At 63.7% G+C, this 110,437-nt stretch carries 114 protein-coding genes, 1 tRNA gene and 2 pseudogenes (2 of these 117 only partly in view); 31 read left to right on the top strand and 86 right to left on the bottom strand.

Annotated elements, in window-relative coordinates; all coding sequences use genetic code 11:
* The 9 genes from AB7531_RS17850 to AB7531_RS17810 form a co-directional block, all read right to left on the bottom strand.
* Positions 1-1,014: the start of a PAS domain S-box protein gene (locus AB7531_RS17850; protein WP_063982637.1), read on the bottom strand. The gene continues 1,674 nt to the left of window position 1, outside the view; only the first 1,014 of its 2,688 coding nucleotides appear in the window; its start codon is at positions 1,012-1,014; its stop codon lies beyond the left edge, outside the window.
* 124 nt (positions 1,015-1,138) lie between these two features.
* The gene (locus AB7531_RS17845) at positions 1,139-2,053 is read right to left on the bottom strand and encodes a DMT family transporter (protein ID WP_063982636.1); all 915 of its coding nucleotides are present in this window, start codon (positions 2,051-2,053) and stop codon (positions 1,139-1,141) included.
* 81 nt (positions 2,054-2,134) lie between these two features.
* Positions 2,135-2,929 (bottom strand): NUDIX hydrolase, encoded by a 795-nt coding sequence (locus tag AB7531_RS17840; RefSeq protein ID WP_063982635.1) that lies wholly within the window; start codon positions 2,927-2,929, stop codon positions 2,135-2,137.
* 4 nt (positions 2,930-2,933) lie between these two features.
* Positions 2,934-3,887, bottom strand: a complete 954-nt coding sequence (locus AB7531_RS17835) for a dihydrodipicolinate synthase family protein (RefSeq protein WP_063982634.1) — start codon at positions 3,885-3,887, stop codon at positions 2,934-2,936.
* A 74-nt stretch (positions 3,888-3,961) separates the two neighbouring features.
* Positions 3,962-4,840 (bottom strand): SDR family oxidoreductase, encoded by an 879-nt coding sequence (locus AB7531_RS17830; protein WP_063982633.1) that lies wholly within the window; start codon positions 4,838-4,840, stop codon positions 3,962-3,964.
* 168 nt (positions 4,841-5,008) lie between these two features.
* Positions 5,009-5,869 carry a MaoC family dehydratase gene (locus tag AB7531_RS17825; protein ID WP_063982632.1) on the bottom strand — a complete coding sequence of 287 codons (861 nt, stop codon included), beginning with the start codon at positions 5,867-5,869 and terminating at the stop codon, positions 5,009-5,011.
* A 254-nt stretch (positions 5,870-6,123) separates the two neighbouring features.
* Entirely contained in the window at positions 6,124-6,513 is a 390-nt protein-coding gene (locus AB7531_RS17820) for a Zn-ribbon domain-containing OB-fold protein (protein ID WP_028154920.1), read from the bottom strand.
* Positions 6,513-7,670, bottom strand: a complete 1,158-nt coding sequence (locus AB7531_RS17815) for a thiolase domain-containing protein (RefSeq protein ID WP_039147548.1) — start codon at positions 7,668-7,670, stop codon at positions 6,513-6,515. Before AB7531_RS17815 ends, AB7531_RS17820 begins: the two co-directional genes overlap by 1 nt.
* Positions 7,671-8,164: 494 nt before the next feature.
* Entirely contained in the window at positions 8,165-11,656 is a 3,492-nt protein-coding gene (locus tag AB7531_RS17810) for an indolepyruvate ferredoxin oxidoreductase family protein (protein WP_063982631.1), read from the bottom strand.
* Between the two features lie 272 nt (positions 11,657-11,928).
* Here AB7531_RS17810 and AB7531_RS17805 point away from each other — a divergent pair, with 272 nt between their 5' ends.
* A complete protein-coding gene (locus AB7531_RS17805; RefSeq protein WP_063982630.1) occupies positions 11,929-13,137 on the top strand; it encodes a c-type cytochrome in 1,209 nt (402 codons plus the stop codon).
* Between the two features lie 161 nt (positions 13,138-13,298).
* Here the strand turns inward: AB7531_RS17805 and AB7531_RS17800 are convergent, their stop codons facing one another.
* Positions 13,299-13,943 carry a trimeric intracellular cation channel family protein gene (locus tag AB7531_RS17800; RefSeq protein WP_063986296.1) on the bottom strand — a complete coding sequence of 215 codons (645 nt, stop codon included), beginning with the start codon at positions 13,941-13,943 and terminating at the stop codon, positions 13,299-13,301.
* A gap of 166 nt (positions 13,944-14,109) precedes the next feature.
* Here AB7531_RS17800 and AB7531_RS17795 point away from each other — a divergent pair, with 166 nt between their 5' ends.
* A complete protein-coding gene (locus tag AB7531_RS17795; protein ID WP_063982629.1) occupies positions 14,110-14,505 on the top strand; it encodes a hypothetical protein in 396 nt (131 codons plus the stop codon).
* A 162-nt stretch (positions 14,506-14,667) separates the two neighbouring features.
* Here the strand turns inward: AB7531_RS17795 and AB7531_RS17790 are convergent, their stop codons facing one another.
* From AB7531_RS17790 to AB7531_RS17780, 3 genes are all read right to left on the bottom strand, one after another.
* Positions 14,668-15,477, bottom strand: coding sequence for an isocitrate lyase/PEP mutase family protein (locus AB7531_RS17790; RefSeq protein ID WP_063982628.1), 810 nt, complete (start codon positions 15,475-15,477; stop codon positions 14,668-14,670).
* A 71-nt stretch (positions 15,478-15,548) separates the two neighbouring features.
* On the bottom strand, positions 15,549-15,899 hold the full coding sequence (locus tag AB7531_RS17785) for an antibiotic biosynthesis monooxygenase family protein (RefSeq protein ID WP_028151163.1): 351 nt from the start codon (positions 15,897-15,899) through the stop codon (positions 15,549-15,551).
* 24 nt (positions 15,900-15,923) lie between these two features.
* Positions 15,924-16,232: an NIPSNAP family protein gene (locus tag AB7531_RS17780; protein WP_028151164.1), complete on the bottom strand. Its 309-nt coding sequence runs from the start codon at positions 16,230-16,232 to the stop codon at positions 15,924-15,926.
* 149 nt (positions 16,233-16,381) lie between these two features.
* Here AB7531_RS17780 and AB7531_RS17775 point away from each other — a divergent pair, with 149 nt between their 5' ends.
* The 3 genes from AB7531_RS17775 (at position 16,382) to AB7531_RS17765 (ending at position 18,818) form a co-directional block, all read left to right on the top strand.
* Positions 16,382-17,080 (top strand): winged helix-turn-helix domain-containing protein, encoded by a 699-nt coding sequence (locus tag AB7531_RS17775; RefSeq protein WP_028154913.1) that lies wholly within the window; start codon positions 16,382-16,384, stop codon positions 17,078-17,080.
* 196 nt (positions 17,081-17,276) lie between these two features.
* Positions 17,277-18,287, top strand: coding sequence for an alpha/beta fold hydrolase (locus tag AB7531_RS17770; RefSeq protein WP_063982627.1), 1,011 nt, complete (start codon positions 17,277-17,279; stop codon positions 18,285-18,287).
* 282 nt (positions 18,288-18,569) lie between these two features.
* Positions 18,570-18,818, top strand: coding sequence for a GCG_CRPN prefix-to-repeats domain-containing protein (locus AB7531_RS17765; RefSeq protein WP_063982626.1), 249 nt, complete (start codon positions 18,570-18,572; stop codon positions 18,816-18,818).
* Positions 18,819-18,966: 148 nt separating this feature from the next.
* Here AB7531_RS17765 and AB7531_RS17760 read toward each other — a convergent pair whose 3' ends face one another.
* On the bottom strand, positions 18,967-19,248 hold the full coding sequence (locus AB7531_RS17760) for a twin-arginine translocation signal domain-containing protein (RefSeq protein WP_063982625.1): 282 nt from the start codon (positions 19,246-19,248) through the stop codon (positions 18,967-18,969).
* Between the two features lie 121 nt (positions 19,249-19,369).
* Positions 19,370-19,684, bottom strand: coding sequence for a hypothetical protein (locus AB7531_RS17755; RefSeq protein ID WP_063986295.1), 315 nt, complete (start codon positions 19,682-19,684; stop codon positions 19,370-19,372).
* Positions 19,685-19,790: 106 nt separating this feature from the next.
* On the opposite strand from AB7531_RS17755, the gene AB7531_RS17750 reads away from it, so the two are divergent.
* Together AB7531_RS17750 and AB7531_RS17745 are read left to right on the top strand one after the other, a co-directional pair.
* Positions 19,791-21,749, top strand: coding sequence for an alpha/beta hydrolase domain-containing protein (locus AB7531_RS17750; RefSeq protein WP_063982624.1), 1,959 nt, complete (start codon positions 19,791-19,793; stop codon positions 21,747-21,749).
* A 196-nt stretch (positions 21,750-21,945) separates the two neighbouring features.
* Positions 21,946-22,601 (top strand): annotated as a pseudogene (locus tag AB7531_RS17745) (glutathione S-transferase family protein).
* A gap of 105 nt (positions 22,602-22,706) precedes the next feature.
* Here the strand turns inward: AB7531_RS17745 and AB7531_RS17740 are convergent.
* Positions 22,707-23,054 carry a hypothetical protein gene (locus AB7531_RS17740; protein ID WP_063986294.1) on the bottom strand — a complete coding sequence of 116 codons (348 nt, stop codon included), beginning with the start codon at positions 23,052-23,054 and terminating at the stop codon, positions 22,707-22,709.
* Positions 23,055-23,119: 65 nt separating this feature from the next.
* Positions 23,120-24,652, bottom strand: coding sequence for an acyl-CoA carboxylase subunit beta (locus tag AB7531_RS17735; RefSeq protein ID WP_063982622.1), 1,533 nt, complete (start codon positions 24,650-24,652; stop codon positions 23,120-23,122).
* Positions 24,653-24,801: 149 nt separating this feature from the next.
* Between AB7531_RS17735 and AB7531_RS17730 the strand changes: the two genes are divergently transcribed.
* From AB7531_RS17730 to AB7531_RS17720, 3 genes are all read left to right on the top strand, one after another.
* Entirely contained in the window at positions 24,802-25,206 is a 405-nt protein-coding gene (locus tag AB7531_RS17730) for a DUF4260 domain-containing protein (RefSeq protein ID WP_063986293.1), read from the top strand.
* Positions 25,207-25,349: 143 nt separating this feature from the next.
* Positions 25,350-25,943, top strand: a complete 594-nt coding sequence (locus AB7531_RS17725; RefSeq protein ID WP_063982621.1) for a hypothetical protein — start codon at positions 25,350-25,352, stop codon at positions 25,941-25,943.
* Between the two features lie 73 nt (positions 25,944-26,016).
* Positions 26,017-27,009 carry a dienelactone hydrolase family protein gene (locus AB7531_RS17720; RefSeq protein ID WP_063982620.1) on the top strand — a complete coding sequence of 331 codons (993 nt, stop codon included), beginning with the start codon at positions 26,017-26,019 and terminating at the stop codon, positions 27,007-27,009.
* Positions 27,010-27,159: 150 nt separating this feature from the next.
* Here the strand turns inward: AB7531_RS17720 and AB7531_RS17715 are convergent, their stop codons facing one another.
* The 7 genes from AB7531_RS17715 to AB7531_RS17685 all read right to left on the bottom strand — a co-directional run bounded on the left by AB7531_RS17715 (position 27,160) and on the right by AB7531_RS17685 (position 33,449).
* Positions 27,160-27,816, bottom strand: coding sequence for a carboxymuconolactone decarboxylase family protein (locus AB7531_RS17715; RefSeq protein ID WP_063982619.1), 657 nt, complete (start codon positions 27,814-27,816; stop codon positions 27,160-27,162).
* 63 nt (positions 27,817-27,879) lie between these two features.
* Positions 27,880-28,737, bottom strand: coding sequence for a class D beta-lactamase (blaOXA, locus tag AB7531_RS17710; protein WP_063982618.1), 858 nt, complete (start codon positions 28,735-28,737; stop codon positions 27,880-27,882).
* An 88-nt stretch (positions 28,738-28,825) separates the two neighbouring features.
* Positions 28,826-29,089: an EscU/YscU/HrcU family type III secretion system export apparatus switch protein gene (locus AB7531_RS17705; RefSeq protein ID WP_063982617.1), complete on the bottom strand. Its 264-nt coding sequence runs from the start codon at positions 29,087-29,089 to the stop codon at positions 28,826-28,828.
* A complete protein-coding gene (locus AB7531_RS17700) occupies positions 29,086-30,678 on the bottom strand; it encodes a flagellar hook-length control protein FliK (protein ID WP_063982616.1) in 1,593 nt (530 codons plus the stop codon). The genes AB7531_RS17705 and AB7531_RS17700 overlap by 4 nt, the downstream gene beginning before the upstream one ends.
* Positions 30,679-30,835: 157 nt before the next feature.
* On the bottom strand, positions 30,836-32,128 hold the full coding sequence (locus AB7531_RS17695) for a tyrosine-type recombinase/integrase (protein ID WP_231142159.1): 1,293 nt from the start codon (positions 32,126-32,128) through the stop codon (positions 30,836-30,838).
* On the bottom strand, positions 32,097-32,384 hold the full coding sequence (locus AB7531_RS17690) for a helix-turn-helix transcriptional regulator (protein WP_187388023.1): 288 nt from the start codon (positions 32,382-32,384) through the stop codon (positions 32,097-32,099). The genes AB7531_RS17695 and AB7531_RS17690 overlap by 32 nt, the downstream gene beginning before the upstream one ends.
* A 468-nt stretch (positions 32,385-32,852) precedes the next feature.
* Positions 32,853-33,449, bottom strand: coding sequence for a hypothetical protein (locus tag AB7531_RS17685; protein WP_063982613.1), 597 nt, complete (start codon positions 33,447-33,449; stop codon positions 32,853-32,855).
* 174 nt (positions 33,450-33,623) lie between these two features.
* On the opposite strand from AB7531_RS17685, the gene AB7531_RS17680 reads away from it, so the two are divergent.
* From AB7531_RS17680 to AB7531_RS17645, 8 genes are all read left to right on the top strand, one after another.
* Complete coding sequence (locus tag AB7531_RS17680; RefSeq protein ID WP_231142160.1) at positions 33,624-34,790, top strand: AAA family ATPase; 1,167 nt, start codon at positions 33,624-33,626, stop codon at positions 34,788-34,790.
* Between the two features lie 300 nt (positions 34,791-35,090).
* Entirely contained in the window at positions 35,091-35,549 is a 459-nt protein-coding gene (locus AB7531_RS17675) for a hypothetical protein (RefSeq protein WP_231142161.1), read from the top strand.
* Entirely contained in the window at positions 35,546-35,959 is a 414-nt protein-coding gene (locus AB7531_RS17670; protein WP_063982610.1) for a hypothetical protein, read from the top strand. Before AB7531_RS17675 ends, AB7531_RS17670 begins: the two co-directional genes overlap by 4 nt.
* Positions 35,956-36,114, top strand: coding sequence for a hypothetical protein (locus AB7531_RS17665; protein WP_441280023.1), 159 nt, complete (start codon positions 35,956-35,958; stop codon positions 36,112-36,114). Before AB7531_RS17670 ends, AB7531_RS17665 begins: the two co-directional genes overlap by 4 nt.
* Before the next feature lie 149 nt (positions 36,115-36,263).
* Positions 36,264-36,614, top strand: a complete 351-nt coding sequence (locus AB7531_RS17660; protein ID WP_354078138.1) for a hypothetical protein — start codon at positions 36,264-36,266, stop codon at positions 36,612-36,614.
* Positions 36,615-36,712: 98 nt separating this feature from the next.
* Positions 36,713-37,768, top strand: coding sequence for a hypothetical protein (locus AB7531_RS17655; protein WP_231142163.1), 1,056 nt, complete (start codon positions 36,713-36,715; stop codon positions 37,766-37,768).
* A gap of 899 nt (positions 37,769-38,667) precedes the next feature.
* A complete protein-coding gene (locus tag AB7531_RS17650; RefSeq protein ID WP_231142164.1) occupies positions 38,668-39,177 on the top strand; it encodes a hypothetical protein in 510 nt (169 codons plus the stop codon).
* Positions 39,178-39,480: 303 nt separating this feature from the next.
* The gene (locus AB7531_RS17645; protein ID WP_063982605.1) at positions 39,481-40,059 is read left to right on the top strand and encodes a hypothetical protein; all 579 of its coding nucleotides are present in this window, start codon (positions 39,481-39,483) and stop codon (positions 40,057-40,059) included.
* Between the two features lie 147 nt (positions 40,060-40,206).
* Here AB7531_RS17645 and AB7531_RS17640 read toward each other — a convergent pair whose 3' ends face one another.
* The 5 genes and pseudogenes from AB7531_RS17640 to AB7531_RS17620 form a co-directional block, all read right to left on the bottom strand.
* On the bottom strand, positions 40,207-40,899 hold the full coding sequence (locus AB7531_RS17640; RefSeq protein WP_425364247.1) for an SOS response-associated peptidase family protein: 693 nt from the start codon (positions 40,897-40,899) through the stop codon (positions 40,207-40,209).
* Between the two features lie 7 nt (positions 40,900-40,906).
* Positions 40,907-41,188 carry a hypothetical protein gene (locus AB7531_RS17635; RefSeq protein WP_187388018.1) on the bottom strand — a complete coding sequence of 94 codons (282 nt, stop codon included), beginning with the start codon at positions 41,186-41,188 and terminating at the stop codon, positions 40,907-40,909.
* A 116-nt stretch (positions 41,189-41,304) separates the two neighbouring features.
* Entirely contained in the window at positions 41,305-41,718 is a 414-nt protein-coding gene (locus tag AB7531_RS17630; protein ID WP_063982602.1) for a hypothetical protein, read from the bottom strand.
* Between the two features lie 93 nt (positions 41,719-41,811).
* The gene (locus AB7531_RS17625; RefSeq protein WP_341850524.1) at positions 41,812-43,341 is read right to left on the bottom strand and encodes a citrate transporter; all 1,530 of its coding nucleotides are present in this window, start codon (positions 43,339-43,341) and stop codon (positions 41,812-41,814) included.
* A 255-nt stretch (positions 43,342-43,596) separates the two neighbouring features.
* Positions 43,597-44,014 (bottom strand): annotated as a pseudogene (locus AB7531_RS17620) (response regulator).
* A 232-nt stretch (positions 44,015-44,246) separates the two neighbouring features.
* On the opposite strand from AB7531_RS17620, the gene AB7531_RS17615 reads away from it, so the two are divergent.
* Together AB7531_RS17615 and AB7531_RS17610 are read left to right on the top strand one after the other, a co-directional pair.
* The gene (locus AB7531_RS17615) at positions 44,247-44,540 is read left to right on the top strand and encodes a hypothetical protein (protein WP_063982600.1); all 294 of its coding nucleotides are present in this window, start codon (positions 44,247-44,249) and stop codon (positions 44,538-44,540) included.
* Between the two features lie 263 nt (positions 44,541-44,803).
* Positions 44,804-45,079, top strand: coding sequence for a hypothetical protein (locus AB7531_RS17610; RefSeq protein WP_187388017.1), 276 nt, complete (start codon positions 44,804-44,806; stop codon positions 45,077-45,079).
* Between the two features lie 771 nt (positions 45,080-45,850).
* Here AB7531_RS17610 and AB7531_RS17605 read toward each other — a convergent pair.
* A complete protein-coding gene (locus tag AB7531_RS17605) occupies positions 45,851-46,645 on the bottom strand; it encodes an ATP12 family chaperone protein (protein ID WP_063982597.1) in 795 nt (264 codons plus the stop codon).
* 74 nt (positions 46,646-46,719) lie between these two features.
* Here AB7531_RS17605 and AB7531_RS17600 point away from each other — a divergent pair, with 74 nt between their 5' ends.
* The gene (locus tag AB7531_RS17600) at positions 46,720-47,166 is read left to right on the top strand and encodes a hypothetical protein (protein WP_063982596.1); all 447 of its coding nucleotides are present in this window, start codon (positions 46,720-46,722) and stop codon (positions 47,164-47,166) included.
* 137 nt (positions 47,167-47,303) lie between these two features.
* Here the strand turns inward: AB7531_RS17600 and AB7531_RS17595 are convergent, their stop codons facing one another.
* The 3 genes from AB7531_RS17595 to AB7531_RS17585 are packed head-to-tail and all read right to left on the bottom strand — an operon-like array spanning position 47,304 to position 51,311.
* The gene (locus tag AB7531_RS17595) at positions 47,304-48,518 is read right to left on the bottom strand and encodes an RluA family pseudouridine synthase (protein ID WP_063982595.1); all 1,215 of its coding nucleotides are present in this window, start codon (positions 48,516-48,518) and stop codon (positions 47,304-47,306) included.
* A 52-nt stretch (positions 48,519-48,570) separates the two neighbouring features.
* Positions 48,571-49,908 (bottom strand): replication-associated recombination protein A, encoded by a 1,338-nt coding sequence (locus AB7531_RS17590; protein ID WP_028151184.1) that lies wholly within the window; start codon positions 49,906-49,908, stop codon positions 48,571-48,573.
* Positions 49,905-51,311: a DegQ family serine endoprotease gene (locus AB7531_RS17585; RefSeq protein WP_063982594.1), complete on the bottom strand. Its 1,407-nt coding sequence runs from the start codon at positions 51,309-51,311 to the stop codon at positions 49,905-49,907. Before AB7531_RS17585 ends, AB7531_RS17590 begins: the two co-directional genes overlap by 4 nt.
* Positions 51,312-51,625: 314 nt before the next feature.
* Here AB7531_RS17585 and AB7531_RS17580 point away from each other — a divergent pair, with 314 nt between their 5' ends.
* Entirely contained in the window at positions 51,626-53,257 is a 1,632-nt protein-coding gene (locus tag AB7531_RS17580; protein ID WP_063982593.1) for an OprO/OprP family phosphate-selective porin, read from the top strand.
* Between the two features lie 41 nt (positions 53,258-53,298).
* On the opposite strand, the gene AB7531_RS17575 is transcribed toward AB7531_RS17580, so the two are convergent.
* Positions 53,299-53,682 (bottom strand): winged helix-turn-helix transcriptional regulator, encoded by a 384-nt coding sequence (locus AB7531_RS17575; protein ID WP_063982592.1) that lies wholly within the window; start codon positions 53,680-53,682, stop codon positions 53,299-53,301.
* A 133-nt stretch (positions 53,683-53,815) separates the two neighbouring features.
* On the opposite strand from AB7531_RS17575, the gene AB7531_RS17570 reads away from it, so the two are divergent.
* Entirely contained in the window at positions 53,816-54,829 is a 1,014-nt protein-coding gene (locus tag AB7531_RS17570; protein ID WP_063982591.1) for a zinc-binding alcohol dehydrogenase family protein, read from the top strand.
* Positions 54,830-55,017: 188 nt separating this feature from the next.
* On the opposite strand, the gene AB7531_RS17565 is transcribed toward AB7531_RS17570, so the two are convergent.
* The 33 genes from AB7531_RS17565 to rpsL all read right to left on the bottom strand — a co-directional run bounded on the left by AB7531_RS17565 (position 55,018) and on the right by rpsL (position 76,304).
* Positions 55,018-55,806: an SDR family NAD(P)-dependent oxidoreductase gene (locus AB7531_RS17565; RefSeq protein WP_063982590.1), complete on the bottom strand. Its 789-nt coding sequence runs from the start codon at positions 55,804-55,806 to the stop codon at positions 55,018-55,020.
* 210 nt (positions 55,807-56,016) lie between these two features.
* A complete protein-coding gene (locus AB7531_RS17560; protein ID WP_063982589.1) occupies positions 56,017-56,856 on the bottom strand; it encodes a c-type cytochrome in 840 nt (279 codons plus the stop codon).
* A gap of 121 nt (positions 56,857-56,977) precedes the next feature.
* Complete coding sequence (gene rplQ / locus AB7531_RS17555) at positions 56,978-57,394, bottom strand: 50S ribosomal protein L17 (protein ID WP_014494513.1); 417 nt, start codon at positions 57,392-57,394, stop codon at positions 56,978-56,980.
* A 163-nt stretch (positions 57,395-57,557) separates the two neighbouring features.
* Positions 57,558-58,589 (bottom strand): DNA-directed RNA polymerase subunit alpha, encoded by a 1,032-nt coding sequence (locus tag AB7531_RS17550; protein WP_038942308.1) that lies wholly within the window; start codon positions 58,587-58,589, stop codon positions 57,558-57,560.
* 112 nt (positions 58,590-58,701) lie between these two features.
* The gene (gene rpsK / locus AB7531_RS17545) at positions 58,702-59,091 is read right to left on the bottom strand and encodes a 30S ribosomal protein S11 (RefSeq protein WP_007603045.1); all 390 of its coding nucleotides are present in this window, start codon (positions 59,089-59,091) and stop codon (positions 58,702-58,704) included.
* Between the two features lie 123 nt (positions 59,092-59,214).
* The gene (gene rpsM / locus AB7531_RS17540; protein ID WP_014494511.1) at positions 59,215-59,583 is read right to left on the bottom strand and encodes a 30S ribosomal protein S13; all 369 of its coding nucleotides are present in this window, start codon (positions 59,581-59,583) and stop codon (positions 59,215-59,217) included.
* Between the two features lie 187 nt (positions 59,584-59,770).
* Entirely contained in the window at positions 59,771-60,652 is an 882-nt protein-coding gene (locus AB7531_RS17535; protein ID WP_063982588.1) for an adenylate kinase, read from the bottom strand.
* Positions 60,653-60,928: 276 nt separating this feature from the next.
* On the bottom strand, positions 60,929-62,260 hold the full coding sequence (gene secY / locus AB7531_RS17530; RefSeq protein ID WP_028152980.1) for a preprotein translocase subunit SecY: 1,332 nt from the start codon (positions 62,258-62,260) through the stop codon (positions 60,929-60,931).
* Between the two features lie 148 nt (positions 62,261-62,408).
* Entirely contained in the window at positions 62,409-62,894 is a 486-nt protein-coding gene (gene rplO / locus AB7531_RS17525) for a 50S ribosomal protein L15 (protein WP_014494508.1), read from the bottom strand.
* Positions 62,895-62,969: 75 nt separating this feature from the next.
* Entirely contained in the window at positions 62,970-63,164 is a 195-nt protein-coding gene (rpmD, locus tag AB7531_RS17520) for a 50S ribosomal protein L30 (RefSeq protein ID WP_011088137.1), read from the bottom strand.
* A 25-nt stretch (positions 63,165-63,189) separates the two neighbouring features.
* A complete protein-coding gene (rpsE, locus tag AB7531_RS17515) occupies positions 63,190-63,780 on the bottom strand; it encodes a 30S ribosomal protein S5 (protein WP_028152981.1) in 591 nt (196 codons plus the stop codon).
* 44 nt (positions 63,781-63,824) lie between these two features.
* Positions 63,825-64,187, bottom strand: coding sequence for a 50S ribosomal protein L18 (gene rplR, locus AB7531_RS17510; RefSeq protein WP_007603036.1), 363 nt, complete (start codon positions 64,185-64,187; stop codon positions 63,825-63,827).
* An 11-nt stretch (positions 64,188-64,198) separates the two neighbouring features.
* A complete protein-coding gene (gene rplF / locus AB7531_RS17505) occupies positions 64,199-64,732 on the bottom strand; it encodes a 50S ribosomal protein L6 (protein WP_063982587.1) in 534 nt (177 codons plus the stop codon).
* Between the two features lie 16 nt (positions 64,733-64,748).
* Entirely contained in the window at positions 64,749-65,147 is a 399-nt protein-coding gene (rpsH, locus tag AB7531_RS17500) for a 30S ribosomal protein S8 (protein WP_008136338.1), read from the bottom strand.
* Positions 65,148-65,161: 14 nt separating this feature from the next.
* Positions 65,162-65,467 (bottom strand): 30S ribosomal protein S14, encoded by a 306-nt coding sequence (rpsN, locus tag AB7531_RS17495; RefSeq protein ID WP_063982585.1) that lies wholly within the window; start codon positions 65,465-65,467, stop codon positions 65,162-65,164.
* Between the two features lie 46 nt (positions 65,468-65,513).
* Positions 65,514-66,071: a 50S ribosomal protein L5 gene (rplE, locus tag AB7531_RS17490; protein WP_063982584.1), complete on the bottom strand. Its 558-nt coding sequence runs from the start codon at positions 66,069-66,071 to the stop codon at positions 65,514-65,516.
* Entirely contained in the window at positions 66,064-66,378 is a 315-nt protein-coding gene (gene rplX, locus AB7531_RS17485) for a 50S ribosomal protein L24 (RefSeq protein ID WP_063982583.1), read from the bottom strand. Before rplX ends, rplE begins: the two co-directional genes overlap by 8 nt.
* Positions 66,378-66,746: a 50S ribosomal protein L14 gene (rplN, locus tag AB7531_RS17480; RefSeq protein ID WP_007603030.1), complete on the bottom strand. Its 369-nt coding sequence runs from the start codon at positions 66,744-66,746 to the stop codon at positions 66,378-66,380. The genes rplX and rplN overlap by 1 nt, the downstream gene beginning before the upstream one ends.
* 84 nt (positions 66,747-66,830) lie before the next feature.
* Positions 66,831-67,079, bottom strand: a complete 249-nt coding sequence (rpsQ, locus tag AB7531_RS17475) for a 30S ribosomal protein S17 (RefSeq protein WP_063982582.1) — start codon at positions 67,077-67,079, stop codon at positions 66,831-66,833.
* A 13-nt stretch (positions 67,080-67,092) separates the two neighbouring features.
* The gene (rpmC, locus tag AB7531_RS17470) at positions 67,093-67,299 is read right to left on the bottom strand and encodes a 50S ribosomal protein L29 (protein ID WP_063986292.1); all 207 of its coding nucleotides are present in this window, start codon (positions 67,297-67,299) and stop codon (positions 67,093-67,095) included.
* Between the two features lie 5 nt (positions 67,300-67,304).
* Entirely contained in the window at positions 67,305-67,718 is a 414-nt protein-coding gene (gene rplP / locus AB7531_RS17465) for a 50S ribosomal protein L16 (RefSeq protein WP_063982581.1), read from the bottom strand.
* Positions 67,719-67,750: 32 nt separating this feature from the next.
* On the bottom strand, positions 67,751-68,476 hold the full coding sequence (gene rpsC, locus AB7531_RS17460) for a 30S ribosomal protein S3 (protein ID WP_063982580.1): 726 nt from the start codon (positions 68,474-68,476) through the stop codon (positions 67,751-67,753).
* A gap of 18 nt (positions 68,477-68,494) precedes the next feature.
* Positions 68,495-68,884: a 50S ribosomal protein L22 gene (rplV, locus tag AB7531_RS17455; RefSeq protein WP_011088147.1), complete on the bottom strand. Its 390-nt coding sequence runs from the start codon at positions 68,882-68,884 to the stop codon at positions 68,495-68,497.
* Positions 68,885-68,894: 10 nt separating this feature from the next.
* A complete protein-coding gene (gene rpsS / locus AB7531_RS17450) occupies positions 68,895-69,173 on the bottom strand; it encodes a 30S ribosomal protein S19 (protein WP_008136357.1) in 279 nt (92 codons plus the stop codon).
* A gap of 12 nt (positions 69,174-69,185) precedes the next feature.
* Positions 69,186-70,019, bottom strand: coding sequence for a 50S ribosomal protein L2 (gene rplB, locus AB7531_RS17445; RefSeq protein WP_028152985.1), 834 nt, complete (start codon positions 70,017-70,019; stop codon positions 69,186-69,188).
* A gap of 12 nt (positions 70,020-70,031) precedes the next feature.
* The gene (locus AB7531_RS17440) at positions 70,032-70,334 is read right to left on the bottom strand and encodes a 50S ribosomal protein L23 (protein ID WP_007603019.1); all 303 of its coding nucleotides are present in this window, start codon (positions 70,332-70,334) and stop codon (positions 70,032-70,034) included.
* Complete coding sequence (rplD, locus tag AB7531_RS17435) at positions 70,331-70,951, bottom strand: 50S ribosomal protein L4 (protein ID WP_063982579.1); 621 nt, start codon at positions 70,949-70,951, stop codon at positions 70,331-70,333. The genes AB7531_RS17440 and rplD overlap by 4 nt, the downstream gene beginning before the upstream one ends.
* Before the next feature lies 1 nt (position 70,952).
* A complete protein-coding gene (rplC, locus tag AB7531_RS17430) occupies positions 70,953-71,666 on the bottom strand; it encodes a 50S ribosomal protein L3 (RefSeq protein WP_063982578.1) in 714 nt (237 codons plus the stop codon).
* 53 nt (positions 71,667-71,719) lie between these two features.
* Complete coding sequence (rpsJ, locus tag AB7531_RS17425; protein WP_002712302.1) at positions 71,720-72,028, bottom strand: 30S ribosomal protein S10; 309 nt, start codon at positions 72,026-72,028, stop codon at positions 71,720-71,722.
* A gap of 84 nt (positions 72,029-72,112) precedes the next feature.
* Positions 72,113-73,303 (bottom strand): elongation factor Tu, encoded by a 1,191-nt coding sequence (gene tuf / locus AB7531_RS17420; protein WP_063982577.1) that lies wholly within the window; start codon positions 73,301-73,303, stop codon positions 72,113-72,115.
* A 40-nt stretch (positions 73,304-73,343) separates the two neighbouring features.
* Entirely contained in the window at positions 73,344-75,416 is a 2,073-nt protein-coding gene (fusA, locus tag AB7531_RS17415; protein ID WP_063982576.1) for an elongation factor G, read from the bottom strand.
* A 30-nt stretch (positions 75,417-75,446) separates the two neighbouring features.
* Positions 75,447-75,917 (bottom strand): 30S ribosomal protein S7, encoded by a 471-nt coding sequence (rpsG, locus tag AB7531_RS17410; RefSeq protein WP_063982575.1) that lies wholly within the window; start codon positions 75,915-75,917, stop codon positions 75,447-75,449.
* Positions 75,918-75,932: 15 nt separating this feature from the next.
* A complete protein-coding gene (gene rpsL / locus AB7531_RS17405; protein WP_007603006.1) occupies positions 75,933-76,304 on the bottom strand; it encodes a 30S ribosomal protein S12 in 372 nt (123 codons plus the stop codon).
* A 698-nt stretch (positions 76,305-77,002) separates the two neighbouring features.
* On the opposite strand from rpsL, the gene AB7531_RS17400 reads away from it, so the two are divergent.
* A complete protein-coding gene (locus AB7531_RS17400) occupies positions 77,003-78,247 on the top strand; it encodes an FAD-dependent oxidoreductase (RefSeq protein WP_063982574.1) in 1,245 nt (414 codons plus the stop codon).
* Here the strand turns inward: AB7531_RS17400 and AB7531_RS17395 are convergent.
* The 12 genes from AB7531_RS17395 to AB7531_RS17340 all read right to left on the bottom strand — a co-directional run bounded on the left by AB7531_RS17395 (position 78,169) and on the right by AB7531_RS17340 (position 96,544).
* Entirely contained in the window at positions 78,169-80,193 is a 2,025-nt protein-coding gene (locus AB7531_RS17395) for an ABC transporter ATP-binding protein (RefSeq protein ID WP_063982573.1), read from the bottom strand. The two genes, AB7531_RS17400 and AB7531_RS17395, sit on opposite strands and share 79 nt — an antisense overlap.
* A gap of 132 nt (positions 80,194-80,325) precedes the next feature.
* On the bottom strand, positions 80,326-82,389 hold the full coding sequence (locus tag AB7531_RS17390) for an FAD-dependent oxidoreductase (protein WP_085405454.1): 2,064 nt from the start codon (positions 82,387-82,389) through the stop codon (positions 80,326-80,328).
* Between the two features lie 192 nt (positions 82,390-82,581).
* Positions 82,582-86,778, bottom strand: a complete 4,197-nt coding sequence (gene rpoC / locus AB7531_RS17385; protein ID WP_071912831.1) for a DNA-directed RNA polymerase subunit beta' — start codon at positions 86,776-86,778, stop codon at positions 82,582-82,584.
* 129 nt (positions 86,779-86,907) lie between these two features.
* Positions 86,908-91,026, bottom strand: a complete 4,119-nt coding sequence (rpoB, locus tag AB7531_RS17380; protein ID WP_028152884.1) for a DNA-directed RNA polymerase subunit beta — start codon at positions 91,024-91,026, stop codon at positions 86,908-86,910.
* 483 nt (positions 91,027-91,509) lie between these two features.
* Complete coding sequence (gene rplL, locus AB7531_RS17375; RefSeq protein WP_063982571.1) at positions 91,510-91,887, bottom strand: 50S ribosomal protein L7/L12; 378 nt, start codon at positions 91,885-91,887, stop codon at positions 91,510-91,512.
* Between the two features lie 54 nt (positions 91,888-91,941).
* Positions 91,942-92,460 carry a 50S ribosomal protein L10 gene (gene rplJ / locus AB7531_RS17370; protein ID WP_063986291.1) on the bottom strand — a complete coding sequence of 173 codons (519 nt, stop codon included), beginning with the start codon at positions 92,458-92,460 and terminating at the stop codon, positions 91,942-91,944.
* Positions 92,461-93,044: 584 nt separating this feature from the next.
* Positions 93,045-93,998, bottom strand: coding sequence for a 2-hydroxyacid dehydrogenase (locus tag AB7531_RS17365; RefSeq protein ID WP_063982570.1), 954 nt, complete (start codon positions 93,996-93,998; stop codon positions 93,045-93,047).
* 118 nt (positions 93,999-94,116) lie between these two features.
* Positions 94,117-94,809 carry a 50S ribosomal protein L1 gene (rplA, locus tag AB7531_RS17360; RefSeq protein WP_014494487.1) on the bottom strand — a complete coding sequence of 231 codons (693 nt, stop codon included), beginning with the start codon at positions 94,807-94,809 and terminating at the stop codon, positions 94,117-94,119.
* Positions 94,810-94,815: 6 nt separating this feature from the next.
* The gene (rplK, locus tag AB7531_RS17355) at positions 94,816-95,244 is read right to left on the bottom strand and encodes a 50S ribosomal protein L11 (protein WP_006611824.1); all 429 of its coding nucleotides are present in this window, start codon (positions 95,242-95,244) and stop codon (positions 94,816-94,818) included.
* Between the two features lie 131 nt (positions 95,245-95,375).
* Positions 95,376-95,933, bottom strand: coding sequence for a transcription termination/antitermination protein NusG (nusG, locus tag AB7531_RS17350; RefSeq protein WP_063982569.1), 558 nt, complete (start codon positions 95,931-95,933; stop codon positions 95,376-95,378).
* Positions 95,933-96,124: a preprotein translocase subunit SecE gene (gene secE / locus AB7531_RS17345; RefSeq protein ID WP_007611620.1), complete on the bottom strand. Its 192-nt coding sequence runs from the start codon at positions 96,122-96,124 to the stop codon at positions 95,933-95,935. Before secE ends, nusG begins: the two co-directional genes overlap by 1 nt.
* A 344-nt stretch (positions 96,125-96,468) precedes the next feature.
* Positions 96,469-96,544 (bottom strand) — tRNA-Trp (locus AB7531_RS17340).
* A gap of 152 nt (positions 96,545-96,696) precedes the next feature.
* Here AB7531_RS17340 and AB7531_RS17335 point away from each other — a divergent pair.
* Positions 96,697-97,920: a serine hydrolase domain-containing protein gene (locus tag AB7531_RS17335; RefSeq protein WP_441280022.1), complete on the top strand. Its 1,224-nt coding sequence runs from the start codon at positions 96,697-96,699 to the stop codon at positions 97,918-97,920.
* A 182-nt stretch (positions 97,921-98,102) separates the two neighbouring features.
* Positions 98,103-99,476, top strand: a complete 1,374-nt coding sequence (locus AB7531_RS17330; RefSeq protein WP_210168703.1) for an IS30 family transposase — start codon at positions 98,103-98,105, stop codon at positions 99,474-99,476.
* 192 nt (positions 99,477-99,668) lie between these two features.
* Here the strand turns inward: AB7531_RS17330 and AB7531_RS17325 are convergent, their stop codons facing one another.
* Positions 99,669-100,436: an SDR family NAD(P)-dependent oxidoreductase gene (locus AB7531_RS17325; RefSeq protein WP_063982568.1), complete on the bottom strand. Its 768-nt coding sequence runs from the start codon at positions 100,434-100,436 to the stop codon at positions 99,669-99,671.
* A 69-nt stretch (positions 100,437-100,505) separates the two neighbouring features.
* A complete protein-coding gene (locus tag AB7531_RS17320; protein ID WP_063982567.1) occupies positions 100,506-101,204 on the bottom strand; it encodes a histidine phosphatase family protein in 699 nt (232 codons plus the stop codon).
* Between the two features lie 134 nt (positions 101,205-101,338).
* On the opposite strand from AB7531_RS17320, the gene AB7531_RS17315 reads away from it, so the two are divergent.
* Positions 101,339-102,124 carry an SDR family NAD(P)-dependent oxidoreductase gene (locus tag AB7531_RS17315; RefSeq protein WP_063986290.1) on the top strand — a complete coding sequence of 262 codons (786 nt, stop codon included), beginning with the start codon at positions 101,339-101,341 and terminating at the stop codon, positions 102,122-102,124.
* A gap of 929 nt (positions 102,125-103,053) precedes the next feature.
* Here the strand turns inward: AB7531_RS17315 and AB7531_RS17310 are convergent.
* On the bottom strand, positions 103,054-103,536 hold the full coding sequence (locus tag AB7531_RS17310) for an anthrone oxygenase family protein (RefSeq protein ID WP_063982566.1): 483 nt from the start codon (positions 103,534-103,536) through the stop codon (positions 103,054-103,056).
* 94 nt (positions 103,537-103,630) lie between these two features.
* Here AB7531_RS17310 and AB7531_RS17305 point away from each other — a divergent pair, with 94 nt between their 5' ends.
* From AB7531_RS17305 to AB7531_RS17295, 3 genes are all read left to right on the top strand, one after another.
* The gene (locus AB7531_RS17305; protein WP_063982565.1) at positions 103,631-104,281 is read left to right on the top strand and encodes a TetR/AcrR family transcriptional regulator; all 651 of its coding nucleotides are present in this window, start codon (positions 103,631-103,633) and stop codon (positions 104,279-104,281) included.
* Between the two features lie 104 nt (positions 104,282-104,385).
* Positions 104,386-105,573, top strand: a complete 1,188-nt coding sequence (gene argE, locus AB7531_RS17300; RefSeq protein WP_063986289.1) for an acetylornithine deacetylase — start codon at positions 104,386-104,388, stop codon at positions 105,571-105,573.
* A 168-nt stretch (positions 105,574-105,741) separates the two neighbouring features.
* Positions 105,742-106,044, top strand: coding sequence for a hypothetical protein (locus AB7531_RS17295; protein ID WP_063982564.1), 303 nt, complete (start codon positions 105,742-105,744; stop codon positions 106,042-106,044).
* A gap of 199 nt (positions 106,045-106,243) precedes the next feature.
* Here the strand turns inward: AB7531_RS17295 and AB7531_RS17290 are convergent, their stop codons facing one another.
* The 3 genes from AB7531_RS17290 to AB7531_RS17280 form a co-directional block, all read right to left on the bottom strand.
* Positions 106,244-106,870, bottom strand: coding sequence for a LysE family translocator (locus AB7531_RS17290; protein WP_063982563.1), 627 nt, complete (start codon positions 106,868-106,870; stop codon positions 106,244-106,246).
* A 209-nt stretch (positions 106,871-107,079) separates the two neighbouring features.
* A complete protein-coding gene (locus tag AB7531_RS17285) occupies positions 107,080-108,138 on the bottom strand; it encodes a phosphotransferase family protein (RefSeq protein ID WP_063982562.1) in 1,059 nt (352 codons plus the stop codon).
* 131 nt (positions 108,139-108,269) lie between these two features.
* Positions 108,270-109,505 (bottom strand): acyl-CoA dehydrogenase family protein, encoded by a 1,236-nt coding sequence (locus AB7531_RS17280; protein WP_063982561.1) that lies wholly within the window; start codon positions 109,503-109,505, stop codon positions 108,270-108,272.
* Positions 109,506-109,714: 209 nt separating this feature from the next.
* On the opposite strand from AB7531_RS17280, the gene AB7531_RS17275 reads away from it, so the two are divergent.
* The gene (locus AB7531_RS17275; RefSeq protein ID WP_063982560.1) at positions 109,715-110,377 is read left to right on the top strand and encodes a TetR/AcrR family transcriptional regulator; all 663 of its coding nucleotides are present in this window, start codon (positions 109,715-109,717) and stop codon (positions 110,375-110,377) included.
* Positions 110,378-110,380: 3 nt separating this feature from the next.
* On the opposite strand, the gene AB7531_RS17270 is transcribed toward AB7531_RS17275, so the two are convergent.
* Positions 110,381-110,437, bottom strand: the 3' end of a protein-coding gene (locus AB7531_RS17270) for a RidA family protein (RefSeq protein WP_063982559.1). 336 nt of this gene lie beyond the right edge of the window; 57 of the gene's 393 nt are visible here — the last part of the coding sequence; its start codon lies off the right edge, out of view — the gene reads right to left on this strand; its stop codon occupies positions 110,381-110,383.

Raw genomic sequence — 110,437 nt, 5'->3', positions numbered from 1 at the left:
CGCGATGTCGCCGATCTCGTTGTCGAGGTCGGCCGACGGGATCGAGGTGTCCTTCTCGCCCGCTGCGAGCGCGCGGATGGATCTCGCTATCTTCGCAAGCGGCCGGACGGTCCGCCGCACCACGAAGCCGGCCGCGAGAATGCCGATCAAGACGCCGATGGTGCCGAACGCGATGCTCTGCCACCGCGCCTCCGTCAGCGTGCGGGCGAAATCGCGCGACAGCACGTGGCCGCGCCTGGCGCTGACCTCGCGCAGGAGCTCCGTGACGCGGCCGATCAGGCGGCCCTCGGTGCCCAGCACCTCGCGGTCGATATCGGCGATCTGCCGCTCCCGGACCGCCACCGCGATGATGGCCTCGGCATAGTCGTTCACGGCCGTCTTCAGCCTGGCGTCCGCGATGTCCATCGCCCGCATCCCCTGCGCGGCCTGCTCGGCTGCGGACGGGTTGCGCGCGAGCAGCCCGAGCGCGATCCGGCTCTGCGCTTCCGACAGGCGGGAGGCGAGCTCGCGGTCCGCCGCGGCTCCGACGGCCACGTCGAACCGGTCGCGCAGCGGCGGCAGCCCGGCGAGCAGCTGGGCGCGGCGGTCGATCAGGGTCGAGATCCGCTCGAGGCCATTGCGGTAGGTCGCAAGGCGCTCGGTGACCCCGTCGATCATGTCCTGCTGCTCGGGCGCGAGCTCGATGCGGGTCTTCCTCAGGATGTCGTTCAGTGTCGAGGCCGCCTCGCCGACCTGCTTGAACTGGGTGCCGGCGCCGGGATCGGTGACGAAGTCGCGCGCGGCGAGCCGCAGCTCGTTCATGCGGCGGTCGATGTCCTCGGCGAGGTCGCCGACGCTCTGGAGCCGCTGCAACTCGGCGAAGGTCGTATCGATGTGCCGGATCGCGATCACGCTCGCGGTCGAGGTGACGATGATCACCGCCAGCACCAGGAGGAAGCTGCCGAAGGTGAGCTGGCCGATGGAGAGCGAGAATGTTCGCTTTTTCTCAGGGGTCGGCGTCAATTCGGCGGACATTGGGGCTTTTGAGGACCGGGCTATTGGAGGCCCAATATACGATGGTTTGCGGCCCCGGGGGAACATGCCTCGCGCTGCCGAATATCCTTAATATCGCGAGTCCGCCGCCCTTCTCCCCACCTGATTATGACGTTTTGACGCTGACCGGCCGCCGGGCCGGGATCGTCATGGCGGCGACGCCGAGGACGACGCAGGCAAGCCCGATCCAGGCGGTCCGGCTCAGGGTTTCGCCGAGGAAGGCGACGCTGATTGCGACCCCGATGGGTACGCGCAGATAGGCCTGCGCGGTGGTGCCGACCGAACCCAGCGTCTGGATCAGGCGGAAGTAGATCGCGAACGCCGCCGCAGTCGAGAAGGTCGCCAGCGCGAGCAGCGCCAGCACGGAACTCAGCGAGGGCGACAGCGTCCAGGGCTGTTCGACGATCAGCGAGGCCGGGATCAGCGCCGCCGCGCCCGCCAGCAGCGAGCCCGCGGCCGGTGCCATCGGATCGAGACCTTTAAAGCTGCGGCCGAAGATTGCGGCGCAGGCGTAGCAGATGGTGGCGGCGACGATAGCGGCCTCCGCGACGAGGCCACTGCCGACGTCGTGGAAAGCGTCGACGCCGACGATCAGCAGGATGCCCGCCATGCCGGCGACCACGCCGAACAGTTTCCGCGGCGTCGTCACCTCGTGGCGCGTGACGACGGCCGTGAGCAGGAAGGTGAAGATCGGTCCGGCCGAGTTGAGGATGGTCGCGAGCGACGCGTCGACATGACGCTCGCCCCAGGCGATCAGCGTCCAGGGGATGACGCTGTTGAGCACGGCCTGGAACGCGAAGCGCTGCCAGGTCGCGGCATCCATGGGCATCCTGATGCCGCGTGCCCACATGACGACGAGCAGCAGCAGACCGGCGATCGTGGTGCGCGCCGCGATCAGCGTGATCGGCGGAATGGTGGCGACGCCGAGCTTGATGAAGGTGTAGGAGCCGCCCCAGAGCGTTGCGAGCGCGACCAGCAGCGCCAGCTCGACGGCGATGTTAGGGTCCCGTCCCTTATCCATTTTGCACGTCCCGACCATTCGCGATGGGCGGAACCCTAGCGCGTCCGTGGCCGCCAATACTTCGTTTGGTATCGAAGTATCCTAGCCGACCGCCCCGACCTCGAAGACCTCGCCGTCATAGCCGGCCTCGCGGGGAATGCGGAGCTGGCGGCCGGTTTCGGTCTTGGTCATGACCGGCATCACCGTGACGACCGACATGCCGCGGGCGTGCTCCAGCGCGGCGCCCACGCTGCCCTGCTTGGCGAGGCGGATCAGGTTGCGCGTGGTCGGGAACGGCAGCTTGAAGCGGCCGCTCTCGCCGCCCTCCACCGCCTCTCGCGGCGACACCCAGATCGAGTCGGTGGACTCCCGGCCGTCATGGGCGCCGAGCTGATCGGGCGGTGCGGCCGCGAGGAAGAACCAGGTGTCGAACCGCTTCGGCATGCCCTCCGGCGTGATCCAATGCGCGTAGGGCACGAGCGTATCAAGCGCGAGCTGGAGGCCGTTGTCGGCCAAGATGCTCAGGAAGCTGATCTTGTGCTCGTTGAGGGCGACGCGATGCTTGTCGGCGATCTCGCCGGCGCGCTTGGCATCGATCGGCGTGCCCGCGCCCTTCGCCCGCGCCAGCAGGATGCCGCTCTCCTCAAAGGTCTCGCGGATCGCGGCGATCCGAAAACCGCGATCCGATTCACTCAGGCCCTCGCCGCCCGAATAGAGGTCAGCACGGGCGACGATCTCGTTGTCGCCGGCATCGACACTGCCGCCGGGAAACACCAGCGCGCCCGAGTTGAACTCGATCTGATGATGGCGGACCATCATGAAGACTTCGATTTCCTTTGCGCCGTCACGGAGCAGAAGGATGGTCGAAGCCGGGCGTGATGCTGATGTCTCGGGCATTCAACTAACCTGCGGCGCTGGATTGCGGGCCAAGATTGGCGCGCTTGTCGACGCGGGCGACGCGCGACAGGAGGTAATCGACCTCCGCCTTCGCCGCCGGCGTGATGGTCGCGCCCGGCTTGCGCTGGGCGCTGGAAGAGATGATGCCGCGCTTCTGCAGCACGTGCTTGCGCACCGCCAGACCTGCACCTGGCTGCTGCTCGTAGCGGATCAGCGGCAGATGCGCGTCGAACAGATCATGCGCAGCGTCACGCTTGCCCTCCTTCGAGAGGCGCACGACGTCGATCAGGAGCTCCGGGAAAGCGTAGCCGGTCATGGCGCCGTCGGCGCCGCGCTCCATCTCGAAGTCCAAAAAGAGTCCGCCATTGCCGCAGAGGATCGAGAGCGGACGGAGCGAGCCGTCCTTCTGGAAGCTGCGCAGCGTCGAGATCTTTTCCAAACCCGGCCAGTCCTCGTGCTTGAGCATCACGCAATTCGGATTGTCGGTGACGATCTTGCGGATCACCGCAGGGGTGAAGATCACCGAGAGCGTCAGCGGATAATCCTGCAGCACCCAGGGCACATCGGGCCCGATCGCCTCGGCCGCCTGCTTATAGTAGCCGACGATCTGGTCGTCGGTACGGAGCGACGGCGGCGGCGCGATCATCACGCCGGCCGCGCCGGCATCCATCGAGGCCTTCGCCAGCGAGCGCATGGTGGCAAAGCCCGGCGCGGAGACGCCGACGATCACCTGCATCTTCTTGGCGCGCTTGACGAAGCGCACCGCCACCTGCTCGGCCTCCGCGGCATCGAGCTTCGGCGCCTCGCCGAGGATGCCCAGCACCGTGACGCCGTCGCAGCCGACCTCCTCGTAGAAATCGGTCAGGCGGTCGATCGAGCGCTCGTCGATCCGGCCGTCATCGTGGAACGGTGTCGGCGCGATTGCGAAGGTGCCCTTGGCGTCGGCGGTCAGTTTCATTGGGTCTCTCAATCCTATCGGCTATCGTCTTTCCGGGATCGCGACGTCGTCGCGTCCCGGAATGACAGTTTTGGCTAAAACCGTCGCGCCCCCATCTTGATCTGCTCCTCGGAGAAGAAGATCTCCTTGGCGTGATCGGCGATATCCTGGGCCTTCCAGCCCGAGTGCGGCGGTTTCCAGCCGTCCATTTCCATCATCCGCATTTCGCGCACGCCGCGGGGCCCGGACACGCCCAGCACCTTGCCGGTCTGGTCGCCCGACAAGTCGCTGACCATGTATAGCACGGCCGGCGCGATGCCGTCCGGCCCCAGCGCCGCGCCGGGGTTCTCCTTATAGCGGGGCAGGTCTGCGGTCATGCGGGTCAGCGCGCCCGGGGCCAGTGTCCAGATCCGGATGTTGTACTTCCGGCCCTCGATCGCCAGCACGTTGGACAGGCCCCAGATGCCGCCCTTGGCCGCGCCGTAATTGGTCTGGCCGAAATTACCGATCAGGCCCGAGGTCGAGGAGGTGTTGACGATGACGCCGCCGCCGTTTTCCCGCATCCAGCGAAACACCGGCATGGTGCAACAAAAGGTGCCTTTCAGGTGCACCTTGATCACCTTGTCCCAGTCGGACTCGGACGCCTTGGAAAAGGTCTGGTCGCGCAAAATGCCGGCATTGTTGACGAGGATATCGGCGCGGCCGAAATGCTTGATGGCGTCGTCGAACACCGACTGGCCGCCCTCCATGGTGGAGATGTCGGCGCCGTTGGCGACCGCCTTGCCGCCCTCGGCCTTGATCGCGTCCGCCACGAGCTGCGCCATCGACTTGTCGGCGCCGGAGCCGTCACGGGGCCCGCCGAGATCGTTGACGACGACCGAGGCCCCTTCCCGCGCGAACAGTTTTGCGTAGGCCTCACCAAGCCCCCCGCCCGCGCCGGTGATCAGCGCAACCTTGCCGTCGAGTAGTCCCATGGTGGCCTCTCCCTGCTAATTATTGTTCTCTTGTGTCCCGGACGCGATGCAGCGTGCAACGCTGCGTCGCAGAGCCGGGAGGCATTCTCTCTTAGGCACGCTCTGGGCCCCGGCTCTGCAGCGCACCGCTGAAGAAGCGCTGCGCTGCGTCCGGGGCACGAGACCGTCCTAACCCAGCACCGTCTTGCCGTTCTTGATCACCGTGACGCCGCGCGACTTCACCTTGGCCTCGAACGAGATCACGTCGCCGTCCTTCCAGAGGTCCATGGTCACGGTCTCGCCGGGATAAACCGGCGAGGAGAACCGCGCGACGTGCTGACGGAAGGCCGACGCGTCGTACTCGGCATAAGTCTGCAGTACGCCGCGGCAGGTGATGCCGTAGGTGCACATGCCGTGCAGGATCGGGCGCGGGAAGCCGGCCTTCTTGGCGAACTCGGGATCGCTGTGCAGCGGGTTGCGATCGCCGCAGAGGCGATAGACCAGCGCCTGGTCGGGGCGCGTGACGATATCGATGGTCCTGTCGGGGCTCCGCGTGGGTATCTTGTGCGGATCGGGCTGGGTCAGGTTCGGCCCGCCAAAGCCGCCGTCGCCGCGGGCGAAGCGCGAGGCGACCAGCGTTGCGAGCTTCTCGCCCTTCTCGTTCTTCAGCACGGTCTGGTGGCTGATGACGACGCCCTTGTCCTTGCCCTTGTCGTAGACTTCGACCACGGAGGAATCGGCCGTGATATTCGCGGCCACCGGCAGCGGCTGGTGGAAGGTGATGTCGCGCTCGCCGTCGACCACCATGACGCGGTTGAGGTTCATCTCGCCGGGCCCCGAACCCCAGGCCGCGACGGACGCAAAGGTCGGCACCACCTTCAGCGGCCGCGGTGTCAGCGTGCCCTCGTTGACGAAGGCGAGCTCCTTCTCGTCCATCGGATCGGCGCCGAGGCCGATGCCATAGGCGTAGAGCATGACTTCGCGATCGGAGTAGGAATATTTCTGGCCGAGATTTTTGAGGCCTTTGAGTTCTTCGTATCTGGCGGACATTTTTCTGGTTTCCTCCCGGCTCTCTCCGCGAGAAGCGGTGCCCGTTGATGTGCCCTCTCCCCTTGTGGGAGAGGGCCACGAGGTGCTCGCAACAAACTCACTGGGGTGAGGGGTTTCCTCCGCACGGAAAATTTTCTCCGCGGAGCGATACCCCTCATCCGGCGCCGTAGCCGAAGCTTCGCTTCGGCTTCTCTTAAGGACGGCCGCCGGAGGCGGCCTATGCCACCTTCCCCCACAAGGGGGGAAGGAAGAAATTACGCCGGCGTGAAGAACGGCAGCGGTGCGCCGTCGGTCGGCTTGAACACCACCTTCACCTTCTGGCCGATCTTGAGCTTCTCGAGATCGCAGTCGACGAAGTTGGTCTGCACCGACGGACCTTCCTTCAGCGTGACGTAGCCGATGGCGTAGGGACCGGTCGGCGACTTCCGCATCAGGCTCCACGTGTAGATCGTGCCCTCGCCCGAAGCCTCCTCCCACACCGTCTTGTCGGAGTAGCAGAACGGGCAGATCGAGCGCGGGAAGTAATGCGCTTCACCGCAGGCGGTGCAGCGCTTGATCATGAACTTGCCCTGCTTCGCGGCGTCCCAGAATGCGGCGGTCTCGGGGTTCGTGACCGGTGCCGGATACTTTTTCGCTTCGCTCATCACACGCGCTCCAGAATGGCCGTCGAGGCGGCGTGGCGAACGCCCAAAAGGCCGCCGGTGCCGTGGGCGATGGCGAGATCGCAATTCTTGACCTGCACCTTCGGATGCGCCTCGCCGCGCAGCTGCCTGACGGCCTCGATGATCTTGGTCATGCCGCCGCGATTGACGGGATGGTTGCTGCAGAGCCCGCCACCGTCAGTGTTGAACGGCAGCTTGCCGACGCCCGAGATCAGATTGCCGTCGGCGACGAACTTGCCGCCCTCGCCCTTCTTGCAGAAGCCGAGGTCCTCGAGTTGCATCAGCACCGTGATGGTGAAGCTGTCGTAGATCGAGGCGTACTTGATGTCCTTCGGCGTGATGCCGGCTTCCTCGAACGCGCGCGGGCCGGACCAGATGCCGGCGGAGTAAGTGAGATCGAGATCCTTGCCGCCGCGCGGGCCCTTCATCGCCTCGCCATGGCCGATCAGCTTGACCAGCGGCTTCTTCAGGCTCTTCGCAATCTCCGGCGTCGTGACGATCAGCGCGCCGCCGCCGTCGGAGACGACGCAGCAATCCATGCGATGCAGCGGATCGGAAATCATCGGCGAGTTCAGGACGTCCTCGACGGTGACGACATCCTTGAGCATCGCATGCGGATTGTACTGCGCGTGATGCGAGGCAGCGACCTTGATCCAGGCGAGCTGCTCGCTGGTGGTGCCATAGTCGTGCATGTGGCGCATGGCACACATGCCATAGGCATTGTGCGTGGTCGCACCGTAAGCGGACTCGAAATCGGCCTCCGCGCCGGCCGCGCGCGGCGGCATCACGCCAGTGCGCGGCTTGCCGGCGAGCGTGATCAGCGCGATCGAGCACTTGCCGGCCGCGATGGCTTCAGCGGCATGGCCGAGATGAATGATGTAGGAACAGCCGCCGGTCTCGGTGGAATCGACGTGGCGGAGTTTTTTGGTGTTCAGGCCGAGATAATCGACCATCGGCCATGCGCCGCCGGGGGCGTCGCCCGCGCAGAAATAGCCGTCGACGTCGTCCTTGCTGATCCCGGCATCCTCGATCGCGCCCTTGGCGACCTCGGCATGGAGCTGGGCGGTGGATTTGTCCGGCGCATGCCGGGTCGGGTGTTCGTAGATCCCGGCAATGTAGGCCTTGCCCTTGATGGTCAAAACGTCAGGTCTCCGCGCTCGCGTTTCTTCTTGCTCCGTTTTTCTGAACCGCGGGGGCCAGCTTGGCAAGCGCGGAAATATTCCGTCGGGCGAGAGGGCAGCGCGTTGGCGCAACTCCCGGCTACCGCAATCTCGAAGTGCGGCGGGAAGGCCACTCTGCCACCGCGTCGTCATTGCGAGCGCAGCGAAGCAATCCAGAGTCTATCCGCGGAGGCATTTCTGGATTGCTTCGCTGCGCTCGCAATGACGGCCAGAGTCCTAAAGGTGTTTTGCCCGACGGCACAAGCGATTTTCTTTTTTGCGAAAACAACCCCATGCACAGTAGGACGGTGGTTGATTTCAAAGACGAAATCGTAGGGTGGGCAAAGCGACTTGTCCGCCGTAGCTCGAAGAGCGAAGGCGGAAGCGTGCCCACCTCTTGCGGCTCAATCGTGGTGAGATGATGGGCACGGCGCTTTGCGCCTTTGCCCACCCTACCGGACGATGCAACCGCCCTACTCCGCCGCGATCTGCCTCGGCGCGGGCGGCGGGCTTGCGAGGTCGGCGGCGAGCTGGGCGTAGCGGGCTTTCGCGTCCGCGACGGCCTTCTCCTTCACCGGGCCGTAGCCGCGGATGCGGTCGGGCAGCGAGAGCAATTCCACTGCCGTGTCGACCGTGACCGGCGACAACAGGCCGAGCACGGTGGCGACGTCCTTCTCGTAGCCCACGATCAGATCGCGCTCGAGCTTGCGGTCTGCGCTGCGGCCGAAAATGTCGAGCGAGGTGCCGCGCAGGAACTTGAATTTCGCGAGCACCCTGAATGCCTTCAGCATCCACGGGCCGAAGGCGCGCTTCTTCGGGCGACCCAGCGCGTCGACGCCGCGGCTGAGGATCGGCGGGGCCAGATTGAAGTTGAACTTGAAGTCGCCCTCGAACTGGTCGCGGAGCTGCTGCTCGAAAGCACCGTCGGTGTAGAGGCGCGCAACCTCGTATTCGTCCTTGTAGGCCAGGAGCTTGGCGTAGTTCACCGCGACCGCGCGCGGCAGCGCATCGTCATAACCGCCCTGCTTGGCGGTATCGCGAACCTGGTCGACCAGCTTGCGATAGCGTTTTGCGAGGCGGCCGCTCTGGTAGGCGGTCAGGTGCTTGGCGCGATGCGCAACGACCTCATCCAGCGTCATTGCGTCGAGCGTCTTCGGCGCGACAACCTCGTCCGTCCCCTTCAGCATGTCGGCGAGACGCTGGGGATCGGCGACCGCGAGGCGGCCGAGGCGGAAGGCCTCCTTGTTCATCTTGATCGCGACGCCGTTGACCTCGATCGCCTGCTCGATCGATTCAGCCGACAGCGGGAACAGGCCTTTCTGATAGGCGTAGCCCATCATCATCATGTTGGTGGCGATGCTGTCGCCGAGCAGCTGCTCGGCCGGCTTGGTGAAATCGAAGAACACCGAGTCCTTGTGCAGGGCCGTTTCCAGCAGCCCGTTCAGCTTGCGGGTCTGGAAGTTGAAGTCGCGGTTGAGGACGAAGTCGGCGGTGGGAATGACGTGGCTGTTGATGATGCCGCGGGTGCGGCTGGTGTCGCAGAGCGAGATCGTGTCCTTGGCGACCGCGACCACCTCGTCGGCGGCGAGCACGAGATCCGCCGTACCAGTGACGATGCGCGAGCAGGTCACCTCGGCCGGATGATCCGACAGACGGACGTGACTGAGCACCGCCCCGCCCTTCTGCGCCAGGCCCGACATGTCGAGGATCATCGAGGCCTTGCCCTCGATATGAGCGGCCATGCCGAGCAGCGCACCGATCGTGAGCACACCGGTGCCGCCGACACCGCCGACTGCGATATTATAGGGCTTATCCACCGTCGGCCGAGACGCGGGCTCCGGCAGCTCGCCGATGTCACCGAGATCGGCCGGCGCGCGGTGGCGCGGCTTGCCGCCGTCGACGGTGACGAAGGACGGGCAGAAGCCCTTCACGCAGGAATAGTCCTTATTGCAGGACGACTGGTTGATGGCGCGCTTGCGGCCGAACTCGGTCTCCAGGGGCTCGACCGAGATGCAGTTCGACTGCACCGAGCAATCGCCGCAGCCTTCGCAGACCGCCGGGTTGATCATGACGCGGCGCGCCGGATCCTCCATCAGGCCGCGCTTGCGGCGGCGCCGCTTTTCGGCCGCGCAGGTCTGCACGAAGACGATCGCCGAGGTGCCCTTGTACTCGCGGCACATCTTCATGACGTTGTCGAGTTCGTCGCGGTGATACAGCTTCACGCCGGGCGCGATGGTGTCGGCAGGATAGGTGTCGGGCGCCTCCGAGACCAGGTAGATCTCGCGGATGCCTTCGGCGTGGAGCTGGAACGTGATCTGCTGCGGCGAGAGATCGCCGTCATGGCGCTGGCCACCCGTCATTGCGACGGCGTCGTTGTAGAGGATCTTGTAGGTGATGTTGGTTTTGGAGGCGACCGCCTGCCGGATGGCGAGAAGGCCGGAGTGGAAGTAGGTCCCGTCGCCGAGATTGGCGAAGATGTGGTTCTCGTTGGTGAAGGGCGCAATGCCGACCCACGGCACGCCCTCGCCGCCCATATGGGTGAATGTCTCGGTCGAGCGATCCATCCACAGCGCCATGAAGTGACAGCCGATCCCGGCAAGCGCACGGCTGCCTTCGGGGACTTTTGTGGATGTGTTGTGGGGACAACCCGAGCAGAAATAGGGAGTGCGGGAGACAGGCGCCGTCGCCTGCATTTGCGTGGCCTGGCGGCCGTTGAACCAGTCGGCCTTGACGCGGAGCATCTCCGCAATCTCGGGGTTGAGATTAAGTCGAAGCAGTCGCTCGGTGAGCGAAGTCGCAAGCGAGGCAACGCTGAGCTCGGCGGCGAAGGTCAGGAAGCGCTTGTCGTGCTCGTCCATCTTGCCGACGATGCGCGGGCGGACGTCGTCGCGCCAGTTGAACAGCTCCTGCTTGACCTGGTTCTCGACGATCTCGCGCCGCTCCTCGATGATGAAGATCTCTTCGAGCCCGACCGCGAACTGGCGCACGCCTTCCGGCTCCAGCGGCCAGGGCATGCCGATCTTGTAGAGGCGAAGCCCGATCTTGGCGGCGACCTCCTCGGTGATCCCGAGCTCGCGCAGCGCCTGGCGGACGTCCTCATAGCTCTTGCCTGACGCCATGATGCCGAAACGGGCGTTCGGCGAATCCATGGTGACGCGGTTGACCTTGTTGGCGCGCGCAAAGGCGATCGCGGCAAAGCCCTTGTAGTCCTGGAGGCGGCGGTCCTGCTCGAAGCGGTCGTCAGGCCAGCGCAGATTGAGGCCACCGGGCGGCAGCTCGAAATCGGGCGGGATGATGAACGGCTTCATCTCGTCGGTGAGGTCGATCTCGGCGGTGGTCTCCACCGTCTCCGTGATCACCTTCATGCCGACCCAGCAGCCCGAATAGCGCGACATCGCGATGCCGAGCAGGCCCATCTCGATCATTTCGTGGATGCTGGAGGGATAGAGATACGGCATCAAAGCCGACATGAAGGCGTGGTCGGACTGATGCGGAACGGTGGAGGATTTTGCACCGTGGTCGTCGCCGGCCAGACACAGCACGCCGCCGTTCTTGGCCGAGCCGGCGGCATTGCCGTGGCGGAACACGTCGCCGCAGCGATCGACGCCGGGGCCCTTGCCGTACCAGATGCCGACGACGCCATCATATTTGGCGCCGGGCGAGAGGTTGAGCTGCTGCGAGCCCCACACCGCGGTCGCCGCCAGATCCTCGTTCACGCCGGGCTGGAACTTGATGTTGTACTGCTCGAGATGTTTTCGCGCCGCAAAGAGCTGCTGGTCGTAGCCACCGAGCGGCGAGCCACGGTAGCCGGAGATGAAGCCCGCGGTGTTGAGGCCGTTGGCGCGGTCGCGCCGGATCTGGGCCATCGGCAACCGGACCAGGGCCTGGATGCCCGTGGTGAAGACGTGTCCGGTTTCCTGGGTGTATTTCTGGTCGAGACTGATCGGACCCTGGTTGATACCCATTCTTGTCCTCTTCCGCCCGTTTGAGCGTTTGGCCACTTAAGCCGTTGCCTGCCCGTTGTTTTTAGCTAGGGCGCGCCGACCAACTCCGCCACTCTATGTCGGATATTTAACGCTCCGCATCACAAATCTGGACCAAAGGAAGCGCCGGGTAATAATCGCAATTTCGTGGCTGCAAAGGCATCAAGCATTTTCAATTTGTGTCACCATACCCCCACCGACGCGAAACGACGTGAGGCTCCTATCCGGGCGATTGGTCGCAGGGGAAGCTTTCGATGCGAATGATTCTGGCTGTTGTCGCATTGTGCAGTGCAGTTGCGAGCGCGGCCCGCGCCGCCGAGCCATCGCCGGAGCTGATCGCCTATGGCAAGGCGCTGGTCGAGGCCGGCGACTGCGCGGGCTGCCACACCACCGATCCGGCAAAGCCATTCGCGGGCGGAAAGCGCATCGATACGCCCTTCGGCGCGATCTACGCGCCGAACCTGACGCCGGATCGTGACACCGGGATCGGCGCCTGGACCGACGCCGATTTCACCCGCGCGGTGCGCACCGGCATCGCGCCCGACGGCTCGAACTATTACCCGGCCTTCCCCTATCCCTATTTCACGAAGGTGACGAAGGACGACACGTTGGCGATCCGGGCCTATCTCGGAACGCTGGCGCCCGTCGCAAGCCGCAACAAGCCGCCGGAGTTGCGCTGGCCGTTCGGCTATCGCGGCCTGATGCGGCTCTGGAACGCGATGTATTTCAAGCCCGCCCTGTTCGAGCCGGACCAGAGCCAGAGCGCTGCGTGGAACAGGGGCGGCTATCTCGTCACCGGGCTCGGCCATTGCGGCGCCTGCCACACGCCGAAGAACTATTTCGGCGCGGACAAAACTGCGCAGGCGCTGTCGGGCAACGAGGTCGGCGGCTGGTACGCACCAAGGCTCGATGGCGCCGCGCGCACCGGGCTGAAGTCATGGAGCGTCGAAGACATCACCGAATATCTGCAAAGCGGGCGAAACGTCAAAAGCCATGCCGGCGGGCTGATGGCCGAGGTGGTCGTCGGCTCGACCTCGAAGATGAGCGATGCCGATGTGCGCGCCATCGCGGAATATCTGAAGAGTCTGCCGGCGTCGCGGCGCGAGACGATCGTGACGCCGCCCGACGAGGCCGAGATGAAGGCCGGCCAGGCCGTCTACGCAAAACTTTGCATCGCGTGCCATGAAGCCGACGGCTCCGGCGCGCCGCGCATCTATCCGCCGCTGCCCGGCAACGCGCTTCTGCAATCGGTCAATCCGTCCTCCAGCTTGCGCATCATCCTCGACGGCGCCCACACCGTGACGACGCCACGCGCGCCCAACGCCGGCGAGATGCCGGGCTATGCCAAGCAATTGTCCGACGAAGAGATCGCCGCAGTGACGAACTACATCCGCAATTCCTGGGGCAACGCCGCGCCGCTGGTGACCACGGCGCAGGTGGCGAAGGCGCGGAAGGAGCAGTAGTTCACGCTCCTCAGTATTCACCAGAGGTCGTCATGCCCGGGCTTGTCCCGGGCATCCACGTTCTTTCGTGCCGTGGCAAAGGTCGTGGATGGCCGGGACAGGCCCGGCCATGACGCCGTGGATGCGATAGCGCTCAAACTCTACGAAAGGCGAAGTAAGCCCTACCGCTCCTCACCTTCCGTGAACACGAATTTCGGCATCTCCCATTTGTAGCGCACCGCGAGCAGGCGGAAGCTGATGCCGAGGATAAACGTCAAGATGGTCCAGAGCTCCGCGTTGAGATTGAGGCCGAAGGCGGTGGCGTAGAACAGGCCGGTCGCCACGGAAACGGTCGCGTAGAGCTCGGAGCGGAACAGCAGCGGCACGTCGTTGCAGAGCACGTCGCGCAGCACCCCGCCCGCGCAGCCGGTCACCATGCCGGAGACGATGACGATCGGCAGCGCGGGGTTCGTCTGCCAGGCGATGTCGCAGCCGGCCATGGTGAAGACGACGAGACCGATGGCATCGAGCACGATGAAGGCCACCTTCAGCCGGTGCACGAGCCGCGCGATCAGAATGGTGAGGAAGGCGGCGCCGCCGGCCAGCGCGAGATAGATGGGATGAGCGACCCAGGCCAGCGGATAGTGCCCGAGGAAGAGATCGCGCAAGGTGCCGCCGCCGAGCGCGGTGATGCAGCCGAGGAAGCAGACGCCGAGCCAGTCCATGCTCCGGCGGCCGGCCGCGAGCGCGGCGGTCATGCCTTGCGCTGCGACAGCGACCAGCGACAACAGATGCAGCACGCTATCGCTCGGCGGCAAGCTCCACATCGCCTTGTTCCCTTCCCCATCGATGGAACCGACGCGCACGGTTCCAAAATGAACAGGTTCCCGATTCCTCGCGCAAGGGCAACATGCGACGAAAGCACTAAGGAGGGCGGAACAGAATCTCGCATCTAGGGGTTGTCCAGCCGCAATAATCGAGGAGACAAAATCGATGGCTGACGACCGTTTTCCCAACGATCCGTATCGCCCGAATCTCGCCGATGATGAGTATGTCCGTGCGGCGCGACGGGATGCCGAGCTTCAGGTCGATCCCGAGCTTGGCGAAGGCCCCGCCTCCAGCGGCAAGGTAGCCTTGTTCGCAGTGGCGATCGCCTTGGTACTGGGTGCCGTGTTCTACGGACTGAACAACACGAGCACCGGCAACCAGGCCAGCAACACGCCGGCAACGCAGACCGCCCAGCAGGCTCCGCCTGCGAATCCGGCCGCGCCTCCCGGCATGCGCGATGTGACGCCGCGCAACAACACGGGACCCGGCGTGACCACGGGTGCTGCCCCGAGCAAGCCGGCGGCGCCTGATCCGGCCGCCCCGTCCGAGGGCGCGAAGTAACGACAACAGCTGTCGTCGCCCGGCTTGACCGGGCGACCCAGTATTCGACCAGCGGCGGAGATTGAATCGAGAGGCCGCGGCGTACTGGATGCCCCGCTTGCGGGGGGCATGACACCGAGAGGATGAGAGAGCGGCGGGACCTTACATCCCGCCGCTTTTCGTTTAGCTGAACATCTTGTTGAGTTCGCCGCCGGAATAGCCGGTGCCGAGCTCCGTAAAGGTCCCCTTCTCCGCCATCTCCTTCGCGGCGCGCATGAAGCCGCCCCAGGCGGCGCGGGCGAGCGAGCCGCCGACGCTGATGCGGCGCACGCCGAGATCAGCGGCCTCCTGCAAGGACAGGCCGGACGCGCCGATCAGCAGGTTGAACGGCTTTGGTGCGACAGCCTTCACCACGGCGGCGATGTCCTCGCGCGTCTTCAGGCCCGGCGCGTAGAGGCAATCGGCGCCTGCGTCCGCATAGGCCGTGAGCCGGTCGATGACGAGCTTGAGGTCGGTCACGCCCCACAAATACGCCTCGCAGCGGCCGACCAGCAGCGTGCCGCTGTCGCCGATCGCCTTGCGCGACGCCTTGATGCGCTCGACCGCCAGCGCGCGCTCGTAGAGCGGCTTGTCCTTGTCGCCGGTGGAATCCTCGATCGAGAGGCCGGCGACGCCGGTGCGCACACCGCGCTCGACATTGTCCGCGACCTTGTCCGGCTCGACGGCAAAGCCGCCCTCGAAATCCGCATTCACGGGGATGTCGACGGCCGAGCACAATGCTGCCAGATGCTGACAGACGTCGTCGACCGTGACGTGGTTGTCGGCCTTGCCGATGGTCCAGGCAAAGCCCGCGCTCGATGAGGCCAGTGCCTTGAAACCGAGATGCTGCAACGCCTTGGCGCTGCCGACGTCGACCGGATTGGGCAGGATGAAGCAGCCGCTCTCGTGCATCGTCTTGAACGTCGCGCGCTTGTCAGCGGTTGTCACATGCATGTTTCTCTCCCTTGTTGGCCGCGCAGACATAAGCGCGCGCACTGGGCAGCGCCAGTGCGCGCCCGCAAAAGCTAGTGCGCGTCGTGCACGGCGCGGCTGTCCTTCGGCGCCTGCTCGCGATCATTCATACCGTAGTCGCGGATGACGCTGGCGATGCGCAAGTGATAATCGGCAAAGATCTTCGCCCTGCCCTTTGCCTGCGTGCGCCGGTGCTCCATCGTGTTGCGCCACGCCTGGACGGCTGCCTCGTCGCGCCAGAACGACACCGACAGGATCTTGCCCTTCTCGGTCAGGCTTTCAAAGCGCTCGACCGAAATGAAGCCATCGATGGTTTGCAGGATCGGCTTCAGGTCGGCCGCGAGGTCGAAGTAGTCCTGGCGATGTTCCGGCTTGGGCCAGACTTCGAAAATCACGGCAATCATGGGCGTCTCCTTTGCGTTGGCGGTCTACAATACCACCTTGCGCAGGAAGGTGCGCTCTTCCGCGAGGATGAATTTGTTCTCCTCGGCGAAATGGAAGTTGGCCATGCCGTCTGCGTCCTGCCGCAGCCGGGCGCGATAGGCCTCATAGGCGGCCAGACTCTCGAAGGTGATCAGCGCAAACGCGATGTTGTTGGTGCCCTCATGCGGCATGAAATAGCCGATCAGGTCGCCGCCGCATTTCGGGATGATGGTGAGCCAGCGCTTCGAGTACTCCTCGAACTGCGCACGCTTGAAGGGATCGAGCTGGTAGCGGATGAAGACGGTGACGGACATGGTGAGCTCCCTGATTTTTCATTGCGGCAAGCGCGAGCAACACCGTCGCCGCTGAAGCAACTGGATTGCTTCGCTTCGCTCGCAATGACGTGTTCGCAGGGACAGACTACGTCCTTGCTCCACCGCAATGCTTCGGCTACCATCGAAGCATGAAATCAGGTCCTGACATCGCCATGATTGCCTCGCTGGTCGGCGACCCCGCCCGCGCCAACATGCTCACCGCGCTGATGAACGGCCGCGCGCTGACGGCGAGCGAGCTCGCGCAGGAGGCCGGCATCACGCCGCAGACCGCGAGCTCGCATCTGGCCAAGCTCGAGGCCGGCGGGCTGATCGAGCCGGAGAAGCAGGGCCGCCACCGCTACTACCGCCTCACCGACGATGACGTCGCCGGCGTGCTCGAAGGCCTTGCGGGACTTGCCGCGCGCACCGGCCACATGCGCGTGCGCACCGGGCCGAAGGATCCGGCGCTGCGGCGCGCGCGGATCTGCTACGACCACCTCGCCGGCGATCTCGGCGTGCAGATGCTCGACAGTCTACGCACGCGAAACCTGGTCAGGCAGAAGAAGCAGGACATCGAGCTGACGGCCGAGGGCGAGCGCTTTCTCGCAAAGCATTTGCAGATCTCGCCCGACATGCTCACCCATCCGCGCCGTCCGGTGTGCAAGGCGTGCCTGGACTGGAGCGAGCGGCGCCATCATCTCGCCGGCACGCTGGGCGCCGCCATGATGCAGCGGTTCGCCGAGCTGAAATGGGCCGCGCGCGACGCCACGCCCGGCAGCCGCGTGGTGAATTTCACCCGTACCGGCGAGAAGCAGTTTGCGACGCTGTTCGGGACCGGGAAGGATTGATCACGCCAGGTGCGTGAGATCGCACGTTTGCGTGTGAACCACGCCTTCCGTCATGGCCGGGCTTGACCCGGCCATCCATCGCTTTAAGCGCAGTGTCGTTCCAGGGCGATGCAAAGCATCGAACCTGGAACTTCAAGATTCCGGGTTCGCGTGTTCGACGTGCCCCCGGAATGACGGCTCCAATTACGAGATCTTCATGAACCGCCTCCTCCCGGTCGCGCTTGCCGCCGCCCTTCTCACCGCCCCGCTCTCTTTCGCTTACGCCGCCGACACTACCCCGCGCGAGCCCTATGGCATCGCGCTCGAAGGCTTTGCCTATCCGTATCCCGTGCATCTGCTGCCTGTCATCAATGACGGCGAGCAGCTCAGCATGGCCTATATGGACGTCGCGCCCGAGCGGCCGAACGGCCGCACCGTCGTGCTGCTGCACGGGCGCAATTTTCCGTCGAGCTACTGGGCGCCCGTCATCAAGATGCTCAGTGACGCCGGTTTTCGCGTGATCGTGCCGGACCAGATCGGCTTCGGCAAATCCTCCAAGCCGCAAGGCGAACTGCACTTCGACACGCTGGCGCGCAACACCATTGCGCTGCTCGATCATCTCAAGATCGACAAAGCTGAGGTCGTCGCGCATTCGCTCGGCGGCATGCTGGGCGTGCGCATCGCCCGCGCCTATCCGGATCGCGTCGCCCATCTCGTGCTGACCGCGCCGATCGGGCTGGAAGACTACCGTCTCTATGTGCCGCCGACGCCGACCGAGAAGATCATCGAGAGCGAGGACAAGCTCACACCCGACGGCTACCGCAAGCAGCTCCAGACCAATTACGCGATCAAGCTGCCGGGCGACGCGATCACGCCGTTCGTCGACGCCCGCTTCAACATCAAGGGCAGTCCCGATTATCCGCGCTGGCTGCGCGCCTACGTCAGCTCCGGCCAGATGATCTATCGCGAGCCAGTCGCGCACGAGGTCGCGTTGATCACCGAGCCGACGCTGTTCATCATGGGCGCCAACGATCACAACGCGCCGGGCCGTCCGAACGCGCCGGAGGCATTGCGCGCGAAAATGGGCCAGAACGCGGAGCTCGCAAAGGCGCTCGCCGCAAAGATGCCGAACGCGCGGGCCGAAGTGATCCCGGACACCGGCCACCTCGTCTTCCTGGAGGCGCCGGAGAAGTACAAGGAATTGGTGCTGGGCTTTCTCGGTCGCTAGAGCGTTTTCGAGCGAAGTGGATACCGGTTCGCGTCAAGAAAACGCGACAAAACAAAAAACATGGAGCCCCGTTCCGATTCCATCGGAACGGCGCTCCAGCGCCATTGCTGTCGCCGGAAGCCGCATGCAGAGAATGTTCATGCCGCATTCAGGTCATGATTGGCAGGTTTGGATCGCGACGTGTCGGCACGTCCCCAAATTTAACGTGTCGAATCGTGTCTTTTGATTCATTGTGCGCCGCAAGCGCTCCAAAAACCTGCCCAAGGACAAGAGGAAGATCTCATGAAATACCTGTTTGCCGCCGTCATGCTCGCCAGCGCGGTCGTCGGTTTCAGCGAAGCGGCCAGCGCCGCCGGTGGCTGCGGCCCCGGCTGGTACCGCGGCGCCTATGGCGGCTGCCGCCCGATGCGCGGTGCGGTCGTTGTGCGGCCCGGCCCGGTGGTGGTTGCCCCGCCGGTCGTCGTCGTGCCCCGCGCCCGCGTCTGCCCGTACGGCTTCCGTTGGTGGGGTGGCCGCTGCCGCCCGATCTGATCTGACCTTTTCGTATTGCGAGATGGCCGTGCGGCGAAAGCCTGCGCGGCCATTTTCGTTTTGAACGCCTGACGTCGCATCCGCCAGCTCCGAATCAAAACGGGGACCGCAATCGCGATCCCCGTTCAAGGCCTGGCTTGTGCCGAGCTTACCAGTGGTGGCGGTGCCAGCGCCGGCGATGCCAACCCCAGTGGCGGCGGCGCCAGCCCCAATGGCGGTGATGGCCATGCCAATGCACCTGCTCGGGCTTGAGCTGCGCGGTCTCCTCACTGGTGGTGACGGCGGGACGAGCGTCGGGATTGCCTTGCGGCGCGCGCGCGGGATCACCGAGCGGCTGCGGCGCCAACGGCGCAGCTTGTGCGCTCGCGGTCAACGTCGCGGCTCCAGCCGCGACGCCGAATGCAAGTTTCAAAAAGTTCCGACGCTCCATGACATGTCCTCTAGGCTATCGAGCAAGTGATGCAGAGGGAGTGTCGCGGTCACGACATGAACGAAAGCTGAATCGCATCTTCAGGTTCATGACATGGGTGTCAGGGACAAGCGGGCTACGGCTACGCTCCAAACTCCTGCGCGAGCACCAGCGTCTCGCGCGTGCGCTTCACGTCGGGCCAGTCGCGATTGAAATCGGCGACGAGCTGCTTCAACGCATCGCCCTTCAGCATCGCAGCCAGCTTGGCCTCGTCATCGAACTGATACATGGCCTGATGCAGCGAAGGATCGTCCAGGCTCCAGAACCGCCAGGCCTTACTCACGCCGAACGCCTTCACCGCGTCGGGCACATGCTCCGTCTCGTACCATGTGTCGAAGGCGGCGCGCTTGCTGGCGTCGGTGACGGTGGCGCGAACGACGAAGTAGGCAGCAGGCATGTGTTTCCTCCCGTTGTTTGGCCGCAGCATAGACGGTTATAGTGGCGGCAACAAAAAGCCCGCGCGACGGAACTTCATGATCGCGCCGATGGGGGAAGGAACGGCCATGCGCAGGATCATCACGGGCGTCGTTGCGATCACCTGCCTGTGGCCCACGGCCTCGCTCGCCGAAATCATCCGCTTCGACATCCTCGCGCGCGAGCCCGCCTTTGCGGGGCGCAGCTTCGGCGATGTCGGCACCTATGAGCGCATCACCGCGCGCGCGACCTTCGCGCTCAACCCGTCCGACGATCGCAACGCCGTCATCACCGACCTCGCGCTCGCGCCGCGTAGCTCCGACGGCAAGGTGGCAGCCACCGCCGACGTCGTGATCCTGCGGCCCACCGATCCCACCCATGGCAACGGCACGCTGCTGCTCGAGGTGCCCAATCGCGGCCGCAAGCTGGCACCGCAATTGTTCGACGATTCCGCCCAGCCCGGCGCCAACAATGCCGACAAGGCCGAGGATGCCGGCATCGGCTTCCTGCACCGCCAGGGCTTTACGATGGTCTGGGTCGGCTGGCAGGGCGACATACCGTCCAAGCCCGGCCAGATGGCGATGACGGCACCGGTGCTGAAGACCGTCACCGGGCCCGCGCGCGAAGAGATCGTCTTCGACAACACGACCAATCCCGCGCGCGCGACGCTGACCTGGCCGGCGACTGATGCCGCCGACCTCAAGGTCTCCGTACGCGCCGCCTGGGCCGATGCGCGGCAGGCGCCTTCCGGCCTCCTCGCAAAGCTCGTCGATCCCGTGACGGTGGAGATCACCCGGCCCGACGGTTTTGATGCCGGCGCGCTCTACGAGATCACCTACACCGCGCGCGATCCTGTCCCGCTCGGCATGGGCTATGCCGCCGTGCGCGACGTCGTCAGCTTTCTCCGCCACGACGAGACGCAGGCGAACCCGCTGCTGAACGGCCTGCATCCCTCCGTCAGCCGCGCGATCGGCTTCGGCGTGTCGCAATCCGGCCGCTTCCTGCGCGACTTCCTCTATCTCGGCTTCAACGAGGACCTCCAGGGCCGCACGGTGTTCGACGGCCTGATGCCGCATGTCGCGGGCACACGGCGGATGGCGACAAACGTCCGCTTCGGCCAGCCCGGCCGCAACCCGCGCCATCCGCAGGATCCGGCGTGGCAGGCCGACCTGTTCCCCTTCACCTATGCGAGCCTGAGCGATCCCTATTCCGGCAAGACCGACGGCCTGCTTCGCCGCTGCGCGCTCTCGGCGACGTGCCCGAAGGTGATGCAGACCGACAGCGAGCACGAATGGTGGGCCTCGCACGCATCGCTGCTCGTCACCGACCTCGCCGGCAACCACCTCGACCTCCCCGACAACGTCCGCGCCTATATGATCGCAGGCACGCCGCATTTCGCCGAAGCCTCCGACGTGATGCGCAAGGGCGTGCCGGCGATGTCGCTGCCGCAAAACCCGATGCATGCGGGCGGGCCGATGCGCGCGCTGCTCACCGACCTCAACGCCTGGATCAGCGACGGCATCAAGCCGCCCGCAAGCCGCGTCCCCATGCGCGCCCACGGCACGCTTGTGCCGGCGCAAGGCGCGGTGCCGATGGATATCCCCGGCCTGCCCTACGCCGGCATCCACACGCTCGCCGCCTTCTCCGACCAGAGCGTGCTGCCGCCCAAGGAGATCGGCCGCTATCCCGTGTTCGTGCCGAAGGCGGACAATGACGGCATGGCCATCGCAGGTATCCGCCAACTCGCATTGGCGGTCCCGCGCGCGACCTACACCGCGTGGAATCCGCGCGCGCAGGGATTTGGCCCAACAGCGCTCTATCCGCTGCAAGGCGCGGTCGTGCCATTCGCACCGACGGAGGCCGCGCGGAAGGAAGTGCACGATCCCCGGCTGTCGATCGCGGAACGCTATGCGGATGATGGGTCGTATGTGGCCGCGGTCCGGCGCGAGGCGGCGCGGCAGGTGGCGGAGCGGATTCTGTTGCCGGAGGATGCAGAGCGCGCGGTCGAGGCCGCGAAGCAAGGCAAGCTGGCGAAGCTCGGGCAGTGAGCGAAGCCCAGTGGCCCCGTAGGGTGGGCAAAGCGGAGCGTGCCCACCACTTCTACCGTCGGCCAAAAGATGGTGGGCACGGCGCAAGTGTGCCTTTGCCCACCCTACGGTCGCTGCGTGCAGAGAAAAAACGTCCTCGCCTGTCGGAACGCTCGCCCTTCATCCGTCCTATGCCCAGACAGCACGGAGACACCTCATGGCCAACCTCACGCTCACCACCTTCGACTGGGTTCCCGAGATGCCGCGAGGTTTCGTGCGCGACCTTCGCGTGCGTTGGGCGCTCGAAGAGGCCGCGTTGCCGTATCGCGTCGCGAGCGTGCCGTTCGGCCCGCGGGACGCCACCCATTTCGCGCACCAGCCGTTCGGCCAGGTGCCGTGGCTGACCGACGGCGACCTCTCGATCTTCGAGAGCGGCGCGATCCTGCTGCATCTGGGTGAGCTCAGCGCCACGCTGATGCCGACCGATCCGCGCGGCCGCAGCGACACGGTCGAATGGGTGTTCGCGGCGCTCAATTCGGTAGAGATGCCGGCCCTGCCCTGGACGATGTTCAGTTCACCGGCAGTGCCGATGGCTCACCTGCCGTGAAATTCGTCGACGACTTCCTCAAGCTACGCCTCAAGCACATGGAGACCGCGCTGGCGGCGCGCGAATGGCTGGCGGGGTCCTTCTCCGTCGCCGACATCCTGATGTCGGACGTGCTGCGCGTCGTCGATCGCTTCGATGGGTTGGCGGACAGCCCCGCCTGCCGCGACTACGTTGCGCGCGCCACGGGCCGTCCAGCGTTCGCAAAAGCCCACGCCGACCAGATGGCGCATTTCGCCGCGGCGGATGTCAAACGCAGGGCGGATTAGCGCAAGCGTAATCCACCAACGCATGCCTCAACAAAGATGATGGGTTACGTCGCGCGAACTGCGCTTCGCGCAGTCGCGGGGCTAACCCACCCTACGAATTTCGCCTCACACCAATTTCATCGGCGTGTCCTCGACCACGCGAAGGTCGATCCTGCCGATCAGTTGCGCGCGAAGCGCCTCCGCAGCACCGATGGCGCTCTCGGTTTGCTGCAACGTGCTGATGTTCGAACCGAGCGACACGATCCCGCCTAGCACCAAGGCGATCGATCCGAGCGCCGCGGTCAGACCTGTCCCGAACAACCCAAGGATCGTGATCAACAACAGCGCGCCGCCGCCGCCAATCGCGATCTTGGATGCCAGAATGTACTTTCGGCATCGCTCGGCGATCTCGGCAAGCCGCTCGATCCGCGTCTCAATGTCTGAAATCTCGTCGGTCGGATCGTCTTCGGTCATCAGCGACATGCGGGACTTGGGTTAAGAACCCGGATTTCGCTACGCTCCATCCGGGCTACGAGGCCTCACAACGGCAAATTGTCGTGCTTCTTCGCCGGCGTTTCCACCTTCTTGTCCTTCAGCATCGCCAGCGCACGCGCGATCCGCTTGCGGGTCGAGTGCGGCATGATGACGTCGTCGATGTAGCCGCGCTCGGCGGCGATGAAGGGGGACAGGAAGCGGTCTTCGTATTCCTTGGTGCGCGCGGCGATCTTGTCGGGGTCGCCGATGTCACTGCGGAAGATGATCTCGACCGCGCCCTTGGCGCCCATCACGGCGATCTGGGCGGTCGGCCAGGCGTAGTTCATGTCGGCGCCGATCTCCTTGGAGGCCATGACGTCGAAGGCGCCGCCATAGGCCTTGCGGGTGATGATGGTGACCAGCGGCACGGTGCACTGCGAATAGGCGAACAGCAGCTTTGCGCCGTGCTTGATCAGGCCGCCATATTCCTGCGCGGTGCCCGGCAGGAAGCCTGGCACGTCGACGAAGGTGACGATCGGGATGTTGAAGGCATCGCAGAAACGGACGAAGCGCGCGGCCTTGCGCGAGGCGTCGGAGTCGAGCACGCCGGCCAGCACCATCGGCTGGTTGGCGACGAAGCCGACGGTGCGGCCCGCGATGCGGCCAAAGCCCGTGACGATGTTCTTGGCGAAGGCATCCGCGATCTCGAAGAAATCGCCCTCGTCCACGACCTTCAGGATCAGCTCCTTCATGTCGTAGGGCTTGTTCGGATTGTCGGGGATCAGCGTGTCCAAGGACATGTCGACCCGGCCGATGTCGTCAAAGCTCGGCCATTCCGGTACGCCGTCGGTGTTGTTGGACGGCAGGAAGTCGATCAGGCGACGCATCTGCAAGAGCGTCTCGACGTCGTTCTCGAAAGCGCCGTCCGCAATCGAGGAGCGCGTGGCGTGCACCGAGGCACCGCCGAGCTCTTCCGCCGTGACGACCTCGTTGGTGACGGTCTTCACCACGTCGGGGCCGGTGACGAACATATAGCTGGTGTTCTTCACCATGAAGATGAAGTCGGTCATCGCAGGCGAATAGACGTCGCCGCCGGCGCAGGGGCCCATGATGACGGAGATCTGCGGGATCACGCCCGAGGCGAGCACGTTGCGGCGGAACACATAGGAATAGCCGGCGAGCGCCGCGACGCCCTCCTGGATGCGGGCGCCGCCCGCGTCATAGAGGCCGATGATGGGCGCCCGCGCCTTCATCGCCATGTCCTGAAGTTTCGTGATCTTCAGCGCATGGGTCTCCGACAGCGAGCCGCCGAACACCGTGAAGTCTTTCGCGAAGACAAACGTCTTGCGGCCGTTGACGGTGCCCCAACCGGTGACGACGCCGTCGCCGGGGATCTTGTTCTTCTCCATACCGAACTCGGTGGAGCGGTGCTCGACGAACATGTCGAACTCCTCGAACGATCCCTTGTCGAGCAGGAGCTCGATGCGCTCGCGCGCGGTCAGCTTGCCGCGGGCGTGCTGCGCTTCGATACGCTTCTCCCCGCCGCCGAGCTTTGCGCCGGCGCGACGATCTTCAAGGGCGTCCAGGATATTCTTCATTTGCTCCCGCCAGTTCTTAGCCTAAATGCGATTGCCGGGGGTTCTAACACGGCATTTTGCGGGCCGGGAAGCCGCTTTCGGCGTCGCAGGGCTGCCTTGCCGCAGCGCCAAAGCGCAAGGAATTACAAAGTTTTGCCTGGGAGACGACGATGAATGAAGCAACGGCCGAGACCGGCGCGGCGACCGGCGGCGTCAAGATCCTGCTGCGGCTGGAAGGCCTGACCCTGTTCACGGGGATGGTGATGCTCTACGCCTCCTGGGGCGGCTCGTGGCTGGTGTTCGCCCTGCTCTTCTTCGTCCCCGATCTGAGCTTCCTGGCGTACCTCGCCGACGCCAGATTCGGGGCGCTGGTCTACAATGCCGCCCACAGCTACATGGCGCCGGTGGCGCTGCTGACGCTGGGCTTCGGCTTCGCCTCGCCGCTCACGCTGTCCATCGCCATGATCTGGCTCGCCCATATCGGCATCGACCGGGCGCTCGGCTACGGCCTGAAATATTCGGCCGGGTTCGGCTTCACCCATCTCGGGCGGATCGGCCGCCAGAAAGACGCCTGAGGGGAGTGCCGTCGTTTTGTCGGCCCCCACCGGTTGACCGGGCCGGCCGATTCAGGCTTGCTCCCTTCACGATCAGGCGCCGAATGTTGCGTGAGCTCAGTCGATACGGCGGCGGTCACCACGTCTGGCTGCAAGCATCACCCATGTCCGCCACGGTCGTCCCTCTGCCGCCGAACTCATCGTCCGAAACCACCGACTTCCTGCGGCGGATGGCCAGCATGGTGTCGGGGCGCAACGGCGAGATACTGCTGCGCGCGGCCGCGCTGATCGAATCGCTGAAGCAACGGGCGATGTCGGCCGAACGGCTGTTTCACGAGCAACAGGAAGAGAACAAGCGCCTTGTAGACCTGCGCGAGGCGACCGCGCTCGCCTCCGAAGCCATGGTCAGCCAGATCGCGACGCTGGGGACTCAGCTCGCCGAGGTGACCGCGGCCGCGGCGGCCGAGCGCGCGGCATTCGACGCCGAACGCGGCAAGCTGCTCGGCCTGATGCAGGATGCGGAAAGCCATATCGGCAAGCTCACCACCGAGCTCGACGGCTTGCGCGCCTCCGTCGACAGCTTCAACGACACCGCGGTCTCGGTGCCGCTCGAGGTGCTGCGTCTGGCACGGATGCAGTTCGATGTCCTCTCCGCCGGCTTTGCCCGCAAGGGCGACGTGATCTCGGAAGCGATGAGCGAGATCGGCGGCTTTGCGATCGACCAGGCGCTGATGGCGAAGAAGGCGGATAAGGCCTGAGGTCGTCGCGCATCAAATTGACAGTGCGCAGGTCCGTTGTTCTACTCCATGAAAATCATGGGGGAGGATCACGATGCCGACGGCATTCCGCGTCGCTATGGCGCTCTGCATTTCAACACTGTTCGCCGGTAGCGCCAACGCGCAATCCCTGCCGAAGGAAGTCGCCACCCGCGCCGAGATCTATCCGATCCCCTCGCTCACCCTCTCCGACCAGCAATTCCTCAGCGGCGATGCGGTGGCCGGCAAGCCGGTGACGGTCGCGGGCGAATTCCGCGTCGCCCAGGGCACCGGCAAACTTCCCGTCGTGGTGCTGATGCACGGCTCGAGCGGCGTCGGCGCCACGACCGAGGCCTGGGTGCACGCTTTCAACGCCATGGGCATCTCGACCTTCGTGATCGACGGTTTTACCGGCCGCGGGCTGACGGTGGTGGGGCCGAACCAGGCCCTGCTCGGCCGGCTCAACCTGATCGTCGACATCTACCGCTCACTGGAGATTCTTGCGAAGCATCCCCGCGTCGATCCTGACCGCATCGTGCTGATGGGCTTCTCGCGCGGAGGACAGGCGACGCTCTATGCGAGCCTCGATCGCTTCAACAAGCTCTGGAACAAGTCCGGCGTGCAGTTCGCGGCTTACATTCCCTTCTATCCGGATTGCTCTACGACGTATCAAAGCGACGGCGACGTCGCCGCACGCCCGATCCGCATCTTCCATGGCACTCCCGACGACTACAATCCCGTGACGAGCTGCAAGGCGTTCGTCGGACGGCTCAAGACGGCCGGGCGCGATGTGGTGCTGACCGAATACCCCGACAGCGCCCACGGCTTCGACAGCGGCCTGCTCGGCGTCAGCACCGTTGCGGTGTCGGCCAACGCGCAGACCGTGCGCAACTGCCATATCAAGGAGGGCGACGGCGGCGTGCTGATGAACGGCGATACCAACGCGCCCTTCACCTACAGGGATGCCTGCGTCGAGCTGAACCCGCATGTCGGCGGCAACCCCACGACCGCCGCGGAGTCGCGCAAGGCGGTGGAGGAATTTTTGCAGGCGCTGTTCAAGCTGGGCTAGGCGCTGGGAGGCTGCTCGGCCTTCATGGTTCGAGACGCGCCGCAAGCGGCGCTCCTCACCATGAGGGTCTGATATCTCGCCACGATACAGGTCCTCATCCTGAGGAGCGCGCGCAGCGGGCGTCTCGAAGGATGGCCGCAACAAAAACCGCTACGGCTCGCCCGGCTTGAACGGCTCCTGCTTGTCCGGCGGCACCGTCTCTTCGGCCATCGCCAGCAGCATCGCGACCATCACGTAATTGCCGGCGACCGCGGTGAGATCGACGATCTGCTGATCGTTGAACACCTTCTTCGCCCGCGTGTAAGTCTCGTCGGAAACCTTCTTGGTCGTGGTGATCTCGGTGACGAAGTCGTAGACCACGGCCTCGTCCTCGGCCATTTTCGACGGCCGCTTGTTGGCCTTCAGCTCCGCGATGATTTCAGGCGACAGGCCCGCCTTGGCCGCGAGCGGCGCGTGCGCGAACCATTCCACCTGCGAGCGCCACTGCCGCCCGATGATCAGGATCGCGAACTCGTTCAGCTTGGTCGGGACCGAGGTTTCCCAGCGCAGATAGTAGAACAGGTCGAACAGTCGCTGGCCGAGCACCGGGCTGCGGATCATCGGATTGTAGGGCCCGCCGATGCCGACGCTCGACACCTTCATGATCTGCTCGCCGAGCGGCTTCTGCTTGGCGTCGAGCTGGTCCATGGCGAGCTGCGGAAAGCGCGGCTCCTTGCTGGTGGCGGGTGCGGCAAACATCGTGGCTGCGAGCCAGCCGCCGGCGGCGGCCAACGTGAGCGACGACAGCCAGAGTGGCGTTGAATTCATTTTATCCTCCAGACCTTTTCTTTTGTTTGGTCGGAAGGATGCTAGCAGGTTCGTACGCGCCAGCTAGATCGCGCCGATCTCGGCAAGGCAGGCTTGCGTCAACGGCATGCGCTCGCCGACGAGACGCGGCTCCTTGCAGTCCATGTTGAGCGCGAACACGGTGTGCGCCTCGCCCTTCTCGGCCCAACCGACCATCCAGCCAAGCGATGGCTCGCCGCGCTCGGCGCCGAGCAAGCCGGATTTGGCGCGGATGACGCTGTCGCCGACCTTGGTCACCGGCAGGATGTCGGCGACGAGGTCCTGGCTGCGCTTGCTGATCGGCAGCGCGCGGCGGCGCAGGCGGTCGACGAAATCGATCTGCTCGACCGGATCGATGCGCAAATTGCCGGTGAGCCAGAACTGGTCGATGCCGCCGCCGATATCGCGATTGCCGTAGTCGAACACGTCGACATACTTTTGCATCCGCTCTTGCCCGATCCGGCGCGCGATCTCCTGATAAACCGGCACGGCGCTGACCGCGATAGCGCTGCGCATCGTGTGGTCCTTGTTCCAGGCCTCGATCGGCCGCTTCACGCCGTCCCAGGGAAACACGTCCTTGTCGGGATCGGTGACGACGCCGGTCTCGAGCGCAATCAGCGAGTTCGGAATCTTGAACGTCGAGGCCGGCAGCTTCGCTTCGCCGGAACGGTCCTTGTCGCTCGCGACGATCAGATAGTCCTCGACCTTGTAGCCGACGAAGGTGCCCGCCGTGCCGAGATCGGTGAAGCGCTTTGCCAGGCTGTCGCGAATCTCGTTGCGCGGCGGCGCGACATGGGCGAACGCACGTGACGGCATGGTGGCAGCTGCGGCAAGAAGGCCCAGAGTGGAACGGCGGGTCAGCAAGAGCGGTATCCGTTGAGCAATGAAGATGGCCGCGACCATGCGGCCGCTATCGTGGTGAAACGATGACAGGTTATTTCTTGAGCACGATCTTGTCGGAAAACCGCTGCACGCTTTTCCGGATCATGCTCTACCGTCCCCGGCCCGACAGCCGCAGCACGAACACCAGCACTTCGGCGACGGCCTTGTAGAGGTCGGGCGGGATCTCCTCGCCGAGCTCGACCTTGGACAGCGCGCCGGCCAAGATCTCGTTCTCTTCGATCGGGATATCGTGTGCCTTGGCGATCTCGACGATCTTTTCGCCGATCGTGCCCTTGCCCTTGGCGACGACGACGGGCGCGTTGCTGCCCTTCTCGTAGTGCAGCGCAATTGCGAGCTTGGATGGATCGCTCATGTGGCGCGATCCAGGAAGTGGCCGGCGCGGGCCGGTGCGGGCTGCGGCGGCGCGCCGTCGCGAACCAGGATGTCGCCGGGCTTGAGCTCGGCGCGCGTCAGGGCCTGATTGAGCTCGCCGATGCCGGCGCGAAGTTGCTGCGCGGTCGCGGGCCGCTCCGCCCACATCCGCACAAAAGTCTTGTCGCCGTTGAGCGTGATCAGCGCATGCACGGGGCCGGCCGGCTCGACATTGAGCGTGAAGCGCGCGCGCCAGGCGCGCTTGGCGGGATCAGAGGACTCATTGCCGCCATCGCGCGAGATCTCGAACTGCGCCATCGCGGTGCCCTGCGGCGTCGCAAAGGGAATCTCGAAATTCCATTGCGGCACGGCCGGGTCGATGCGATGGCCGGAGGCATCGGTGCGATCGGGCAGCGAAGCGACTTGCAACAAGGTCTGCCGCGCGATCGCGGCATCGGTGTCGTCGAGCAGGCGGTGCACCGTTGCGGAGAGCGGCGTATCCGGCGCGAGCGATGGCGATGCGATCGCCTGCGGCGCCGGCAGCGCGCCGCGGAACGGCGGCGGTGTCGCGCGGGCCGCGGCCTCGAAGAGATGGCCGTCGGGCACGGCCTTGTTGGAGCCCGGCACGTTGCCGATCAGGCGCGGCAGGTTTTGCGTGACCTCCTGAAGGAGGGCCGCGGCAAGGCCGGCGGACATGGTTCGCGGCACCGTGGCCTGCGGAGCGCCGCCGGCGATGTCGGCGAGCACAGCGGCTGCGAGATTGGCGCTGCGCGGCATCTGCGGCTGTTGGGCCATATCGAACTCGGTCGACGGCGATGCAGCCTGAGCCGGCACGGCGGCGACCTGCGGTTTCCCCGCCGTAGCGATCGCGGCGCCTTGCGCCTGTGGCGCGGCGGTCTCGAGCGTGGCCAATGTCTGGCGCAGCACCAGCAGCGCGGCCTTCAGGTCCGGCATCGCGCCGGAGGACGGCGTTGTACCTGCGGCGAGCGAGGCCTCGAGAAACAGACCGGACTTCTGGAAGGCGGATTCGATATCGCCGCCATCGAGAGCGGTGTTGAGCGGCGTCTGCTGCGCCAGCACGTTCAGCACCGCCTGCTTCAGTCCCGCCGGCAGATCGCTACCGGTGACGACGGAGGCGAGATTGGCGAACAACGGGGCCTGGCTACCCTGTTTTGTCACCGCCTCGGCCGATGCCACGGTGACGGCGACCTGCTCCAACGGCGTCAGCGTGTTGCGCGCCGCCGTAGCGGATGGCGCGAGCGACGGGCTGTCCACGAGCGAAGCCGCCCGCGGCGTCAGCGTGATCTGGTCCGCCGTCGCCTCGCCTGCCCCGTTCATGATGGCGAGCCTGATGGTGCCGTCGTTCTGCGACACTGCGAGCTGGAGATTTTGCCCCGGTGTCAGCGACACCTCGGACATCACATCCATCGACAGATTGGCGATCGCGATCCGCACCAGATTGTCGGCCATCACGCTGACGACCCTTGCGTCCACGACGCTGCCGGCCTGGAGCACAAGATCGGGCGTTGCCGCATCAGCCACGGGGCTGGCGGGACTGACCGGAACGATCGAGCTTATCGGCGTTGGCATTTCAGGGGCCCAGGGAACGCTGGCCCCACCCTAAGGCCGCCCTCGTAAACCTCTCGTAAAGGACTAATCGAATGTATTGAATGATTTCCCACTGGGTTTCCCACTTCTTGGGGGCGGTTTCCCACGGGGTCGTTCTCGGCCTGTTTTTGGTCTGTTCTCAGCGCTTCACCAGCTTGATGGCGGCCTTGCGGCGAGCAGCACGCTCGGCCTGACGGCGCGCGATGTCGGCGTTCCACGCCTCGACCATCGCCTCATTGATCCGGGCCTTGTCGGCTTGCTCCATGTAGCGTTCCGGCTGGCGTAGGGACTTGTGGCCGGTGATGGTCTGCACGCCCTTGGAGTTAGCGCCCGGAAGCGCGGCGACCTCAGAGGCCCCGGTGTGGCGCAGGCCATGGGCGGTATAGCCCTTCTTCTGCTTCGGCATGCGGGCCCCAATCATGACCAGATGCGCCTTGATCGCTTGGCTCATCGACCGCCGGGTCGCCCACTTCCGACCCTCGGAGCTGACGAGGATGTAGTCCGACGTGGCGGTCTCCTCCTTCGCCTTGTCGAGCGCCTCGATCAGCACGTCCGGTAGCAGGTGGTAGGCGGGCTCCAGCACCATGCCCTTCCTGGTGGTCTTTTCCGGCCACACCTTGACGCCCTTGCCGTCGTAATGCTCCCACTTCATCCGCACGGCGTCGCCGCCGCGCTGGCTGGTGAAGTGCAGCACCATCCGGGCCAGCACGAGGTAATCGGGGGCCGTCTCGTCAAAGCGCTCGATCAGATCGTCGGGCCAGCGCATGTGCGGCTGGCAGTGAGTGTCCTTGTGCTTCTGATCAATCTCCAAGGTGGGGCTAGGCAGCTTGCGGATACCGAAGATCACGTTGTCCGGGTCGGCCGCGCGCGCCGCCTTCCAGATGTTGGAGAGCAGCGTGATGTACAGGTCCCACATCTGCGGGCTCGCCTTGTCCATGAGCCGCTGGGCGGCGTCGCCGTCAATCTCACTGCCGTACTTCGCCTTAACCCGGTCGAGACGCGCAAGGTAGTCCATCTCGCTGGCCATCCGCTCGGCGGCATCGCGGTTCACCTCCCGCAGCGGCTCATTGCCGAATTGCGCTTTCAGCTTGTCCAGCCGCCCGATGTAGATCGTCTGCGTGCCCGGCTTGAGCCCCGTGAAGCTGTCCGACACGCGATAGGTCTCAATCGCCTTGCCGATGGTGCCGGGCAGCGAACGGGCGAGCTTCACGCGCGGCGCGGGCTTCACCTTGTCCCGGTCGGCTTCCAACTTGCGCAGCTTGGCGCGGCAGAGGTCGTACTGGTGCTGAAACGCCTTGCTGGCTTCATCGACCGGCAGCGAGACCAGCTTGACACCAAACTCCTTCGGGAAACGGAAATACAAATAAGGCCGCCCCTTGGCGACCTTTCGGTAGAGATAGTCAGTCCTTTGGACTTCGACCCTTTGCAACATGTGCTTGCTCCAGTTCGCGCAGGCGTCGCAGCAAAGAACTCTCGCTCCCCGGCTCGTCCTTCAAATTGTCGAAGGCAGCATCCAGTTCACGACGATCCCAGAGTGAAGCCGTTCCCAGCTTCACTGGCGGCGGCATCTTCTCGGCATCGACCAGTTCATAGAAAAACCGGGTCGAAATCGACAGATAGGCCGCAGCCTGTTCGGCCCGCATGGCGCGCGGTGGGTATGACAGACCATCCGCCAATTTCCTGCCCACGAACGCACCCCCAATTTACGCGGGAACCCCGCCCAGGACGACGCTTAAAAAACTCGAAAAACCGCAACCATTTCAGTCCCTTGGACCCGGCGACCTCAGGCCCCCGCCTGGGCCGCGCCCTCGCTGGGCAAATCACCCCGCCCCGCCTCTGGGGCCGCCCTGGTGGGCCGTTTCCCGGCCCCTCAGCGGCAGCGGCAGCCATCGCGCGTTCGGCTTGCTTCGCTGCGGTCATCGCGAACTCCTCGGTCGCGTCGCCTTCTCTTGTTCGGCTATCCAGGCGAGCAACGTACTCCGGCGGCCACAGATAACTTCACCCAGCCGAAATAGCGGCATGCCTGAATGTGCAGCAAGATGGTAGACGCGCCGTCGTTTGCTCGGGGAGCCAAATATAAAGCGTGCGATTTCTTCTGCCCCTTCGAGCAAGTCGTCAGCGATGCAATCGTTATCCTGCACCTTCATGCCTCACTCCTACATGCGAAGAACATTGGCGACAGCTTGAATTGTTCGCTGGGTGATCCTTGTTCTTTCCCTGCGATCACCACGCGCCTCGGCGGATGACTGCCCCGGATGTTCACCGAACGAGATGGCGTCCGAGTGGATGAAGTTCAAAACCGAAATTCCGACAATCACGCTAGGAATAGGCTTCTCGAATTCAATCGAGATCCCGTACGTCTCGTTGAGGAAACGCTTTCTACCGAGAACGTGGCCGCGTGTGCCCAGAAGTCCGACCATCTTCGTAATATAGTCGGCCAAGCAGTCCTGCTTGGCCGCTGAAATCATCTCCTCGAGTTCGCTGCCGAACTCGCTCGTTTGCTTATTTCGCTTCGCTCTAAGCGCTCGGTATTGTGTAACAGCGGCAGGCGCGGTGCGCGCCGTATCGGCCATGTTAGCGGCGATCAACAAGTTCGCCGCGTCTGGTGCCGACATTTGCGCGGCCGAGGTTCCTCGCCCTGAAGTCCTGATGAGGCCGTGTTCACGAATAGCTCGTGCGATAGCGCCGACGCGCTCCGCATCGATCCCTTCCACAGCGGCTATGCCTGCCACCAACTGACTAAGTGTCGCCATGACGAGTACCCATCGGTAACCATTGCAAATGGAGGTAAACGCTGTCAAGCTCCCATTTGACGAAATTACAGATGGCGTCGGCCGAGCGGCAACATGAACCTTCAGGTCGTCTGCCGGACGGCTCACAGCTCACGGCATCTTCGCCGAGGTTCTGCCGTCAGCGGGAGCGTTCACATGAAGCCGCGCGACGCCAATGATATTCTGCGCGAGCAAGTACGCAGCAATGAGGTGCGCGCCGCGCCGTCGAGGCCCGCAAGCTGGAGCGACCGGCGGCTGATCTTGTCGAGTGCGGGATTTGTCCAGGGCTTCGTGCCGCCCGACTACGTCATCTTCGGTCTGTTGCAGCGGCGCTTTCTCTACAGCATCACCGGCAAAACCGGAGCAGGCAAGACCGCGATCCTGTTGTTGATCGCTGCGCACGTTGCGGAGGGCAAAAAGATCGTTGACCGCGACGTTGAGAAGGGCCGCGTGGTGTACCTCGCTGGCGAGAACGCCGACGACGTGCGGATGCGCTGGATCGCCTTAGCGCAGCAGATGGGCTTCGATCTGGAGACCCTCGACGTTCACTTCATCCCCGGCGTGTTCAAGATTTCGGAGATGCAGGACCATATCCGGACCGAGATCAAGCAGATCGGCCCCGTCAACCTGATCATCGTGGACACCGCCGCCGCGTACTTCGAGGGCGACGATGAAAACTCCAACACGCAGTTCGGTGACTATGCGAGGCGCACCTTGCGTCCGCTCACCACGATGCTCGGCGAGCCGTGCGTCATCGTAGCCTGCCATCCTGTCAAGAACGCCAGCGACGAAAACCTTATCCCGCGCGGTGGCGGTGCCTTCCTCAACGAGGTGGACGGCAATTTGACGGCAGCCCGCACCGCGTCAGGCGTGGTCGAGCTGCATTGGCAGGGCAAGTACCGAGGGCCTGACTTCGCGCCGATGCACTTCACGACGCGCACCGTCACCCACGAGCAGTTGAAGGACAGCAAAGGGCGGCTGATCCCGACCGTCGTAGCATCGCCGCTGAGCGAACGGGGCCACGCCGACATTGTCCAAGCGGCGCGGAGCCGTCAGGACGAACTCCTGGTCGCGCTGCGCGACGCGGCCAACCGGAAGGCGTCACAGATTGATCTGGCGCGGCACCTTGGCTGGAAGCTGCGCGACGGCAAGCCGCATCACGTCGCGGTCAAACGAGCCTTCAAGGAGCTGGAAAAGGACAAGCTCGTCACTGGGGAGCCGGGCCGTATCGACCTCACCAAGAAGGGGGAAAAGGCTCTGAACACCCTTCTTCAGAACACCCCCAATCTGAACACCCGATGTTCAGACCCTGAACACATCTGAACACGGGAGGCGGTGCAATGAGAAAACTCCATCAAATCGAGATGCTAATGCCTCTGAACATGTTCAGACCGCCTGTTCAGAACTGTTCAAAAGGGTGTTCGGAGGGAGGTCTGAACACACCTCCTCCTCCCTAGGGGAGGAGGTGTTCAGAACCACCGACCCTCGATAGTCAGGCGCGCGGGATCAGCAGGCAATGACAACCGCGAGAGGAGCGCGAACATGAACCTGTACCATTTCACCCATCCCGGCACCGTTCTCCGGATTGCGGCGGAGGGACTGAAGCCGAACGACGACGATTTCATGTCGGGCGGTCTGCCGGTGGTTTGGCTGACGCGGCAGCAGTCGAACGTCATGACAGCCGCCGATGTGGCGCACATGCACAGGATGGAGGTCGGTGATCTCAACAGGAAGGATGACGATCTGATTTTCGGCGGCAAAGCCCGTTTGACGGTGCGGCTGGAGCCTCAAAAGCGGCTGGTGAAGTACCGGGATTTTTTGCGGGATGGCGGTGCGCCGCTGGTCGATCCCGCGTGCCTGACGCAAACTGCGCTTACGCAATGGTACGTCTATCTTGGCGTCATTCCGCCGCGAAAGATCGACATCACCATGACTGTCGCACTGATTGTCGAATGCCTCGATCATCACATTCAGACCCATCCCGATGCGGACGCGCGTGAACGGTTCGCTGAACAGCGGGCGCAAATCGCAACGCTGCCGCCCGATAGGCTGGCGAGCTTTGATTTGAGAACAACTGGATGAAACAGATCGCCTATCGCCTGGAGGGCATCGCCGTGAACCGTCACGCTCGCAGATCGGAGCTGGCCCGCTACCGCCGGGAAACATCCGGCGCGCTGCTGACCTATTTGGTTGATGTCGATCAGCCGCTCGACGTGCCGATCCTAAAGAACGCCGCCCGCTCTTGGCTGGATGCTCTGCCGCGCCGGATGCGGTCCTGCATCGTGTGTTCGGGTCTGATATGGGAGCGGCAGCGCGTCGGCTGGTTGTTGTTGAGCGTGCCAGCGGTGCCGAAGCCGCCAGCAGCATCCGTGTGCGGGATCTGCATTGAGTGCGCCGACCTTCCGCTTGCGGCGTTGGAACGTGCTGCCACGACAGCGTTGCAGGCGGCGGTGCCGGGCGGTCGGTTCGCGCCGATGGAGGCGCGAACATGAAGCGGCCCAGCACTGAGCCACCATCAATTAGGCAGATCGCAAAGCAATTCGGTATCTCGCGCGCCGTGCTTTGGCGCGCGCAGCAGGTTGCCCACATTCCAGCGGAGGAATTTGAACGGCTGATCGAAAGCGACAATCCACCAACGGTCACGTAGATGGTAGAAATTGGCCGCTCGCACGGCGGGCGACCTCGGCTGAAGTGGTCGCGTGCGCTCACGTCACTCAAGAGGGCGTGGGCGGCGGCAACGCCAGAGGAGCGGGCTGAGTTTGTGGCGCATGTTCTCAGCTATGATGGCGAGCGACGATGAAACCGGTTCGACCATCAACATTTGCAGGGGCGTTTCCGGTCGGTCGCGGGCATCCGACGCCCGCCGAAATGCTTTCGCGAGATGAGCGCGACCGATATTTGATCGCGGCTGCGGACAAGTATTGCGCTCGGCTGAGCGACAACGCAGCGGCGGAGTTGCTGGTCGCCAAGCTCAGTCTGTATCGAGCGACCGCTTGGCAACGCGATTGCGATGAGGCGCTTTGTCCCAATCGACATCGAGGCACCATCAGGGAATTTTTCTGGATGATCCTGAAGGCCAGGGATCGTCTGCCGGGCGAGAGGCTGGTCCGCGAGGTGTTGCGGGCGCGCGCGCGCGCGCGGCGCTGACGCTCAGAGCAATTTTATACCGCCGTCGAGCCGACCCCGGTATTTTTTGCCAACGGCCTGCGCCACCGTGTCTCCGATCATCATCATGGAGGCGACACATGAGCTTCGAACCCGGACCCGCGACCCCGCAACCGTTTTCTGCTGGGGTGTACCTCCAGTCGCAACTCGACGTGATCGAGTGGCTGCCGCCCGCTGCTGCCGAACGGCTGCGGCTGCTGCGCCAGCGTGCCGCCGATGCGCATCGGCTCATTCCAGAGTTCGAGACTGTTCGTGAAGCGAGCACGAGGAAGATCGAAGCCGCGAATGAATTGAAGCGGCTGACCGATCACCCGCAAGATTTTGGCTTCAACCTCAAGCCGGATGACCCACGCGTCAAATCCGCAATCAAGCATCTCGAAAAGATGACTGCCGATTTGAAGCGATTGACAGAATTGCGGGAGGTGCGGACGGCGGCATGGCATGCAGCATCCGCCGCGAAGGCTGCGGTCGAGAGTTGGCTTCGCGATGGCAAGCCGCACGGCACCACGCTCGAAGAGGTTGAGACCGAGCCGCCGAAGCTGAACAAGGGCGAGGACGTTTTGTCGGGCATCGAAAGCTTGCGCCGGCGCGTTCGCGAGTTGCGCGCCGACCTGCATCGGATCGCGTCCGCGCCTTACCCGAGCGCCTTCTGCAAGCAGCGCATGCGCGAACAGATCGAGGCCTTGGCGCAGCGTGGAACGCCATCGGTCAGCCGGTTGGTCGAGCTTGATGGGCCGGTGGATTTCCAGACGCAGAGCCTCACATCGGAGGTTCACGCAGAGCGTCGTTCACTGGCCTTCACCGAAACAGCCGACGCGCTCGCGCTGGTCGCGTGGCTGCATCGGGATGCGCTGATTGCCGCGCTTGATCGCGAGATCAGCACGGAAGCCGATGACAAGGCTGCGCTGTCGCACGAAGCACGCCAGAAGGCCGAAGCCGAGGCGCGGGGCGATTTGCTTGCTATCGAGCGCGCCGAAACTGCGCTGGTCTGGCGTGCGATGGACGAGCGGCTGCCAGTGGAGCATCGGCCCGACTGCAATCCGCTGGCGATCTTGGGATGCCAGTTGGTCACGGTTCCGCGCACCAACGGGTCGCCCAGATCGTCGCCGATGCATGCATGGGATGTGCGGCGATGAACACGCATTGTGTGAGCCTGGGCGGCTCCCTGCCAAAGCTTACACCCGGCATCGCACGGACGCGGGACTGGGCGACCATCTCCCGCGCCACCCTCTAACACGAACTGCGTCGACACGGGCATCCTCGTCACCTCAACCCGTGCCGACGTGTCAGGGCGGCGCACCTCGCTGGCAAGGTGTGCCGCCCCATCCGATTATGAATGGTCGCTTCTGCTCTTCATCGGCTTCGAGCACCATAGACCAACCGCGACGCGCCGCTCAGTACGGACGGTACCCGCCGCAAATGTAGTTGCCGTAGGCGTCGTAGCAGTTGCCGCGGTAGGCCCCAGCCGCCGCGGCTCCGACCGCAGCGGCCCCGACCGCCGCCGCACCGACACCATACCCGCGATAGCCGTAGCCGCGATAGGCACCCCCACGATAGCCGTACCGCCCGCCGCGCACCGCGACGGCGCCGCCCCGAGCTCCTCGAACTGCTACAGCGCCGCCGCGGTAGCCTCCACCGCCCCGATAGGCGCCACCCCCGCGACCGCGAGCATCGGCGTCGTCGGGAGTGAAGGTGACTAGCAGCATGGCCGCAGCTGCCGAAGCGATGAGAATTTGACGCAACATTAGGCGTACTCCTTCTTCTGGAGAGGAAGCCGCGGGACACTTGCGCATCGCGCCGAACCGCGGTCTATCCGAAGCTCGCGCGCGGGGGCTGCGCGCTCTTGACCTGGATCAAACCACACGTTCATCTACGTGAACGGAACTGCTCCATTACTCGCTCCATCGTGAGAAGCGATCCGTCCAGTCATGACCGTTGCGGGTGAAACAGCGGACCCGCGCGCCATCCCGGTGCACCATCAGCCAGTAGCCATCCGCTGCATTTACAACTGGGCTTTTCAACATGGAGTTTCCCGATGGCGCTTGATCGGTCGTTCAGGCCGGACCCGGAATTGAAAGGGTCCTACTATCGAAGGTTGGAGGATATCCCGTTGGCTCTTGCCAAGTTCGATGTGACGGCGCTTCCAGCCAATTCTCCTGCGCAATTTGTTGTCTACTATTTCGGGGCCGAGAAACTGGCGAAAGCCATTGTCGGCATCGATCTTAACCAACCAGCGCCCGGTGCATTCCATCAACGCATGGGTGTCAGATTGCCGGAAACCAAATCATCCGCACGCAAGATGAAGCTCACGATTTCGGAAGCCGAACTCGATGCCCTGTTCGAGCATCAATCGCGCCTCCCGCTGCCGTCGAGCGCGATCACGATCCGCAATCGCCTGTCGCACGATTTCGGCCCGACGCAGGTGAGCCACATCCGTCAGCACGCACCGCGATTGGTACCGATCATGGTTAAGTTCATCGGAAACATTGAACTTGTGCTGCAGCATCTGCGCACGCTGTGGACGGCATCACAGACACGACCGTAGTCCAACGCCCTGGGCTTCATCCCACGGTGCGCGCATCCACAAGTTCCCGCTCCAGCACCCTGGGAACCGCTCCAGCGACCGAGAAGGCGGGCTTGATCAAGATCAACGCCGCCGCTCGACTGCCGCAAAAAGTGGTGCATGGCATCAAGACGACTTTTCACCATCGAACTTACCGCGATTGCGGTCATCGTTCTCAGCATGGCCGTACTCGCGTACGTGGGGTTCGCCATTTGGTCAGAACTATGAAGACCGAGGTGCGCCGCGGCCGCCGCTTACGGTTTGGTGATCTGGAGCATGGCATCAATGAAACGCTGTCTCGCTGCTTTCGCAATCGCCGCCAGCCTGTACGCACCAGTTGCGCGCGCCAACGATGCCCTGGAAGCCGAGGTGCGGGCCTACGCTCCGGTCTTCTCCCTCGCCAAAGTATGTGACATCAGGATCAGTGAGGCCACCTCGAGTGACCACCGCGCCATGCTCGAAGCGGTGAAATCCGACCCGAACGCCGACAAACTGGCCTACCGCCTCCATTACGAAGCGCAGACGGCCTACATCAAGGCCCGCGATGGAGGTCAACGGGTCACCTTCTGCAAGGACTTTATTGCAGCCAACAGCCAATACGCCAAGGCGCGCTTCACTGCCGTCGTCGAGGACCTCATGAGCGACGTTAGCACAAGTGTACAGAAAGCGATTGCCCACAACGTCTGCGGTGCACCCCCTGTCAAGCTATCCAAGGCCGACTGGAAGCCGTACGCGCAAATCAAACAGATGCTTCAGAACGAGCAAAAGTTGGCCAAGAAAAACGCCGAGACGAACGGCTGGAACGTCACCGAGGAAACGACGGCGGTCACGGAACAGTTCTGCGCGGCGGTAAAAACCCGATGAGCATCCCGGCGCACCATCAGCCGGTAGCCCTCGTGCTTGATTTCGTGGACCCAGTCCGGGCCGGACGGCGGCTCGGCCACCTTCGACGGTAGACACGGTTCGATGAAGCCGGAGGGACGCCGCTGAATGACCATCAAAATTGTTCATTCATTCGAGGCCGTCAAGGAAAGGGTTGTTGAGTTGCGCTCGCGCCGCGCGATCCTCTTTGTCGGCCCCGCGCATGACGATCCTGAGCGCATCGTCCCGCAGTGGCCGCTGCATTATCTTGGCTTCATCCCACGGTGCGCGCATCCAAACGTCACGCTCTTCGTCGGTCGTCAGGATGACCGGCATGGCCTTCGGATGGATCGGCTCGACCACGGCGTTCGGCGATGTCGTGAGGAAGCCGTACACCTGATGTGGCCCCGGCACCGGCTTGGACTTCGTGCCGCGTTCACCCTTGAACGTCGTCCAGATGCCCGCGAACGCCGTGAGCGGCCTGTCGTCATTGAGTGCGAACCAGACCACGTCCTTTTTCTTGGTCTCCGGGTTCGGCTCGGGCGCGTACTCGGCGAAGCTGTTGAACGGCACCAGGCACCGGTTCTCCGGCTTTAGCCAGCCGCGCCAGTGCGGTGACGACGTGTTGCGGATGTTGGTGACCGGTGGCCCGCCTGTGCGCGGTGGTGGCGGCATGCCCCAGCGCATCATCGCAAGCTCGGTGCCGCTCTCCCGGTGCGGATGGCGGGGGGCAGGAAAGTCCGGAAAGACGCCGGGCATCGGCGCGAGGCTGCCGACATAGAGGTTGACGACGCGAAACAGCGCGATGATCGCCGCTTGGTTCGTGGTGATGCTGTATTGCACATGCAGGCTACTTGTAGGATGGAGCTAGCGATAATGTTTTTTCCAGCCTGCGCATTGCCTTTCCATACCACTTGATTGGTGAGTAGCAGGAGGGTTCGTTCTTCTGCATAATTTCAAGCAGCTTGATTTTTCGACTGGTTTCTTCGTACGTCTTGCCTCGAACAACACTGGCAGTTCGAAAAGACTTTGGGCATTCCTCCTCAATCCGCTCATACCCTGACGCTTCCATACAAAGCGTGATCGCGTCCGAGATTTCCATCTGTGCCACATCGCCAGTAGACTGGTCCACACGGCTCTCCGCGTTGTTCCTGCACGTAGCGAGAGCTTGCGTTTGATCTGAATAGCAACCAGAAAGCACGGCTGCTATGAGGGCCAGTGGTAGTGTAAATCGGAAGGGCTGGTTCATCATTCGCCCGGCCACCATATCGCGGGCGGATCGCTAGCTGAAATCTTGTTTGGCCGCAGCGCTACCAGATGGCTGCGCTTGTAAGGATAGCCTCGGACCTCCGAGCAGTCCTTGCAGCGCATGTAGCGCTCCAGTTCATGGACCGGCGTCGCCTTCGGTCGCCGCACAATGTCGAGGGCGACGGTTTCATTGGTCTCGCAGCCAAGGCAGCGCACCTCGACGAGGTAGCGGTACCCCGCGTTCAGCGCGTCACCTAGCGTGGGCGACGGCTGGGCTGGTCCCTTGAAGCCGAGCATGCGCGCGTTCCACGCCTGACAGGCAAGCCGGTCGGCTGCCTTGCGAGCCTCCGCTGCCTGCTCTGCCGCCGCTCGAACCGACGCGCCGTAAATGCTCTCGCGTGACTTCGTACCCATACCCGTAGGATCGCCGGGCCGCGTGGAACAGGCAAGCCGCTACAGATTGCGGTGGATGGCGTGCCGGGCACAACCGAGGCGACGCGCCACCCGTCACGCCCAAGCTTCCAGCAAGGCCAGAAACCCTGCGATTGGATGCGCTGGCGCGGCCCGCCCGTGTCCTGTAGTCCGCGCTCCCGGCGCGCTGTGCGGCCTTCCTGCGGCCTCGTCCGTGACGCCTGTCTCTGGCGTGGTGGTGGAACGCTCGACGCTAGCCAGTTTGTAATTCATGTCCAACTCAACACGCTTCTTGTGTGGAGCGTCGGCAGTCCACCCAACAATGGCGAGCATCACGATAAAGCCAACGATATACGACACCGCGACAAACCAGCCGTGTCGCAACCACAGCCCGACAGACTTGGCTTCCGGATACATGTTCGAGATTGCGACGCCCGCAGACGAGCCGAACCAAATCATCGAACCGCCGAACCCCACGGAATATGCAAGGAAGCCCCAGTCGTAACCGCCCTGCTTGAGCGCAAGCGCTGTCAGCGGAATGTTGTCGAACACCGAGGACAGGAAGCCGAGACCCAGCGCGGTTTGCCACGAGGCCACCGGCAATTCTTCGACCGGCATAAAGGACGCATTGGTGACAAGGGCCAGAAGGAAGACCGTCCCCTTTAAGGTTTCCGGCATGATCGCCCAATCGGGCTGACGCAGCGGCGCGGTCGCGAGGATAACGATCCACAATGCAAGTCCAATCACGGGGACGGCATCGAGCACCGTCGGAAATTTCAAGTTGGCGATGACGTTAGCCACAATAGCGATGATCAGGATTGCAGCGACAATTCCCACATAAGTCCATTCGATATGCAGGCCACGCTGCGCATCCTTTTTGATTGGGGAATGGCGGTGCTGTACGAGCGCCGCGGGTATCCCGTAGATCAGGAAGCCCGCGACGGCTGCAACATAAGCCTCGACGACACGCAGCGGGCTGATGCCGTCGATCCACATCATGGTGGTGGTGGTATCACCAACGACGCTGCCTGAGCCGCCAGCGTTAGCGGCTGCAACGATTGCGGCAAGGTAACCGATATGTACTTTGCCCTTGAAAACGTGGCGTGCCATTGTGCCGCCGATCAGGGCGGCGGCAATATTGTCGAGGAAGCTCGACGACACAAATACAATAGCAAGCAGAGCCAAGCCGCCACTCCAACCATTTGACAGGAATGCTGGCATCGCGTCGGGAATTCGGCTCTTCTCGAAATGACGCGACAGAATGGCGAAACCGATCAGCAGCAAAAACAGGTTAGCGAGGGTCACCCATTCGTGGTGAAGCTGGAACATCAGGCCGGTTAAGCCCTCCCCCTGTCGGAAGCCAGTAAACAGGAGCTTGTAAAGTGTAACGGCCACAAGCCCGGCCAACGCCACTTGAAGCGTCTTGTGGTGGAACACGGCTACGCCCAACAACGTCAGGCCGAACAGAATGAAATCAACCGGGACGCCGAAGAGGTAGAGGGGCTGTGCCGAGTACACGCCATTCGCGGATGTTGCCGAGGCCGGATTTTCGAACAGGACAGCTAGGGTGGCCACCGCAAAGAATTTGGCTCGTGGCAGGTCTTTGGGTGACAGTCGATGATCCATTGGGCGCACGCTTTCCGCGTGGCGGCCCGACCATCGCTTGACCTGTCACTGCTGCATGCAGCGAACACCCGAAAGTCGTTCTACATACCAACGGTGAGAAGGCAACCGTATTCGACGACCGGGCCGTCGTGGTGATCCGTGATGTCCGCTTCCGGTGAGCGCCGCCTGCCACCTGTCCGTCGCCGTGGACCCGCAAAACAAGCGGTCTGCCTGACGATGGCGACCCTCCGCAATCGGTCGCCTGTCTTTTGATCGTTAGATCGGCGAGCCTGTGTTAAGTAGCTGGGATACCGCCGTAACTAATTGGGCTGCAGCAAACGGCTTGTTCAGCAGAATGCTGTTAGGCACGCCTTTCGACGCCCAATCGTCGGCGGCAGCCCCCGTCACTTAGACTATAGGGAACGCAGGATCAATTTCGCGAGCCTTCTTTGCAACGCGCCATCCATCCAATTTGCCCTTCAGATTGATGTCAGTGACAAGCGCCCCGATACCGCACCTCGCTGTTCTTGATGACAACGCCGCCGTTGAGCAACGTCACCGCCTCGTCACCCGAGGCCGCGATGGCAGGCTCAAAGCCGCCTTCAGCTAGCGCATCTTCGATCATCTGCTGAATGAGGTCGTCATCTTCGACGACAAGTACGACTGGCAACTCCGCCACGATCCACCCGACCATTTAGTTCCATGCGCAAACGCAAGGCAGGCCGCATGGTTCCGTATGAACGTGCAAAAGTGAACATTGCGCGAGCGCTGGCGCCCGCGAGGGCAGTCTCTGCAAGATGGTCGGCAGGGTCCTTTGGAGGGCATGAATTTGTGCGGGGACCGCGCGACCGCACAAACCCTGCATATTTGCGTTTTTCGTTTTTCGATGTTTGTTTGCCGCATCTGCTTTTCAAAAGGCACGCCAGATGCGGCGCATTGATCTGTTTGAGGCCACAATGCAGGGCTGGTCGAGGCTCAATCCGGCGCAGCGCGAGCGGTTTTTCCAAGCGGGCCTGAAGGCGGCGCTGCGGCTCGACAGGCTGGAGTTTCGAGCTTGGCTCCTGCGACGGGTCAGGACCTCGCCGCTCTCCCCTCCGATCGATCTGGCCCGCTTCACGATTTCGGATGCCGATATTGCCCACCTTCTGAGGACGGCGCGCAATGCACCGGGCAGCGAAGCTGCCGCCGAGCCGGACAGGGACGAGGCCAATGGCGGCTAGAAGCCGCAGGCAAACCTTAAGAGGGAAGAGTTGTGATCTAGTTCACATCCTGGACCCAAAGATAAATGATACCTTGAAATTAATGGTGCAGATCAACTCGAACAACGAGGGTTGGATCATGTCCGCCATATTCGACTTCCTCTACCGCGAATACTGCCGTGCCCGCCTCGTCGAAATGCGGAAACAACTTCTGATCTCGCCTGAAAGGCATGAGGTCCCGGAAGCGATTTGCGATGCTAAGGACGCTGTCGGCGAGCAGGGCAATGACAGGCGCGGCATCACGGCATCGCGCCATCAGCACGTCGAGCGCCAGCGTTCTCGAAACCCTTTGCGGTCCTCTCGACCGACGCTGGTCTGATGATCGCCAGCACCTCGTCGGTGACGGGGCGCTGGTCGCGATCGATCCGGCTCGCTTAACGATTTCGGATGCCGATATTGCCTTGCTGCTGAAACAATTGCCTTTGAGGGCGGCGATGCCGATGGCGACAAGATCGCGCGACCCGGCAAACGAGGTGTGGTGCTCATTTGTGGACTTCTAACTACCACCCCGGCAAAGGACCCCCTTCGCCGGGGGCCGTAACCATCACTACTCTGCCTTCGGTGCTTCAACCGCAGCCGGTGCATCCGCCGGAGCCTCCACAGCCGGAGCCTCCGTAGGAGCTGTCTCCACAGCCGGAGCTGCCTCTGGTGCCTTCACAACTTCCTCTACCGTTGGTTCATCTGGTGTCATTGCGATCACTCCTCGGGAGGTTGGGGAAAACCGGCGTGGGCACCTCCCATAAACCTCCCAAAATCGGGCGGGTCTCCGTCACCGATGGATGCCGAGAATAGAGCGGTGATGGAGATACTGTTCCGCAAAACAACGCGAGCTAATGGTCAAAATTGCTCATTCATGAAAATTAAAACGAAACGGGATTTTGCCATCAGATTAGGACGGCATCACGTCATCGCGCCATCACCACGTCGAGCGCCAGCGTTCTCGAAACCCTTTGCGGCCTTCTCGACGGACGCTGGTCTGATGGTCGCCAGCACCTTGTCGGTGACGGGGTTGCGGTCGCCGGTTCAACCTCAGACAACGACGGCAAGCCGCAGGCGTTATCGGCCATTAGAAGGCCGTACAGCGCACCGGGAGCGCGGCACCCGACCGGGCCGCAGCGATGGGCGGGAGGGCGGAAACGCGGCGCTGCGGCTTTAAGCTTCGCCCGGAAATCGGCCGGGCGGCGTGCGCCGCTGTGCGCGGCCAGTCAGAGGAAGTGGGAAACCGTGCGTGGGAAACGCTTGATCTTGCTCGATTGGTCCTTTCCCTCTCGTTAAGGACCTTTGTCCGCTTGCGGCTTCACGGCCGCCAAAACCGCCACGGCGGCCTGAAAATCCTTCAGGCGGGCGGCGCGGCGGGCAGCCGCCTCCTCGTCCACGCCCCATTTCTCGGCGTTCCAGTCCTCGTCGACATGGGCGGCGGCCCAGACCTGGCCGGCATCGCGCACGCCATGGGCGAGCGCCAGCGCCAGCAGCGCCGAACCGGTCAGGGTCGTCACCACGTGGAGCGCCGCGATCGACCAGGGATCACCGGGCAGCGCCGCGCGGGCGGCCTGAACGGCCTCGTCCGGCTGCTTCACATGCATGATGCCTTCGGACAGGATGAAATGCGCGCCCAGCGTCTCCGCGGCCCAGAACAGCACGGGGTCCCAATGCGTGGCCTCGCGGGCGACCAGCCCTTCGGGGTGGCCGGCGCGATAGAACAGCAGGTCGGTCTCGAAGTATTTTGCAAGGTCGTCGCTGACGAGCTCGACGCGATCGATGACACCCTCGACGACGCTGTTGGCGATCCGCGTCAGCGGCATGGTCACGGGACTAATCGTCTCGCCCTGGGCCGCCCATTCCGCGGCCACGGCATCGGCCAGCGCGCGCGACGGGATCACCACCTGGCGGGCCGATGGCGTCCGGATCGGCCTGCCGTCCAGCGTGATGGCGAAGCCGCCCTCGGCCTCGGCCACGCCCGCCTCCTTGTAGAAGCGCTTGCGCTGCGGCGTACGCGCGGCCTGGCGCACCGCCTCCTGCGGATCGAGCGGGGACCGCCCCGCAACCTCATCGAACAATTCGCGCATCTCGTTTCGGCCCCGGTCTCTGAATGCTAGGCTTGTAAGCCAAGACCGGCGGCTGATAAAGCGAGCGGCAAGGCATGAGGGAACTTGCGGGCATTGTGGCCCTTCTCGCCGGGCTCTGGCTGGCCGCGGCGGACGCCGGTTTCCGCACCCCGGAATCGCTGGTCCGCAATGTCTACGCGCATTACGGCGATGGCGCGCCGGAACTGTCAAAAGGCCTGCCGCGCGATGCCGCCTCCGCCCGGCAATTCTTCGACCCCAGCCTGCGCAGGGTCTGGAGCGCGCCGAGGGTCGAGCCCTACGACTTCCTGGTGCAGAGCCCGAACTGGAAGCTCGGCCCGGTCGCGATCGCGGTCGTTCGCAGGCAATACGACAAGACCTATGTCGCGGCGAATTTCGACAATCGCGGGCGAAAGGTCACGCTGAACTTCGTCCTGGTCAACGGACCCGAAGGCTGGCTGATCACGGATGTCGAAAGCCCGCACGACAGTCTGCGGATGTTTCTGGAGCAGTTTCGGAAGTGAGGGGTGCTCGTCGCCACTGCCTCAACACCGTCATTGCGAGCGCAGCGAAGCAATCCAGACTGTATCCGCAGAGCATTCTGGATTGCTTCGTCGCTTCGCTCCTCGCAATGACGGGGCTGGTAGCGAGGCCCCAATCCCTACTCTTCCGGCGCGTTCTCGATCGGATCAAACCGGCTCGCATCGAGCCCGAGCAGATTCCACGACTGCTGCATGTGCGGCGGCAATGGCGCGGTGGCGTCGATCACGCCGCCGCGGGGATGCGGAATGACGATGCGGCGCGCAAGCAGATGCAACCGGTTTTGCAGGCCGCCCGGCAGCTGCCAGTTCTCGATGTTGAAATATTTGGGATCGCCGACGATGGGGTGGCCGATATGCTCCATGTGGGCGCGCAGCTGATGGGTGCGGCCGGTCACGGGCTTGAGCGACACCCAGGTCAGCTTGTTGCCGGCGGTCTCGACCACCGCATAATACGTCACCGCGTGGCTCGCACCTTCGTCGCCATGCTGGGCGATGCGCATGATCGTGTCGTCCTCGCTCTCTTCCTTCGCGAGGAAGGTCGAGATGCGGCCCTGCTTCGGCTTCGGCAGACCTGGCACCAGCGCCCAATAGGTTTTTCGCGCGGACCGCGAGCGGAAGGCGCCGGTCAGATGCGAGGCGGCAAATCGCGTCTTGGCGATCAGCAGGCAGCCCGAGGTCTCCCGGTCGATGCGGTGCACGAGGCGCGGCTTCTGGCCCTTGGAATCGCGCATCACCTCCAGCATCTGGTCGATGTGCCGTGTCATGCCCGAGCCACCCTGTACGGCGAGGCCGAGAGGCTTGTTCAGGACGAGGACGTCGTCGTCCTCGTAGATCGTCATCTCTTTGAGCGCCTGAAGCGTCTTTTGGGCACCTTCCGACAGCTCGCCGACGGCCTTCGGCGTGTCGAGCTTCAACGGCGGGATGCGGACGCTCTGGCCCTCCTCCAGGCGGTCCTTGCTGTCGACGCGCTTGCCGTCCACGCGCAGCTCGCCTTTGCGGACGACGCGCTGGATGTGGGAGAACGACAGGCCCGGAAAGCGCGCTTCGAGGAAACGGTCGACGCGCATGTTGTTCTCGTCAGCCGTCACCTTGACGGTCTGCACCTTGGTCGGCAGCAGCGCCTCGACGGGCTTTGCCGGCGCAGCCACTTCGGGCGCAGCCTTGGGCGGCCGCCGCTCAGCACGCTCCGCCGCAAAGCGCGGCGGCTTCGCACCCGGCTTGCCACCCAGCCGTGGTCCCGCCTTCTTCGCAGTGCGCGCCTTGAATGGACGCGAATCGTCGCGCTCGTCACGCGAGCGGGGCTTTGGGTTCATTCTCTTGATGCGGCGGCTCATGGTTGCCTGCGTACCCTAAAAGCCGGCTCCCGTCACGGCGAAATGGCCGCTTCTAGCGCGAGCCACCCCGCTCCTTCCGCAGCTTGGCCCAGTAATCCAGCCGCTTGCGGATCTCGCGCTCAAAACCGCGCTCGGGCGGGTCGTAGAAGGTCTGGCGGCCCAGGGCTTCCGGAAAGTAGTCCTGGCCGGAGAAGGCGTCGGGGGCGTCGTGGTCGTATTCGTAGGCCGCGCCGTAGCCTTCGGACTTCATCAGCTTGGTCGGGGAATTGAGGATGTGCTTTGGCGGTAGCAGCGAGCCGGCCTGTTTTGCGACCTGCATCGCGGCCTTGAAAGCCGTGTAGACGGCATTCGATTTCGGCGCGGTGGCGAGATAGACCACGGCTTGCGCGATCGCGAGCTCGCCCTCGGGATGGCCGAGAAAGTCGAAGGCGTCCTTGGCCGCGTTGGCAATGACGAGCGCCTGCGGATCGGCAAGGCCGATGTCCTCGACCGCCATGCGTACGACGCGGCGGGCCAGGAACAGCGGGTCCTCGCCGGCATCGAGCATGCGCGCGAGGTAATACAGCGCGGCGTCGGGATCGGAGCCCCGCACCGACTTATGCAGCGCCGAGATCAGATTGTAGTGACCGTCGGCCGACTTGTCGTAGATCGGCGCGCGGCGCTGCAGGATCTCCTGCAACTGCGCCGCGTTGAAAATCTCGTCCGCCCGCGCCGAGCGCCAGACTTCCTCGACAAGCGTCAGCGATGCCCGTCCGTCGCCGTCGGCCATGCGCACCAGCACGGCGCGCGCCTCGTCATCGAGCGGCAGCTTGCGGCCCTCGACCTCCTCGGCATGCGCGAACAGTTTTTCGATCGCGGCGGCATCGAGCGAGCGAAACACCAGCACGCGCGCACGCGAGAGCAACGCCGCGTTGAGCTCGAAGGACGGGTTTTCGGTGGTCGCGCCGACCATCACGACGGTGCCGTCTTCCATCACCGGCAGAAACGAATCCTGCTGGGCGCGATTGAAGCGATGCACCTCGTCGACGAACAGCAGCGTGCCCTTGCCCATCTCGCGGCGGGCGCGTGCGGCGTCAAACGCCTTCTTCAGATCGGCGACGCCGGAGAACACCGCGGAGATCTGCTCGAAATGCAGATCGGTCGCATCGGCCAGCAGCCGCGCCACCGTGGTCTTGCCGGTGCCGGGCGGGCCCCAGAACACCAGCGATCCGAGCGTGCGCGTCTCCAGCATGCGCGTCAGCGCACCATCGGGACCGAGGATATGGTCCTGGCCTACGACCTCCGACAGCGCGCGCGGGCGCAGCCGGTCCGGCAGCGGATGCGGAGCCTCGTGGTCGAGCCCCGCCGCGGCAAAGAGAGTTGGCGTCTCCTGTGGTCGCTTCGGGCTCATCCGCCCAGCGTGACGTTGATCTGCTGGCCACCGCGCACCAGCGTGATGCGCCAGATCCGCGGCCGTTCGCCCGCCGCCTTTTCGAGGTCGCCGGTCTTGCTGATCTTCAGGTTGTTGACGGCGAGGATGATGTCGCCCTTCTGGAAGCCGACACTCGCAGCCGCGCTGTCGCCGCCGAGATCGGTGATCACGACGCCTTCGGTGTCGGCGTCCAGATGCAGCTCGTCGGCAACCGCCGGCGTGATGGACGAGACCTTCGCGCCCTGGAACGGCGAGCGCGCGGTGACGACGAGTTCGTTGCGGCCGGAGTCGGGTGCGGTCTCGAGCGAGATCGTGACCTTGAGCGGCTTACCGCCGCGCTGCACGTCGATCTGCGCCGTGCCGCCGAGCGGACGCGTGGCGAAACGGTAATCGAAGGCGTTGGGATCATCCACGGTCTGGCCGTCGATCCCGGTGATGAGATCGGAGGATTTCAGGCCGGCCTTGGCCGCGGGGCCGCTCGAGACCACGCTAGCAACCAGCGCGCCGGTCGGCGAACGCAGGCCGAGGCTCTCGGCGATCTCGGGCGTCACCGCCTGCAATTTTGCCCCTAACCACGGCCGCTTCACCGCCTTGCCGCCGCTCTTGGCGGAGGCGACGACGACGCGCACCATGTTGGCGGGAATCGCAAAGCCGATGCCTTGCGAGCCGCCGGAGCGCGAATAGATCGCGGTATTGATGCCGGCGAGCTTTCCGCTCATGTCGACCAGCGCGCCGCCGGAATTGCCGGGATTGATGGCCGCATCGGTCTGGATGAAGAACTGGTAGTCGGTGATGCCGACCTGGGTGCGCGCGAGCGCCGAGATGATGCCGTGGGTCACGGTCTGGCCGACGCCGAAGGGATTGCCGATCGCGAGCACGACGTCGCCAACCAGCAGTTCGTCGGAATTGGTGAAGTCCAGGGTCGGAAACTTCTCCTTGGTGTCCTTCAGGCGCAGCACGGCGAGATCGGTGCGCGGATCCTTCAGCAGGATTTCGGCCTCGAACTCCCGCTTGTCCGACAGCGATACTTTCACCTGGTCCGCGCCCTCAATGACGTGGACGTTGGTGACGACGAGGCCGGAGGCATCGACGATGACACCGGAGCCGAGCGAGCGCTGCATCTGCTCGGGCTGCTGGCCCGGCACGCCGAAGAAGCGGCGGAAGATCGGGTCGTCCAGCAGCGGGTTGCGGTTCTGCACCACCTTGGCCGCGTAGACGTTGACGACGGCCGGCTGCACCCGCTGCACGATCGGCGCATAGGACAGCCGCAGTTCGGCGGGCGAGGACGGGACACGGCGGTCCTGCGCGGCGGCCGGATTGAGGTGGGCTGAAAACGCTATGCACAATGCCGTGATGACGGCGGTCCGGGTCGATCGAAACATTCCTACCTCTCGGAAAAGACGCCGGAATATAGGCGCGTTCGCCCGCCAATAGAAGGGCGCCAAGGGGGCATTATTCAGCCGCCTTTCCGGTGTGTCCGCCTTGCAAGTCCCGCATGCGAAATGACAATTTACCTGGGCGGTGGATTGGCATGATGCGCGTCATCCACCATTGTGGTGTCGAGCGGATTCGGTTGCGGCGAATTGGCATCAGTGGGAACCGCGCAACCGGGCGCAGCGTCGCGGGGCAGTCATCGTTCATACCTAGGCTCTCCCGTTACGACTTGGGGAAGTTCGTCAAACGATGGAGTCATGATGTGAGCAGGACAAGACTTGCAGCCACCGCGATTGGTCTCGCCGGTGCGCTGGCGGCCTCGCAGGCCCAGGCCCAAACGGCAAGCAGCAGCGATCAGGAGATCGCACTGCTGAAGCAGCAATTGAAGATGCTGGAGCAGAAGCTCGACAAGCTCCAGAGCCAGACCGCCGCCAACACGGCGGCCACGGCGAAGGCCAAAGTCGAAGCAAAGGCAGAGGCCAAGGCCGAAGCGCGCTCGGAGGCGAAGGCGGTCGTGGCCAATGCCAGCGCGGCGATCCCGCTCAAGGGACCGGCGCCCGCGTCCGGCGCCGTCGTGACGATGCCGAACAACCGGCCGACCATCTGCACCGCCGATGGGGCAAACTGCGTCGCGATCACCGGTCGCGTGCACTACGATATGGGCGGCTATGACTATCGTCCCAACACGGCGGCAACTGTGCCGCAAAAGCTGGACAGCGGCGAAAACGTGCGTCGCGCGCGCATCGGTGTCGTCGGCAAATTCCTCGAAGACTGGAATTTCGCGCTGATCTACGATTTCGGGGGCTCGTCCGACGGATTTGGCGGCACGGGCGCCGCCGGCGCGACCCCTGTCGGCTTCCTGCCGGGCGGAGGCACCTCCGGCATCGAGAATGCTTGGGTGAGCTACACGGGGCTGAAGCCGTTCGGCGGCAAGATGGCAATCGAAGCCGGCATCATGGACCTTGCCTGGACCCTGGATGAATCCACGAGTTCCAACGACATTGCGTTCATGGAACGCGCCTCGGTCGGCATCATCGCGCAAAATATCGCCGCCGGCGACTTCCGTTCCGCCGCCGGTGCCCGCTGGTACAATGACGTGTTCTGGGCCGGCGCTTACGTGACCGGCCCGACCTCGGGTGCCATTCACTCGGCCTCGAGCGTGTCACCTCCCGGGACCAGCGAGCAATACGGCGCGACCGCCCGCGTTGCGGGCCAGGTCGTGAGCGGCAACGACTACTCGGTGCATCTCGGCGCCGACGCGGAATGGCTGATCCAGCCGCCGCGCAATCTGCTCGCGAACACGCAAACGCTCACGCTCAGCGATCGTCCCGAGCTGCGCATCGATCCCACGACGCTGATCTCGACCGGTGCGATTGCAAATGTGTCGGGCGCGCAGGTCTATGGCGTGGAAGCCGCGGCCACCTATGGACCGCTCTGGGTCCAGGGCGAATACTACTGGTTCAACATCGATCGGGGTGCGAACACCGCGGTGGCGCCCATCGGTACGTCGAGCCTGAAATTCCAGGGGGGCTACGCACAGGCGGCCTATGTCCTGACCGGTGAATCGCGCAAGTACAATCCGAGCAACGCGGCCTATGGCGGCGTCAAGCCGAACAATCCGTTCTCGATCAACGGCGGCGGCTGGGGTGCCTGGGAGATCGCCGGTCGCTACTCGACCGTGGATCTGAACGATCAGTTGGCGACCGCCGCCGGCATCGCCGGCGGGCGGCAAACCGTCTACACGCTGGCGCTCAACTGGTACGTCAACGGCAATGTGCGCTTCATGCTCGACTATCTGCATGGCACGGTGTCGAAGCAGGCCTCGGCGGTGTCGGCGGCGGACACCGGCTCGAAGTTCGATGCGGTCGCGTTGCGCACGCAGTTTGCGTTCTGATGCAATCTCTTCCGGGAGCGGCACGGTCCGCTCCCGGAGAGTTACGCTGCGCGCTTCGGCTTCTTGACCGGCTCCGCTTCGGGCGGCAGCGCGCAGGACAGCCGTTGCTGATGGCTCTCGCCCCAGGCCTTCAGGATGTCGATCACCGGCCGCAGGCTCTCGCCGAGCTCGGAGAGGCAATACTCCACGCGCGGCGGCACCTCGGCATAGACCTTGCGGATGACGAGCTTGTCCTCCTCCAGCGCGCGAAGCTGCTTTGTCAGCATGCGCTGGGTGATGCCGGGCATCCGGCGGCGCAGTTCGCCGAAGCGCTGGGTGCCGTCCTGGAGGTGGTAGAGGATCACGCCCTTCCACTTGCCGTCGATCAGGTCCAGCGTCGCCTCGACCGAGCAGCCCGGACGCCGGGTAAAATCTCGCCGCTTCATGCGTGTTTTCCCAATAGTATCCAAACAGGGACTATATCCCCGAATTTACAGTACTTGCCAAATCGGGGCTAGCGGGACAGTTAGCGGGCCAGGCGCAGATCACAAGCTACGCGCCATTTGATGGAGACAAGCCATGAAGGCCGTCGGCTACAAAAAATCGCTTCCGATCGAGGATCAGGACGCGCTGATCGATTTCGAGACCGCAAAGCCCGAGCCCAAGGGGCGCGATATCCGGGTCGCCGTGAAGGCAATCTCGGCGAACCCGGTCGATTACAAGGTACGCAAGCGTGCCGCCCCGCCCGAGGGCGAGACGAAGATTCTTGGCTATGACGCGGCCGGAATCGTCGATGCCGTGGGTCCGGACGTCACGCTGTTCAAGCCGGGCGACGAGGTGTTTTACGCCGGCTCGATCCTGCGCCAGGGCACCAATTCCGAATTCCACCTGGTCGACGAGCGCATCGTCGGCAACAAGCCGAAGAGCCTGTCGTTCGCGCAGGCCGCTGCCCTTCCCCTCACCTCCATCACCGCCTGGGAACTGCTGTTCGACCGGCTCGGCGCCGTGCCCGGCAAGAGCGTCGATCCGCGCACGCTGTTGATCACGGGCGGCGCCGGTGGCGTCGGCTCGATCCTGATCCAGCTCGCGCGACGCCTCACGGGCCTCACGGTGCTCGCGACGGCGACGCGGCCGGAGTCACAAAAATGGTGCCTCGATCTCGGCGCGCATGCGGTGATCGACCACGGCAAGCCGATGAAGGAGCAGATCGAGAGCTTGAGGCTGCCGCCGGTCGCGCTGGTGGCGAGCCTGACCTTCACCGACCAGCACTACAAGGCGATCGCCGAGTTCATGGCGCCGCAGGGCCGGTTCGGCCTGATCGACGATCCCCCGGAGTTCGCCGTGAGCACCTTCAAGGGCAAGGCGATCTCGGTACACTGGGAATCGATGTTCACGCGCTCCTCTTTCCAGACGCCCGACATGATCGCGCAGCATCATCTGCTCAACGACGTCTCCGACCTCATCGACAAGGGCGTGCTGCGCACCACGCTCGACCAGACCTTTGGCACGATCAACGCGGCCAACCTCAAGCGCGCGCATGCGCTGCTCGAAAGCGGCAAGTCGCGCGGGAAGATCGTGCTCGAGGGGTGGTAGGCAGCCGCAACGTTGGTGCGTGGCTGCGTAGGGTGGGCAAAGGCGCGCTCGCGCCGTGCCCACCATCTCGCAACGGGTGCGACAAAAGTGGTGGGCACGCTTCCGCCTTCGCTCTTCGAGCTACGGCGGACAAGTCGCTTTGCCCACCATACGGTGCCACGCTTCCGGTGCCACGCCTTCGCGTAGTCTCAGGCGATCGTGTTAACGATACCGCCTTCCGCGCGCAGCGCCGCACCGTTGGTCGCGGACGCTTCCTTCGACGCGACATAGACCACCATGTTGGCGATCTCGTCGACGCTGGCGAAGCGTTGGATCAACGAGCTCGGACGGTGCTGCTTGACGAAATTGGCCGCGGCCTCATCGACTGACTGGCCGTTCTGCTTGGCAAGATCCTTCACGAAGGTCTCGACGCCTTCCGACATGGTCGGACCCGGCAGCACGGAATTGACGGTGACACCGGTGCCGCGGGTGAGCTGCGCGAGGCCCCGCGCGACCGAGAGCTGGGCCGTCTTGCTCATGCCGTAATGGATCATCTCGACGGGAATGTTGAGCCCGGACTCCGATGAGATGAAGACGATGCGGCCCCAGTTGCGCTTGAGCATGCCCTTCATATAGGCGCGCGAGAGCCGCACCCCGCTCATGACGTTGACCTCGAAGAAGCGGCTCCAGTCCTCGTCAGGGATCTCGAAGAAATCTTTTGGCTCGAAGATGCCGGCGTTGTTGATGAGGATGTCGACCTCCGGCAGTGCCGAGACGAGCGCCTTGCAGCCCGCTGCGGTCGAGACGTCGGCGGCGATGCCGCGGACCTTAACGCCCGCCCCTTCCAGCTTGCGCACGGCGGCATCGACCTTGTCCTGGCCGCGACCGTTGATGACCACGCTCGCGCCGGACGCAGCGAGACCTTTTGCGATGGCGTGGCCGATGCCGGCGGTGGAGCCGGTCACGAGGGCGGTCTTTCCTGAAAGGTCGATCTTCATGAATCATCTCCATTGTTGCTGAAGCGGATATCGTGTCCAGCGCACGCCGCTTCAATCGCCACAACTGCGAAATCGTAGGGTGAGACAAAGCGACTTGTCCGCCGCAGCTCGAAGAGCGAAGGCGGAAGCGTGTCCACCTTTTCGCCACGAGTTGAAAGCGAAATGGTGGGCACGGCGCGCGAAGAGCGCACCTTTGCCCACCCTACGGCACTATTGCCGCGCCGGTAGCGTCCTGAGAAACGCGACGATGGCATCGAGATCCTGGGCCGTCATGCTGGCATAGGCAGCATAGGCCATCGGCGGCTTGAGCTTGTGGCCGTCGCGCGCGATGCCTTGCGTAATCGCACGTTTGATTTCGTCGTCGCTCCAGCCGCCTAGGCCGGCCGCGGGATCCGCGGTGATATTCGGGGAGATGGATTCGCCCCACGGCCCCTTGAACGTCCGGCCACCCTTGCCGCTCGCACCCGCGAAATCATGCACGGCGGACGGGCCCTCCGGCGTGTGGCATTCCAGGCAATGGGCGATCGTCAGGAGATAGCGGCCGCGCGCGAGCTTGTCGGAGAGATCGGCCTCGGTCGCCCGCTTGCCGGCATAGGTCGGCGCTTCCAGTTTCAGCGCGATCCTGTATTCCGGCGCAGGGGTTTCGTGGCGCACTGCGGGGACTGAGCGCAGGTAAGCGGTAAGCGCATCGAGATCCCGGGCCGTGAGCACCGTGTAGAACGCGGTCGGCATGATCGGCGCGACCTTGGTCCCGTTCGGCCTGTTACCGCTGACCAGAAACCGCTTCAGCTCGGCATCGCTCCAGTTGCCGATGCCGGTGTCCTTGTCTGGCGTGATGTTGGAGCCGGTGACCTTGAAGGCAGGCTCATCGAAGACCTGGCTGCCGCCCGCGAGCGCGCGCGAAAGATCGAGCCCTTGCGGCCCGCGCGGCGTGTGGCAGTTGTGGCAGACCATCACGCTGTTGACGAGATAGGCACCGCGTTCGACCAGCGTCTCGCCGGAGGCCGGCGACATCAACAGCGCCAGCGCGATCCCAAGCACAATCCTCATCGACAGCCCCCCAGCCGGAATCGCGTTCACCAGACGATGCGCGGCATGAGATATCGCCGCGCCATACAAAAAAGCGGCGCCCAGGGGCGCCGCTTTCTGAAAACTTGAGGTACCGGCCGGCTTACGCCGCCTCGGCTTCCTTCTCCTGCACCGGACCGGAGTCCTGGCCCTTGGCATCGACGTCGCGGTCGACGAACTCGATCACGGCCATCGCGGCGTTGTCGCCGTAGCGGAAGCCGGCCTTGATGATGCGGGTGTAGCCGCCCTGACGGTCCTTGTAGCGGGGCGCCAGCACGTCGAACAGCTTCTTGACCTGATCCTTGTCGCGCATCTCGGAGATCGCCTGGCGACGCATGGACAGGCCGCCCTTCTTGCCGAGGGTAACGAGCTTCTCGACGATCGGACGGAGCTCCTTGGCCTTGGGCAGCGTGGTGACGATCTGCTCGTGCTTGATCAGCGCGGCGCACATATTGGCGAACATCGCGCGGCGATGCTCGGCCGTGCGGTTGAGCTTCCGATGAACCTTGCCGTGACGCATGTAACTATTCCTCAGTTTGAAACTGCCGCGACGGTTCGTCGGACATGTTGCTCAGGTGGGCTGCCTGCGTTCGCCCGCGAAAGCGCGTTGCGCTTTCGCTTTCTTGTTTGAGCATGATCCTTATCGGAAAACCGCTTCGCACTTTTCCGGGATCATGCTGCGCTCAATAGTGATCCTCGAAGCGCTTGGCGAGCTCGTCGATGTTCTCCGGCGGCCAGCCCGGCACTTCCATGCCGAGGTGCAGACCCATCTGGGCCAGCACTTCCTTGATCTCGTTCAGCGACTTGCGGCCGAAGTTCGGGGTGCGGAGCATTTCCGCTTCGCTCTTCTGCACGAGGTCGCCGATATAGACGATGTTGTCGTTCTTCAAGCAGTTGGCCGAACGCACCGACAGCTCGAGCTCGTCCACCTTCTTGAGGAAGGCCGGGTTGAAGGCGAGGTCCGGGATGATCTCCTGGGCGACTTCCTTGCGCGGCTCTTCGAAGTTGACGAACACGTTGAGCTGATCCTGCAGGATGCGGGCGGCATAAGCCACCGAGTCATCCGGCGTCAGCGCGCCGTTGGTCTCGATCGTCATGGTCAGCTTGTCGTAGTCGAGGATCTGGCCCTCACGGGTGTTCTCGACCTTGTAGGAGACCTTGCGGACCGGCGAGTACAGGCTGTCGACCGGGATCAGTCCGATCGGCGCGTCCTCGGGACGGTTGCGCTCGGCGGGCACGTAGCCCTTGCCGGTGGCGACCGTGAACTCCATGCGGATCTCGGCGCCCTCGTCGAGCGTGCAGATCTGCAGGTCGGGGTTGAGCACGACCACGTCGCCCACGGTCTGGATGTCGCCGGCGGTGACGACGCCCGGGCCCTGCTTCTTCACGACCATGCGCTTGGGGCCTTCGCCCTGCATCTTGATCGAGATGTCCTTGATGTTGAGCACGATGTCGGTGACGTCTTCACGGACGCCCGCGATCGAGGAGAACTCGTGCAGCACGCCGTCGATGTGCACCGACTGCACCGCCGCGCCCTGGAGCGAGGAGAGCAGGATACGGCGCAGCGCGTTGCCGAGCGTCTGGCCGAAGCCGCGCTCGAGCGGCTCGGCGACGATGGTCGCGAAACGGGTCGAATCGCTGCCGGGCTGGATCTGGAGCTTGTTCGGCCGAATCAGTTCTTGCCAATTTTTCTGGATCGTCACTGTTTCACCCATACAGGCCAGTCAAACTGCTAGTGCAGACACTGGCGTTGGAGAAAGGCCGCGGATCATTCGCGCGGCTTTGCAAAAAGTCATTGCGGGCGACCAATGCGCCCGCAACTTGGTATCAAACGCGCCGACGCTTGCGGGGACGGCAACCGTTGTGCGGGATCGTGGTCACGTCGCGGATCGAGGTGACGGTGAAGCCCGCGGCCTGAAGCGCACGGAGCGCCGACTCGCGGCCCGAACCGGGACCAGCGACTTCGACTTCGAGCGTGCGCATGCCGTGCTCCTGCGCCTTCTTCGACACGTCCTCGGCGGCAACCTGCGCGGCATACGGGGTCGACTTGCGCGAACCCTTGAAGCCCATCGTGCCGGCGGAAGACCAGGCAATCGTGTTGCCCTGCGCGTCGGTGATGGTGATGGTCGTGTTGTTGAACGACGAGTTCACGTGCGCGACGCCGGAGGCGATGTTCTTGCGCTCACGACGACGAACGCGGGTGGCTTCCTTGCCCATAGAGTACCTTTCCTGGAGATCTCAAACGCCGCCGTAATGCCAGCGGCTACACCTGTGGAACGAAAGGCGCGTGGCGAACGGGATGTCCCCTGTTCGCCACACGCCGCGATTGGATTCGAAAACTTACTTCTTCTTGCCGGCGATGGCCTTGGCCGGACCCTTGCGCGTACGCGCATTGGTGTGGGTACGCTGACCGCGCACCGGCAGGCCGCGACGATGACGCAGGCCGCGATAGCAGCCGAGGTCCATCAGACGCTTGATGTTGATGCCGACCTCACGACGCAGGTCGCCCTCGACGAGATAGTCGCGGTCGATCACTTCGCGGATCTGGAGCACTTCGGCATCGCTGAGCTGGTTGACGCGACGATCCTCGGGGATCTTCACCTTCTCCAGGATCTCACCAGCGATCTTCTGGCCGATGCCATGGATGTACTGGAGCGCGATCAGCACGCGCTTGTTGGTCGGAATGTTCACGCCGGCAATACGGGCCACGGCCTTCTCTCCTGTTGCCGATCCCTCGTCAGGAATCAGGCTTTAAGTGCTTGGTTTCTCGGGCAGGTGTTCACAAACGCGAACACGACGCCCACCCCTGGTCTTCCTGGGGCCCGGCATCGTTTGAAACTATCCGACTTGGATGCGGGGCTTATTAGGGGATTCAGGGGGCTTTCGTCAACCGCTGCTAGCGCTTAGCTCGCTTTTTCGTGACCTTTTTTGCGGCCTTTTTGGCACCTTTTTTGACAGCCTTCTTGGCGGTCGTTTTAGCGGCCTTTTTGACCGTTTTCTTGGCCGCTTTCTTGGCCGCCTTCTTGGTGCCCTTTGCGGCCTTCTTGGCGGCCTTTTTAGCGGATTTGGCAGCCTTTTTGGCCGTTTTCGCCGGCTTTTTGTCTACCTTGGCCTTCTTGGTACCCTTCTTGGCAGGCCCCGACTTGGCCGCGCTGCGCGCTTGGGCCTTGCCGTGCGTCTTGGGTTCGACCGCCCCGAGGGCCAGGAGCTGGCGATGAATCGCGCGGGTGACCTCGTCGATGGCCATCATGCCGTCGATGGTCGAGAGCTTCCGCCGCTCGGAATAGTAGTGAATCAGCGGTTCCGTCTGGCTGCGGTAGCTGGCGAGTCGCTTGGTCAGGACCTCCGGGGTGTCGTCGACCCGGACCTCCTCCCCGCGCTCCCGCATCTGGGCGACGCGGGTCTCGACGCGGCTCAGGAGTGCGCTCTCGTTGACGCGGAGCTCGACCACGGCGTCGAGCTTGAGATGCTTGTGCTTGAGCAGCTCATCCAGCGCCTCGGCCTGCGGCACGGTGCGCGGGAAGCCGTCGAGGATGAAACCGTTCTTGGCGTCCGGCTGGTCGATGCGGTCGGAGATGATTCCCACCACGATCTCGTCGGGCACGAGGCCGCCGCTGGCCATGATCTCCTTGGCCTTCAGCCCGACCGGCGTTCCGGCCGCAACGGCCGCGCGCAGCATCTCTCCGGTCGAGAGCTGGACGATGCCATAGCGCTGCACCAGCAGTTGCGCCTGGGTCCCCTTGCCCGACCCCGGCGGTCCCAGAAGTATAATTCTCATCGGCGTACGCCCCCCGGATTGGTGAGCGATACGTCGCGCACCTGTGTTTGAAGTCCAATGACAGTGCAAATCATAATCGGCGCCGCACCGCTACCCATATCATAGGGGAGCAAATGCCAGGACGCCAAGAAGGCCTTTGAAATCAGTGATTGCGTCGCAGGGAGAGCAGCTCTGCCGATGTCTTGGAATGGCTGACTGGTCGCCTCGGCGGGCGCCGCGCGTTGCTCGCGCGGCGAATCGGCGGCGCTGTCGCGCCGCCCTCGGCGAACCCCGCGCTTAGCGGCGGCGGCCGCGCAGCTTCGACTTCCGGATCAGGCCCTCATACTGATGCGCCAGCAGATAGCCCTGCACCTGCGCCACCGTGTCCATGGTGACGCTGACGACGATCAGCAGCGAGGTGCCGCCGAAGTAGAACGGCACCGAGGCGTAGGAGATCAGGATTTCCGGGATCAAGCAGACGATCGCCAGATAAATCGCGCCGAGCACGGTGATGCGCGACAGCACGTAGTCGATATATTCCGCGGTGCGCTCGCCCGGACGGATGCCCGGAATGAAGCCGCCATGCTTCTTCAGATTGTCCGCGGTCTCGGTCGGGTTGAACACGATCGCGGTATAGAAGAACGCGAAGAACACGATCAGCGCGAGATACATGATCAGGAACAGCGGACGGCCGTGGCCGAGCTGGGTCGTGATCCACTGGAACCATTCCGGCCCGCTGCCGGCGTTGAAGTTGGCAACCGTGGTCGGCAGCAGCAGCAGCGAGGACGCGAAGATCGGCGGGATCACGCCCGAGGTGTTGAGCTTGAGCGGCAGATGCGAGGACTGGCCCTCGAACATCTTATTGCCGACCTGGCGCTTCGGATACTGGATCAGCAGCCGGCGCTGGGCGCGCTCCATGAACACGATGAAGGCGATCACGGCGACCGCCATGATGATGACGACCAGGATCAGGCCGGTCGACATCGCACCCTGACGGCCGAGCTCGAGCATGTTGGCGAGCGCCGCGGGCAGCTCGGCGACGATGCCGGCGAGAATGATCAACGAGATGCCGTTGCCGATGCCGCGCGAGGTGATCTGCTCACCCAGCCACATCAGGAACATGGTGCCACCGGTCAGCGTGATCGCCGTGGACAGGCGGAAGAACATGCCGGGGTCGCTGACGACGTTGCCGGCGCCTTCGAGGCCCACCGCGATGCCATAGGACTGGAACGCGGCCAAGATCACGGTGAGATAGCGGGTGTACTGGTTCAGCAGCTTGCGGCCGGACTCACCTTCCTTCTTCAGCGCCTCGAGCTGCGGCGAGACGGTGGTGAGGAGCTGGATGATGATCGAGGCCGAGATATACGGCATGATGTTCAGCGCGAAGATCGCCATGCGGTGGATACCGCCGCCGGCGAACATGTTGAACATGCCGAGGATGCCGCCCGCCTGGGAGCGGAACACCTGTTCCCAAATGTTGGGATCGATGCCGGGAAGCGGGATGTAGGTCCCGAGCCGATAAACGAGCAGCGCACCCAGGGTAAACCAGATGCGCTTCTTCAGTTCGTCAGCCTTGGCAAACGCACCGAAATTGAGATTGGCTGCCAGTTGTTCCGCTGCAGAGGCCATCTTGGACTTTCTCCCGCCGCCTATTGCGCCGTCATGCCCGCGGCCGGGCTACTCTAGCGGACGCCGGACATTATCTGGGGCTCGGCTTCGATAAGTCCACGTCCCACACGCGTAAAGGCCCGCGAGCCGCGGGCCAATGACGCAGTTGTTACGCCGCCTCGCCTTCTTCCTTGGCAGGGGCGAGGATCTTCACCGAGCCGCCGGCCTTCTCGACCGCGGCGATCGCGGTCTTCGTGGCGCCGTGCACTTCGATGTTGAGCTTCGACTTGAGCTCGCCGCGGCCGAGCAGTCGCACGCCGGCCTTGGCGCGGCGCAGCACGCCGCCCTTCACCAGGGCCTCGACGTTCACGACGCTGCCGGCGTCGATCTTCTTGGCATCGACCGCTTCCTGGAGCCGGTCGAGATTGATCTCGGCGAACTCGACGCGGAAGATGTTGTTGAAGCCGCGCTTGGGCAGACGGCGATGCATCGGCATCTGGCCGCCTTCGAAACCCTTGATGCGCACGCCCGAACGCGCGGTCTGGCCCTTGCCACCGCGGCCGGACTGCTTGCCTTTGCCCGAACCAATGCCACGGCCGACGCGCATACGCTTCTTGCGCGAGCCGGCGTTGTCGGCGATATCGCTGAGCTTCATCGCCCTGCTCCTTGTTTCTTGCGCATGATCTTCACCGAAAACGGGTGCCCGCTTTTCGGGATCCTGCGCCTTTGCTTACTTCTCGTCGACGATGCGAACGAGATGGTGAACCTTCTCGATCATGCCACGAACCGCCGGGGTGTCCGGCAGTTCGCTGGTGCGGCCGATCTTGTTGAGCTTGAGTCCGATCAGCGTCGAACGCTGCGAGTGATGGCGGCGGATCGCGCTACCGGTCTGCTCGAGCTTGATCGTCTTTGCTGCCTTGGCCATGGGAGTCTACTCCGAAAAGCTTCCGTTAGTCGGCAGCCGCCTCGGCGTCACCGCCGATACGGCGGGACTGGAGGGTGGACACCTTGATATTGCGGCGGGCTGCGACCGAACGCGGCGAATCCTGATGCTTCAGCGCGTCGAAGGTTGCGCGAACCATGTTGTAGGGGTTCGACGAGCCGATCGACTTCGCGACCACGTCCTGGACGCCGAGCGTCTCGAACACGGCGCGCATCGGGCCGCCGGCGATGATGCCGGTACCGGCCGGAGCAGCACGCAGGTAGACACGGCCCGCGCCATGACGGCCGGCGATGTCGTGATGCAGCGTACGGCCCTCGCGCAGCGACACGCGGGTCAGGTTGCGCTTGGCGGATTCAGTCGCCTTGCGGATCGCCTCAGGCACTTCGCGCGCCTTGCCGTGACCGAAGCCGGCGCGGCCCTTCTGGTCGCCAATCACAACCAGCGCTGCGAAACCGAAGCGCTTGCCGCCCTTGACGACCTTTGCCACGCGATTGATGTGGACGAGCTTGTCGACGAACTCGCTGTCGCGCTCCTCCCGGCGTTCACGTCCGCCGCCGCCGCGTTGATCGCGTCCACCACGTTGTTCGCGTTCTGCCATTTTTCCAATCCTTCAGAGGCTTGCGCCTCAATCCTCAAATTCTGTTAGAAGCTCAGCCCGCTCTCACGCGCAGCGTCGGCCAGTGCCTTGACGCGCCCGTGGTAGAGGTAGCTGCCGCGATCGAACACGACTTCCTTGACGCCCTTCTCGGCGGCGCGCTCGGCCAGCAGCTTGCCGACCGCCTTCGCCGCATCGATGTCGGCGCCGGTCTTGCCGCCGTCGCGCATCGACTTCTCGAGCGACGAGGCAGAGGCCAGCGTCTCGCCCTTCAGGTCGTCGATGACCTGGGCGTAGATGTGCTTGGACGAGCGAAACACCGACAGACGCGGACGACCGCCACCGGAGCGGCGCAGCTTCAGCCGCACACTCCGCTTGCGCCGGGCATTGGTAACCTTGGCTTTGGACATGACCGGCTCCGTTACTTCTTCTTGCCTTCCTTGCGGAAGATGAATTCGCCAACATACTTCACGCCCTTGCCCTTGTAGGGCTCCGGCGGACGATAGGAGCGAATCTCGGCGGCGACCTGGCCGACACGCTGGATGTCGCTGCCGGTCACCGTGATCTCAGTCGGCTTCGGCACGGTGATCGTGATCCCTTCCGGGATCGCGTAGACCACGTCGTGGCTGTAACCGAGCGCGAGCTGCAGGTTCTTGCCCTGCATCGCGGCGCGGTAACCGACGCCGGTGATTTCGAGCTTCTTCTCAAAGCCCTTGGTGACGCCTTCGACCAGATTCGCGACCTGGGCGCGAGCGGTACCGTACAGCGCCCGCGCGCGGTTGGTCTCGACCCGCGGGTTCACCTTGACCTGGCCGTTCTCGAGCTTCACCTCGACGTCGTTATGGACGACGAACTGAAGCTGGCCCTTGGGCCCCTTCATCTTGACGGTCTGCCCGTCGACGGTCGCGGTCACACCCGACGGAACCGCCACAGGCCTTTTGCCAACACGTGACATGGATCAACAATCCTTCTCAGAACACCGTGAAGAGAACTTCGCCGCCCACATTCGCTTCGCGCGCGCTGTGGTCGGCCATGATCCCCTTCGGCGTCGACAACACCGAAATGCCGAGCCCGTTGTTGACCCGCGGCAGAGCCTTCACCGAGGCGTAAACACGACGCCCGGGCTTGGAGACTCGTTCGATCTCGCGGATGACGGGCTCGCCGTCGAAATACTTCAGCTCGATCTCGATCTCACTGCGGCCCGAGGAGTGCTCGAGCGTGGCGTAACCGCGGATGTAGCCCTCGGTCTTGAGCACTTCGAGCACATTCTCGCGCATCTTCGAACCAGGCGTCGAGACCTTGCTCTTGGAGCGCATCTGCGCGTTGCGGATACGGGTGATCAGATCGCTGATTGGATCGTGCGTAGACATCTAAACGACCCTCCTTACCAGCTGGACTTCACGAGGCCCGGGACCATGCCCTTGGAGCCAAGGTCGCGCATCGCGATGCGAGACAGTTTGGTCTTGCGGTAGTTCGAGCGCGAACGGCCCGACAGCTCGCAACGCAGACGGATGCGGGTCGCCGACGAGTTGCGCGGCATTTCCGCAAGCTTCAGGGTGGCGGCGAACCGCTCCTCCATCGGCAGCGTCTTGTCGGCGATGATCGCCTTCAACCGCTCGCGCTTCGGGGCGGCGTTCTTCGCCATCCGCTTGCGCCGGTTGTTCTTCTCGACTGAACTCTTCTTTGCCATGCTTGGCTCCTGGGTATCCGCGTTTGAGAGGCTTTAGGTCAGCGTCTCACTGCCGGAACGGGAAATTGAAAGCGGTCAACAAGGCCCTCGCCTCGTCGTCGGTCTTGGCCGTGGTGCAGACGGTGATGTCCATACCGCGGGCTTCCGTGACCTTGTCGAAGTCGATCTCGGGGAAAATGATGTGTTCCTTGAGGCCGAGCGAGTAGTTGCCGCGGCCGTCGAAGCTCTTCGGGTTCAGGCCGCGGAAGTCGCGGACGCGCGGCAGCGCGACCGTCACCAGGCGATCGATGAACTCGTACATGCGGGCCTTGCGCAGCGTGACCTTGCAGCCGATCGGCTGGTTCTCACGCAGCTTGAAGGTCGCGATCGCGATACGCGAATAGGTCACGATCGCCTTCTGGCCGGCGATCAGCGTCAACTCAGCGGCGGCGTTCTCGGCCTTCTTACGGTCGTTGACGGAGTCGCCAACGCCCATGTTCAGCACGACCTTGTCCAGACGCGGAACCTGCATGACGTTCTCATAACCGAACTTCTCGGTCATTTCCGTCCGGATCTTCGCGTCATATTCCGCGCGCAGGCGCGGCGTGTAAGCGACCTCAGCCATCGATCTCAGCTCCCGAGCTCTTGGCGATGCGGACCTTCTTGCCGTCCGCCAGAATCTTGAATCCGACGCGGGTCGGCTTTCCATCCTTGCCGACGAACGCGATGTTGGACAGTTGGATCGGCGACTCCTTCGAGATGATGCCGCCCTCCTGGGCCTGCGTCTGCTTCTGATGACGCTTGACCATGTTGATACCGCGCACCAGCGCCGTGCCGGCGTCCGGGCGAACCTCGAATACTTCGCCGGTGCGACCCTTGTCGCGACCGGTCAGCACGACGACCTTGTCGCCCTTGCGGATCTTCGCAGCCATCACAGCACCTCCGGCGCGAGCGAGATGATCTTCATGTGGTTCTTCGCGCGCAGCTCGCGCGGCACGGGCCCGAAGATACGGGTGCCGACCGGCTCGGACTGGTTGTTGATCAGAACGGCGGCGTTGCGGTCGAAGCGGATGACCGAACCGTCGGCGCGGCGGATGTCCTTGCGGACGCGCACCACGACGGCCTTCATCACGTCGCCCTTCTTCACCTTGCCACGCGGAATCGCTTCCTTGATCGAGACGACGATGATGTCGCCGATCGTGGCGTAGCGGCGCTTGGAGCCTCCGAGCACCTTGATACACATAACACGGCGTGCGCCAGAATTGTCGGCCACGTCGAGGTTGGTCTGCATCTGAATCATTGATGCACCTCGTCCTCTTCTCTCTTGCGCCAGCCCAGCCGGCGCTCAACATTTTCCTGAAGTCAGTCGGCTAAAGCCAACAGATCAGGCGCTTTTCTTGTGTTCGCCCCGGATCACGATCCAGCGCTTCAACTTCGAAATCGGCTTGGTTTCCTCGATCCACACCATGTCGCCCGGCTTGAACTGGTTGTCCTCGTCGTGCGCGTGGTAGTTCTTCGAACGGCGGATCGTCTTCTTGTAGATCGGGTGCGTGAAGCGGCGATCGACGCGCACCACAACGGTCTTGGCAGTCTTGTCGCTGACGACCACGCCTTGCAAAGTACGTTTCGGCATATTCGTAAGCCCCTTACTTCTCTTTCGCGCGCTTCTGCGCGGCGACGGTCTTGATGCGGGCGATGTCACGGCGAGCCTCGCGCAGGCGCGAGGTGTTCTCGAGCTGCCCGGTGGCGCGCTGGAAGCGCAGGTTGAAGCGCTCCTTCTTCAGATTCAGGATGGCGTCATCCTGCTGATCAGGGCTCAATGCACGGATGTCTTCGATCTTCATCTGGGCCATGGCCATTACTCCGCAATGCGCTCGACGAAGCGCGTCTTGATCGGCAGCTTGGCGGCCGCCAGGGTCAGCGCTTCACGCGCCGTCTGGGTGTTGACGCCGTCGATCTCGAACAGCACCCGGCCGGGCTTGACGCGCGCGACCCACAGTTCCGGAGCACCCTTGCCGGAGCCCATGCGGACTTCGGCCGGCTTCTTCGACACCGGAACGTCGGGGAACACGCGGATCCAGACGCGGCCGGCGCGCTTCATGTGGCGGGTCAGCGCGCGGCGAGCGGCTTCGATCTGGCGCGCGGTAACGCGCTCCGGCTCGGTCGCCTTCAGGCCGAACTGGCCGAAGGCCAACGTCGCACCCGAAGACGCAACGCCGTGGATACGGCCCTTATGCGCCTTCCGGAACTTCGTTTTCTTAGGTTGCATCATGGCTTCAAGCCCTCAAATTCTCTGTGCTGGCGTCAGGCCGCAGCGTTGTCACGGCGCCCACGGCCGCCGCGATCACCACCGCCGCCGGTCTCGCCTTCGGCCATTCTCTTGTCCTGGGCCATCGGATCGTGCTCGAGGATCTCGCCTTTGAAGATCCAGACCTTGACACCGCAGGTGCCGAAGGTCGTGAACGCGGTCGCAACGCCGTAGTCGATGTCGGCGCGCAGCGTGTGCAGCGGCACGCGACCTTCGCGGTACCACTCCATGCGCGCGATTTCCGCGCCGCCCAGACGACCCGAGCAGTTGATGCGGATGCCTTCCGCGCCGAGACGCATCGCCGACTGCACGGCGCGCTTCATGGCACGGCGGAACGCCACACGGCGCTCGAGCTGCTGCGCGATCGACTCGGCCACCAGCGTCGCATCGAGCTCCGGCTTGCGGATCTCGACGATGTTGATGACGACGTCGGACGAGGTGATGTCCGCGACCTTCTTGCGCAGCTTATCGATGTCGGCGCCCTTCTTGCCGATCACCACGCCCGGACGAGCCGAGTGGATGGTGACGCGGCACTTCTTGTGCGGACGCTCGATCACGATGCGGGCGACGGCCGCCTGCTTGAGCTCCTTGTGCAGGATCTCGCGGATCTTGACGTCCTCGTGCAGCAGCTTGCCGTATTCCTGCTTGCCGGCGAACCAGCGGGAATCCCAAGTCCGGTTGATGCCGAGACGCAGACCGATTGGATTGATCTTTTGACCCATCGTTTTCTCCTGCGACCCTTAAGCCGCTGCTGCTTCGGCTTCGACCTGACGAACAATGATCGTCAGCTGCGAAAATGGTTTGTAGACACGGCCCGAGCGGCCACGGCCGCGGGCGGCAAAGCGCTTCATCACGAGGCCGTTGCCGACGAACGCCTGCGCCACGACGAGATCGTCGACATCGAGGTCGTGGTTGTTCTCGGCATTGGCGATAGCCGATTCCAGGCACTTCTTCACGTCAACCGCGATCCGCTTGCGCGAAAACTGCAGGTCGGCGAGCGCAGCAGCCGCCTTCCGGCCGCGAATGAGCTGGGCGACCAGGTTGAGCTTCTGCGGGCTCACCCGCAGCATCCGGGCGACCGCCTTGGCCTCGTTCTCGGCGAGGCTCCGTTCGCGCTTAGGTTTGCTCATCGTTTAATCCTCAAGCCTTCTTGGCTTTCTTGTCCCCGGAGTGGCCATGGAAGGTCCGGGTCGGCGAGAACTCGCCGAACTTGTGACCGACCATTTCCTCGTTGACGGCCACCGGGACGTGCTTCTGACCGTTGTAGACACCGAAGGTCAGGCCGACGAACTGCGGCAGGATCGTCGAGCGACGGCTCCAGATCTTGATGACGTCGTGACGGCCGGACGCGCGGGCGGCATCTGCCTTCTTGAGCAGAGAACCCTCGACGAACGGGCCTTTCCAGACTGAACGAACCATGTCCGGCGTTCCTTACTTCTTCCGCTTGTGGCGGCTTAGGAGAATGAATTTGTTGGTCGACTTGTTGCTGCGGGTCTTCTTGCCCTTGGTCGGCTTGCCCCACGGGGTGACCGGGTGGCGACCGCCCGAGGTACGACCTTCACCACCGCCGTGCGGATGGTCGATCGGGTTCATCGAGACACCGCGGTTATGCGGCTTGCGGCCCAGCCAACGGTTGCGGCCGGCCTTGCCGATCGAGGTGTTCATGTGATCCGGGTTCGACACCGCGCCGATCGTGCCGCGGCAACGGCCATGCACCAGGCGCTGCTCGCCCGAGTTCAGGCGGATGATCACGTAGTCGTGGTCGCGGCCGACGAGCTGGGCGTAGGTGCCGGCGGAACGAGCGAGCTGGCCGCCCTTCCCGATCTTGACCTCGATGTTGTGGATGATCGTGCCGACCGGCATGTTGCCGAGCGGCATGACGTTGCCCGGCTTCACGTCGACATAGTTGCCGGCAACCACGGAATCACCGACGGCAAGGCGCTGCGGCGCCAGGATATAGGCCTGGGTGCCGTCTTCGTACTTGACCAGCGCGATGAACGCGGTGCGGTTCGGATCGTATTCCAGCCGCTCGACCGTCGCGGGCGCATCGACCTTGTCGCGCTTGAAGTCGACGATGCGCAGCGTCTGCTTGTGACCGCCGCCGCGGAAGCGCACGGTGATGCGACCGGTGTTGTTGCGACCGCCCGAGGAGTGCTTGCCCTCGGTGAGCGCCTTGACCGGCTTGCCCTTGTAGAGGGCCGAACGATCGACCATGACCAGCTGGCGCTGGCCCGGCGTCGTGGGATTGAATTTTTTCAGTGCCATCGTCGTACGACCTTACAGACCGGTGGTCACGTCGATCCGGTGGCCCTCTTCGAGGGTCACGATCGCGCGCTTGCTGTTCGACTGCGAGCCGAGATTGCCGCGGAAGATCTTGGTCTTGCCCTTGCGGACCAGCGTGTTGACGCTCTTGACCTTGACGTCGAACAGCTTCTCGATCGCTTCCTTGATCTGCGGCTTGGTCGCCTTCGCGGCCACCTTGAACAGGACCTTGTTGTGCTCCGAGGCGATCGTCGCCTTTTCGGTCACGACCGGCGACAAGATCACGTCGTAGTGGCGAGGCTCGATGTTCTTCGTCATTTGAAGCGCGCCTCCAGCGCATCGATGGCGGCCTTGGTCAGAACGAGCTTCTGACGGCGCAGGATGTCATAGACGTTGATGCCCTGGATCGGCAGCACGTCCATGTTCGGGATGTTGCGGGCCGCAGCGGCAAAGCCGTTGTTGAGCTCGGCGCCGTCGATGATCAGCGCGTTGGTCAAGCCGAGGCCCGAGAAATGGCCGAGCAGCGCCTTGGTCTTGGCGGCTTCCAGCGCAGCCTTGTCGATCACCAGCAGATCGCCGTCCTTGGCCTTGGCCGACAGCGCATGCTTGAGGGCAAGCGCGCGGACCTTCTTCGGCAGGTCGCTGGCGTGCGAACGCACCACCGGACCGAAGGCACGGCCACCGCCGCGGAACTGCGGCACGCGGGCCGAGCCGTGACGAGCACCGCCGGTGCCCTTCTGCTTGTACATCTTCTTGCCGGTGCGCCAGATCTCGGCGCGGCCCTTGGCCTTGTGAGTGCCGGCCTGACGCTTGTTGAGCTGCCACTGCACGCAACGCGCAATGATGTCCTGGCGCGGCTCGAGGCCGAAAATGGCGTCGGAAAGCTGGACCGAGCCGGCTTCCTTACCTTCGAGGGTCGTGACCTTCAATTCCATCTCACGCCTCCTGCGCAGCCGGAGCAGCGTCCGCTTCGCCAGCAACCTTGAACTTGCCGGGCTTCGGAGCATCCTTCGGCAGCGGCTTCTTGACAGCGTCGCGCACGCGGATCCAACCGCCCTTGGAGCCGGGAACGGCGCCTTCGACGAGGATCAGGCCGCGCTCGACATCGAGCTGAACGACTCGAAGGTTGAGCGTGGTGATGCGGTCGACACCCATGTGGCCGGGCATCTTCTTGTTCTTCCAGGTCTTGCCGGGGTCCTGACGGCCACCGGTCGAACCGATCGAGCGATGCGAGACCGACACACCGTGGGTGGCGCGCAGACCGCCGAAGTTCCAGCGCTTCATACCGCCGGCGAAGCCCTTACCGACCGAGGTGCCGGTGACGTCGACGAACTGACCGACGACGAAATGATCGGCAAGGATCTCGGCGCCAACGGGGATCATAGCATCCGCGGAGACGCGGAATTCCTCGACCTGCCGCTTCGGCTCGACCTTGGCGACCGCGAACTGGCCGCGCTCTGCCTTGGGCATGTACACGGTCTTGCGGCTGCCAGATCCAAGCTGGAGCGCGACGTAACCGTTCTTCTCTTCAGTGCGGTGGCCTACGACCTGGCAATTGCCGAGCTTCAGCACGGTCACGGGGATATGTTCGCCGGCCTCTGTAAAGACCCGCGTCATCCCGACCTTTTGTGCGATCACTCCGGAGCGCATCGGCGTGCTTCCTGTTCTTTCTGTCCGCTAGTCGCGAACGTGATCCAAAAATCTTAGAGCTTGATCTCGACGTCGACACCGGCGGCCAGGTCGAGCTTCATCAAAGCATCGACGGTCTGCGGGGTCGGATCGACGATGTCGAGCAGGCGCTTGTGAGTGCGCATCTCGAACTGCTCGCGGCTCTTCTTGTCGACGTGAGGCGAACGGTTGACGGTGAACTTCTCGATGCGGGTGGGCAGCGGAATGGGTCCGCGGACCTGCGCGCCGGTGCGCTTCGCCGTGTTCACGATCTCGCGGGTCGACGTATCGAGGATACGATGGTCGAACGCCTTGAGACGGATACGAATGTTTTGGCCGTTCATTGCCGTGGTCTCTCTTTAGTGGGGGGTGGCGAATAGCGAATAGCGAATGTCACACTCGCTACGCGCCAATCCCTATTCTCGCAATTACTCGATGATCGAGGCGACGACGCCGGCGCCGACGGTGCGGCCACCTTCGCGGATCGCGAAGCGGAGCTTCTCTTCCATCGCGATCGGCACGATCAGGTGCACTTCCATCGCGATGTTGTCGCCCGGCATCACCATCTCGGTGCCTTCCGGCAGATGCACGACACCGGTCACGTCGGTGGTGCGGAAGTAGAACTGCGGACGGTAGTTGGTGAAGAACGGGGTGTGGCGACCGCCCTCTTCCTTGGTGAGGATGTAGGCCTCAGCCTTGAACTTGGTGTGCGGCTTGACCGAACCCGGCTTGCACAGCACCTGGCCGCGCTCGACGTCCTCGCGCTTGGTGCCGCGGAGCAGCGCACCGATGTTGTCGCCGGCCTGGCCCTGATCGAGCAGCTTGCGGAACATTTCGACGCCCGTGACCGTGGTCTTCTGCGTGGCGCGCAGACCGACGATCTCGATTTCCTCGCCGACCTTGACGATGCCGCGCTCGACACGGCCGGTCACGACGGTGCCGCGGCCCGAGATCGAGAACACGTCTTCAACCGGCATCAGGAAGGGCTGGTCGACCGGACGCTCCGGCTGCGGAATGTACTCGTCGACATTCTTCATCAGCTCGAGGATGGCGTCATGGCCGAGCTTCTTGTCGGAATCTTCGAGAGCGGCGAGCGCCGAACCCTTGATGATCGGGATCTTGTCGCCCGGGAAGTCGTACTTCGAGAGCAGCTCGCGGACTTCGAGCTCGACGAGCTCGAGGAGTTCCGGATCGTCGACCATGTCGCACTTGTTGAGGAACACGACGAGCGCGGGCACGCCGACCTGGCGGGCGAGCAGGATGTGCTCGCGGGTCTGCGGCATCGGGCCGTCAGCGGCCGACACGACCAGGATCGCACCGTCCATCTGGGCGGCGCCGGTGATCATGTTCTTCACGTAGTCGGCGTGGCCGGGGCAGTCGACGTGGGCGTAGTGGCGGTTCTTGGTCTCGTACTCGACGTGGGCGGTCGAGATGGTGATGCCGCGCGCCTTCTCTTCCGGCGCCTTGTCGATCTGGTCGTACGCCGTGAACGTCGCACCGCCGGTCTCCGCGAGGATCTTGGTGATCGCAGCCGTCAACGACGTCTTGCCATGGTCGACGTGACCGATGGTGCCGATGTTGCAGTGCGGTTTGTTACGTTCAAACTTTGCTTTGGCCATTTGACTCTCCGTTCAATCGTCAGTTCGAGACCGACGACAATCAGGCAAACTTCTTCTGGACTTCTGCCGACACATTGGCCGGCGCTTCTGCGTAGTGGTCGAACTGCATGGTGAAGGTCGCGCGACCCTGGCTCATCGAGCGCAGGTTGTTCACGTACCCGAACATGTTCATGAGCGGCACCATCGCGTTGATGACGTTGGCGTTGCCGCGCATGTCCTGACCCTGGATCTGACCGCGCCGGGAATTCAGGTCGCCGATGACCGAGCCGGTGTAGTCTTCCGGGGTCACCACTTCGACCTTCATGATCGGCTCGAGCAGGACGGACTTGCCCTTCTGCAGCGCTTCGCGGAATGCCGCGCGCGATGCGATTTCGAAGGCGAGCGCCGACGAGTCGACGTCGTGGTACTTGCCGTCGACGAGCTGAACCTTGACGTCGACCACGGGGAAGCCCGCGACGACACCAGAGCCCATCACGCTGTTGAGGCCCTTTTCGACGCCGGGGATGTATTCCTTCGGAACCGCACCGCCGACGATCTTGGACTCGAACTCGTAGCCCTTGCCGGGCTCGTTCGGCTCGACCACGATCGACACTTCCGCGAACTGACCGGTACCGCCGGTCTGCTTCTTGTGGGTGTACTTGACCTCGGCCTTCTTGGTGACGCGCTCACGGAACGCAACCTGCGGCGCGCCGATGTTGGCGTCGACCTTGTAGGTACGCCTGAGGATGTCGACCTTGATGTCGAGATGGAGTTCGCCCATGCCCTTGAGGATGGTCTGGCCGGACTCCTGGTCGGTCGACACGCGGAAGGACGGATCCTCCGCGGCGAGCTTCGCCAGCGCCACGCCCAGCTTTTCCTGGTCGGCCTTGGACTTCGGCTCGATCGCGATCTCGATGACCGGCTCGGGGAATTCCATCTTCTCCAGGATCACCTGCTTGTCGGGATCGCACAGCGTGTCACCGGTGCGCGCTTCCTTCAGGCCGGCCAGCGCGACGATGTCGCCGGCATAGGCTTCCTTGATGTCCTCGCGGTTGTTCGCATGCATCAGCAGCATGCGCCCGATGCGCTCCTTCTTCTCGCGCGTCGAATTCACGACACCGGTGCCGCTCTGCAGGACGCCGGAGTAGATGCGGCAGAAGGTGATGGTGCCGACGAACGGGTCGTCCATGATCTTGAACGCGAGCAGCGCGAGCGGCTCCTTGTCGTCCGCCTTGCGCACGACCTCGTTGCCGCGGTCGTCGGTGCCCTTGATCGCGGGCACGTCGATCGGCGACGGCAGATAGTCGACGACGGCGTCGAGCAGCGGCTGCACACCCTTGTTCTTGAAGGCCGAGCCGCACAGCACGGGATAGAACGCGCCGGTCAGCACCGCTTTGCGGATCAACCGCTTCAGCGTCGCTTCGTCCGGCTCCTTGCCGTCGAGGAAGGCAGCCAATGCATCATCGTCGAGCTCGACGGCGGCTTCCACCATCTTCTCGCGGTATTCCTTGGCCTGCTCGACCATATCTTCCGGGATGTCGACATAGTCGAACTTCGCGCCGAGCGATTCATCGTTCCAGATGATGCCCTGCATCTTCACGAGGTCGACGAGACCCTTGAAGTTGTTCTCGGCACCGATCGGAAGCTGGATCGCGATCGGCTTGGCGCCGAGGCGGTCAACGATGTCGGCCAGGCACTTGAAGAAGTCGGCACCCGTCTTGTCCATCTTGTTGGCGAAGACGATGCGCGGAACCTTGTACTTGTCACCCTGGCGCCAGACGGTCTCGGTCTGGGGCTCGACGCCCTGGTTCGAGTCGAGCACGCAGACGGCGCCGTCGAGCACGCGCAGCGAACGCTCGACTTCAATGGTGAAGTCGACGTGGCCGGGGGTGTCGATGATGTTCAGGCGCTTGCCGGCCCAGAATGCGGTGGTGGCAGCCGAGGTGATCGTGATGCCACGCTCCTGCTCCTGCTCCATCCAATCCATCGTCGCGGCACCTTCGTGCACTTCGCCGATCTTGTGGCTCTTGCCGGTGTAATAGAGGATGCGCTCGGTGGTCGTGGTCTTGCCGGCATCGATATGCGCCATGATACCGAAATTGCGGTAGTTCTCTATGGCATGAACGCGAGGCATGGGCTGTTCCTTAGATTCCGTGTTTCGCCGTTACCAGCGATAGTGCGAGAAGGCGCGGTTGGCTTCCGCCATCCGGTGCACGTCTTCGCGCTTCTTGACAGCGTTGCCGCGGTTGTTCGAGGCGTCGAGCAGCTCAGCCGAGAGCCGCTCGGTCATCGTCTTCTCGTTGCGATCGCGCGCAGCCGAGATCAGCCAGCGGATGCCCAGCGCCTGACGGCGCACCGAACGAACTTCGACCGGCACCTGGTAGGTCGCGCCGCCGACGCGGCGGGAGCGCACTTCGATCGTCGGCATGACGTTCTCGAGTGCCTGCTCGAACACGCCGAGGGGGCTCTGCTTGGTCTTGGCTTCGATGATACCGAACGCACCGTAGACGATGCCTTCGGCGACCGACTTCTTGCCGGCATACATCACCGAGTTCATGAACTTCGTGACGATGATGTTCCCGAACTTCGGATCGGGAAGAACTTCGCGCTTTTCCGCTGAGTGGCGACGAGACATTGAGCTGGTTCCCGCTTACTTCGGACGCTTCGCGCCGTACTTCGAACGACGCTGCTTACGGTTCTTGACGCCCTGGGTATCCAGAACGCCGCGGAGGATGTGGTAGCGCACGCCGGGCAAGTCCTTGACGCGGCCGCCGCGGATCATGACCACCGAGTGCTCCTGAAGGTTATGGCCTTCACCCGGGATGTAGCCGATCACCTCGAAGCCGTTGGTCAGGCGCACCTTGGCGACCTTACGAAGCGCCGAGTTCGGCTTCTTCGGGGTCGTGGTGTAGACGCGGGTGCAAACACCACGCTTCTGCGGCGACTGCTGCAGCGCCGGCACCTTCTTGCGCGACTTCTGCACTTCACGCGGTTGAGCGATCAGCTGGTTGATCGTCGGCATCCTGGCCTTACCCTTTGTTCTGCCGCGGTCCCTTCCGGGTCCGCTGTCTTGGCGCGGCCCGTTGCCGGAACCGCAATTCTTTTCGGGCCACCCGCCCGACGAGGTCGCCTCGCACGGAACAATCCGCACAAAGCGAAATTGCGCCAACCGCTCCATCACCGAGCGGAAAGCGTTACGACGCCACAGAGGACCGCAGTTTCAGGCCAATCAGCATAGAGCTGCGGCCCGCGCACCGAGGTCATGCATCCGAATTCGATCTCAAGAGAACGAGCTCAAGAGACCTAAAATCGCACTGGCATTGCCTAGCTATGATCGACAGCGTTTGAGCGGCATTCGTCGAGGTTGGTGCCCGTCTTAGCGATCCCTGAGGATCCGATCCTTGGGGATCTAATCCCTGCGGATCAACGGGTGGCCCGTTCCGACGCTGGCGATGCTCACCGCCTGTCGTTAAGTGAGGCGCTTTCTATAAGTGAGAGTCGGCCAAGTCAAGGTGAAACGACAGTCAGAAAACGCTTCTGCCACCTGACGAAATCGCTGTTTGCCCGCACTCGCCGCGCCTGCTGGATATGGGGACCGGACATCTGTTCCGCCAGCCCAAAAGCAATTTATATCCGGGCAAAATGTACTTTTATAACCCTTGCTAAGGCTTTTTTTTCTGTTGATGCGTCAATCTGCCGCCTGCGGCAGAGATTTGCACCATGCGCTACACCGACATTGCCATTATCGGCGGGGGATTGTCCGGCTCAACCGCCGCCGCAATGCTCGGCCGCGCTGGCATTTCGACGGTGCTGATCGACCCGCATGCGAGCTATCCGGCGGACTTTCGAGTCGAAAAACTCAGTGGTCACGTCCAGGTCGAGCGATTCCTGAGGACCGGAATCGGAGAATCGGTGCTGCGCCGCGCGACCTTTGCCGGCGAAAACTGGATCGCCCGATTCGGCCGTTTGCTCGACAAGGCGCCGAGTCGGCAGTTCAACATCCTCTATGATTCGCTCGTCAACGCCGTCCGCGACGAGATCCCTGCTGGCGTCGAGCGCATCTGTGCCAAGGCGGTCTCGGTCGAGACGAGCCCGGAGCGGCAAAAGATCACGCTCTCCAATGAGGAGACGATCTCGGCCCGGCTGGTCGTGCTCGCCAACGGCCTGAACGTCGGCCTGCGCCACCAGCTCGGCATCGCGCGAAAAATCATCAGCGCCTGCCATTCGATCTCGATCGGGTTCGACGTGGTGCCGGCGGGGCGGAATTCGTTCGACTTCCCGGCGCTGACCTATTTCTCGGAACGGCCGAGCGACCGAATCCCCTACATCACGCTGTTTCCGACCGGTCCGCGGATGCGCGCCAATCTGTTCGTCTATCGCGGCGTCGACGACCCATGGCTGCGCGAATTGCGCCGCGCGCCAGCCGAGACGCTGAACGCCGCCCTGCCCCGGCTCAAGCGCATCACCGGCGCCTTCGACATCGCCGGCGAGATCAAGATCCGTCCGGTCGACCTCTATGTGAACGACGCAAGCGGCCAGCCCGGCCTCGTGCTGGTGGGCGATGCGTTCTCGACCTCCTGCCCCGCCGCCGGCACCGGCTGTGACAAGGTCTTCACCGACGTCGAGCGGCTCTGCAACGTCCATATCCCGGAGTGGCTCGCCTCCGACGGGATGGACGGGGCCAAGATCGCCACCTTCTACGCCGATCCCGTCAAGCGGGCCTGCGACCAATGGTCGGCGGCGAAGGCGTTCGAGTTCCGCTCCGTCTCGACCGCGACGAGTCCCTACTGGACCGCGCAGCGCTGGGCGCGCTTCATCGCTTGGTCAGTTCAAGGCTTGCTGCGGCCGCTCGGAGGAGCAATTCATCTGGAGCCGAACTTCCTCGGTCACGCCTCCTCGTCGTCCTCGTCCTCGTCGAGGTCGTCTTCATCCTCGTCGTCATCGTCGCTGTCGTCATCGGCCTGAGCCACAGCGCCATGCGGCTGGTGGATCTGGTCGTTCCACAGCTTGCGATAGGTGCCGTTCCTGGCGAGCAGCTCGGCATGCGAGCCGCGCTCGATCGCCCTGCCCCCTGAGATCACGATGATCTCGTCCATCTCGACCACGGAGGTCAGGCGATGGGTCGACCAGATCATGGTGCGCCCCTTCGCGACCTTCAGCAGCGTGCGGTTGATCGCGGCCTCGGTGGTCTGGTCGAGCGCCGAGGTGGCTTCGTCCAGCAGCAGCACGGAAGGATTACGGATGACCGCGCGCGCGATCGCGATGCGCTGGCGCTGGCCGCCCGACAGCGTATCGCCGCGCTCGCCGACCGGCGTGTCGTAGCGCTGCGGCAGGCTCATGATGTAGCGGTGGATCTCGGCCTTCTTGGCAGCGTCCTCCACCTCCTCGTCGGTCGCGCCTTCCTTGCCGAGCCGGATGTTCTCGCGAATCGACATGTTGAACAGCATGTTCTCCTGGAACACCACCGCCATGCTCCGGCGCAGCGAATCCAGCGTCACCTTGCGGACGTCGACGCCGTCGATGGCGACGCGCCCCTCGTTGGGCACGTACAGCCGCAGGATCAAATTGAGCAGCGTGCTCTTGCCGGAGCCCGAGGGGCCGACGATGGCGATGCGCTTGCCGGCGTTGAGCTTGAGGCTGAGATTGTCCAGCACCGGCGTCTGGCTGCCTTCGTACTGGAACGTCACGTGGTCGAAGGTGATGTCGTTGGTGATGCGCGGCAGATCGGGCGCGCCGGGACGATCGGCGCCGCGCGTCGGCTCATCCAGCAGCTCCTGCATGTGGCGGATCGCGGCGGCCGAGGAGATCGACACCGGGATGAAGTGCATCACGTGGGCGATGTTGTAGGAGACCTCCCAGAATGCGCTCTCGAAGGTGACGAAGGTGCCGATGGTGATCTGGCCCTTGGTCGCCAGATAGGCGCCGATCGCGAGCACGACGAGGTGCAGCAGCAGCACCGAAATGGTGACTGTCCGCTCCACCATGGTCGACAGGAACGCAGCCGAAGCGATCTTGCGGCGGGTCTCGTCGTTGCGGAAGCTGAAGAAGCCGAACATCTTGCGTTGCAGGCTGAACGCCTTGATCACGGCCTGCGCGGCCACGTTCTCCTGCACCATGCCGAGCAGCGCGCTCTCGTTCTGCTTCTGCTCGTAATTGGCCTGCACCGCCTTCGGGGTGAGGATGCGCGGCCCGATCAGCGTGATCGGGAACACCAGCAGCGCGACCGCGGCGAGCTGCCAGTTCAGGAACAACATCAGGATGATGCCGGCGATCAATTCCAGGAACGGCAGCGCTGCACTGTTGGCGAAGGTCTTGACCGAGCCCTCGAAGGCCGAAAGGTCGACGGAAAAGCGCGACAGGATCTCGCCGCGCTTGGTGCGGCCGAAATAGGCCGCCGGCAGGTCCTGGACATGTTCGAACAGGCGCTTGCGGACGTCGGAGATGATGCAGGCAGCCAGCCTGGCGTCCCAGCGCTCGTACCAGACCGCCACGATCGAGGTGAAGATGCCGGCGACCGCGAGCACGCCGAGGATCTTGTAGAGCGCCTGGAAATCCTCCTCGCCGAGCGCGTCGTCGATCAGGTACTTCAGGCTGAGCGGCATGATGACGTTGAACAGCGTCTCGACGCAGACGCCGAACGCCACGAATGACAGCATCCGCTTGTAGTTGGACAGGAACGGCTTGACGAAACCCAGGATGGTCGCGAGCGCGCCCGCGGCCTCGCGCGCGGTAAAGACGACGAGTTCCTCGTCCTCATCGTCGTCGTCGAGCTCCAGCTCGTCTTCCTCCTCGTCTTCGTCGTCCTCGTCGTCTTCGAGGTCCGGCTTGACTGGGACAAGCTTGTCGTCGAGCTCGGCCGCCTCTTCCGTGGCGAGTTTCTGTTTGTCGGGCGGGAGGGGCTTGGACGCCATGAAACCAACCGATGCTGACGGCCGGCATGACCGCGGAGAAAGCAGGAAATAGCGGCAACCGCTATCGCACCGATTCTATGCGATCATGACGAATTCGGCAAAGCAATTGGCTACGCCGGTCCGATCCTGTCTCTAGTCGTCGTCCTCACCCTCGACCTTGTCGAAGAAGGAATAACGCAGGCTGTCGGCGTCGGCGTACCACTGGCCCGGGCCCTTGTTGGCGGCAAGCGTCGCCTCCCAGAGCGCATCGGTGCAGTCCTTGCGGTGCATCGACAGGTCGAAGCCGTTGCCGAAGAACAGCTCGGACCATTCCCACCAGGTGCCGAGCTTCTTGACGCCGCGCAGCAGGTCGTAGCGGTCGATCACGACCGAAGCCATGTCCGAGGTGATCGAGCCGAACACGAGGCCGGTCTTGACCACGCGGTTCAGTTCGCGGATCGCGCGGACCACCTGCTTCGGGGAAACATGGCAGAGGCTGGTCTCGAACACGAAGTCGAAGGCGCCATCCTTGAACGGCATGTCGGTGATCGAGCCGAGCTTGTTGTACTTCTTCAGCGCCTTCGGCGTCCTGGCGTGGATGGCGCGGTTGTTCTCGATGCCGAAGGCATCGATGCCGCGATCGCGCAGCGCGCCCACCAGTTCGCCGCTGGCCGAGCCCGCGACCAGCAGCTTGGCGCCCTTGGCCTTGCCCCAGACGATGCCGATCAGCTTGGTGAGATAATCGGGATCGGTGAAGTGGCGCCAAGCTTCGCTGTAGGGACCGAGGCCGCGATAGTTCTCGAAATAGTCGCGGTCGATCTTGTCCGAGACCGGCTCGCCCTCCTCCTGTCCGCGCTCGCGGCGCAGGCGCATCATCTCGGTCAGGATGATGTCGGTCGCCGCGTCCGAGGAGTCGAGCAGACCGTTCAGCGTGGAGTCGAACAGATAATCGCCGACCACCACGATGCCGGGATGCTCCTTCGGCTCCGGCCGGTGATTGGTCATGACGTCGCGCACGGGCAGACCGCCGGGGATGGCGTTCACCGACGACAGCCAGCGGTGGATCTTGCCTTCTACGAAATGCGAACGCGCATCGCCGAGCGAGGCGGGCAGCGATTTCAGTGCGGCGTCGATCAGCTCCTGATCCGACAAATTGGCGAAGGCCAGCGCGTCGGAGCCGGGAATCAGCCAGTTCAGCACGCCGTGCTTGCCGACGTCATGGCGCGCGCCCTCGTTGTAGACGCAGCAGCCGCCGAAGGCTTCCGACATGAACCAGGCGCCGGAAATCTTCTCGCCCCAGAACGGCGTGTCGAACAGGATCGAGACGCGCAGATAGTGCGCGGGACGATCGAAATACGAGACGTGCTTGACCATCGACTTGCGGAGCTGCTCGCCTTCCCAGCCCATCGTCGCGAGCCACGAATGCGGCAGGCAGACCAGCACGAGGTCGAAGTCGCGCGTCTCCGGCCCCTTGCCGTTCATCATCTTCAGCTGGTAGCGGCCGGTCGGCGCCTTGCCGACGGTGAGCACGCGGTGATTGAGCTGGACGTCGGCGTTGACCTCCGACTGCAGGCACTCGATCAGCTGCTCGTTGCCGTTCTGGATGGAATAGAGGCCGATATAGCCGTCGACGTCCATCAGGTAGTTCTTGAGCGCGTTGAGCCCGTTGGTGTTGTGGCTTTCGGTCGCGATGTCGGAGCGCGCCATCACCTTGAAGAAACGCTTTGCGGTTTCGTCCTCGACCTCCTCGTCGAGCACCTGCTCGGCGGTCTTGTAGGCCCAGGGATTCTCGTTGTCGTGCGCGCCGACGCCCTCGTAATATTCGATCGGCGTCATCGCCTCGGCGCAGCGGTTCCGGAACGCCTCGATCGCAGCCGCAGTCTTGGCGCCGTATTTGCGGCGCATGCCCGCGACGTCGTTGAGGAGCTCGCCGCCGAACTGCACCTGCTCGGCGTCCATCGGAATGGTCTGAAGTCCGAAATGCTGGATCAGCTCGCGCAGCGGATCGGGACCGGTCATCGAGTAGTCGTAGATCTCGGCAACGCCGGCCTCGTACATCGCCGGCGCGGAATCGAATTTGCGCGTGACGATCTTGCCGCCGAGCCGGTCGGAGGCCTCGTAGATGGTGATGCGGCAGAGGTCGCCGAGCTTACGCTTCAAGTACCAGGCGCTCATCAGCCCGCCGGGGCCGCCGCCTACGATTGCGAGATCAAGCATATGAGTTCCGTGGTCTCCGGCCCTGCCCCCGTCACGGGACCACCGGTCTAACTTCCCTTAGCAGAAGCGCTTTTGCGCCTGAAGGAAAGATGAACAAAGGTTGATCCTGCACCGCAACAGGCAAACAAAGCAGCAAAAAGGCCGGCTTGCGCCGGCCTTTTCATTGTCCTCGGTATTCCTACGGATGAACGATTATTCCGCAGGAGGCAGCGCAGGAAGCTCCGCTTCCGGCGCGGGCGACACGACGGCCGCCTGCTTCTCGCGCTCGTCCAGGATCAGCTTGTCGCGCTTCATCGCGACTTCGCGGATCTTGGCCATGGAGGCGCCGGTGCCCGCCGGGATCAGCCGGCCGACGATGACGTTCTCCTTGAGGCCTTCGAGCGGATCGACCTTGCCGTTGACCGCCGCTTCCGTGAGGACGCGGGTGGTCTCCTGGAACGAGGCCGCCGAGAAGAAGGAGCGGGTCTGGAGGCTCGCCTTGGTGATGCCGAGCAGAACCGGCGTTCCCGTGGCGATCTTCTTGCCCTCTTCCTTCGCCTTCTCGTTGAGCGCGTCGAACTCGATCTTGTCGACCTGCTCGCCGGAGATCATGTCCGTGTCGCCCTGGTCGGTGACTTCCACCTTCTGGAGCATCTGACGGACAATCACCTCGATGTGCTTGTCGTTGATGAGCACGCCCTGGAGCCGGTAGACCTCCTGGATCTCGTTGACCAGATAGGCCGCGAGCTCCTCGATGCCCTTGACCGCCAGGATGTCGTGCGGCGCCGGGTTGCCTTCGACGATGAAGTCGCCCTTTTCGACGACGTCGCCGTCCTGAAGGTGGATGTGCTTGCCCTTCGGGATCAGGTACTCGCGTGCCTCGTCGGTCTTGTCCATCGGCTCGATCGAGATGCGACGCTTGTTCTTGTAGTCGCGTCCGAACCGGATGGTGCCCGAGATTTCGGCGATGATCGCCGCATCCTTCGGACGCCGTGCCTCGAACAGTTCCGCCACCCGCGGCAGACCGCCGGTGATGTCACGCGTCTTGGCGCTTTCGGTCGAGACACGGGCGAGGATGTCGCCCGTATTGACCTTGGCTCCGACGTCGACCGAGAGAATGGCATCGACCGACAGCATGTAGCGGGCATCGCCGCCACGGGCGAGCTTGAGCACCTTGCCGTCCTTGCCCTTAACCACGATGGCCGGACGCAGGTCCGCGCCGCCGCGGGTCGAGCGCCAGTCGATGACCACGCGCTTGGCGATACCGGTGGCCTCGTCGAGCGTTTCCGAGATCGACTGCCCCTCGACCAGATCCTCGAAGCCGATGGTACCTTCGACTTCGGTGAGCAGCGGACGGGTGTAGGGATCCCACTCGACGATGCGCTGGCCGCGCTTGACGGTGTCGCCCTCGTCGACGTGCAGGCGCGAACCGTACTGGATACGGTGCGTCGCACGCTCGGTGCCGTCGGCATCGACGATCGCGATCACCATGTTGCGGACCATCGCGACCAGGTGACCTTCGCTGTTGCGGGCGATGGCCTTGTTCCTGATCACGATCTTGCCGTCGAAGTTGGATTCGACGAACGACTGCTCGTTGAGCTGCGCCGCACCACCGATGTGGAAGGTGCGCATGGTCAGCTGGGTGCCGGGCTCGCCGATCGACTGCGCCGCGATGACGCCGACGGCTTCACCGTGGTTGACCGGCGTGCCGCGGGCGAGGTCGCGGCCGTAGCACATGCCGCAGATGCCGTTGACGAGCTCGCAGGTCAGCGCCGAGCGGATCTTCACCTCCTGCACGCCACCCTGGTGGATGGCGTCCAGATGGCTCTCTTCCATCAGCGTACCGCGCTTGATGATCACCTTGCCCGAGCTGTCACGCACGTCTTCGCAGGCCGTGCGGCCGAGGATGCGCGAGCCGAGCGAGGCAACCACGGTGCCGGCATCGACGATGGCGCGCATCTTGATGCCGAGCTTGGTGCCGCAGTCGTTCTGCGTGATGATGCAGTCCTGCGCCACGTCGACGAGGCGACGGGTCAGGTAGCCCGAGTTCGCGGTCTTCAACGCGGTGTCCGCGAGGCCCTTACGGGCGCCGTGGGTCGAGTTGAAGTACTCGAGCACCGAGAGGCCTTCCTTGAAGTTCGAGATGATCGGCGTCTCGATGATCTCACCCGACGGCTTGGCCATCAGGCCGCGCATGCCGGCGAGCTGGCGCATCTGGGCCGGCGAACCGCGGGCACCGGAGTGAGCCATCATGTAGATCGAGTTGATGTCGGCATCCGCCCCGCTCGCCGTCTTCTTGGTCGAGGAGATCTCCTTCATCATCGCCTTGGCGATTTCTTCCGTGGCCTTCGACCAGGCGTCGACGACCTTGTTGTACTTCTCGCCATGGGTGATCAGACCGTCGTTGTACTGCTGCTCGAAATCCTTCGCCAGCGTACGGGTGGTGTCGACGATCTTCCACTTGGAGTGCGGCACGACCATGTCGTCCTTGCCGAACGAGATGCCGGCCTTGAACGCGTTGTAGAAGCCGAGCGCCATGATGCGGTCGCAGAAGATCACAGTCTCCTTCTGGCCGCAGTGACGGTAGACCTGGTCGATCACGCCCGAGATTTCGCGCTTGGTCATCAGCTTGTTGATGATCTCGTACGAAATCCGCGGGTTCTTCGGCAGCAGGTTGCCGAGCATGACGCGACCCGCGGTGGTCTCGATCCAGCGCGTCGAGACCTTGCCGGTCTCGTCCATGCCCTGCCACCGATACTTGATCTTGGTGTGGAGGTGGATGACCTTCGCGTGCAGCGCGTGCTCGAGCTCAGCCATGTCGCCGAAGATCTTGCCCTCGCCGGGCAGGCCTTCACGCATGATCGAGACGTAGTAGAGACCGAGCACGATGTCCTGCGACGGCACGATGATCGGCTGGCCGTTCGCCGGATGCAGGATGTTGTTGGTCGACATCATCAGGACGCGCGCTTCCAGCTGCGCCTCGAGCGACAGCGGAACGTGCACGGCCATCTGGTCGCCGTCGAAGTCGGCGTTGAACGCGGCGCAGACCAGCGGATGCAGCTGGATCGCCTTGCCCTCGATCAGCACGGGCTCGAACGCCTGGATGCCGAGACGATGCAGCGTCGGTGCGCGGTTGAGCAGCACCGGATGCTCGCGGATGACCTCGTCCAGGATGTCCCAGACCTCGGGCCGCTCCTTCTCGACCAGCTTCTTCGCCTGCTTCACGGTGGTGGACAGGCCCTTGGCGTCAAGCCGCGAGTAGATGAACGGCTTGAACAGCTCGAGCGCCATCTTCTTCGGCAGGCCGCACTGATGCAGGCGCAGCTCGGGACCGACCACGATCACCGAACGGCCCGAATAGTCGACGCGCTTGCCGAGCAGGTTCTGACGGAAGCGACCCTGCTTGCCCTTGAGCATGTCGGCGAGCGACTTCAGCGGACGCTTGTTGGCGCCCGTGATGACGCGGCCGCGGCGGCCGTTGTCGAACAGCGCATCGACCGCTTCCTGAAGCATGCGCTTCTCGTTGCGGATGATGATGTCCGGCGCGCGCAGCTCCATCAGCCGCTTCAAGCGGTTGTTGCGGTTGATGACGCGGCGGTAGAGGTCGTTGAGGTCCGAGGTCGCGAAGCGGCCGCCGTCCAGCGGCACCAGCGGACGCAGGTCCGGCGGGATCACCGGAACCACGGTCATGATCATCCATTCCGGCTTGTTGCCGGAGTGGCGGAACGCTTCCACGATCTTCAGGCGCTTGGCGAGCTTCTTGTGCTTGATGTCGGAGTCGGTCTCCTGCATCTCGAGGCGCAAGGTGGCTTCGAGCTTCTCGAGGTCCATGCCCTTGAGCAGCTCGCGGATCGCTTCCGCGCCGATCATGGCGGTGAAGGAATCCTGGCCGTACTCGTCCTGTGCCTTCAGATACTCGTCTTCCGACAAGAGCTGACGGTCCTTCAGCGCGGTGAGACCCGGCTCGAGCACGACGTAATATTCGAAATAGAGGATCCGCTCGAGATCCTTCAGCGTCATGTCCAGCAGAAGGCCGATGCGCGAGGGCAGCGACTTCAGGAACCAGATGTGCGCGACGGGGGCTGCGAGCTCGATATGGCCCATGCGCTCGCGCCGGACGCGCGACAGCGTGACCTCGACCGAGCACTTCTCGCAGATGATGCCCTTGTACTTCATGCGCTTGTACTTGCCGCACAAGCACTCGTAGTCCTTGATCGGCCCGAAGATGCGGGCGCAGAACAGGCCGTCGCGCTCGGGCTTGAAGGTACGGTAGTTGATGGTCTCCGGCTTCTTGATCTCGCCGTAGGACCAGGACAGAATCTTCTCAGGAGACGCGATCGAAATCCGGATCTGGTCGAAGACCTGAGCCGGAGTCGTCGGGTTGAAGAGATTCATAATTTCTTGGTTCATCGTCTTCTCCTCGCGTGCCGGTCGCCTACGGCCGCAAATTCGAAAATCACTCAATCGGGGCGCCCTGCCCTCAAGGCCTCGGGAGGGGCGCCGATGCCCGGCCGTGAAGGCCGGGCATGAAAGGTCGTATTACTCGGCTGCTTCCGACGTCGGCGCCGGTCCCACCTTGGAGTTGTGCAGGTCGACGTTGAGGCCGAGCGAGCGCATTTCCTTGACCAGCACGTTAAACGATTCCGGAATACCGGCCTCGAACGTGTCGTCGCCGCGGACGATCGCCTCGTACACCTTGGTACGGCCGGCGACGTCGTCCGACTTGACCGTCAGCATCTCCTGGAGCGTGTACGCCGCGCCGTAAGCCTCGAGCGCCCACACTTCCATTTCGCCGAAGCGCTGGCCACCGAACTGCGCCTTGCCGCCCAGCGGCTGCTGGGTGACGAGCGAGTACGGACCGATCGAACGCGCGTGGATCTTGTCGTCCACGAGATGGTGCAGCTTGAGCATGTAGATGTAGCCCACCGTCACCTTGCGATCGAAGGCATCGCCGGTACGGCCGTCATAGACGGTCGACTGACCCGAAGCGTCGAGACCGGCAAGCTTCAGCATCTCCTCGATGTCGGCTTCCTTGGCGCCGTCGAACACCGGCGTCGCGATCGGCACGCCGCGGCTCAGATTGTGACCAAGCTCGATCAACTCGTTGTCGTTGAGCGACTTGATCGTCTCGTCCTCGCCGTAGACCTTCTTCAAGGTTTCCTTCAGCGGCTTGATGTCCTGCTTCGACAGATAGGCATCGACCGTCTGGCCGATACGCTTGCCGAGGCCGGCGCAAGCCCAGCCGAGATGGGTCTCGAGGATCTGTCCGACGTTCATGCGCGAGGGCACGCCGAGCGGATTGAGCACGATGTCGGCATGCGTACCGTCTTCGAGGAACGGCATGTCCTCGATCGGCACGATCTTCGACACCACGCCCTTGTTCCCGTGGCGGCCGGCCATCTTGTCGCCGGGCTGGATCTTGCGCTTCACCGCGACGAAGACCTTGACCATCTTCATCACGCCGGGCGGCAGTTCGTCACCGCGCTGAAGCTTCTCGACCTTGTCGAGGAAGCGCTGTTCCAGCCCCTTCTTCGACTCGTCGTACTGCTTCCGCATGGCCTCGATCTCGGCCATCAGCTTGTCGTTCGGCGAAGCGAACAGCCACCACTGCGACTTCGGGTACTCCTCGAGCACCGCACGGGTGATCTTGGTGTCCTTCTTGAAGCCCTTCGGGCCCGCAATGCCCTGCCGTCCCTCGAGGAGCTCGGCAAGACGGTTGTAGACGTTGCGGTCCAGGATCGCCTGCTCGTCGTCGCGGTCCTTGGCCAGACGCTCGATCTCTTCCCGCTCGATCGCCAGCGCACGCTCGTCCTTGTCGACGCCGTGACGGTTGAACACGCGCACTTCCACGATCGTGCCCTGCACGCCCGGAGGAACGCGCAGCGAGGTGTCGCGAACGTCGGAGGCCTTTTCGCCGAAAATGGCGCGCAGAAGCTTTTCTTCCGGCGTCATCGGGCTTTCGCCCTTCGGCGTGATCTTGCCGACCAGGATGTCGCCGGCGCGCACTTCCGCGCCGATGTAGACGATACCGGCTTCGTCGAGGTTCTTCAGCGCTTCTTCCGAGACGTTCGGAATGTCGCGGGTGATTTCCTCAGGGCCGAGCTTGGTGTCGCGGGCCATCACCTCGAACTCCTCGATGTGGATCGAGGTGAAGACGTCTTCCTTCACGATCCGCTCGGAGAGCAGGATCGAGTCTTCGAAGTTGTAGCCGTTCCACGGCATGAACGCGACCAGCACGTTGCGGCCGAGCGCGAGCTCACCGAGATCGGTCGACGGACCGTCGGCGATGATGTCGCCCTTCTTGACGATGTCGCCGACCTTCACCAGCGGACGCTGGTTGATGCAGGTCGACTGGTTGGAGCGCTGGTACTTCATCAGACGGTAGATATCGACGCCCGACTTGGTCGGATCGAGATCTTCCGTGGCGCGGATGACGACGCGGGTCGCGTCGATCTGGTCGATCACGCCCGAACGGCGCGCCGCGATCGCGGCACCCGAGTCACGCGCAACCACACCTTCCATGCCGGTGCCGACGAACGGCGCCTCGGCGCGAACCAGCGGCACCGCCTGGCGCTGCATGTTCGAGCCCATCAGCGCGCGGTTGGCGTCGTCGTTCTCGAGGAACGGGATCAGCGCCGCGGCGACCGAAACGAGCTGCTTCGGCGACACGTCCATGTAGTCGACCTTGTCCGGCGTCACCGGCAAGACTTCGCCGGCGTGACGGCAGACCACGAGATCTTCGGTGAAGCGGCCCTTCGGGTCGAGCGGCACGTTGGCCTGCGCGACCGTGTAGCGGCCCTCTTCCATCGCCGAGAGGTACACGACCTCGTCGGTGACGCGGCCGTCCTTGACCTTGCGGTACGGCGTCTCGACGAAGCCGTACTTGTTCACGCGCGCGAAGGTCGCGAGCGAGTTGATCAGGCCGATGTTCGGACCTTCCGGCGTCTCGATCGGGCAGATGCGGCCGTAATGCGTCGGATGCACGTCGCGCACCTCGAAGCCGGCGCGCTCGCGGGTCAGACCGCCCGGTCCAAGCGCCGACAGGCGGCGCTTGTGGGTGATCTCCGACAGCGGGTTGGTCTGGTCCATGAACTGCGAGAGCTGCGAGGAGCCGAAGAACTCGCGCACGGCGGCAGCCGCCGGCTTCGCGTTGATCAGGTCCTGCGGCATGACCGTGTCGATGTCGACCGAGGACATGCGCTCCTTGATCGCGCGCTCCATGCGCAGCAGGCCGATGCGGTACTGGTTCTCCATGAGCTCGCCGACCGAGCGCACACGGCGGTTGCCGAGATGGTCGATGTCGTCGATCTCGCCCTTGCCGTCGCGCAAATCCACCAGCGTCTTGATGACGGAGAGGATGTCTTCCTTGCGCAGCGTACGCTGGGTGTCGGGCGCATCGAGGTCGAGGCGCATGTTCATCTTGACGCGGCCGACCGCGGACAGGTCGTAGCGCTCGGCGTCGAAGAACAGCGACTGGAACATCGCCTGCGCCGAATCCAGCGTCGGCGGCTCGCCCGGACGCATCACGCGGTAGATGTCGAACAGCGCGTCCTCACGCGTCATGTTCTTGTCGGCCGAGAGCGTGTTGCGGATATAGGCGCCGACATTGACGTGGTCGATGTCGAGCAGCGGCAGCTCCTTGTAGCCCTGCTCGTTGAGGGCCTTCATCGACTTGTCGGTGATCTCTTCACCGGCTTCCGCGTGGATCTCGCCGGTCTTCGGGTTGACGAGGTCCTCGGCGAGATAGTTGCCGACGAGCTCCTCATCGGACAGCCGCAGCGCCTTCAGGCCCTTCTCCTGCATCTGACGCGCACCGCGCACGGTGAGCTTCTTGCCGGCCTCGAGCACGACCTTGCCGGTGTCGGCGTCGATCAGGTCGTTGATGGTCGAGTAGCCGCGGAAACGGTTGGCGTCGAACGGAACGCGCCAGCCTTCCTTGGTCCGCTTGTAGAGAATCTTCTTGTAGAACGTGGACAGGATCGCCTCGCCGTCGAGGCCGAGCGCGAACATCAGCGACGTCACCGGAATCTTGCGGCGACGGTCGATACGCGCATAGACGATGTCCTTGGCGTCGAACTCGATGTCGAGCCAGGAGCCGCGATACGGGATGACGCGGGCGGCGAACAGCAGCTTGCCCGACGAGTGGGTCTTGCCCTTGTCGTGATCGAAGAACACGCCGGGCGAACGGTGCATCTGCGAGACGATGACGCGCTCGGTGCCGTTGACGATGAAGGTGCCGTTCATCGTCATGAGCGGAATGTCGCCCATGTAGACGTCCTGCTCCTTGATGTCCTTCACCGACTTCGCGCCGGTTTCCTCGTCGATATCGAACACGATGAGGCGCAGCGTCACCTTGAGGGGTGCCGCGAAGGTCATGCCGCGCTGGCGGCACTCGTCGACGTCGTATTTCGGCTGCTCGAACTCGTAGCGGACGAATTCCAGCATCGAGGTGCCCGAGAAGTCGGAGATCGGGAACACCGAGCGGAACACCGCCTGCAGGCCCTCGTCAAGACGCCCGCCCGCGGGTTCGTCGACCATCAGGAACTGGTCATAGGACGCCTTCTGAACCTCGATGAGGTTCGGCATCTCGGCGACTTCCTTGATGTGTCCGAAGAACTTGCGAACGCGTTTGCGACCGGTGAATGTCTGCTGCGCCATCGTGGCCTCTCATTTCGTCGCCCGCTCCGGGCGCGCCGTCCAGGACGCGGTTGCCACCGCTCCCCGGGTTGAATTTTTCGAACCCGTTTTGGGGACCAAAAATCCAGATTCAGACCGTCATGTCCTGAATCTGTTCTTCAGACCTTCAAAACGCAAAACGACGCGCGGGGCGCATAGGCACGCCCGCCCGTCACAACGATTGTCTTCACGGACTGCAAAAGCCCGAAATAGCCTGCTCTCCCAACGGCTTACAGGGAATCCGGCATCCCTGCCCACCGCGCTTTCGTGCTGTCGAACCGATATGGGGCGACAATAGTCGAGATTCGAGGGGTTAACCTTCAAATCCCAACACTTTTTCGTGTTCGGCCCGCGTCGGGATGTTCCGTCGCACGCCTTTTGCATATTGCCCACCCCTTAGATGGGTGGTCCGAGACCCCGGACTTCGCTGATGCTCGCCCGGGATCTCGCGCCAGTAAGCGTTGCTTACTTGAGCTCGACCTTCGCGCCAGCCTTCTCGAGCTGGACCTTGAGCTTCTCGGCCTCGTCCTTGTTCACGCCTTCCTTGACAGGCTTCGGCGCGCCCTCGACGAGGTCCTTTGCTTCCTTCAGGCCCAGGCCGGTGATGGCGCGGACTTCCTTGATGACCTCGATCTTCTTCTCGCCGGCGGCGGCGAGAACGACCGTGAACTCGGTCTTCTCTTCAGCCGGAGCGGCGGCAGCGCCACCACCAGCCGGGCCGGCCACGGCGACAGCCGCGGCAGCCGAAACGCCCCACTTCTCTTCGAGGAGCTTCGCGAGTTCGGCAGCTTCGAGCACGGTGAGGCTCGAGAGGTCGTCAACGATCTTCTGCAAGTCAGCCATTGTTCAGTTTCCTTGAGTGTATGTCTGGTTCGGGTTTGAGTTTTGCGAAGGGCGTCAGGCCGCTTCGCCCTTTGAGGCATGAGCCTGGATGACGCGCGCGAGCTTGCCCGCGGGCGCATTGGCGAGCTGAGCGATCTTGGTCGCCGGGGCCACAAGAAGGCCGACGATCTTGGCGCGCAGTTCATCAAGCGACGGCAGCGAGGCAAGTGCCTTCACGCTGTCGACATTCAGGACGGTCTTTCCCATCGAGCCGCCAATGATGACGAACTTTTCGTTCGTCTTGGCGAATTCGACGGCGACCTTCGGCGCCGCTACCGGATCGTTCGAAGTGGCGATCACGGTCGGTCCCTTCAGCATGGGGCCGATGGCAACGACGTCAGTGCCTTCAAGAGCAATTTTGGCGAGACGGTTCTTCGAGACCTTCACCGAGGCGCCAGCCTGCTTCATCTGCATACGCAGCTTCTGCATCTGGGCAACGGTCAGGCCGGAATATTGAGCAACGACCGCGACGCTCGTGGTCTTGAAGACCCCATTGAGCTGTTCGACCGCTTCCTTTTTTGCCGCTCGTTCCACAGCAAGCTCTTTCCGGTTGGCGGTCATCGCAAGAAGCGGGACCGCCGGGTTGCACCCATCGTCCCACCCAAAACCTGAACCTCGGGGCCAAAACCCCTTGGACACGCGCCGGGCGAGACGACAATTCAAAGCCTGCCCTCCGGGAGCCCTTAAGGCCCACGGCGTGTCGAGGTCCGAACCAGACCCGTTTCGCAAGCCAGCCGTTAAAGCTGGGCGCGAAGTGAAATCCGGTCTTCACCCGTCTATGCAGGCCATGCGATTAAGCCGTTGAGAAATCGAAATTTCCCGCGGGCGCCTGCAGTCTTGGACAGGACAAGGTCAGCCGGCGAACCGCCCGACCCCTGCCCGCACTCCACCAACCGACGGGTTTTCCTTCCTTTTCGGGCAAATCCTCACGGACGTCCTGAAAAGGAATGATCTCCTGTCTTGTCGGGTTTTCGGAATGCGTGCACGAACGCGCCAGCCGAGGCCGGCACGTCCGGAAGCGGTTCTTTAACCGCTCGGAGCCCGCTTGCCAAGAGCAAAATTCACACCAGTTCCAATCGACTGGCGGCAGGGCTTGAGACGGCCCGACAAGGGCCGATTCAGGCCGATTTGACCCCGTATGGCAGCGGCTTGCCCGCGAAGAATGCCGTCAGGTTCGCCAGCACGCAGTTCTGCATGGCGACGTGTGATTCGAGGGTGTGGCCGCCGATATGCGGGGCGAATACGACATTGGGGAGCGCCGTCAGCGCGTCGGGGGCGTGCGGTTCCTTCTCGAAGACGTCGAGGCCGGCGCCGGCGATGGTCCTGTCGGTCAGGGCCGCGACCAGGGCCTTCTCGTCGATCACTGAGCCGCGAGAGATGTTGACGACATAGCCGTGCTCCCCGAGTCGCCCCAGGATATCGGCGTTGACGACGTGCTGGGTCTCGGCCCCTGCCCGGACCGCGATCATCAGCACGCTGCACCAGTCGGCGAGCGCCTCCAGCGTCGGGAAATATTGATAGGGCAGATCGTATTTGGTGCGGCTGAAATAGCCGACCTCGCTCTCGAAGGCGGCGCAGCGGGCCGCAATCTTGCGGCCGATCTCGCCCATGCCGTAGACGCCGATGCGGCGGCCGGGCATGCCCGCCTGCGGGCGCATCATCGGCGACTGCTTTGAGCCGGCCCAATCGCCGCTGCGGACATATTGGTCGGCGACCAGGATCCGCCGCGTCGTCGCCAGCATCAGGGTCATCGCGATGTCAGCGACGGAAGCCGCATTGGCACCGGGGCTGTGGCCGACCGCGATGTTGCGGGCGGCGGCCGCCTTCAGGTCGACGCCATCATAGCCGGTGCCGTAGCAGACGATGGCGCCGAGTTTTGGGAACAGGTCCATCGCATCTGCGGCGAGCGGCGAGCCGCCAGCGGTGAGCATCGCGCGGATGCCGCCGAGCTCATCGGCCGAAAACACCTCGCGCGCCGGCTTGCCGCCGGTGTCGAGCAGTTCGAACCGCTCGGCGAAACGCGCCATCATCGTCTTCGGGAAGCGCGAGTAGATCAGGACCTTGTCAGCCATTTTTTCTTGTTTCCCGGTTCTTGCTTCCGATGACAGCCACAAACGACGAGGGGCGGAATCGGTTGCCCAATTCCGCCCCTCGCCTCATGCAATTTCCAAACCTCAGCCGAGGCAAGCCTTAACCGAGAATGGTGCCCGGCTCGACCTTCACGCCGGGGCCCATCGTCGAGGACACCGCAACGCGCTGGATGTAGGTGCCCTTGGAGCCAGCCGGCTTCGCCTTCGAGACAGCATCGGCCAGGGCCTTGATGTTCTCGACCAGCTTCTCCTCGGAGAACGAGGCCTTGCCGACGCCAGCCTGCAAAATGCCGGCCTTCTCGACGCGGAACTCGACCGAGCCGCCCTTGGCACCCTTCACCGCACCGGTGACGTCCATGGTCACGGTGCCGATCTTCGGGTTCGGCATCAGGCCGCGCGGGCCGAGCACCTTACCGAGACGGCCGACCAGCGGCATCATGTCGGGGGTGGCGATGCAGCGGTCGAAATCGATCGAGCCGTTCTGCACCTTCTCGACCAGGTCTTCGGCGCCGACGACGTCGGCACCAGCAGCCTTGGCTTCGTCAGCCTTGGCGCCGCGGGCGAACACGCCGACGCGGAGCGTACGACCGGTGCCGTTCGGCAGGGTCACGACGCCGCGGACCATCTGGTCGGCGTGACGCGGATCGACGCCGAGATTGATCGCGACCTCGATGGTCTCGTCGAACTTCGCCTTGGCGCGTTCCTTGACCATCTTGATGGCGTCCGCGAGCGGGTAAAGCTTTTCGCGGTCAACACCTTCGCGGGCTTTGTTCAAACGCTTTCCGATTGCCATGACCGCTTACCCCGCCACTTCCAGACCCATCGAACGGGCAGAGCCCTCGACCATCTTCATGGCCGACTCGATGGAATCGCAATTGAGATCCTTCATCTTCTTCTCGGCGATCTCGCGCACCTGCGCCTTGGTCACCTTGCCGGCCTTATCACGGCCCGGCGCCTTCGAGCCGGACTGGATCTTGGCGGCCTGCTTGAGGAAGAAGGACATCGGGGGGGTCTTCATCTCGAACGTGAACGAACGATCGGCGTAGATCGTGATCACGACGGGAATCGGGGTGTTCTTCTCTTCCTTCTGGGTCTGGGCGTTGAACGCCTTGCAGAACTCCATGATGTTGAGACCGCGCTGACCAAGCGCGGGACCGATCGGGGGCGAAGGATTCGCCGCACCGGCCGGGACCTGAAGCTTCAGGTATCCGGTCACTTTCTTTGCCATGTATCACTCCTGTTGTGCCGGCCAGGCCGGCGGTTTCAGGTTCGTGGTCTGGGTCGGATGCGGCTGGCAACCGCCCTCTCCCTCCCACGGCCTCTTGCTAGCGTGAGACCGAAGCCTCACGCCTCAATCGATCAGACCTTCTCGACCTGACCGAATTCCAGTTCGACCGGCGTGGCGCGGCCGAAGATCGACACCGCGACCTTCACGCGCGAGCGCGCCTCGTCGATTTCCTCGACCACACCCGAGAACGAGGCGAACGGGCCATCGGCCACGCGCACGTTCTCGCCGATCTCGAACGACACCGACGCCTTCGGCCGTTCCACGCCCTCCTGCACCTGGTGCAGGATGCGCATGGCCTCGGCTTCCGAGATCGGCATCGGCTTGTTCTCGGCGCCGAGGAAGCCCGTGACCTTCGGGGTGTTCTTGATCAGATGGAACGCCTCGTCGGTCAGCTTCATCTTCACCAGCACGTAGCCCGGGAAGAACTTGCGCTCGGCGTCGATCTTGCGGCCGCGGCGCACTTCCGTGACCTTCTCGGTCGGAACCAGCACCAGCTCGAACAGCTCCTCGAGCCCGCGCTGCTTGGCCTGCTCGCGGATCGATTCGGCGACCTTCTTCTCGAAGTTCGAGTAGGCGTGGACGATGTACCAGCGCTTGTCGGTCGATTGGGTTGCAGCGGCTGTTGCCATCAGTGAATGCCCAAAAGGAAGGTGATGAGGTAACGGATGATCTGGTCGGCGGCGAAGAAGAATATCGAGGCCACGGCGACCATCACGAACACCATGATGGTGGTGATCGTGGTCTCACGACGGGTCGGCCAGGTGACCTTGGCGGTCTCCGAGCGCACTTCCTGCAAAAACTTGAACGGGCTGACTGCCATCGTTTGATGTCCAACGTCCGTCGACAGACGCGAATGAATTTCAGGGATCCGAACAGCCGCCGTTGGCCCAGCCCTCTGTCTCGAAGGATGAGCCGGGAACCGGGCTCGATTGTTCGGGGATTTCAAAGCCGCGCCGGAAATCCGCGTTTAACGGGCCGGCTGCGAGTGCGGGGTAGATACTGCGGATGGGGCCAAAGGTCAAGGTGTGGGCTGCCCGGGACACGCGCGGCCGAGGCCAGCGGACCCGATCCGGATCAAGGGCTTACCCGGTCCGCATGATCCACGGTCCGAGCTTGTCGGCCCGCTGCCGTCCTGCCTGTCGATCCTGATTGTCTGGGATTAGCTGGCAGGAGTGGCAGGGCTCGAACCTGCGACCCCCGGTTTTGGAGACCGGTGCTCTACCAATTGAGCTACACTCCTACGGACCCTCGCGTCGCCACGCGGATCAGGGGCGCTTTCAAGCACAGGGGACGGCTGGTTTGCAAGGGTGAAGCGCGCTGGCTTCGCTTGTTTGTGCCGCGCCTTCTGGGCCACAGTTCATTCCCGATAATAATGTGCCCCCGGGAGTGAACATGACTGCCACAGCCGCCGCCCAAGCCGCCTCCGCGCCGAAAACCCCGCCTTTGCCCGAGGCCAGGCCGGAAACGCTGGGCCTGTCGCGCCCTCGCCTCCAGGCGATGTCGGACGCCTTCAAGCGCGAGATCGACAAGGGAACCATTCCCGGGGTGACCGTGCTGGTGGCGCGGCGCGGCCAGGTCGGCTGGTTCGAGGCGCTCGGCAAGCGGAGCCCGGTGGGGGCCGCGCCGATGGCGCTTGATTCGATCTTCCGGATCTTCTCGATGACCAAGCCGATCGTCTCGGTCGGCATCATGGCGCTGGTCGAGGATGGCCATTTGCTGCTCGCCGATCCCGTCGCCAAGTTCATTCCGGAGTTCGCTGACCAGAAGGTCGGCGTGGTCAGCGGCGGCAAGCTGGAACTGGTTCCGCCCCGGCGGCCGATGACGGTGCAGGACCTGCTCCGCCACACCTCTGGTCTCACTTATGAGCACCAGGGCGACGGCCCCGTGCACAAGCTCTACCAGGAGTCCCGCGTCCGCAGCCGCAAGATCACCAATGCCGAGCATGCCGCGCTGGTCGCGAGCTTCCCGCTGGTCTGCCATCCCGGCGACGAGTTCAACTACAGCCGCTCCACCGACATCCTCGGCCGCATCATCGAGGTCGTCAGCGGCAAGTCGCTCGGCGCCTTCCTCACCGAGCGCATCCTCGCCCCGCTGCAGATGACTGAAACCGCCTTCTCCACCAGCGAAGCCAATGCCGGCAGGCTCGCCCAACCTTTCGAAGCCGATCCCTGGACCGGCGACAAGGTCGCGCTGTTCAACATGCTCGAGCAGCCGGTGATGGAGTCCGGCGGCGGCGGTCTCGTCTCGACCACGATGGACTATGCCCGCTTCGCGCTGATGCTGCGCAACGGCGGCACGCTCGACGGCAACAGGATCATCGGCTGCAAGACGCTGGAGCTGATGGCATCCGATCACCTTGGGCCGCACGTTGTGACCAACGGCACGCTGCTGTCGCCGGGCCACGGCTTCGGCCTCGGCTTCGCCGTGCGCCGCGAGGCCGGCATCGCGCCGTTCCCCGGCAGCGTCGGCCAGTATTTCTGGAGCGGCATTGCGGGGACGTTCTTCTGGATCGACCCGAAGGAAGATCTGTTCGTCGTGTTTATGTCGCAGGGACCGGGGCAGCGCGACCACACGCGGACGCTGGTGCGGGATCTGGTTTACGCGGCGGTGGATTGAGGAGACGCCAGTTAGACGCGGCGTTGCATCTCCGCACTCACTGTCATGCCCCGCGACCCGGCTACGCCAAGGCTTCGCCGGGGCTCAGGTCCAGGGCCGCCGAAGCTTTAGCGTAGGCGGCAAGCGGGGCATCCAGGGCGGATTCAAACGGTCGTCGCAACACTCGGAGGTTGGAGGTTGCGATGAACGTTGTAAGGCGCCGATCGGCGCGGTCAGGACGAGCCCCATTGCCATCGCCAGGACGGCCGTCTGTTGCAGGACGCGATGAACAGAATAGATTTTGGCTGGCGATTGCCGCGGGGCTAAGCAGCGAGGATGCTGCGCTGGAAGCCGGATTGTCACAACCTGTCGGAAGCAGATTATTCCGAAAGGCGGGCGGCATGCCACCAGCGATGTTCAGATCTTCGGCAAAGGTACTCTCCGGGCGGTACCTCTCATTGGTAGAGCGCGAGGAGATCGCACTCCTCAAGGTGCAGGGCCATTCCAGGCAAGAGATTGGACGTCGCCTGGGGCGGGCTGCTTCGACAATATCCCGTGAACTGCGACGCAACGCGGCTACCCGCGGCGGCGGGTTGGAGTATCGGGCAACAACTGCCCAATGGCATGCGAATCGATCCGCCCGCCGACCCAAGCCGACCAAGCTTGCGCTCAATGCAACCTTGCGCACTTATGTGGAGGAGAGACTTGCTGGCGGCGTCGTAGCCCCGAGCGGCGCGCTCGTTCCTGGTCCCGCCGTTCTGTGGAAGGGCCGCCGGCATGGCCCACGCAAGGATCGGCGATGGGCCAAAGCCTGGAGTCCCGAGCAGATTGCCCGACGCTTGCCGATCGACTTCCCGGACGACAAGACGATGCGCATCAGCCACGAAGCTATCTATCAAGCTCTCTTCGTTCAGGGCCGTGGGGCGCTGCGCCGCGAGCTGACGGCCTGCTTGCGAACCGGGCGTGTATTACGGATGCCCAGGGCGCGCGTACGCAGGCGAGGCAAGGGGTTTGTCTCGCCGGAGATCATGATCAGTGAGCGCCCTGCTGAAGCTGCCGATCGAGCAGTGCCGGGACATTGGGAGGGAGACCTCATCCTCGGTCTTGGCAGCTCGGCAATCGGCACGCTGGTCGAGCGCACGACGCGCTTCACGATGCTATTGCACCTTCCCCGGTTGGCGGGGCACGGCGAAGCTCCGCGCGCGAAGAACGGACCTGCGCTCGCGGGACACGGGGCCGAGGCCGTGCGCGACGCGATCACGCGCACCGTCATCACCTTGCCCGAAGAACTGCGTCGCTCGCTGACCTGGGATCAGGGAGCCGAAATGGCTCAGCACGATCGTCTCAAGATCGATGCGGGTATCCAGGTCTACTTCTGCGACCCGCAAAGCCCTTGGCAGCGCGGTACTAACGAGAACACCAACGGGTTGCTGCGACAGTACTTCCCGAAAGGCACAGACCTCAGCATCCATAGCGCCGACGAGATATCCGCTGTGGCAGCGGCCCTCAATGCCCGTCCGAGAAAGACACTAGGCTGGAAAACGCCGGCGGAGGCGCTTGACGAATTGCTGTTATGAGTGAAAACAACTGGTGTTGCGACGACCGTTTGAATCCGCCCAGTACGCAGCGGCGGATGTGGTGAAAGCGAGCTCTCTAGCGCCGGCCTCTGGGATACTGGATCGCCCGCCCCAGCGCGCAATTGCGCACAAGGCGGGCGATGACAGCTGTGTGTGGGCGGGCTGGGTGCCCCTTCCCTCCCACGCAACGCCTCAACTAATCGTCGCGCCGCCGTCGATCACCATGGTCTGGCCGGTCATGAAGTCGCCGGCCTTCGATCCCAGGAACACGGCGGCGCCGGCGATCTCGTCGGGGATGCCGATGCGGAGCAGCGGCGAGCGCGAGGTCGAGGCCTTCAAATTCTCCGGATTGTCCCACAGTGCCTTGGCAAAATCGGTCTTGATCAGACCGGGCGCGATGCAGTTCACGCGGATGTTGTGCTTGCCGTACTCGCAGGCGAGGTTGCGCGCGAGCTGCATGTCGGCGGCTTTCGAAATCGCGTAGGCGCCGAGGATGGTCGAGCCCTTGAGGCCGCCGATCGAGGAGACGATGATGACCGAGCCGTCCTTGCGCTCGATCATCTGCGGCACCACCATCGAGATCAGCCAGTTGTTGGCGACGATGTTGTTGTCGAGAATCTTCCTGAACTGATCGTCGGAGATGCCGGCGAGCGGACCGTAATAGGGGTTCGACGCGGCGTTGCAAACCAGCACGTCGATCTTGCCGAAGGCGCGGTTGCTCTCGTCGATCAGGTTTTGCAGATTTTCCTTCGACGAGATGTTGGCGGCGATCGCGACCGCCGTGCCGTTGCCGAACTTGTCGTTGATGCCCTTCGCAACCTGGTCGCAGACATCGGCCTTGCGCGAGGAGATCACGACCTTGGCGCCGTGCTCGGCCATGCGCTCGGCGATCGCCAGCCCGATACCGCGCGTCGAGCCGGTGATGACGGCGACTTTCCCCTTCATGTCGAACAAGGTCATGGTTTCCTCCCAGATTATGGTTTGATTGACTTGAAGCTTACGCCGTGTCCGCGCGCGCGGACAACGGTATCAGGCGAGCTTCTTGACTTCCGGCCCCGCCAGCTGATGCATCTCGGCGTGCGCGTCATCAGCGATCCACGGCTGCTGGTTGACCATCGGCAGTCGCCAGACCGAGCGTTCGGGGCTTGAGAAATAATCGAGCCGCGTGATCGACACATTGTCGATGTCGAACGACAGGGCCCGCTCTACCTGGCCGTCGAGTGCGAGGCCGATCGCCGCCTTGATGGTGCCGCCATGCGCGACCGCGATCACATCCTGCCCGGCCGCCTCGTTGTTGATCCGCTCGACGGTGCGGCGCGTGCGGTTGTAGAGATCCATGAAGCTTTCGCCGCCGGGCGCGGGCTCGTTGATGTCGGCGAACCAGCTCGAGCCGACGGGGCGGCTGGCGATGAACTGGGCGCGGTTCATGCCCTGCCAGCGTCCGAGATTCTGTTCGGCCAGGTCTGCTTCCCATTTCATCGATGCGGGCCTTGGGAAGCCGGCCGCCCAGATCGCTTCCGCGGTCTGGTGGGTGCGCATCAGATTGCTCGAATACCAAACCGCCTTGCGTGGCAGCACCTTGGCAACAGCGTTGAACACGTAGGTGTCGCTGGTGTCGCAGGCGAGATCGCTCTGGCCGTAAATGTTGCCGCCGTCATTGCGCACCGGCGCATGACGGACCCACCACCACCGCGTCGTGACCACTTTGGGCTTGTCTGTGCCTGTCATCGAAACTCTTCCATCCCGTGTGATGTCGCTGTACGTCAGGTGTGAACGTGTCTCAAGACACTTTACCGTTTGAAATCTTGTTTGAAATTCCGTTGCGCGGCAAGCGTCGCGCAGCATACCAAAGGGAGAAACGCATGGGCCGTCTGCAAGGCAAATCCGTCATCATCACCGGCGCCGGCAGCGGCATCGGCCGCGCCGCCGCACTCCTCTTCACCAGGGAAGGCGCCAAGCTGATCGCGGTTGACCGCACCGAGGCGGTGAAGGAGACCGTCGACGAGGTGAAGAAGGCCGGCGGTGTCGCGGAAGCCATGGTGGCCGACGCGGGCTCCGAAAAGGACGTCATGGCCGTCATCGACAAGGCGGTGAAGACGCATGGCCGGCTCGACGTGATCTGGGCCAATGCCGGCGTCTCCGGCGGGCTCGTGCCGCTCGGCGAGCAGACCGTGGAACAGTGGCAGGAGGTGCTGCGCGTCAACCTGATCGGCCCGTTCCTCGCGGTGAAGCATTCGATGCCGCACATGGTGAAGCAGCAATCCGGCGCGATCGTGCTCACGGCGTCCGTCGCGGGCCTCAAGGCCGGCGCCAGCGGACATCCCTATGCGGCGAGCAAGGCCGGCGTGATCAGCCTGGTGCAGACCACGGCGTATTCGCTCACCGGCACCGGCGTGCGCATCAACGCGGTCTGCCCGGGCCTGATCGAGACCGGCATGACCAAACCGATCTTCGACCGCGCCAAGGAGCGCGGCACCCAGGACAAGATCGGCCAGCTCAATCCGTTGAAGCGCCCCGGCCAGCCGCACGAGCTCGCGGCGATGGGGCTGTTCCTGGCCAGCGACGAAGCATCGTATGTCAACGGCCAGGCGTTCCCGGTTGACGGTGGTTTGACGGCGTCGATGCCGTATACGGGCAAGCCGGTTTAGCACGCGCTCTCTCGCATCCCGGACGCGCTGCGTCCGGGATGCGAGACCGGAGTTTTGGCGCGCAACTGCCTCAACATCGTCATTGCGAGCGCAGCGAAGCAATCCAGAATCCCTCTGCGGAGGCAGTCTGGATTGCTTCGTCGCAAGAGCTCCTCGCAATGACGGAGTGTGGGGGGACACGGCCGCTTCATCATACGCATCTTCATTGCGGACACACCCTCGCATCCTCGCGGCTTGCTTCGCCCGAGCTTTGCTTGGTCGCCTCACCCCCAATTGAAAGAGGGCGCAGGGAAGGCCGGGAGCCGGCTGGCTCCCATTGTCCGCTATGCCATGAGTAGTTTGCGCTACAATGCACAGCGGGTAACAGGGCAACCGGAGCATCCCGGCCTTCCCTGCGCAGTGGTTGGAACGGCTTATGTCGTGCTCTCCCCGGGGAGCGATGCACTATTGCCCCCGTCGCCGTTGCGGATGGCTGCTGCGCATGCCCGGTCGGGCTGCCACATCACCGCAAGACTTGGCGCACAGACCCCGGGCGCCAGGACGACACGATTTGGCCGTACGCCGATCACATCTGTCGTTGGCGCGAGGTCTTCGCTCACGGTCGCCCGCCCTGCGAAGCTTTTCGTGCCGATGTGACCTGCGTCCACCGCCGCCCGGCCCGCGTTCGTGACGATCGCGATACGCCCCTCTTCCTTGGGCCGGGTTGCGGCAACAGATACGCCGTTTCCGAATTTCGGTAAAGTGGAATATTTTGGCGAGTACACATTGACCGAGAGTTTGAGTGTTTTGCCCGACGGGCAACGCAAGGTCTTGTAGACTGGAGATCTTGTAGCCCGGATGGAGCGAAGCGTAATCCGGGGTTTGCGCCCCCCGGACATAGTGGCCCCGGATTTCGCTTCGCTCCATCCGGGCTACGATGCCGATTTGGCCTACGAAGCCAGCGCTGCGACAAACAACCCGCTCGCGACCACCGACGCAACCGTCCGCACGTGGTTCCAGAACGTCCAGTCCTTCAGATACGCCGCCCACACCGCGCCAGCCTCCGGCGCGGACGGCTGCAACGCGGCGAGCGCGTTGTTGAGCGGGACGTTGAACACCATCGTCACCACGAACATCCCGATGACATAGAGGCCGCCGCCGGCGATCATGCTCACTGCCCCCGGCTCGCTGACGCGCAACGTACCCATCACCACCAGCGCCGCGCCTGCTACCGTCGTGCCGAGAAACAGCGGCATGAACAGCGAGCGCACGATGTCGACATTGATCGCGTTCATCGCCGCGATGCCGGCCGCCTGGCCGAGCCGGCCGAACGCGGCCATGATAAAGGTCGAGAAGGCGAAATAGATTCCGGCCATGAGGCCGCAGCCGATCGCCGAAAACCAGAGCAGTCCGGTCGTGAAACCCTGCCACATGCCGCAGCTCCCTATAATACGATAAACTCTCGTATTTGATAAATGCGATAAACTCTCTTATTTGTGACGTCAAGCGCGGATGGCGGGAACCAGGATGCCGGAACGGAAAAGCAGGACGGACAAGACGACGCACGCGGCCGCGCGACGCACGCCGCTGGTGCCGACGCAGGAGCGAAGCCGCGAACGCTTCGACCGCATCCTGACCGCTGCGGCCGAGATTCTCACCGAGAAAGGCAGCGACGCCTTCCGGATGAGCGACATCGTCGAGCGCACCGGCATCGCGTTCGGCTCGCTCTATCAATATTTTCCGGACAAGAGCACGGTGATCGGGACGCTCGCCGAGCGGTGCAATGTCATCGGCCGCGAATGCGTCCAGCGCGACCTCGCCGAGATGAAGAAGCTATCCGACCTGCACGCTGCTCTGTGCCGCATCACCGACGGCTATGACCAGATGTTCCGCGAGCATCCCGTGATGCATCACATCTGGCAGGCGACGCAAGCCGACCGAAGCTTGCAGAAGATCGACGAGGAGGATGTGGCCTTTCTCGCCGGCCTCTTGCGCGAGGCGCTCAAGCGCGTCGCGCCGAAACAGCCCGCCGCCGCCCTCACCTCCTTCTCGCAACTGGCGATGATCCAGATCGCCGCCGCGGTTCGTCACGCCATCGCCTTGCCGCCGGCGGAGGCGCGGCGTACGCTCGAGCTGTTCAAGCGAATGCTGCCGAAAGATCTCTCCGCGCTCGGCTGAGGTTCAGCGAAAGCACCCTTCGCGATCCGATTTGCCCGAACCGCCACTCCGTTGGTATGTTTCGTGCAGGCGGCGAAGCCATCCTCCATCTCATGAACGAGACAATGCCCAACCCGATTTTCCCGAGTTCACGACCCGATCGCATTCGCAACCTCCTCGCCGACCTCGTCGGCTTCGACACCGTCAGCGACCGCACCAATCTGCCCTTGATTGCCCATATCGAGAGCTATCTCGCTTTCCTCGGTGTCAAGGGCGAGCGCATCGTCGACGACACCGGCCAGAAGGCCTCGCTCTGGGTCACCATCGGACCGGAGGACCGTCCAGGCCTCGTGCTGTCGGGACACACAGACGTCGTGCCGGTCGTGGGCCAGGACTGGAGCCACGATCCGTTCAAGCTGGTCGAGCGCGACGGCAAGCTCTACGGCCGCGGCACCACCGACATGAAGGGTTTTGTCGCGGTGTGCCTCGCCATGGTGCCGGAGATGCTGGAAGCGAAGCTGACGACGCCGATCCATCTCGCCATCTCCTATGACGAGGAGATCGGCTGCGTCGGCGTGCGGCCGATGCTGCGCGAGGTCGCGAAGAAGAAGATCAAGCCGCTCGGCGCCTTCATCGGCGAGCCGACCGAGATGAAGGTCATCATCGGCCACAAGGGCAAGCACGGCGTGCGCGCGACATTCCGTGGTCTCGCCCGCCACTCCTCGATCGCGCCCGACGGCGTCAACGCGATCGAATACGCGGCCGAGCTGATCACCGAAATCCGTCGCCGTGCCGTGAAGCTTGCGGCCGCGCGATCGAATGACAGCCTCTACGACGTTCCGCATTCGACGCTGCTCACCAGCATCGTGCATGGCGGCGCCGCGCTGAACATCGTGCCCGATACCTGCACGGTGGATTTCGAATGCCGCGGCATCGGCATCACCGAGTCGCGCGAGGTGACGGATGCGATCGTCGCCTGGGCCAAGGCCGAGCTCGGGCCGGAGATGAAGGCGAGACATCCGGAGTGCGGCATCGATTTCGAGGAGATCCTTGATTATCCCGCGCTCGACACGGCGGCCGACGCCGCCATCGTCACACTGGCAAAAAGCCTCGCCGGCCGCAACGACCACGCCAAGGTCGCCTTCGGCACCGAGGCGAGCCTGTTCGCCAGCATGGCGGATATCCCGTCGGTGGTGATCGGCCCCGGCGCGATCGCGCAAGCGCATACGCCCGACGAGTTCGTGGCGATGGCGGAGCTGGAGAAATGCGCAGGCTTCGTGGAAAGGCTGATCGCGCATTGTGTGAAGGGCTGACCCGTAGGGTGGGTTAGCTTAGCGCAGCGTAACCCGCCACTTCTGTTGCGCCGTGCGAATGGCGGACAACGATGCGCCTTTGCCCACCCTGCGGGAGCTGATTTGCCCGACAGGCAAGGCTCCCTTCTGCTAGGCTCCAGACTCTCGCCTAACCGAAGGGAGAACTCCATGAAGGCCATCGCACTGGGCGCACTCGGGGCCGTGCTGGTTGCGGCCGCCGCTCCCGCCGCGCCGCTCAACGCAACGACGATCGGCTCTGCCGAAATCTCCGACGTCGACCAAGTCGGTCTGATCTGCAACGAGTATTATGGACGCTGCTGGCGGACCCGGGGACGCTATGTCCTGCGCTACTTTGACGACCCCAGCTACTTCCCCGGCAGGGGCTACAACTACTACGCCGGTCCCGGCTATTACGATCGCGGATACGGCGGCTACTACGTCGGACCGAGGTTCACCATTCGCGCCCGGTAGCAGGCCAATCACCATCAGAGCGGCCCTCGACGCCGTCGCGTCGAAGAAGAAGGGCATGAACAGCGAGCGCAGGATGTCGACATTGATGGCGTTCATCGCCGCAACCGTTCAGAGCGTAGCCCGCATGAGCGTTAGCAACATGCCGGACCGCCGTCCCGGGTGTCGCTGCGCTCACCCGGGCTACGGGAGCACGCGTTCCTCATCGCTCCTGCAACGCCAGCCGCACGCCGACAGCGCAGTAGATGGTCCCGACCACCTTGCCCTGCCATTTCACCACGGCCGGATGGCGGCGCAGGAGATTGCCCAGACGACCGGCGCCGACGGCGAACACCACGGTGCTGACGAGACCCAGCAGCACGAAGACGATGCCGAGGATCGCAAGCTGAAGTGCGATCGAACCGTGCTCCGGCCTCACGAATTGCGGCAGGAACGCAAGGAAGAACAGCGCGGTCTTGGGATTGAGCACTTCGGTCAGCACGGCCTGCCGGAAGGCCCGGCCCGCGCCGATCGCGGGCGCGCCGCCGTTCAGCTCGACCGGCGCCTTGTCGAGCATCGCGCGAATGCCGAGATAGATCAGGAACGCAGCGCCCGCATATTTAACGATGCTGAACAGCAGCGCAGAGGTCGCGATGATCGCCGAAAGACCGACGATCGCCATCGAAGTGTGGATCAAGTCACCGGCCGCAATCCCCGCGCCGGTCGCGATGCCGACCTTCGTTCCCGAGCTAACCGCGCGCGCCATGGTGAGCAGCGTCGCAGGCCCGGGAATGAAGACAAAACCGAGTACGATGAGGATGTAGGTGATGAGGGTGGCGTGATCGATCATGTGGCTGGCCGTTCTTTCACTGATGTCGCTACGACAGCGGTGTCATGCCCCGGCTTGACCGGCGCATCCAGTACGCCGCGGCTCCTCTGCGTCCACGCGCTGTCTCTGGGATACAGGATTGCCCGCTTTCGCGGGCAATGACACCGAAAGTGTGGAGACGGCGAACCACAAAGCGAAAAGGCGCGGCCATCAGCCGCGCCTTTGTGTGTCTAAACCGCGCCCGCCTTCTGCGCGTACTCCCACGACGCCTTCGACAGCGGCACGGTGCGCTTGGCTGACTCCAGCGCCTTGGCATTGGCCGCGGTGCCGTCGCGAACGCGGCCGGCGATGCCTTGGGTGATGCCGGCGAGGCGGAACAGGTTGTAGGCAAAATACCAGTTGAGATCAGGCACCGTCATCTTGGTGACGTTGCAATAGATCTGCGCGGCCTCTTCCACGCTTGGGATGTTGAGCGCCTTGAGGTCGGCGCCCTCCAGGCCCGGCATGATCCACTGCATCAACAGATAGGTGAAGTCGGCCATGGGATCGCCAAGCGTCGACAGTTCCCAGTCGAGCACGGCCTGCACGCGCGGTTCCGTCGCGTGGAAAATCATGTTGTCGAGGCGATAGTCGCCGTGGACGATCGAGACGCGCGCCTGCTCCGGCACGGTTTTGGGCAGCCATTCGGCGACCTTCTCGAACTCCGGAATGTGCTGCGTCTCGGACGCCCGGTACTGCTTGGTCCAGCGGTCGATCTGCCGCGCAAAGTAGTTGCCGGGCTTGCCGAACTCGCCGAGGCCGATCGCTACGGGATCGTACATGTGGAGTTTTGCCAGCGTCTCGATCTTGCTGGTGAATATCTTGCGGCGGTCCTCCGGCGTCTGGCTCGGCAGCGTCGGATCCCAGAACACCCGGCCGTCCTCCATCGACATGATGTAGAAGGCGGCGCCGATGATGCTGTCGTCCTGGCACAGCGCGTAGGCGCGCGCGACCGGAAAACCCTGCTTTCCAAGGGCTGCGATGACGCGATATTCGCGATCGACCGCGTGCGCCGACGGCAGCAATTTGCCGAACGGCTTGCGGCGCATCACATATGAGCGGTTCGGCGTGTTGAGCCGGTAGGTCGGATTCGACTGGCCGCCCTTGAACTGGAGCACGACCAGCGGGCCCTCATAGCCTTCGACGTTGTCGCGCATCCAGGCTTCGAGCCGCATCTCGTCGAAGCGATGACGCTCCTCGACCGGCTTGGTGCCCGAGAATTCTTCGTCTTTCCTGACGCCGTCAGCCACGATGACGCTCCCTCTTCAGTCCGAACATGATCCTAATCGGTAACCGCTGACGCACTTGCGTCAAGCGGTCACCGAATGCGGATCAGCCCTGTCGTCTTTTTCAAGTCGGGAGCGCCGCAGGACTCTCCCTCTTAATGCTTGGGAGAATTGGCATACTTCCGAACTTCGAGCCTTGCAATGGCGCGATTGTGCACCTCGTCCGGACCGTCGGCGAGCCGCAGCGTGCGGATGCCGGCGTAGTCCTTGGCAAGACCCGCTTCGTCGGAGACGCCCGCGCCACCAAAGGCCTGGATCGCCTCGTCGATGATTTTCAGCGCCATGTTGGGTGCTGCGACCTTGATCATGGCGATCTCGGCCTGCGCGGTCTTGTTGCCGACCTTGTCCATCATGTCGGCGGCCTTGAGGCAGAGCAGACGCGTCATCTCGATGTTGGTGCGGGCCTCGCCGATGCGCTGCTCCCACACGCTGTGCTCGACGATCTTCTTGCCGAAGGCGGTGCGCGACATCAGGCGCTTCACCATCTTCTCCAGCGCCTCCTCGGCCTTGCCGATGGTGCGCATGCAGTGGTGGATGCGGCCGGGACCGAGGCGGCCCTGCGCGATCTCGAAGCCGCGGCCTTCGCCGAGCAGGATGTTCTCCTTGGGCACGCGCACGTTCTCGAGCAGCACCTGGGCGTGGCCGTGCGGCGCGTCGTCGAAGCCGAACACCGGCAGCATCTTCTCGACCTTGATGCCGGGAGTGTCGAGCGGAACCAGGATCTGCGACTGCTGCTGGTGCTTGGCCGCCTTGAAATCGGTCTTGCCCATCAGGATCGCGATCTTGCAGCGGGGATCTCCGACACCGGACGACCACCATTTGCGACCGTTGATGACGTAGTGATCGCCATCCTTCTCGATGCTGGTCTCGATGTTGGTGGCGTCGGACGAGGCGACCGCCGGTTCCGTCATCAGGAACGCCGAGCGGATCTCGCCGTCCATCAGCGGACGCAGCCATTTGCGCTTCTGCTCCTTGGAGCCGTAGCGCATGAACACTTCCATGTTGCCGGTGTCGGGCGCGGAGCAGTTGAACACTTCCGAAGCCCAGGAGATGTGGCCCATCTGCTCCGACAGCAGCGCGTATTCGAGATTGGTCAATCCCGCGCCACGGAATTCGTCGTCCTCATGCTCGTTCGGCGGCATGAACATGTTCCAGAGGCCTTCGGCCTTCGCCTTCTTCTTGAGGTCCTCCAGAACCGGGATCACCTTCCAGCGCTCGCCGCTGTGATCCTGCTCGTTATAGATCGGCACCGCCGGACGCACGTGCTTGGTCATGAACGACTGCACGCGGTCGAGCCATTCCTTCTGCTTGGGGGACAGATCGAAATCCATGGGACGCTCCTCGGTCTCTCTTTGCAAAGCTGTTTTGCGCCGGACTGTCCTCCCGCCGCACGCGACCCGCAAGCGCGAATGCTTGCGGACGCCTCGGAACCGGCTCGCGCGTTGCGAACGGGTCTCGATTGCGGATTGACTTTCTCCGGCCTTCAAACGATAGTTTCATACAAGTGTTTGAATTGCAACTCCCTCCCCGAGGGGCATCCATGGCCAGCGATCATACGAGGTCTGCCATTCTCGCCGCCGCCGAACGGCTTTATGCCGATCGCGGCTTTGGCGACGTGACGCTGCGCGACATCGTCGCGGAGGCCAACGTCAACCTCGCGGCGGTGAATTATCATTTCGGCTCGAAGGACGAATTGATCGCAGAGCTGTTCGTCTCGCGCTCGATCGCCACCAACCGCGAACGCCTGCGCGAATTGAAGGTCGCGGAAGAACAAGGCGGCGGTCGCGCGCCGATCGAGGTGATCTTGCGCGCCCTCGTCGGCCCGACCTTGCGCGGCTGCCTGGGTCCGGAAAACCAGCGCTCCACCGCGGCGCGCTTCATGATCCGCGCCTCGATCGAATCCGTGCCGCCGATCCGCCGCATCAAGAACCGCGAGATCGATCATTTGCGGAAATTCGCCGGCGCCATGCGACGGTCCCTGCCCGACCGCAGCGACGTCGATATCTATTGGGGCCTGAACTTCGCGCTCGCCATGGCGCACCACACCATCCGCGAGAGCGAGCGGTTGACGAAGCTGTCGGAAGGCAAATGCGATCTCGACGACGTCGACGACGTCGTCGCGCGCGTCGTCAGCGTCGCGACGATGGCGCTGACGGCGGGGCGGACCGAGACGAAGGCGCCGTCACGGGTTGTCGCGCGTTAGCGCTCACATCATCGCGATGCAGTCGATCTCGACGTCGAAGGGGCCGAACCATTCCGGGGT

It is taken from the genome of Bradyrhizobium sp. 63_E2_N1_3, assembly GCF_052076005.1.
In the GTDB taxonomy this organism is placed as follows: Bacteria; Pseudomonadota; Alphaproteobacteria; order Rhizobiales; family Xanthobacteraceae; genus Bradyrhizobium; species Bradyrhizobium barranii.
Note: the sequence above shows the minus strand (reverse complement) of the source record. Positions and strands in the feature narration are given on the sequence as shown.

Bases quoted from the DNA above. Each gene is read 5' to 3' on its own strand.
- AB7531_RS17730 (WP_063986293.1), top strand. From the start codon at position 24,802: ATGAATGAAGCAACGGCCGAGACCGGCGCGGCGACCGGCGGCGTCAAG.
- rpsL (WP_007603006.1), bottom strand. From the start codon at position 76,304: ATGCCGACGATCAACCAGCTGATCGCTCAACCGCGTGAAGTGCAGAAG.
- rplD (WP_063982579.1), bottom strand. From the start codon at position 70,951: ATGGAATTGAAGGTCACGACCCTCGAAGGTAAGGAAGCCGGCTCGGTC.
- argE (WP_063986289.1), top strand. From the start codon at position 104,386: ATGCCCAACCCGATTTTCCCGAGTTCACGACCCGATCGCATTCGCAAC.
- AB7531_RS17585 (WP_063982594.1), bottom strand. From the start codon at position 51,311: ATGTTTCGATCGACCCGGACCGCCGTCATCACGGCATTGTGCATAGCG.
- rplR (WP_007603036.1), bottom strand. From the start codon at position 64,187: ATGTCCAAAGCCAAGGTTACCAATGCCCGGCGCAAGCGGAGTGTGCGG.
- AB7531_RS17295 (WP_063982564.1), top strand. From the start codon at position 105,742: ATGAAGGCCATCGCACTGGGCGCACTCGGGGCCGTGCTGGTTGCGGCC.
- blaOXA (WP_063982618.1), bottom strand. From the start codon at position 28,737: ATGGTCGCGGCCATCTTCATTGCTCAACGGATACCGCTCTTGCTGACC.
- AB7531_RS17705 (WP_063982617.1), bottom strand. From the start codon at position 29,089: ATGAGCGATCCATCCAAGCTCGCAATTGCGCTGCACTACGAGAAGGGC.
- AB7531_RS17775 (WP_028154913.1), top strand. From the start codon at position 16,382: ATGAAATCAGGTCCTGACATCGCCATGATTGCCTCGCTGGTCGGCGAC.
- AB7531_RS17720 (WP_063982620.1), top strand. From the start codon at position 26,017: ATGCCGACGGCATTCCGCGTCGCTATGGCGCTCTGCATTTCAACACTG.
- AB7531_RS17535 (WP_063982588.1), bottom strand. From the start codon at position 60,652: ATGAGAATTATACTTCTGGGACCGCCGGGGTCGGGCAAGGGGACCCAG.
- rplP (WP_063982581.1), bottom strand. From the start codon at position 67,718: ATGATGCAACCTAAGAAAACGAAGTTCCGGAAGGCGCATAAGGGCCGT.
- rpoB (WP_028152884.1), bottom strand. From the start codon at position 91,026: ATGGCGCAGCAGACATTCACCGGTCGCAAACGCGTTCGCAAGTTCTTC.
- AB7531_RS17330 (WP_210168703.1), top strand. From the start codon at position 98,103: ATGAACGTTGTAAGGCGCCGATCGGCGCGGTCAGGACGAGCCCCATTG.
- AB7531_RS17320 (WP_063982567.1), bottom strand. From the start codon at position 101,204: ATGACAGGCACAGACAAGCCCAAAGTGGTCACGACGCGGTGGTGGTGG.
- AB7531_RS17810 (WP_063982631.1), bottom strand. From the start codon at position 11,656: ATGGGTATCAACCAGGGTCCGATCAGTCTCGACCAGAAATACACCCAG.
- AB7531_RS17310 (WP_063982566.1), bottom strand. From the start codon at position 103,536: ATGTGGCAGGGTTTCACGACCGGACTGCTCTGGTTTTCGGCGATCGGC.
- AB7531_RS17395 (WP_063982573.1), bottom strand. From the start codon at position 80,193: ATGGCGTCCAAGCCCCTCCCGCCCGACAAACAGAAACTCGCCACGGAA.
- AB7531_RS17610 (WP_187388017.1), top strand. From the start codon at position 44,804: ATGACAGGCGCGGCATCACGGCATCGCGCCATCAGCACGTCGAGCGCC.
- AB7531_RS17325 (WP_063982568.1), bottom strand. From the start codon at position 100,436: ATGACCTTGTTCGACATGAAGGGGAAAGTCGCCGTCATCACCGGCTCG.
- rpmC (WP_063986292.1), bottom strand. From the start codon at position 67,299: ATGGCCCAGATGAAGATCGAAGACATCCGTGCATTGAGCCCTGATCAG.
- AB7531_RS17680 (WP_231142160.1), top strand. From the start codon at position 33,624: ATGAAGCCGCGCGACGCCAATGATATTCTGCGCGAGCAAGTACGCAGC.
- AB7531_RS17835 (WP_063982634.1), bottom strand. From the start codon at position 3,887: ATGAAACTGACCGCCGACGCCAAGGGCACCTTCGCAATCGCGCCGACA.
- AB7531_RS17275 (WP_063982560.1), top strand. From the start codon at position 109,715: ATGGCCAGCGATCATACGAGGTCTGCCATTCTCGCCGCCGCCGAACGG.
- rpsJ (WP_002712302.1), bottom strand. From the start codon at position 72,028: ATGAACGGCCAAAACATTCGTATCCGTCTCAAGGCGTTCGACCATCGT.
- AB7531_RS17785 (WP_028151163.1), bottom strand. From the start codon at position 15,899: ATGATTGCCGTGATTTTCGAAGTCTGGCCCAAGCCGGAACATCGCCAG.
- AB7531_RS17655 (WP_231142163.1), top strand. From the start codon at position 36,713: ATGAGCTTCGAACCCGGACCCGCGACCCCGCAACCGTTTTCTGCTGGG.
- AB7531_RS17365 (WP_063982570.1), bottom strand. From the start codon at position 93,998: ATGGCTGACAAGGTCCTGATCTACTCGCGCTTCCCGAAGACGATGATG.
- AB7531_RS17550 (WP_038942308.1), bottom strand. From the start codon at position 58,589: ATGGGTGAAACAGTGACGATCCAGAAAAATTGGCAAGAACTGATTCGG.
- rpsS (WP_008136357.1), bottom strand. From the start codon at position 69,173: ATGGTTCGTTCAGTCTGGAAAGGCCCGTTCGTCGAGGGTTCTCTGCTC.
- rpsE (WP_028152981.1), bottom strand. From the start codon at position 63,780: ATGGCAGAACGCGAACAACGTGGTGGACGCGATCAACGCGGCGGCGGC.
- rpsQ (WP_063982582.1), bottom strand. From the start codon at position 67,079: ATGCCGAAACGTACTTTGCAAGGCGTGGTCGTCAGCGACAAGACTGCC.
- AB7531_RS17650 (WP_231142164.1), top strand. From the start codon at position 38,668: ATGGCGCTTGATCGGTCGTTCAGGCCGGACCCGGAATTGAAAGGGTCC.
- rpsC (WP_063982580.1), bottom strand. From the start codon at position 68,476: ATGGGTCAAAAGATCAATCCAATCGGTCTGCGTCTCGGCATCAACCGG.
- AB7531_RS17760 (WP_063982625.1), bottom strand. From the start codon at position 19,248: ATGGAGCGTCGGAACTTTTTGAAACTTGCATTCGGCGTCGCGGCTGGA.
- AB7531_RS17750 (WP_063982624.1), top strand. From the start codon at position 19,791: ATGCGCAGGATCATCACGGGCGTCGTTGCGATCACCTGCCTGTGGCCC.
- AB7531_RS17305 (WP_063982565.1), top strand. From the start codon at position 103,631: ATGCCGGAACGGAAAAGCAGGACGGACAAGACGACGCACGCGGCCGCG.
- rplE (WP_063982584.1), bottom strand. From the start codon at position 66,071: ATGGCTGAGGTCGCTTACACGCCGCGCCTGCGCGCGGAATATGACGCG.
- AB7531_RS17830 (WP_063982633.1), bottom strand. From the start codon at position 4,840: ATGGGACTACTCGACGGCAAGGTTGCGCTGATCACCGGCGCGGGCGGG.
- rplX (WP_063982583.1), bottom strand. From the start codon at position 66,378: ATGGCTGCGAAGATCCGCAAGGGCGACAAGGTCGTCGTGCTGACCGGT.
- AB7531_RS17755 (WP_063986295.1), bottom strand. From the start codon at position 19,684: ATGCCTGCTGCCTACTTCGTCGTTCGCGCCACCGTCACCGACGCCAGC.
- AB7531_RS17670 (WP_063982610.1), top strand. From the start codon at position 35,546: ATGAAACAGATCGCCTATCGCCTGGAGGGCATCGCCGTGAACCGTCAC.
- AB7531_RS17725 (WP_063982621.1), top strand. From the start codon at position 25,350: ATGTCCGCCACGGTCGTCCCTCTGCCGCCGAACTCATCGTCCGAAACC.
- AB7531_RS17590 (WP_028151184.1), bottom strand. From the start codon at position 49,908: ATGAGCCCGAAGCGACCACAGGAGACGCCAACTCTCTTTGCCGCGGCG.
- AB7531_RS17740 (WP_063986294.1), bottom strand. From the start codon at position 23,054: ATGACCGAAGACGATCCGACCGACGAGATTTCAGACATTGAGACGCGG.
- AB7531_RS17440 (WP_007603019.1), bottom strand. From the start codon at position 70,334: ATGACGAAGAACATCGAGCCTCGCCACTACGACGTGATCTTGTCGCCG.
- AB7531_RS17665 (WP_441280023.1), top strand. From the start codon at position 35,956: ATGAAGCGGCCCAGCACTGAGCCACCATCAATTAGGCAGATCGCAAAG.
- secE (WP_007611620.1), bottom strand. From the start codon at position 96,124: ATGGCAGTCAGCCCGTTCAAGTTTTTGCAGGAAGTGCGCTCGGAGACC.
- AB7531_RS17770 (WP_063982627.1), top strand. From the start codon at position 17,277: ATGAACCGCCTCCTCCCGGTCGCGCTTGCCGCCGCCCTTCTCACCGCC.
- rplB (WP_028152985.1), bottom strand. From the start codon at position 70,019: ATGGCACTGAAAAAATTCAATCCCACGACGCCGGGCCAGCGCCAGCTG.
- AB7531_RS17595 (WP_063982595.1), bottom strand. From the start codon at position 48,518: ATGAGCCGCCGCATCAAGAGAATGAACCCAAAGCCCCGCTCGCGTGAC.
- AB7531_RS17735 (WP_063982622.1), bottom strand. From the start codon at position 24,652: ATGAAGAATATCCTGGACGCCCTTGAAGATCGTCGCGCCGGCGCAAAG.
- AB7531_RS17400 (WP_063982574.1), top strand. From the start codon at position 77,003: ATGCGCTACACCGACATTGCCATTATCGGCGGGGGATTGTCCGGCTCA.
- rplO (WP_014494508.1), bottom strand. From the start codon at position 62,894: ATGAAGCTCAGCGATATCGCCGACAACGCCGGCTCGCGCAAGAAGCGT.
- AB7531_RS17790 (WP_063982628.1), bottom strand. From the start codon at position 15,477: ATGCATGTGACAACCGCTGACAAGCGCGCGACGTTCAAGACGATGCAC.
- AB7531_RS17695 (WP_231142159.1), bottom strand. From the start codon at position 32,128: ATGTTGCAAAGGGTCGAAGTCCAAAGGACTGACTATCTCTACCGAAAG.
- rpsK (WP_007603045.1), bottom strand. From the start codon at position 59,091: ATGGGCAAGGAAGCCACCCGCGTTCGTCGTCGTGAGCGCAAGAACATC.
- AB7531_RS17315 (WP_063986290.1), top strand. From the start codon at position 101,339: ATGGGCCGTCTGCAAGGCAAATCCGTCATCATCACCGGCGCCGGCAGC.
- fusA (WP_063982576.1), bottom strand. From the start codon at position 75,416: ATGCCTCGCGTTCATGCCATAGAGAACTACCGCAATTTCGGTATCATG.
- rpmD (WP_011088137.1), bottom strand. From the start codon at position 63,164: ATGGCCAAGGCAGCAAAGACGATCAAGCTCGAGCAGACCGGTAGCGCG.
- rpoC (WP_071912831.1), bottom strand. From the start codon at position 86,778: ATGAACCAAGAAATTATGAATCTCTTCAACCCGACGACTCCGGCTCAG.
- rplF (WP_063982587.1), bottom strand. From the start codon at position 64,732: ATGTCACGTGTTGGCAAAAGGCCTGTGGCGGTTCCGTCGGGTGTGACC.
- rplN (WP_007603030.1), bottom strand. From the start codon at position 66,746: ATGATTCAGATGCAGACCAACCTCGACGTGGCCGACAATTCTGGCGCA.
- AB7531_RS17575 (WP_063982592.1), bottom strand. From the start codon at position 53,682: ATGAAGCGGCGAGATTTTACCCGGCGTCCGGGCTGCTCGGTCGAGGCG.
- rpsN (WP_063982585.1), bottom strand. From the start codon at position 65,467: ATGGCAAAGAAGAGTTCAGTCGAGAAGAACAACCGGCGCAAGCGGATG.
- AB7531_RS17565 (WP_063982590.1), bottom strand. From the start codon at position 55,806: ATGAAGATCGACCTTTCAGGAAAGACCGCCCTCGTGACCGGCTCCACC.
- AB7531_RS17700 (WP_063982616.1), bottom strand. From the start codon at position 30,678: ATGCCAACGCCGATAAGCTCGATCGTTCCGGTCAGTCCCGCCAGCCCC.
- AB7531_RS17800 (WP_063986296.1), bottom strand. From the start codon at position 13,943: ATGTGGAGCTTGCCGCCGAGCGATAGCGTGCTGCATCTGTTGTCGCTG.
- AB7531_RS17560 (WP_063982589.1), bottom strand. From the start codon at position 56,856: ATGAGGATTGTGCTTGGGATCGCGCTGGCGCTGTTGATGTCGCCGGCC.
- rplV (WP_011088147.1), bottom strand. From the start codon at position 68,884: ATGAGCAAACCTAAGCGCGAACGGAGCCTCGCCGAGAACGAGGCCAAG.
- AB7531_RS17625 (WP_341850524.1), bottom strand. From the start codon at position 43,341: ATGGATCATCGACTGTCACCCAAAGACCTGCCACGAGCCAAATTCTTT.
- AB7531_RS17280 (WP_063982561.1), bottom strand. From the start codon at position 109,505: ATGGATTTCGATCTGTCCCCCAAGCAGAAGGAATGGCTCGACCGCGTG.
- AB7531_RS17675 (WP_231142161.1), top strand. From the start codon at position 35,091: ATGTCGGGCGGTCTGCCGGTGGTTTGGCTGACGCGGCAGCAGTCGAAC.
- rplC (WP_063982578.1), bottom strand. From the start codon at position 71,666: ATGCGCTCCGGAGTGATCGCACAAAAGGTCGGGATGACGCGGGTCTTT.
- AB7531_RS17600 (WP_063982596.1), top strand. From the start codon at position 46,720: ATGAGGGAACTTGCGGGCATTGTGGCCCTTCTCGCCGGGCTCTGGCTG.
- AB7531_RS17805 (WP_063982630.1), top strand. From the start codon at position 11,929: ATGCGAATGATTCTGGCTGTTGTCGCATTGTGCAGTGCAGTTGCGAGC.
- AB7531_RS17780 (WP_028151164.1), bottom strand. From the start codon at position 16,232: ATGTCCGTCACCGTCTTCATCCGCTACCAGCTCGATCCCTTCAAGCGT.
- tuf (WP_063982577.1), bottom strand. From the start codon at position 73,303: ATGGCCAAAGCAAAGTTTGAACGTAACAAACCGCACTGCAACATCGGC.
- nusG (WP_063982569.1), bottom strand. From the start codon at position 95,933: ATGGCAACAGCCGCTGCAACCCAATCGACCGACAAGCGCTGGTACATC.
- AB7531_RS17605 (WP_063982597.1), bottom strand. From the start codon at position 46,645: ATGCGCGAATTGTTCGATGAGGTTGCGGGGCGGTCCCCGCTCGATCCG.
- AB7531_RS17645 (WP_063982605.1), top strand. From the start codon at position 39,481: ATGAAACGCTGTCTCGCTGCTTTCGCAATCGCCGCCAGCCTGTACGCA.
- rpsH (WP_008136338.1), bottom strand. From the start codon at position 65,147: ATGTCTACGCACGATCCAATCAGCGATCTGATCACCCGTATCCGCAAC.
- AB7531_RS17840 (WP_063982635.1), bottom strand. From the start codon at position 2,929: ATGCCCGAGACATCAGCATCACGCCCGGCTTCGACCATCCTTCTGCTC.
- AB7531_RS17795 (WP_063982629.1), top strand. From the start codon at position 14,110: ATGGCTGACGACCGTTTTCCCAACGATCCGTATCGCCCGAATCTCGCC.
- AB7531_RS17820 (WP_028154920.1), bottom strand. From the start codon at position 6,513: ATGAGCGAAGCGAAAAAGTATCCGGCACCGGTCACGAACCCCGAGACC.
- AB7531_RS17825 (WP_063982632.1), bottom strand. From the start codon at position 5,869: ATGTCCGCCAGATACGAAGAACTCAAAGGCCTCAAAAATCTCGGCCAG.
- AB7531_RS17715 (WP_063982619.1), bottom strand. From the start codon at position 27,816: ATGAATTCAACGCCACTCTGGCTGTCGTCGCTCACGTTGGCCGCCGCC.
- AB7531_RS17290 (WP_063982563.1), bottom strand. From the start codon at position 106,870: ATGATCGATCACGCCACCCTCATCACCTACATCCTCATCGTACTCGGT.
- AB7531_RS17335 (WP_441280022.1), top strand. From the start codon at position 96,697: ATGACTGCCACAGCCGCCGCCCAAGCCGCCTCCGCGCCGAAAACCCCG.
- AB7531_RS17685 (WP_063982613.1), bottom strand. From the start codon at position 33,449: ATGGCGACACTTAGTCAGTTGGTGGCAGGCATAGCCGCTGTGGAAGGG.
- rpsG (WP_063982575.1), bottom strand. From the start codon at position 75,917: ATGTCTCGTCGCCACTCAGCGGAAAAGCGCGAAGTTCTTCCCGATCCG.
- secY (WP_028152980.1), bottom strand. From the start codon at position 62,260: ATGGCCTCTGCAGCGGAACAACTGGCAGCCAATCTCAATTTCGGTGCG.
- AB7531_RS17390 (WP_085405454.1), bottom strand. From the start codon at position 82,389: ATGCTTGATCTCGCAATCGTAGGCGGCGGCCCCGGCGGGCTGATGAGC.
- AB7531_RS17765 (WP_063982626.1), top strand. From the start codon at position 18,570: ATGAAATACCTGTTTGCCGCCGTCATGCTCGCCAGCGCGGTCGTCGGT.
- AB7531_RS17630 (WP_063982602.1), bottom strand. From the start codon at position 41,718: ATGGGTACGAAGTCACGCGAGAGCATTTACGGCGCGTCGGTTCGAGCG.
- rplK (WP_006611824.1), bottom strand. From the start codon at position 95,244: ATGGCAAAGAAAGTGACCGGATACCTGAAGCTTCAGGTCCCGGCCGGT.
- AB7531_RS17845 (WP_063982636.1), bottom strand. From the start codon at position 2,053: ATGGATAAGGGACGGGACCCTAACATCGCCGTCGAGCTGGCGCTGCTG.
- rplQ (WP_014494513.1), bottom strand. From the start codon at position 57,394: ATGCGTCACGGCAAGGTTCATCGGAAGCTCAACCGCACGGCCGAGCAT.
- AB7531_RS17570 (WP_063982591.1), top strand. From the start codon at position 53,816: ATGAAGGCCGTCGGCTACAAAAAATCGCTTCCGATCGAGGATCAGGAC.
- rplA (WP_014494487.1), bottom strand. From the start codon at position 94,809: ATGGCAATCGGAAAGCGTTTGAACAAAGCCCGCGAAGGTGTTGACCGC.
- AB7531_RS17660 (WP_354078138.1), top strand. From the start codon at position 36,264: ATGAAACCGGTTCGACCATCAACATTTGCAGGGGCGTTTCCGGTCGGT.
- AB7531_RS17615 (WP_063982600.1), top strand. From the start codon at position 44,247: ATGCGGCGCATTGATCTGTTTGAGGCCACAATGCAGGGCTGGTCGAGG.
- rplL (WP_063982571.1), bottom strand. From the start codon at position 91,887: ATGGCTGACTTGCAGAAGATCGTTGACGACCTCTCGAGCCTCACCGTG.